Source organism: Streptomyces sp. CB01201 (assembly GCF_002803085.1).
GTDB classification, from domain to species: Bacteria; Actinomycetota; Actinomycetes; order Streptomycetales; family Streptomycetaceae; genus Streptomyces; species Streptomyces hundungensis.
The window spans coordinates 430,079-538,924 of sequence record NZ_NNBJ01000011.1; the positions used below are offsets into that span (position 1 = coordinate 430,079).

At 72.6% G+C, this 108,846-nt stretch carries 92 protein-coding genes and 1 riboswitch (1 of these 93 running past the window's edge); of the genes, 53 read left to right on the top strand and 39 right to left on the bottom strand.

Annotated elements, in window-relative coordinates; genetic code table 11:
• The 3 genes from coaBC to CG740_RS24075 all read left to right on the top strand — a co-directional run.
• A protein-coding gene (gene coaBC / locus CG740_RS24065) for a bifunctional phosphopantothenoylcysteine decarboxylase/phosphopantothenate--cysteine ligase CoaBC (protein ID WP_100577304.1) crosses the window boundary here: on the top strand, nucleotides 1–1,230 show its 3' portion. Its footprint begins 3 nt before the window's first position; 1,230 of the gene's 1,233 nt are visible here — the last part of the coding sequence; the start codon falls outside the window, past its left edge; it ends in the stop codon at nucleotides 1,228–1,230.
• Nucleotides 1,231–1,461: 231 nt separating this feature from the next.
• Entirely contained in the window at nucleotides 1,462–2,670 is a 1,209-nt protein-coding gene (gene metK / locus CG740_RS24070; RefSeq protein ID WP_100577305.1) for a methionine adenosyltransferase, read from the top strand.
• Nucleotides 2,671–2,781: 111 nt separating this feature from the next.
• Entirely contained in the window at nucleotides 2,782–4,929 is a 2,148-nt protein-coding gene (locus CG740_RS24075; RefSeq protein WP_100577306.1) for a primosomal protein N', read from the top strand.
• A 72-nt stretch (nucleotides 4,930–5,001) separates the two neighbouring features.
• On the opposite strand, the gene CG740_RS24080 is transcribed toward CG740_RS24075, so the two are convergent.
• Complete coding sequence (locus CG740_RS24080) at nucleotides 5,002–5,541, bottom strand: hypothetical protein (protein ID WP_100577307.1); 540 nt, start codon at nucleotides 5,539–5,541, stop codon at nucleotides 5,002–5,004.
• A 420-nt stretch (nucleotides 5,542–5,961) separates the two neighbouring features.
• On the opposite strand from CG740_RS24080, the gene fmt reads away from it, so the two are divergent.
• The 4 genes from fmt to CG740_RS24100 all read left to right on the top strand — a co-directional run bounded on the left by fmt (nucleotide 5,962) and on the right by CG740_RS24100 (nucleotide 10,530).
• Complete coding sequence (gene fmt / locus CG740_RS24085; protein WP_100577308.1) at nucleotides 5,962–6,906, top strand: methionyl-tRNA formyltransferase; 945 nt, start codon at nucleotides 5,962–5,964, stop codon at nucleotides 6,904–6,906.
• 38 nt (nucleotides 6,907–6,944) lie between these two features.
• Nucleotides 6,945–8,435 carry an RsmB/NOP family class I SAM-dependent RNA methyltransferase gene (locus CG740_RS24090; RefSeq protein WP_100577309.1) on the top strand — a complete coding sequence of 497 codons (1,491 nt, stop codon included), beginning with the start codon at nucleotides 6,945–6,947 and terminating at the stop codon, nucleotides 8,433–8,435.
• A 269-nt stretch (nucleotides 8,436–8,704) separates the two neighbouring features.
• Complete coding sequence (gene rpe / locus CG740_RS24095; protein WP_100577310.1) at nucleotides 8,705–9,388, top strand: ribulose-phosphate 3-epimerase; 684 nt, start codon at nucleotides 8,705–8,707, stop codon at nucleotides 9,386–9,388.
• 92 nt (nucleotides 9,389–9,480) lie between these two features.
• Nucleotides 9,481–10,530, top strand: coding sequence for a sugar-binding transcriptional regulator (locus CG740_RS24100; RefSeq protein WP_100577311.1), 1,050 nt, complete (start codon nucleotides 9,481–9,483; stop codon nucleotides 10,528–10,530).
• A gap of 53 nt (nucleotides 10,531–10,583) precedes the next feature.
• Here CG740_RS24100 and CG740_RS24105 read toward each other — a convergent pair whose 3' ends face one another.
• The 3 genes from CG740_RS24105 to CG740_RS24115 are packed head-to-tail and all read right to left on the bottom strand — an operon-like array spanning nucleotide 10,584 to nucleotide 14,572.
• A complete protein-coding gene (locus tag CG740_RS24105; protein WP_234376447.1) occupies nucleotides 10,584–11,672 on the bottom strand; it encodes an amidohydrolase family protein in 1,089 nt (362 codons plus the stop codon).
• Nucleotides 11,673–13,022, bottom strand: a complete 1,350-nt coding sequence (locus CG740_RS24110; protein ID WP_100577312.1) for a glutamine synthetase family protein — start codon at nucleotides 13,020–13,022, stop codon at nucleotides 11,673–11,675.
• 5 nt (nucleotides 13,023–13,027) lie between these two features.
• Complete coding sequence (locus tag CG740_RS24115; RefSeq protein WP_100577313.1) at nucleotides 13,028–14,572, bottom strand: ATP-dependent DNA ligase; 1,545 nt, start codon at nucleotides 14,570–14,572, stop codon at nucleotides 13,028–13,030.
• 71 nt (nucleotides 14,573–14,643) lie between these two features.
• Here CG740_RS24115 and CG740_RS24120 point away from each other — a divergent pair, with 71 nt between their 5' ends.
• From CG740_RS24120 to CG740_RS24130, 3 genes are all read left to right on the top strand, one after another.
• Entirely contained in the window at nucleotides 14,644–15,066 is a 423-nt protein-coding gene (locus CG740_RS24120; protein ID WP_100577314.1) for a ribonuclease domain-containing protein, read from the top strand.
• Nucleotides 15,063–15,401, top strand: coding sequence for a barstar family protein (locus CG740_RS24125; protein ID WP_100577315.1), 339 nt, complete (start codon nucleotides 15,063–15,065; stop codon nucleotides 15,399–15,401). The genes CG740_RS24120 and CG740_RS24125 overlap by 4 nt, the downstream gene beginning before the upstream one ends.
• An 89-nt stretch (nucleotides 15,402–15,490) precedes the next feature.
• Nucleotides 15,491–16,972, top strand: a complete 1,482-nt coding sequence (locus tag CG740_RS24130) for a GuaB1 family IMP dehydrogenase-related protein (RefSeq protein WP_100577316.1) — start codon at nucleotides 15,491–15,493, stop codon at nucleotides 16,970–16,972.
• Nucleotides 16,973–17,097: 125 nt separating this feature from the next.
• On the opposite strand, the gene CG740_RS24135 is transcribed toward CG740_RS24130, so the two are convergent.
• On the bottom strand, nucleotides 17,098–18,162 hold the full coding sequence (locus CG740_RS24135; RefSeq protein WP_100577317.1) for a GDSL-type esterase/lipase family protein: 1,065 nt from the start codon (nucleotides 18,160–18,162) through the stop codon (nucleotides 17,098–17,100).
• A gap of 409 nt (nucleotides 18,163–18,571) precedes the next feature.
• Here CG740_RS24135 and CG740_RS24140 point away from each other — a divergent pair, with 409 nt between their 5' ends.
• Entirely contained in the window at nucleotides 18,572–20,041 is a 1,470-nt protein-coding gene (locus CG740_RS24140) for an amino acid permease (protein ID WP_100577318.1), read from the top strand.
• Between the two features lie 10 nt (nucleotides 20,042–20,051).
• On the top strand, nucleotides 20,052–20,507 hold the full coding sequence (locus CG740_RS24145; protein ID WP_053724485.1) for an Lrp/AsnC family transcriptional regulator: 456 nt from the start codon (nucleotides 20,052–20,054) through the stop codon (nucleotides 20,505–20,507).
• A gap of 171 nt (nucleotides 20,508–20,678) precedes the next feature.
• Here CG740_RS24145 and CG740_RS24150 read toward each other — a convergent pair whose 3' ends face one another.
• Nucleotides 20,679–21,161, bottom strand: a complete 483-nt coding sequence (locus tag CG740_RS24150; RefSeq protein ID WP_100577319.1) for a hypothetical protein — start codon at nucleotides 21,159–21,161, stop codon at nucleotides 20,679–20,681.
• A 193-nt stretch (nucleotides 21,162–21,354) separates the two neighbouring features.
• Here CG740_RS24150 and CG740_RS24155 point away from each other — a divergent pair, with 193 nt between their 5' ends.
• Nucleotides 21,355–22,152 (top strand): carbon-nitrogen hydrolase family protein, encoded by a 798-nt coding sequence (locus CG740_RS24155; RefSeq protein ID WP_100577320.1) that lies wholly within the window; start codon nucleotides 21,355–21,357, stop codon nucleotides 22,150–22,152.
• Nucleotides 22,153–22,249: 97 nt separating this feature from the next.
• Nucleotides 22,250–23,941 carry a flavin monoamine oxidase family protein gene (locus CG740_RS24160; protein ID WP_100577321.1) on the top strand — a complete coding sequence of 564 codons (1,692 nt, stop codon included), beginning with the start codon at nucleotides 22,250–22,252 and terminating at the stop codon, nucleotides 23,939–23,941.
• 63 nt (nucleotides 23,942–24,004) lie between these two features.
• Here CG740_RS24160 and CG740_RS24165 read toward each other — a convergent pair whose 3' ends face one another.
• From CG740_RS24165 to CG740_RS24180, 4 genes are all read right to left on the bottom strand, one after another.
• On the bottom strand, nucleotides 24,005–24,934 hold the full coding sequence (locus CG740_RS24165) for an LLM class F420-dependent oxidoreductase (RefSeq protein ID WP_100577322.1): 930 nt from the start codon (nucleotides 24,932–24,934) through the stop codon (nucleotides 24,005–24,007).
• 9 nt (nucleotides 24,935–24,943) lie between these two features.
• Nucleotides 24,944–25,681 (bottom strand): DUF5995 family protein, encoded by a 738-nt coding sequence (locus CG740_RS24170; RefSeq protein ID WP_100577323.1) that lies wholly within the window; start codon nucleotides 25,679–25,681, stop codon nucleotides 24,944–24,946.
• A 107-nt stretch (nucleotides 25,682–25,788) separates the two neighbouring features.
• Nucleotides 25,789–27,168, bottom strand: a complete 1,380-nt coding sequence (locus CG740_RS24175; RefSeq protein ID WP_100577324.1) for a uracil-xanthine permease family protein — start codon at nucleotides 27,166–27,168, stop codon at nucleotides 25,789–25,791.
• Nucleotides 27,169–27,277: 109 nt separating this feature from the next.
• A complete protein-coding gene (locus tag CG740_RS24180; protein WP_100577325.1) occupies nucleotides 27,278–28,489 on the bottom strand; it encodes an MFS transporter in 1,212 nt (403 codons plus the stop codon).
• A 124-nt stretch (nucleotides 28,490–28,613) separates the two neighbouring features.
• Here CG740_RS24180 and CG740_RS24185 point away from each other — a divergent pair, with 124 nt between their 5' ends.
• Complete coding sequence (locus tag CG740_RS24185) at nucleotides 28,614–29,753, top strand: ROK family transcriptional regulator (RefSeq protein WP_100577326.1); 1,140 nt, start codon at nucleotides 28,614–28,616, stop codon at nucleotides 29,751–29,753.
• A gap of 110 nt (nucleotides 29,754–29,863) precedes the next feature.
• Here the strand turns inward: CG740_RS24185 and CG740_RS24190 are convergent, their stop codons facing one another.
• Nucleotides 29,864–32,251, bottom strand: a complete 2,388-nt coding sequence (locus CG740_RS24190) for a chitinase C-terminal domain-containing protein (protein WP_100577327.1) — start codon at nucleotides 32,249–32,251, stop codon at nucleotides 29,864–29,866.
• A gap of 284 nt (nucleotides 32,252–32,535) precedes the next feature.
• A riboswitch (FMN riboswitch) is annotated at nucleotides 32,536–32,666 on the top strand.
• Nucleotides 32,667–32,856: 190 nt separating this feature from the next.
• Between CG740_RS24190 and ribD the strand changes: the two genes are divergently transcribed.
• The 10 genes from ribD (at nucleotide 32,857) to CG740_RS24240 (ending at nucleotide 41,443) form a co-directional block, all read left to right on the top strand.
• Nucleotides 32,857–33,918: a bifunctional diaminohydroxyphosphoribosylaminopyrimidine deaminase/5-amino-6-(5-phosphoribosylamino)uracil reductase RibD gene (gene ribD, locus CG740_RS24195; protein ID WP_199846556.1), complete on the top strand. Its 1,062-nt coding sequence runs from the start codon at nucleotides 32,857–32,859 to the stop codon at nucleotides 33,916–33,918.
• Between the two features lie 2 nt (nucleotides 33,919–33,920).
• On the top strand, nucleotides 33,921–34,529 hold the full coding sequence (locus CG740_RS24200) for a riboflavin synthase (RefSeq protein WP_100577329.1): 609 nt from the start codon (nucleotides 33,921–33,923) through the stop codon (nucleotides 34,527–34,529).
• A 5-nt stretch (nucleotides 34,530–34,534) separates the two neighbouring features.
• On the top strand, nucleotides 34,535–35,182 hold the full coding sequence (gene pnuC, locus CG740_RS24205; RefSeq protein ID WP_100577422.1) for a nicotinamide riboside transporter PnuC: 648 nt from the start codon (nucleotides 34,535–34,537) through the stop codon (nucleotides 35,180–35,182).
• On the top strand, nucleotides 35,179–36,477 hold the full coding sequence (locus tag CG740_RS24210; RefSeq protein ID WP_100577330.1) for a bifunctional 3,4-dihydroxy-2-butanone-4-phosphate synthase/GTP cyclohydrolase II: 1,299 nt from the start codon (nucleotides 35,179–35,181) through the stop codon (nucleotides 36,475–36,477). The genes pnuC and CG740_RS24210 overlap by 4 nt, the downstream gene beginning before the upstream one ends.
• A gap of 94 nt (nucleotides 36,478–36,571) precedes the next feature.
• Nucleotides 36,572–37,057 (top strand): 6,7-dimethyl-8-ribityllumazine synthase, encoded by a 486-nt coding sequence (gene ribH / locus CG740_RS24215; RefSeq protein ID WP_100577331.1) that lies wholly within the window; start codon nucleotides 36,572–36,574, stop codon nucleotides 37,055–37,057.
• A 35-nt stretch (nucleotides 37,058–37,092) separates the two neighbouring features.
• The gene (locus tag CG740_RS24220; RefSeq protein ID WP_100577332.1) at nucleotides 37,093–37,374 is read left to right on the top strand and encodes a phosphoribosyl-ATP diphosphatase; all 282 of its coding nucleotides are present in this window, start codon (nucleotides 37,093–37,095) and stop codon (nucleotides 37,372–37,374) included.
• Between the two features lie 51 nt (nucleotides 37,375–37,425).
• Nucleotides 37,426–38,271: an ATP phosphoribosyltransferase gene (hisG, locus tag CG740_RS24225; RefSeq protein ID WP_100577333.1), complete on the top strand. Its 846-nt coding sequence runs from the start codon at nucleotides 37,426–37,428 to the stop codon at nucleotides 38,269–38,271.
• 71 nt (nucleotides 38,272–38,342) lie between these two features.
• Nucleotides 38,343–38,831, top strand: coding sequence for a PH domain-containing protein (locus CG740_RS24230; RefSeq protein WP_100577334.1), 489 nt, complete (start codon nucleotides 38,343–38,345; stop codon nucleotides 38,829–38,831).
• Nucleotides 38,832–39,014: 183 nt separating this feature from the next.
• The gene (locus CG740_RS24235; protein WP_100577335.1) at nucleotides 39,015–40,352 is read left to right on the top strand and encodes a hemolysin family protein; all 1,338 of its coding nucleotides are present in this window, start codon (nucleotides 39,015–39,017) and stop codon (nucleotides 40,350–40,352) included.
• The gene (locus CG740_RS24240; RefSeq protein ID WP_100577336.1) at nucleotides 40,349–41,443 is read left to right on the top strand and encodes a hemolysin family protein; all 1,095 of its coding nucleotides are present in this window, start codon (nucleotides 40,349–40,351) and stop codon (nucleotides 41,441–41,443) included. The genes CG740_RS24235 and CG740_RS24240 overlap by 4 nt, the downstream gene beginning before the upstream one ends.
• On the opposite strand, the gene CG740_RS24245 is transcribed toward CG740_RS24240, so the two are convergent.
• On the bottom strand, nucleotides 41,444–43,339 hold the full coding sequence (locus CG740_RS24245; RefSeq protein ID WP_100577337.1) for an AAA family ATPase: 1,896 nt from the start codon (nucleotides 43,337–43,339) through the stop codon (nucleotides 41,444–41,446).
• Nucleotides 43,340–43,631: 292 nt separating this feature from the next.
• Nucleotides 43,632–44,324, bottom strand: coding sequence for a uridine kinase family protein (locus CG740_RS24250; RefSeq protein ID WP_100577338.1), 693 nt, complete (start codon nucleotides 44,322–44,324; stop codon nucleotides 43,632–43,634).
• Between the two features lie 306 nt (nucleotides 44,325–44,630).
• On the opposite strand from CG740_RS24250, the gene CG740_RS24255 reads away from it, so the two are divergent.
• Entirely contained in the window at nucleotides 44,631–45,992 is a 1,362-nt protein-coding gene (locus CG740_RS24255) for a peptidase C39 family protein (RefSeq protein WP_234376448.1), read from the top strand.
• A 119-nt stretch (nucleotides 45,993–46,111) separates the two neighbouring features.
• Entirely contained in the window at nucleotides 46,112–46,276 is a 165-nt protein-coding gene (locus tag CG740_RS39465) for an SCO1431 family membrane protein (RefSeq protein WP_107488372.1), read from the top strand.
• A 16-nt stretch (nucleotides 46,277–46,292) separates the two neighbouring features.
• Here the strand turns inward: CG740_RS39465 and CG740_RS24260 are convergent, their stop codons facing one another.
• From CG740_RS24260 to CG740_RS24270, 3 genes are read right to left on the bottom strand one after another with little or no spacing between them, the layout of a single operon-like run.
• Nucleotides 46,293–47,174: a hypothetical protein gene (locus tag CG740_RS24260; protein ID WP_100577340.1), complete on the bottom strand. Its 882-nt coding sequence runs from the start codon at nucleotides 47,172–47,174 to the stop codon at nucleotides 46,293–46,295.
• Nucleotides 47,171–48,334, bottom strand: a complete 1,164-nt coding sequence (locus CG740_RS24265) for a DUF6114 domain-containing protein (RefSeq protein WP_234376449.1) — start codon at nucleotides 48,332–48,334, stop codon at nucleotides 47,171–47,173. Before CG740_RS24265 ends, CG740_RS24260 begins: the two co-directional genes overlap by 4 nt.
• Entirely contained in the window at nucleotides 48,325–48,939 is a 615-nt protein-coding gene (locus CG740_RS24270; protein ID WP_100577341.1) for a DUF6230 family protein, read from the bottom strand. The genes CG740_RS24265 and CG740_RS24270 overlap by 10 nt, the downstream gene beginning before the upstream one ends.
• Nucleotides 48,940–49,050: 111 nt before the next feature.
• On the opposite strand from CG740_RS24270, the gene CG740_RS24275 reads away from it, so the two are divergent.
• Complete coding sequence (locus CG740_RS24275) at nucleotides 49,051–49,704, top strand: TetR/AcrR family transcriptional regulator (protein ID WP_100577342.1); 654 nt, start codon at nucleotides 49,051–49,053, stop codon at nucleotides 49,702–49,704.
• Between the two features lie 84 nt (nucleotides 49,705–49,788).
• Here CG740_RS24275 and CG740_RS24280 read toward each other — a convergent pair whose 3' ends face one another.
• The gene (locus CG740_RS24280; protein WP_100577343.1) at nucleotides 49,789–51,036 is read right to left on the bottom strand and encodes a glycoside hydrolase family 18 protein; all 1,248 of its coding nucleotides are present in this window, start codon (nucleotides 51,034–51,036) and stop codon (nucleotides 49,789–49,791) included.
• A gap of 367 nt (nucleotides 51,037–51,403) precedes the next feature.
• Here CG740_RS24280 and CG740_RS24285 point away from each other — a divergent pair, with 367 nt between their 5' ends.
• The 3 genes from CG740_RS24285 (at nucleotide 51,404) to CG740_RS24300 (ending at nucleotide 56,066) form a co-directional block, all read left to right on the top strand.
• Nucleotides 51,404–52,576, top strand: a complete 1,173-nt coding sequence (locus CG740_RS24285; protein WP_100577344.1) for an acyl-CoA dehydrogenase family protein — start codon at nucleotides 51,404–51,406, stop codon at nucleotides 52,574–52,576.
• Nucleotides 52,577–53,783: 1,207 nt separating this feature from the next.
• Nucleotides 53,784–54,905, top strand: coding sequence for a hypothetical protein (locus CG740_RS24295; RefSeq protein ID WP_100577346.1), 1,122 nt, complete (start codon nucleotides 53,784–53,786; stop codon nucleotides 54,903–54,905).
• A 60-nt stretch (nucleotides 54,906–54,965) separates the two neighbouring features.
• Complete coding sequence (locus CG740_RS24300; protein ID WP_100577347.1) at nucleotides 54,966–56,066, top strand: phosphotransferase family protein; 1,101 nt, start codon at nucleotides 54,966–54,968, stop codon at nucleotides 56,064–56,066.
• 86 nt (nucleotides 56,067–56,152) lie between these two features.
• Here the strand turns inward: CG740_RS24300 and CG740_RS24305 are convergent, their stop codons facing one another.
• The gene (locus tag CG740_RS24305) at nucleotides 56,153–56,575 is read right to left on the bottom strand and encodes a hypothetical protein (RefSeq protein ID WP_100577348.1); all 423 of its coding nucleotides are present in this window, start codon (nucleotides 56,573–56,575) and stop codon (nucleotides 56,153–56,155) included.
• A gap of 203 nt (nucleotides 56,576–56,778) precedes the next feature.
• Here CG740_RS24305 and CG740_RS24310 point away from each other — a divergent pair, with 203 nt between their 5' ends.
• The 4 genes from CG740_RS24310 (at nucleotide 56,779) to fxsA (ending at nucleotide 60,942) form a co-directional block, all read left to right on the top strand.
• Nucleotides 56,779–57,219 (top strand): Lrp/AsnC family transcriptional regulator, encoded by a 441-nt coding sequence (locus CG740_RS24310; protein WP_053724457.1) that lies wholly within the window; start codon nucleotides 56,779–56,781, stop codon nucleotides 57,217–57,219.
• A gap of 10 nt (nucleotides 57,220–57,229) precedes the next feature.
• On the top strand, nucleotides 57,230–58,888 hold the full coding sequence (locus tag CG740_RS24315) for an amidohydrolase (RefSeq protein WP_100577349.1): 1,659 nt from the start codon (nucleotides 57,230–57,232) through the stop codon (nucleotides 58,886–58,888).
• 571 nt (nucleotides 58,889–59,459) lie between these two features.
• Nucleotides 59,460–60,224 carry a polyprenol monophosphomannose synthase gene (locus CG740_RS24320; RefSeq protein ID WP_100577350.1) on the top strand — a complete coding sequence of 255 codons (765 nt, stop codon included), beginning with the start codon at nucleotides 59,460–59,462 and terminating at the stop codon, nucleotides 60,222–60,224.
• A 136-nt stretch (nucleotides 60,225–60,360) separates the two neighbouring features.
• A complete protein-coding gene (fxsA, locus tag CG740_RS24325) occupies nucleotides 60,361–60,942 on the top strand; it encodes an FxsA family membrane protein (protein WP_100577351.1) in 582 nt (193 codons plus the stop codon).
• 222 nt (nucleotides 60,943–61,164) lie between these two features.
• Here the strand turns inward: fxsA and CG740_RS24330 are convergent, their stop codons facing one another.
• From CG740_RS24330 to yczE, 4 genes are all read right to left on the bottom strand, one after another.
• The gene (locus tag CG740_RS24330) at nucleotides 61,165–61,539 is read right to left on the bottom strand and encodes an RNA polymerase-binding protein RbpA (protein WP_053724453.1); all 375 of its coding nucleotides are present in this window, start codon (nucleotides 61,537–61,539) and stop codon (nucleotides 61,165–61,167) included.
• A 254-nt stretch (nucleotides 61,540–61,793) separates the two neighbouring features.
• Nucleotides 61,794–63,161 (bottom strand): MFS transporter, encoded by a 1,368-nt coding sequence (locus CG740_RS24335; protein WP_100577352.1) that lies wholly within the window; start codon nucleotides 63,159–63,161, stop codon nucleotides 61,794–61,796.
• Nucleotides 63,162–63,230: 69 nt separating this feature from the next.
• On the bottom strand, nucleotides 63,231–63,995 hold the full coding sequence (locus tag CG740_RS24340; protein ID WP_100577353.1) for a glycerophosphodiester phosphodiesterase: 765 nt from the start codon (nucleotides 63,993–63,995) through the stop codon (nucleotides 63,231–63,233).
• The gene (gene yczE / locus CG740_RS24345; RefSeq protein ID WP_442802850.1) at nucleotides 63,992–64,774 is read right to left on the bottom strand and encodes a membrane protein YczE; all 783 of its coding nucleotides are present in this window, start codon (nucleotides 64,772–64,774) and stop codon (nucleotides 63,992–63,994) included. The genes CG740_RS24340 and yczE overlap by 4 nt, the downstream gene beginning before the upstream one ends.
• A gap of 59 nt (nucleotides 64,775–64,833) precedes the next feature.
• Between yczE and CG740_RS24350 the strand changes: the two genes are divergently transcribed.
• Nucleotides 64,834–66,336, top strand: coding sequence for an SCO1417 family MocR-like transcription factor (locus CG740_RS24350; protein WP_100577355.1), 1,503 nt, complete (start codon nucleotides 64,834–64,836; stop codon nucleotides 66,334–66,336).
• 135 nt (nucleotides 66,337–66,471) lie between these two features.
• On the opposite strand, the gene CG740_RS24355 is transcribed toward CG740_RS24350, so the two are convergent.
• Entirely contained in the window at nucleotides 66,472–68,067 is a 1,596-nt protein-coding gene (locus CG740_RS24355) for an ATP-binding protein (RefSeq protein WP_100577356.1), read from the bottom strand.
• A gap of 73 nt (nucleotides 68,068–68,140) precedes the next feature.
• Nucleotides 68,141–68,335 (bottom strand): hypothetical protein, encoded by a 195-nt coding sequence (locus CG740_RS24360; RefSeq protein WP_100577357.1) that lies wholly within the window; start codon nucleotides 68,333–68,335, stop codon nucleotides 68,141–68,143.
• Between the two features lie 296 nt (nucleotides 68,336–68,631).
• Between CG740_RS24360 and CG740_RS24365 the strand changes: the two genes are divergently transcribed.
• From CG740_RS24365 to CG740_RS24390, 5 genes are all read left to right on the top strand, one after another.
• Nucleotides 68,632–69,024: an ankyrin repeat domain-containing protein gene (locus CG740_RS24365; protein ID WP_100577358.1), complete on the top strand. Its 393-nt coding sequence runs from the start codon at nucleotides 68,632–68,634 to the stop codon at nucleotides 69,022–69,024.
• Between the two features lie 267 nt (nucleotides 69,025–69,291).
• A complete protein-coding gene (locus CG740_RS24375) occupies nucleotides 69,292–70,710 on the top strand; it encodes a hypothetical protein (protein ID WP_100577359.1) in 1,419 nt (472 codons plus the stop codon).
• 163 nt (nucleotides 70,711–70,873) lie between these two features.
• Nucleotides 70,874–71,989 carry a glycosyltransferase family 4 protein gene (locus CG740_RS24380; protein ID WP_100577360.1) on the top strand — a complete coding sequence of 372 codons (1,116 nt, stop codon included), beginning with the start codon at nucleotides 70,874–70,876 and terminating at the stop codon, nucleotides 71,987–71,989.
• Complete coding sequence (locus CG740_RS24385; RefSeq protein ID WP_100577361.1) at nucleotides 71,986–73,209, top strand: glycosyltransferase; 1,224 nt, start codon at nucleotides 71,986–71,988, stop codon at nucleotides 73,207–73,209. Before CG740_RS24380 ends, CG740_RS24385 begins: the two co-directional genes overlap by 4 nt.
• Nucleotides 73,206–74,171, top strand: coding sequence for an SGNH/GDSL hydrolase family protein (locus CG740_RS24390; RefSeq protein ID WP_234376450.1), 966 nt, complete (start codon nucleotides 73,206–73,208; stop codon nucleotides 74,169–74,171). The genes CG740_RS24385 and CG740_RS24390 overlap by 4 nt, the downstream gene beginning before the upstream one ends.
• Here the strand turns inward: CG740_RS24390 and CG740_RS24395 are convergent.
• The 5 genes from CG740_RS24395 to CG740_RS24415 form a co-directional block, all read right to left on the bottom strand.
• The gene (locus tag CG740_RS24395) at nucleotides 74,072–74,941 is read right to left on the bottom strand and encodes a biotin-dependent carboxyltransferase family protein (protein ID WP_100577362.1); all 870 of its coding nucleotides are present in this window, start codon (nucleotides 74,939–74,941) and stop codon (nucleotides 74,072–74,074) included. The two genes, CG740_RS24390 and CG740_RS24395, sit on opposite strands and share 100 nt — an antisense overlap.
• Nucleotides 74,938–75,567, bottom strand: a complete 630-nt coding sequence (gene pxpB, locus CG740_RS24400; RefSeq protein WP_100577363.1) for a 5-oxoprolinase subunit PxpB — start codon at nucleotides 75,565–75,567, stop codon at nucleotides 74,938–74,940. Before pxpB ends, CG740_RS24395 begins: the two co-directional genes overlap by 4 nt.
• Nucleotides 75,564–76,337 (bottom strand): LamB/YcsF family protein, encoded by a 774-nt coding sequence (locus CG740_RS24405; protein WP_100577364.1) that lies wholly within the window; start codon nucleotides 76,335–76,337, stop codon nucleotides 75,564–75,566. Before CG740_RS24405 ends, pxpB begins: the two co-directional genes overlap by 4 nt.
• A 115-nt stretch (nucleotides 76,338–76,452) precedes the next feature.
• A complete protein-coding gene (locus tag CG740_RS24410) occupies nucleotides 76,453–77,247 on the bottom strand; it encodes a putative hydro-lyase (RefSeq protein WP_100577365.1) in 795 nt (264 codons plus the stop codon).
• Nucleotides 77,244–78,533 carry an MFS transporter gene (locus CG740_RS24415; RefSeq protein WP_100577366.1) on the bottom strand — a complete coding sequence of 430 codons (1,290 nt, stop codon included), beginning with the start codon at nucleotides 78,531–78,533 and terminating at the stop codon, nucleotides 77,244–77,246. Before CG740_RS24415 ends, CG740_RS24410 begins: the two co-directional genes overlap by 4 nt.
• A 270-nt stretch (nucleotides 78,534–78,803) precedes the next feature.
• On the opposite strand from CG740_RS24415, the gene CG740_RS24420 reads away from it, so the two are divergent.
• The 4 genes from CG740_RS24420 (at nucleotide 78,804) to CG740_RS24435 (ending at nucleotide 86,999) form a co-directional block, all read left to right on the top strand.
• A complete protein-coding gene (locus tag CG740_RS24420; RefSeq protein ID WP_100577367.1) occupies nucleotides 78,804–79,511 on the top strand; it encodes a GntR family transcriptional regulator in 708 nt (235 codons plus the stop codon).
• A gap of 78 nt (nucleotides 79,512–79,589) precedes the next feature.
• Entirely contained in the window at nucleotides 79,590–81,116 is a 1,527-nt protein-coding gene (locus CG740_RS24425; protein WP_100577368.1) for a hypothetical protein, read from the top strand.
• Between the two features lie 301 nt (nucleotides 81,117–81,417).
• Nucleotides 81,418–82,332, top strand: a complete 915-nt coding sequence (locus tag CG740_RS24430; RefSeq protein WP_100577369.1) for a hypothetical protein — start codon at nucleotides 81,418–81,420, stop codon at nucleotides 82,330–82,332.
• A gap of 41 nt (nucleotides 82,333–82,373) precedes the next feature.
• On the top strand, nucleotides 82,374–86,999 hold the full coding sequence (locus CG740_RS24435; protein ID WP_100577370.1) for a hypothetical protein: 4,626 nt from the start codon (nucleotides 82,374–82,376) through the stop codon (nucleotides 86,997–86,999).
• Nucleotides 87,000–87,151: 152 nt separating this feature from the next.
• Here CG740_RS24435 and CG740_RS24440 read toward each other — a convergent pair whose 3' ends face one another.
• Nucleotides 87,152–87,640, bottom strand: coding sequence for a hypothetical protein (locus tag CG740_RS24440; protein ID WP_376211989.1), 489 nt, complete (start codon nucleotides 87,638–87,640; stop codon nucleotides 87,152–87,154).
• Between the two features lie 252 nt (nucleotides 87,641–87,892).
• Between CG740_RS24440 and CG740_RS24445 the strand changes: the two genes are divergently transcribed.
• From CG740_RS24445 to CG740_RS24460, 4 genes are read left to right on the top strand one after another with little or no spacing between them, the layout of a single operon-like run.
• Nucleotides 87,893–90,763, top strand: coding sequence for a sensor histidine kinase (locus CG740_RS24445; protein WP_100577372.1), 2,871 nt, complete (start codon nucleotides 87,893–87,895; stop codon nucleotides 90,761–90,763).
• Entirely contained in the window at nucleotides 90,760–91,206 is a 447-nt protein-coding gene (locus CG740_RS24450) for a roadblock/LC7 domain-containing protein (RefSeq protein WP_100577373.1), read from the top strand. Before CG740_RS24445 ends, CG740_RS24450 begins: the two co-directional genes overlap by 4 nt.
• A gap of 28 nt (nucleotides 91,207–91,234) precedes the next feature.
• A complete protein-coding gene (locus CG740_RS24455) occupies nucleotides 91,235–91,678 on the top strand; it encodes a DUF742 domain-containing protein (protein ID WP_234376452.1) in 444 nt (147 codons plus the stop codon).
• Complete coding sequence (locus CG740_RS24460; protein WP_100577374.1) at nucleotides 91,659–92,264, top strand: GTP-binding protein; 606 nt, start codon at nucleotides 91,659–91,661, stop codon at nucleotides 92,262–92,264. The genes CG740_RS24455 and CG740_RS24460 overlap by 20 nt, the downstream gene beginning before the upstream one ends.
• A gap of 73 nt (nucleotides 92,265–92,337) precedes the next feature.
• On the opposite strand, the gene glpK is transcribed toward CG740_RS24460, so the two are convergent.
• From glpK to CG740_RS24485, 5 genes are all read right to left on the bottom strand, one after another.
• Nucleotides 92,338–93,849: a glycerol kinase GlpK gene (gene glpK, locus CG740_RS24465; protein ID WP_100577375.1), complete on the bottom strand. Its 1,512-nt coding sequence runs from the start codon at nucleotides 93,847–93,849 to the stop codon at nucleotides 92,338–92,340.
• A 262-nt stretch (nucleotides 93,850–94,111) separates the two neighbouring features.
• Entirely contained in the window at nucleotides 94,112–95,302 is a 1,191-nt protein-coding gene (locus CG740_RS24470; protein ID WP_100577376.1) for a lipid-transfer protein, read from the bottom strand.
• A complete protein-coding gene (locus CG740_RS24475) occupies nucleotides 95,299–95,727 on the bottom strand; it encodes a Zn-ribbon domain-containing OB-fold protein (protein WP_100577377.1) in 429 nt (142 codons plus the stop codon). The genes CG740_RS24470 and CG740_RS24475 overlap by 4 nt, the downstream gene beginning before the upstream one ends.
• Before the next feature lie 118 nt (nucleotides 95,728–95,845).
• Entirely contained in the window at nucleotides 95,846–96,247 is a 402-nt protein-coding gene (locus tag CG740_RS24480) for a DUF962 domain-containing protein (RefSeq protein ID WP_100577378.1), read from the bottom strand.
• Nucleotides 96,248–96,434: 187 nt separating this feature from the next.
• Nucleotides 96,435–97,286: a M15 family metallopeptidase gene (locus tag CG740_RS24485; RefSeq protein WP_100577379.1), complete on the bottom strand. Its 852-nt coding sequence runs from the start codon at nucleotides 97,284–97,286 to the stop codon at nucleotides 96,435–96,437.
• 61 nt (nucleotides 97,287–97,347) lie between these two features.
• On the opposite strand from CG740_RS24485, the gene CG740_RS24490 reads away from it, so the two are divergent.
• Complete coding sequence (locus CG740_RS24490; protein ID WP_100577380.1) at nucleotides 97,348–97,893, top strand: NUDIX domain-containing protein; 546 nt, start codon at nucleotides 97,348–97,350, stop codon at nucleotides 97,891–97,893.
• A gap of 112 nt (nucleotides 97,894–98,005) precedes the next feature.
• On the opposite strand, the gene CG740_RS24495 is transcribed toward CG740_RS24490, so the two are convergent.
• The gene (locus CG740_RS24495; RefSeq protein ID WP_100577381.1) at nucleotides 98,006–100,360 is read right to left on the bottom strand and encodes a glycoside hydrolase family 31 protein; all 2,355 of its coding nucleotides are present in this window, start codon (nucleotides 100,358–100,360) and stop codon (nucleotides 98,006–98,008) included.
• 217 nt (nucleotides 100,361–100,577) lie between these two features.
• Here CG740_RS24495 and CG740_RS24500 point away from each other — a divergent pair, with 217 nt between their 5' ends.
• The gene (locus CG740_RS24500; RefSeq protein WP_100577382.1) at nucleotides 100,578–102,566 is read left to right on the top strand and encodes an acetoacetate--CoA ligase; all 1,989 of its coding nucleotides are present in this window, start codon (nucleotides 100,578–100,580) and stop codon (nucleotides 102,564–102,566) included.
• Between the two features lie 62 nt (nucleotides 102,567–102,628).
• On the opposite strand, the gene CG740_RS24505 is transcribed toward CG740_RS24500, so the two are convergent.
• Nucleotides 102,629–103,948 (bottom strand): aminotransferase class I/II-fold pyridoxal phosphate-dependent enzyme, encoded by a 1,320-nt coding sequence (locus CG740_RS24505; protein ID WP_100577383.1) that lies wholly within the window; start codon nucleotides 103,946–103,948, stop codon nucleotides 102,629–102,631.
• Nucleotides 103,949–103,993: 45 nt separating this feature from the next.
• Here CG740_RS24505 and CG740_RS24510 point away from each other — a divergent pair, with 45 nt between their 5' ends.
• Nucleotides 103,994–105,268 (top strand): MFS transporter, encoded by a 1,275-nt coding sequence (locus CG740_RS24510; protein WP_324901148.1) that lies wholly within the window; start codon nucleotides 103,994–103,996, stop codon nucleotides 105,266–105,268.
• Between the two features lie 24 nt (nucleotides 105,269–105,292).
• Nucleotides 105,293–106,177 (top strand): hypothetical protein, encoded by an 885-nt coding sequence (locus CG740_RS24515; protein ID WP_100577385.1) that lies wholly within the window; start codon nucleotides 105,293–105,295, stop codon nucleotides 106,175–106,177.
• Between the two features lie 74 nt (nucleotides 106,178–106,251).
• On the opposite strand, the gene ptsP is transcribed toward CG740_RS24515, so the two are convergent.
• The gene (gene ptsP / locus CG740_RS24520; RefSeq protein WP_100577386.1) at nucleotides 106,252–107,922 is read right to left on the bottom strand and encodes a phosphoenolpyruvate--protein phosphotransferase; all 1,671 of its coding nucleotides are present in this window, start codon (nucleotides 107,920–107,922) and stop codon (nucleotides 106,252–106,254) included.
• Between the two features lie 81 nt (nucleotides 107,923–108,003).
• Nucleotides 108,004–108,453 carry a PTS sugar transporter subunit IIA gene (locus CG740_RS24525; RefSeq protein WP_100577387.1) on the bottom strand — a complete coding sequence of 150 codons (450 nt, stop codon included), beginning with the start codon at nucleotides 108,451–108,453 and terminating at the stop codon, nucleotides 108,004–108,006.
• Nucleotides 108,454–108,846 lie beyond the last annotated feature (393 nt).

Genomic DNA, 108,846 nt, shown 5'->3' on the forward strand with positions numbered 1-108,846 from the left:
GCCAAGCCGAAGGTCGTTCTGGGGGTCAGCGGCGGCATCGCCGCCTACAAGGCGTGCGAGCTGCTGCGCCGGCTGACCGAGTCGGGGCACGAGGTGAGGGTGGTGCCGACCGCGTCGGCGCTCCACTTCGTCGGCGCCGCCACCTGGTCGGCGCTTTCCGGACACCCCGTCTCGACCGAGGTCTGGTCGGACGTCCACGAGGTGCCCCACGTCCGCATCGGACAGGGCGCCGACCTGGTGATCGTGGCCCCGGCCACCGCCGACATGCTCGCCAAGGCCGCCCACGGCCTGGCCGACGACCTGCTGACCAACACCCTGCTCACCGCGCGCTGTCCGGTCGTCTTCGCGCCCGCGATGCACACCGAGATGTGGGAGCACCCCGCGACCCAGGAGAACGTGGCGACCCTGCGCCGCCGGGGCGCGGTCGTCGTCGAGCCCGCCGTCGGGCGGCTCACCGGCGTCGACACCGGCAAGGGGCGGCTGCCCGATCCGGGCGAGCTGTTCGAGGTGTGCCGGCGGGTGCTCGCGCGGGGGAGTGCCGAGCGGGATCTGGCCGGGCGGCACGTGGTGGTCAGCGCGGGCGGCACGCGCGAGCCGCTCGACCCCGTCCGCTATCTCGGCAACCGCTCGTCCGGCAAGCAGGGCTACGCGCTCGCCCGAACCGCCGTCGCGCGCGGGGCCAGGGTCACCCTGATCGAGGCCAACACCGGACTCCCGGACCCGGCCGGCGCCGATGTGGTCCGCGTCGGCACCGCCGTACAGCTGCGCGAGGCGGTCCTGAAGGCCTCCGCGGACGCGGACGCGGTGGTCATGGCGGCCGCCGTGGCCGACTTCCGGCCGGAGACCTACGCCGCCGGAAAGATCAAGAAAAAGGACGGGCAGGAGCCCGCCCCGCTCACCCTCGTCCGCAATCCGGACATCCTCGCCGAGATCTCGGCCGAGCGGGCCCGGCCCGGTCAGCTGGTGGTGGGCTTCGCCGCCGAGACCGACGACGTGCTGGCCAACGGCCGTCTCAAGCTCCGGCGCAAGGGCTGTGACCTGCTCGTCGTCAACGAGGTCGGTGAGCGCAAGACGTTCGGCTCCGAGGAGAACGAGGCCGTCGTGCTCGGCGCCGACGGCTCCGAGACGCCGGTGCCGTACGGTCCCAAGGAGGCCCTCGCCGACACGGTGTGGGATCTGGTGGGCCGGCGTTTCGGACCGGCCGGAGCCGGACCCGGCGCCCGTCCCTGATCGGCCCGGGGCCGCGCAGGCACCCGTATCGCCCTCCTTCCCGGCGTCTCGCGTGGCCGATATCGGACCCCGGAACGACCAGATCCGGAGATCTCCGGACTCCACGTGGCGAGACACGTGGTCCATTGAGCAGAACCGACCGATAAACTGGTCTCGGAACCGCAGCCGGGCGCAGCTCCCGGCGCGACCTACCATGATCAGCCAGCAGCCGCTGCAACCCCAGGGAGCGTTGTGTCCCGTCGTCTCTTCACCTCGGAGTCTGTGACCGAGGGTCACCCCGACAAGATCGCTGACCAGATCAGTGACACGATCCTCGACGCGCTTCTGCGCGAGGACCCGGCCTCCCGCGTCGCCGTGGAGACCCTCATCACCACGGGCCAGGTGCACGTGGCCGGAGAGGTCACCACCAAGGCGTACGCGCCGATCGCCCAGCTCGTGCGCGACAAGATCCTGGAGATCGGCTACGACTCGTCGAAGAAGGGTTTCGACGGCGCGTCCTGCGGCGTCTCGGTGTCGATCGGCGCCCAGTCCCCGGACATCGCCCAGGGTGTCGACACCGCTTACGAGAAGCGGGTCGAGGGCGATGAGGACGAGCTGGACAAGCAGGGCGCCGGCGACCAGGGCCTGATGTTCGGCTACGCCTGCGACGAGACGCCCGAGCTGATGCCGCTGCCGATCCACCTCGCGCACCGCCTCTCGCGCCGCCTGACCGAGGTCCGCAAGAACGGGACCATCCCCTACCTGCGCCCCGACGGCAAGACGCAGGTCACCATCGAGTACGACGGCGACAAGGCCGTCCGCCTCGACACGGTCGTCGTCTCCACGCAGCACGCCAGCGACATCGACCTGGAGTCGCTGCTCGCTCCCGACATTCGCGAGTTCGTCGTCGAGCAGGTCCTCAAGCAGCTCGTCGAGGACGGCATCAAGCTGGACACCGACGGCTACCGCCTGCTGGTGAACCCGACCGGCCGTTTCGAGATCGGCGGTCCGATGGGCGACGCGGGTCTCACCGGCCGCAAGATCATCATCGACACCTATGGCGGCATGGCCCGTCACGGCGGTGGCGCGTTCTCGGGCAAGGACCCGTCGAAGGTCGACCGTTCGGCGGCGTACGCGATGCGCTGGGTCGCCAAGAACGTGGTGGCCGCCGGTCTCGCGGCGCGCTGCGAGGTCCAGGTCGCGTACGCGATCGGCAAGGCCGAGCCGGTGGGTCTGTTCGTCGAGACGTTCGGCACCAACACGGTCGACAACGAGAAGATCGAGACCGCGATCACCCAGGTCTTCGACCTGCGCCCGGCCGCGATCATCCGCGACCTCGACCTGCTCCGCCCGATCTACGCCCAGACCGCGGCGTACGGCCACTTCGGCCGCGAACTCCCCGACTTCACCTGGGAGCGCACCGACCGCGTGGAGGCGCTGCGCGCCGCCGCGGGCCTGTAGGACACAGCACCTCGTGAGGGCCCCGGACCGGGATCGGTCCGGGGCCCTCACGCATGCCCCCGGAGCCCGCACCGGCCGCCACTGTCAGTCCCGTCTGGTAGGAATTTGGCTGTGAGCAGCGAGAACGAACGGCAGGGCGGGGGCGCCGAGGGTGCGGGGCCGGAGCAGCTTGCGCTCATTCGGGAGACGGTGCGCAAGGCCAAGGTGCCCAAGGCCAAGCCGCGGACGTGGCGGGGGGCGGCGCTCGCCAAGGAGCTGCCGGTCGCCCGGGTCGTGGTGAACAAGGGGGTGCTGCACCTCGACCAGTTCTTCGACTACGCGGTGCCCGAGGAGCTGGACGCCGACGCGCAGCCCGGGGTGCGGGTGCGGGTGCGGTTCGGGGCCGGGTCGCGCAATGTGCGCGACGGGCGGCGCGAGGGCGGCGGCCTCATCGACGGGTTCCTCGTCGAGCGCCGGGCCGAGTCGGACTACTCGGGCCCGCTGGCCGCGCTGGCCGGTGTCGTCTCGCCGGAGCGGGTGCTGAGCGCCGAGATGCTGTCGCTCGCCCGCGCGGTCGCGGACCGGTACGCGGGCAGCCTCGCCGATGTGCTCCAGCTCGCGGTCCCGCCGAGGAACGCCCGCGCCGAGTCCAAGCCGTCCCCCGAACCGCCCCCGCCCCCGGCCCCGCCGGAGCCCGGCACCTGGGAGCGCTACCAGCAAGGCCCCGCTTTCCTGCGGGCGTTGGGCACCGGCGGCGCCCCCCGCGCGGTGTGGACCGCGCTGCCCGGGCCGCACTGGGCGGCGGAGATCGCCCGGGCCGTCGGGGCGACGCTCGCCTCGGGGCGCGGCGCCCTCGTCGTCGTGCCCGACGGCCGCAGCGCGAGCCGGGTCGACGCGGCGCTGACCGCGCTGCTCGGCGAGGGCCGGCACGCCCTGCTCACCGCCGATTCGGGCCCCGAGCGGCGCTACCGGCAGTGGCTCGCGGTGCGGCGCGGCGCGGTGCGGGCGGTGGTCGGCACCAGGGCCGCGATGTTCGCCCCCGTCGAGAATCCGGGGCTCGTCGTGGTGTGGGAGGACGGGGACTCCAGCCACAGCGACGACAACGCCCCCTTCCCGCATGTGCGCGAGGTCCTCGAACTGCGCGCCGCACACGACAAGTGCGGCTTCCTGCTGGGGAGTACGAGCTGCACGGTCGAGGCCGCCCAACTCGTGGAGAGCGGCTGGGCCTCGCCCCTGGTCGCCGACCGCACGGTCGTCAGGGCCGCCGCACCGCTCGTACGCACGGTGGGCGACGGCGAGCTGGCGCGCGACGAGGCGGCCCGGGCGGCCCGGCTCCCGAGCCTGGCCTGGAAGGCCGTGCGCGAGGGCCTGAAGAGCGGCCCGGTGCTCGTCCAGGTGCCCCGGCGCGGGTACGCGCCACGGCTCGCCTGCGCCCGCTGCCGTACGCCCGCCCGCTGCGGGAAGTGCGCCGGGCCCCTGGAGGCGCCGGACGAGCGGGAGTTGACGTGCGCCTGGTGCGGCACGGCGGAGAGCGACTGGCACTGCGCGCAGTGCGGGGCGAACCGGCTGCGCGCCCAGATCGTGGGCGCCCGGCGCACCGCCGAGGAGCTGGGCCGGGCCTTTCCCGCGGTGCCGGTGCGCACCTCGGGGCGGGACCACATCCTGGACAGCGTGCCCGGACAGCCCGCCCTCGTGGTGTCCACGCCCGGCGCCGAGCCGGTCGCCGAGGGCGGCTACGCGGCGGCGCTGCTCCTCGACGGCTGGGCCATGCTCAGCCGGCCGGACATCAGGGCCGGCGAGGAGGCGCTGCGGCGCTGGATCTCGGCGTCCTCGCTGGTGCGCGGGCAGGAGGAGGGCGGCACCGTGGTCGTGGTCGCCGAGCCCACGCTGCGCCCGGTGCAGGCGCTGGTCCGCTGGGACCCGGTGGGTCACGCCCTGCGCGAACTGGCCGAGCGGGCCGAGCTCAACTTCCCCCCGGTCTCCCGCATGGCCGAGGCCATCGGCCGTCCCGAGGCGGTCGAGGCCTTCCTGAAGGCGGCCCAACTGCCGCCCGAGGCGCAGGTGTTGGGTCCGGTCCCGCTGCCGGTGCCCGACCCGGGCCGGCCCCGCAGGCCCGGCGATCCTCCGGTGGGCGAGCGCTGGGAGCGGGCGCTCGTACGGGTCCCGCCGGGCTCCGGCGCCGCGCTCGCCGCCGCGCTCAAGGCGGCCCAGGCCTCCCGGCTCGCCCGGGGCGGCGGCGACCCGGTGCGCCTGAGGATCGACCCGCCGGACATCGGCTGAGGATCCCGGCCCGGACAGGGGTGTGCCCCCGCGATCCGCACACACGCGAGGGCACGAAGGGGCGAACGCGGGTCAGCCGTTGCGGGGCCCGGGGAAGGCGCTGGTGCGGACCTCCTCGCGAAGGGACTGGCTGCTCGCCGTCGGCTGCGGCGGCATCGAACGGGCGGCGGGCACCGCGGGCATGGCGGGCAGCGACGGCAGCGTGCGGGTCGTCGTGGCCTCGGCCGGACGCTCGGCGTCGGCCTGGCCCGTGGCCTGGGCGCCCGCCCGGCGGGATCCGTAACGGCGGTGCACCGCCTGCTTGGTGACGCCGAGCGCGGAGCCCACGGCGTCCCAGGAGAAGCCGAGGGAGCGGTCGAAGTCGACGGCCGCGGTGACCAGCGTCTCGACGCTGTCCCGCAGCTCCTGGGCGAGCCGTACGGTCGGGGCCGGGGCGCGTCCGTACACGACGAAGCCCGTGGAGGGGCCGGAGCGGCGCGGGCGGTAGACGTTGCCCAGCTGCGCGGTGAGGGTGCGCAGTGCGTCCACCTGCCGGCGGACCCGCTCGATGTCCCGCACCAACAGGTGCAGGCTGGCCCGCGCTTGGGCGTCGTGGGTTGCGTGGTCGGCCATGAGCAAGCCTCTCGAACCGGCGATGAAAAGGGACGGAAGGGAAGTGGTGCGGTCGGAACTCGGAGTGGTGCGTGGGGTGGTGCTGATGGTGGTGCTGGTACTGCGTGGAGCGGTTGCCGTGTTGACGTGGCGCGGGTGCTGAAAAGGCGCGGGACGCACAAGCGGCCCGATTCGGTCAATCTCTCTTGACCAACGCGCCACCTCCTGTTGTGGTCACGCTGCGGGGGCGTATGGGCATATGCACAGGGCGCACAAGTCCCCGTACGCCCCTGCCGTACGCGTCGTGTACGGCACTCTCCGCCAAGACGCGTACGGCACCCGGCAGCCGGTCCGCACGGGCCCGGGACACCTCCGCGTCGGTCCCCGGGCCGGGGGCCCATAGACTGGGACGCTGCTCTCGACAAAGCGAGGTAACCCCCAGTGAAGCTCGTCTTCGCAGGCACCCCCGAGGTCGCCGTCCCCGCCCTGGACGCCCTGATCGCCTCCGGCCGGCACGAGGTCGCCGCGGTCGTCACCCGCCCCGACGCGCCCGCCGGACGCGGCCGCCGCCTCGTGGCCAGCCCGGTCGCCGAGCGCGCCGAGGAGGCCGGCATCGAGGTGCTCAAGCCGGCGAAGCCGCGGGACGAGCAGTTTCTGGCCCGGCTGCGCGAGATCGCCCCCGACTGCTGCCCGGTCGTGGCCTACGGGGCACTGCTGCCCAAGGTCGCCCTCGACGTCCCGGCGCGCGGTTGGGTCAACCTGCACTTCTCGCTGCTGCCCGCCTGGCGCGGCGCGGCGCCCGTGCAGCACGCCGTCATGGCGGGCGACGAGATCACCGGGGCCACCACCTTCCTCATCGAGGAGGGCCTCGACTCGGGCCCGGTGTACGGCACCGTCACCGAGGAGGTCCGGGCCACGGACACCAGCGGCGATCTGCTCACCCGGCTCGCGTTCGCGGGTGCCGGGCTGCTCGCCGCGACCATGGACGGCATCGAGGACGGCTCCCTGAAGGCCGTTCCGCAGCCGGCCGAAGGGATCTCGCTCGCCCCGAAGATCACCGTCGAGATGGCGCACATCGACTGGGCGGCCCCGGCGCTGCGGGTCGACCGCGTGGTGCGCGGCTGCACTCCCGCCCCCGGTGCCTGGACCGTGTTCCGCGGCGAGCGCCTCAAGCTCATCCAGGCCGCCCCGGTCACCGACCGCACCGATCTCGCGCCCGGCGAGATCTCCGCGGCGAAGAACAACGTGTACGTGGGCACCGGCTCGCACGCCGTGGAGCTGCTCTGGGTCCAGCCGCAGGGCAAGAAGCCGATGCGCGGCGCCGACTGGGCCCGCGGGGTCCGGATCGCCCCGGGTGAGCGCGTGGGACCGCCGGACGTACGCTGAAGGGGTTCGACCCATCTGATCCGCGGAGCACCTTTCACGTGAACGATTCGCCACGTCGCAGCCCGAACCCCGGCGCGGGCAAGGGCAGCAAGCCGAACGCCAACGCCGGCCAGGGCGGCAAGCCGTACCGCCGTCCCAAGAAGGACCCGGTCCGCATCCTCGCCTTCGAGGCCCTGCGGGCCGTCGACGAACGCGACGCCTACGCCAACCTCGTGCTGCCCCCGCTGCTGCGCAAGGCGCGCGAGGGCGGGAACTTCGACACCCGGGACGCGGCGCTCGCCACCGAACTCGTCTACGGGACGCTGCGCCGCCAGGGCACCTACGACGCGATCATCGCGGCCTGTATCGACCGGCCGCTGCGCGAGGTCGATCCGCCGGTGCTCGATGTGCTCGCGCTCGGCGCGCACCAGCTGCTCGGCACCCGCATCCCCACCCACGCCGCGGTCTCCGCGAGCGTGGAGCTGGCGCGTGTGGTGCTCGGCGACGGGCGGGCCAAGTTCGTCAACGCCGTGCTGCGCAAGATCTCGGCGAACGACCTCGACGGCTGGCTGGAGAAGGTCGCACCCTCCTACGAGGACGACGCCGAGGACCACCTCGCGGTCGTGTACTCGCATCCGCGCTGGGTCGTCTCCGCGCTGTGGGACTCGCTCGGCGGCGGCCGGGCCGGCATCGAGGACCTCCTGGAGGCCGACAACGAGCGGCCCGAGGTGACCCTGGTCGCCCGGCCCGGCCGTTCCACCACCGATGAACTGCTCGACGCGCTCGGCGAGGACGGCGGCCTGCCCGGCCGCTGGTCTCCGTACGCCGTGCGGATGGCCGAGGGCGGCGAGCCCGGCGCGCTCGACGCCGTGCGCGACGGCCGGGCCGGCGTCCAGGACGAGGGCAGCCAGCTGGTGGCGGCCGCCCTCGCCAACGCCCCGCTGGAAGGCCGCGACGAGCGCTGGCTGGACGGCTGCGCGGGCCCCGGCGGCAAGGCCGCCCTGCTCGCCGCCCTGGCGGCCGGGCGCGGCGCGGCCCTGCTCGCCTCCGAGAAGCAGCCGCACCGGGCCCGCCTGGTCGAGCGGGCGCTGGCCGGAAACCCGGGCCCGTACCAGGTCATCGCGGCCGACGGCACCCGCCCGCCGTGGCTGCCGGGGTCCTTCGACCGGGTCCTGGTCGACGTGCCCTGCTCCGGTCTCGGCGCGCTGCGCCGCCGCCCGGAGGCACGCTGGCGCCGGCGCCCCGAGGACCTGGAGGGCTTCGCCCCGCTCCAGCGCGGGCTGCTGCGCGAAGCCCTGTCGGCGGTCCGTATCGGCGGCGTCGTCGGGTACGCGACCTGCTCGCCGCACCTGGCCGAGACCCGGATCGTCGTCGACGACGTCCTGAAGGGCCGTGGCGGCGACGCCGAGCCGGTGGAGGCCGAGTGGATCGACGTCCGCCCCCTGATGCCCGGGGTGGCCGGCCTCGGCGAGGGCCCCGACGTCCAGTTGTGGCCGCATCTGCACGGCACCGACGCGATGTACCTCGCGCTCCTGAGGCGTACGGCCTGACGCTGCTGCGGCGCCCCGTGGACGCGGGGCGTCGCAGCCCGTGCGCCGAGCGCGACCGTCACCAACGCGCGCCCGCCGCAGGGGACTTGGCGGCATCACGGTTTGGTCCGTGCGCGTTCGGGAGGGGTTCCGGCCGGACCCGGCCGTGGGCGGAGGATCACCGGCCCGGGCCCGCGTTGCCTGCCGGATCGCCGGGCGCACGCGGATCCGGCCAGGCTTCGGCCCGCACCGTGGCAGGCAAGTCGCCCGGGGCATGGCAGGCTTGGGGTATGGCTCAGATCAACCCCAGCATCCTCTCCGCGGACTTCGCCCGACTGGCCGACGAGGCCAGGGCCGTCGAAGGTGCCGACTGGCTGCACGTCGACGTGATGGACAACCACTTCGTGCCCAACCTGACGCTCGGGGTGCCCATCGTGGAATCCCTGGCCAGGGCGACGGACACGCCGCTGGACTGCCATCTGATGATCGAGGACCCGGACCGCTGGGCCCCGCAGTACGTGGAGGCGGGGGCCGGCTCGGTCACCTTCCACGCGGAGGCCGCCGCGGCCCCCGTGCGGCTCGCCCGTGAGATCCGGGCCAAGGGCGCCCGCGCCTCGATGGCCCTGAAGCCCGCGACCCCGATCGAGCCGTACGAGGACCTGCTCCCCGAGCTGGACATGCTGCTGATCATGACGGTCGAGCCCGGCTTCGGCGGCCAGGCCTTCCTCGACATCATGCTGCCGAAGATCCGCCGGACCCGTGAGCTGATCGCCAAACACGGACTTGAACTCTGGCTCCAGGTCGACGGGGGCGTCTCGGCGTCCACGATCGAGCGCTGCGCGGAGGCCGGAGCCGATGTGTTCGTCGCCGGCTCGGCCGTCTACGGGGCCGACGACCCGGCCGAAGCGGTGCGGTCCCTGCGCTCCATGGCTGAACGGACGACGGCGGCCGCACCTTGGGCGTGCGCACACTGAGCCGCCACTGAATGAACGGAACCCTTCGGGGCTGATCAAGGACCGTTGGATCTGACAGGATGAACAGCGAGTCCGGTGCGTGAACAGCAGTTGTGAACAGCAGTGAGGAGATCGCGGTGTCTGCAATGTCGGCGGGTCGGTCAGCCCTGCGGATGGGACCCGCGGAGCTGGTGCAGGCGGCGGCGATGGCCCGCCGCTTCTATCTGGAGGGCAAGTCCAAGATCCAGATCGCCGAGGAGTTCGGCGTGAGCCGCTTCAAGGTGGCCCGGGTCCTGGAAACCGCCCTGGAGCGCGATCTCGTACGGATCGAGATCCGCGTCCCCGCCGAGCTGGACGCGGAGCGGTCCGACGCCCTGCGTGCCCGGTACGGCCTGCGGCACGCGGTCGTCGTCGAGTCCCCGGCGGAGGGCGAGGAGACCTCGCCCGACCCGGAGAACCTCGGCGAGGTCGCGGCCGACCTGCTCGGCGAGCTGGTCAGCGAGGGCGATGTGCTCGGTCTGGCCTGGGGCCGCTCCACCATCCACATGGCCGCCGCCCTCGACCGCCTCCCACCCTGCACGGTCGTCCAGCTGACCGGGGTGTACGACGCGGGCACCGCCGAGCGCGGCTCCGTCGAGGCGGTGCGCCGGGCCGCCCAGGTCTCCGGCGGCGAGGCCCACCCCATCTACGCCCCGATGCTGCTGCCCGACCCGGCGACGGCCGCGGCGCTGCGCAACCAGACGGGGATCGCCCGCGCCTTCGAGTACTTCGACAAGGTCACCGTCGCCGCGGTGTCCATCGGCTCCTGGGAGCCGGGCATCTCCACCGTCCACGACATGCTCACCGACGAGGAGCGGGCGCACTACGCCTCGCTCGGCGTCGCCGCCGAGATGTCCGCGCACCTCTTCGACGCGGAGGGCCGCCGGGTCGGCCGCGACCTGGGGGAGCGCTGCATCACGGTCGAGGCGGACCGGCTGCGCCGCATCCCCGAGGTCGTCGCGATCGCCGGGGGCCAGCGCAAGGCCGCCGCGATCGACGCGGTGCTGCGCTCCGGCCTGGTCACCAGCCTGGTGACCGACACGGCCGCGGCGGACTTCCTCCTGAACGAGACCGGTCCCAAGCCGCGGCCCGCCCTCGACCGCGCGGACCCGGACGGCATCTGAGCCACCGGGAGCGGGCCACCGGGGGCCGTCGGGCCTCCGGTGACCCGGCCGGCTCAGGCGCCGTAGACCCGCTCGGCGTTGCCGGCCGACACCAGCGCCGCCACCCGCTCGGCGTCAGCCGCCGACCACGCCCCGGACCCGGTCCAGCCGTTCAGGAGCCGGTCCAGCGCCTCCCCGTACAGCCGCGCCCCCACGACGTACAGCTCCGCGAGCCCATAGGCGTCCGTCGAGAACAGCAGCTTGCCGAACGGGGCCAGCTCCAGGAACTCGGCGAGGACCGCCTCCGCCCGCGCCCCCGTATGGGCCAGCGAAAGACCCACGTCCGCGTACACATGCGGGTAGACGTGCGCCAGATAGCCCGCGCTGCGGTGGTACGGATAGCCGTGCAGCAGGACGAGGCGGCACCCTGTCGGTCGTACGGCCCGGATGAAATCGGTGAGCAGCAGCGGATCGCAGCGGTGCAGCCGCAGATCCGGATCGCCGAACCCGGTGTGGATCTGTAGCGGCAGCCCGGTGTGCGCCGCCGACCAGAGTAGATGGCGCAGCAGCACCGGGTCCGCGAGCCGGCCCGCCCCGGCGGCGAGCCAGGCGGCGGTCGCCGCCCGGAGTTCGGCCTGGCCCGGCGGCTCGGGGTCGAGGTCGAGCCCGTAGCGGTATCCGGCCACCGATTTGAACCCGGCCGCCGTGCCCGCCGCCGCGCCGATCGCGTCGGCGAGCACCGCCAGGAACTTGTCCGGATCCTGCTCCTCTGCGCCGCACCGTTCCGCGAGGTGCTCCAGGCGGACGATCTCGCGCGCCTCGGCCCCGCCGAGCCGGGCCAGTTCGGCCGGGCTGGTGAGGTCGCCGGGCAGGCCGGTGTCCACCAGATAGGTGCCGATCCCACTCGCGCCCAGGAGCAGCCGGTTCGCCTCCTGCGCGCCGAGCTCGCGGCGGCGGGCCAGATAGCGCTCCGGCGGGCAGTGCGGTTCGAGGCCCAGCAGCGGCGGGCACCAGCGGCGCACCGCGAAGCCCAGCTGGGTGTCGAAGAAGCTGGTGCCGGGGGCGGCCGGGGCGTCGGACTCGGTCAGGAACGCCTCGAACGCGGAGTCGTCCGGGTCCGTGCGCAGCACGCCGTGGCAGTGGTGGTCGACGAGCGGCAGCACTCAGTACCGCCCGCGGGTGGCCTCGGCGATCTCCTGCGGCGTACGGCCGTCGAAGAGCTTCGTCTCGGCCTCGCGCACCGCCACAATGGCCTCGAACAGCCGGTCGCCCAGCGCCTCGCGCAGCACCGCCGATTCCGTGAAGTGCGCGACCGCCTCGGGCAGCGAGGAGGGCAGCCGACGGGGCCCGTCGGCGTGGACCGGGTCGCCCGTCACGGGCTCGGGCAGCCGCAGGCCCGCATCGAGTCCGGCGAGCCCGGCCGCGATCAGCGCGCCGACCACCAGGTAGGGGTTGGCGCCCGGGTCGAACGACTTGACCTCGGCGTTCGCCGCGTCCGGCGCCCCCGGCGGGCCGGCCACGAACCGCAGCGCCGCCTCCCGGTTCTCCAGGCCCCAGCACTGGAAGGCGCCGGCCCAGCGGGACGGCGTCAGGCGGAGATAGCTCGCCGGGGTGGGGCCGCCGATGGCGAGCAGCGCGGGCAGCGCGTCGAGGATGCCCGCCAGGAAGCCCTCGCTGGTCGCGCTCATCCCGAACGGGCCCTCGCCGCCCCGGCACAGATTGCGGCCGTCCTGCCACAGGCTGAGGTGCACATGGCCGCCGTTGCCCACGCCCTCGGGATCGACGACCGGGCCGAACCACGGGGTGAGCCCGTGCTGGACCGACACCGCGCGGATCGTCTCGCGCACCAGGACCGCGAGGTCCGCGGCCCCCACCGGGTCGGCCGGTGCGACCGACACCTCGAACTGGCCGGCCGTGTACTCCGGATGGATCTGGAGCACCTCGATGCCCTGCGCCTCCAGGGCGTCGATCACGTCCTTCACATACGCCGAGCGCTCCACGATCCGGGACATCCCGTACGCCGGGCCCCCGAGCGGCGGGTCGACGATCCACTCCGTCTCGAAGCCCATCCGCAGCTCGATGCCGCGCTCGGCGGCCCGCTCCGCCATCCGGCGGGCGAACTGCCGCTGGCAGGCGTCGTAAGGGCTGCCGGACTGCTCGAAGCGGTCGACGGGCGCCCACGCCCAGCCGGGCTGGGCGGCCAGCACGGTGAGCCGGTCGAGGTCGGGGATCAGCCGCAGATCGCCGTCCGGGCCGCCGATACCCGGGCTGGTGGTGACGGAGTCGTCCACCAGGTACACGTCGAACACCGGTGACATGCCCACCCCGTGCGCGGCGACCTGGGCGAGCCGCGAGGTCGGTACGACCTTGAGGCGGGTGAGGCCCGCCACGTCCACCCAGGTCAGGGCGACCGCCGTGACCCCTTCCGCGGTCAGCCTGGCGGCCGCGAGCGCGGCCTCCTGCCCCCGCCTTTGTGCCTCTTCGAGCCGCCCCGCGCCGTTCCCCTGCTCCACCGGTGTCAGTCCCTCCCGCCGCGCAGTGCGATGACTGCCGCGACCGTGTCCGCGTCCGAGGCCCTCTTGTCCTCGCGATAGCGCACTACCCGTGCGAAACGCAGTGTCACCCCTTCCGGGTACCGTGACGATCTCTGCACGCCGTCGAAGGCCACCTCGACGACGAGTTCCGGCCGCACCCGCACCCCCCAGGGCTCCTCGGCCACCGCCAACTCCCGCAGCCGCTCGGTCTGCCAGGCCAGGAGCGCATCGGTGAGGCCCTTGAACGTCTTGCCCAGCATGGCGAAGGTGCCGTCCTCGCGGCGGGCGCCCAGGTGCAGGTTGGAGAGCGTGCCGGTGCGCCGGCCGTGCCCCCACTCGGCCGCGAGGACCACCAGGTCCAGCGTGTGCACCGGCTTGACCTTCAGCCATGAGGCGCCGCGCCGGCCCGCCGCGTACGACGAGTCGAGCGCCTTGAGCACCACACCCTCGTGCCCGCGCTCCAGCGTGGCGGCCGCGAACTCCTCGGCGGCGGCGCGCAGTTCGGGATCGGCCGGGTCCGCCACCACGAACCGCCGCACGCGCCGCGGCTCGGGCGCGATGCGGGTCAGCTCCGCTTGGCGGTCGCACACCGGCAGATCGAGCAGGTCGCGGCCGTCCACGAGGAGCAGGTCGAAGAAGACGGGGGAGAGCGGCAACCGGTCCTGGGCGCCCGCGACATCGAGCCGGGAGCCGACGCGGCCCGCGATGTCCTGGAACGAGCGGGGCCGCCCGTCGGGCCCCAGGGCGATCACCTCGCCGTCGAGCACGGCCGTGTGCGCGGTCAACTCCCTTGCTGCGGACACGACTTCGGGCAGCCGCTCGGTGATCTCGTCGAGGGTGCGGGTGAAGACCCGTACCGCGTCGCCGTCCTTGTGGACCTGCGCGCGGATGCCGTCGAGCTTCTCCTCCACCGCGCACGGGCCGAGCCGGTCGAGCGCCTCGGCCACGTCCTTCGCGCTCTGCGCGAGCATCGGAAGCACCGGGCGCCCCACATCGAGCCGGAACGCGGCAAGCGCCGAGGGGCCATCGGCCAGCAGCGCCCGGGCCACGACACCGAGCGAGCCGCCCAGCATCACGGCGCGGCGCACATCCGCCGCGGGAGCGCCGGCCGCCGCCGCGAGGCCCTCGACGGCCGCCGCGTCCAGCGCGCCCTGGCGGACCTCACCGGTGATCAGCGAGACCAGGAAGCGCTGCTCCTCCTCGGTGGCCGCCGCCATCAGCTCACCGACGAGGCGCTTGCGCTCGCCCTGGGCGCCCTTTCCGGCCACCCGCGAGATCGCGTCGAGCCGTTCGTCGACCTCCCGTACGGTCAGCCGGGGTGAGGCGGCGGGCGCCGGCCGGTCCTTGACGGCGGCCCAGCCGAGCCCGGTGCGCCGCTGCGGGAGCCGGCCCGCCAGGTAGGTCACCACCAGCGGAGCCTCGTCCGCCTCGGTGGCCGAGAACAGCCGGGCAAGCAGCGCGGACTTCTCCGAGCGCGAGGCGGTGGCGGCGATCTCGGCCGAGGTTCTGGCCACGTCGGAGAGCAGCATGGCTCCATCGTGACCCGGAAACATCGGTATACGCATTCGCTCCGGCCCCTGCCGGATGGGAGCATCGAGGCATGATCAACAGGTTTGCCCGGATCGCCCTCGCCGCGGTCCTCGCGTGCCTCGCCGTGCTGCTCGTCGGCTGCGGAGGCAAGGACAGCGCGAAACCCACGGGCCCGGGGTCCTCCCCGCGGGCCTCCGCACCCGCCTGGGCCAAGGGGATGGCCACGGTCCCCGCGGCGCAGCTGCCGCCCGAGGCGCGCAACACGCTCAAGCTCATCGACAAGGGCGGCCCGTTCCCGTACAGCAAGGACGGCGTGGTGTTCGGCAACTTCGAGAAGCTGCTGCCGCAGCAGAAGCGCGGCTACTACCACGAGTACACCGTCGACACCCCGGGCTCCCGCGACCGCGGCGCCCGGCGCCTGATCACCGGGCAGGGCGGCGAGTTCTACTACACCGGCGACCACTACAAGACGTTCAAGGCGGTACTGCGATGACGGCCCACCCCTTCGCCGGTCTGCTGGCCGGCGCCCGCGCCGAGGGCTGGGCCACGGTGGTCCTGGACCTGACCGGCGTCACCGGTAAGGCGGCCCTGATGGACCGCTTCGCTCGCGCCCTCGACCTGCCCGACTGGTTCGGCCGCAACTGGGACGCGCTCGCGGACTGTCTGGGCGACCTCCCGGCCGCCGGCCACGGCCGGCTCCTGATCGTCACCGGCTGGCAGCCGTACGCCGACGCCCGCCCCGAGGAGTGGGCGATCGCCCGGGACATCCTCGACCGGGCGGCGGGGCCCGAGCTGTGCCCGGTGCTCGCGCTAGGAGGATCGCACTAGGCCCAAGGTCCCGTCCCTGGACGATCGGCCCGGGCAGCGCAATCGTACGAACATGGGACAATGAACTACGTGCTTTTCCCCTGGCTGAAATGCCTGGGGCCACCTCGATCGACTGGGATGTTCAGCACGTGCGTTTCCTCAACGACATCAAGCCGCCGTACGACCTGACGTACGACGATGTGTTCATGGTGCCGAGCCGCTCCGCGGTGGGCTCCCGCCAGGGCGTCGACCTGGCATCCCCCGACGGCACGGGGACCACCATCCCGCTCGTCGTCGCCAACATGACCGCGATCGCCGGCCGCCGCATGGCCGAGACCGTGGCACGCCGTGGCGGCATCGTCGTGATCCCCCAGGACATTCCGATCGAGGTCGTCACCGACGTCATCTCGTGGGTCAAGACGCGCCACCACGTGCTCGACACCCCGATCGTCCTGGACCCGACCCAGACCGTCGCCGACGCGCTGGCCCTGCTGCCCAAGCGCGCCCACAACGCGGGCGTCGTCGTGGACGGCGAGCGCCGGCCGGTCGGCGTCGTCACCGACCAGGACCTCACCGGCGTGGACCGCTTCACGCAGCTCTCCGAGGTCATGTCCAAGGACCTGCTGCTCCTGGACGCCGACATCGACCCGCGCGAGGCGTTCAACAAGCTCGACAACGCCAACCGCCGCTACGCCCCCGCCGTGGACAAGGAGGGCCGCCTCGCCGGCATCCTGACCCGCAAGGGCGCCCTGCGCGCGACGCTCTACACCCCGGCCACCGACGCCGAGGGCAAGCTGCGCATCGCGGCCGCCGTCGGCATCAACGGCGATGTGGCCGGCAAGGCCAAGCAGCTCCTGGACGCCGGCGCGGACACCATCGTGGTGGACACCGCTCACGGCCACCAGGAGTCGATGATCGCCGCGATCAAGGCCGTGCGCGGTCTGGACCCGCAGGTTCCGATCGTCGCGGGCAACATCGTCGCGGCCGAGGGCGTGCGCGACCTCATCGAGGCCGGCGCGGACATCATCAAGGTCGGTGTGGGCCCCGGCGCCATGTGCACCACCCGGATGATGACGGGCGTCGGCCGGCCGCAGTTCTCCGCGGTCCTGGAGTGCGCCGCCGAGGCCAGGAAGTTCGGCAAGCACGTGTGGGCCGACGGGGGAGTGCGCCACCCGCGCGACGTCGCCATGGCGCTGGCGGCCGGTGCCTCCAACGTCATGATCGGCTCCTGGTTCGCGGGCACCTACGAGTCCCCGGGCGACCTGCACACCTCCGCCGAAGGCCACCTCTACAAGGAGTCCTTCGGCATGGCCTCCGCCCGCGCGGTCAAGAACCGCACGAGCGACGAGTCCGCCTACGACCGGGCCCGCAAGGCCCTGTTCGAGGAGGGCATCTCCACCTCGCGCATGTTCCTCGACCCGACCCGGCCGGGCGTCGAGGACCTGATCGACTCGATCATCGCGGGCGTCCGCTCCTCCTGCACCTACGCGGGTGCCTCCTCGCTCGCCGAGTTCGAGGAGAAGGCCGTCGTCGGCATCCAGTCCGCCGCCGGCTACGCCGAGGGCAAGCCGCTGCACGCCAGCTGGAGCTAGTCACCGCACAGCGGTACCGTCCGCGTCCCGCGACCTGCCGTACGCCCCGGAGCCCCCGCGATTCCTCTCGCGGGGGCTCCGGCCTGTGCGGGGGCTTCCGCCTGTGGGGGGTTGCGGGCGCGGGGCTACGGGAGGCGCGAAGACCCGGGCGTCCGCTCCGCCCCCGGCACCCGCGGGGCCAGCGCCCGCGCCACCGCCGCGGCCAGGAGGGCATGGCCCTCGTCCGTGGGGTGCAGGCCGTCGGCGAGGTGGTCCGGGGTCAACAGGCCCTGCCCGGGCAGCAGTTGAAGGGCCTGGTCGCCCTTCGCGATGAGTTCCTCGGTCGCCCTCTCCATGGCCGCCCTCAACTCCGCCAGCGTCGCGCCCAGGGCGTTCGGCGTCCGCTCCGCCTCCGGGCACAGCAGCGGGGAGACGACAAGCAGCGGGATCGTCGGATGGCCCCGGCGCACGAGCCGCAGGAACGCCAGCGTCGTCTCGTACATCAGCGTGGCCGAAAACGGCAGCCGCGACCAGCAGTTGGTGCCGAAGGCGAGCGTGATGACGTCGGCGGAAAGTCGCGCGAGCTGTTCGGCGGTGGGGAGTTCCCCGCGAGCCCCGCCCGCGTATCCGAGGTTCACCGCGTCCAGGCCCAGCGCCCGGCCCGCCACGGCCGGCCAGGCGTGGGCGGGGCGCGTCGACCACCAGCCCTCGGTGATGGAGTCCCCGTGCACGAGCCAGCGCGGTCGTGCCGGGGCCGGTGCGAGCGTGCCGCCGACCGGCCGCAGGCCGACGATCCTCGGCGCCTGCGTCTCGGGCGGGTGGATGGTGAACAGGCCGTCGGGACAGGGGAGTTGTAGACGTACCTGGCCTTCCTGACGGGGTGTCACGGTTTCCTCGGTGACGCATCGGTCGCCCTGCCAGAGTGCGAAGGTGTGCGCGAGGTCGTGCAGCTCCGCGTCGTCCTCGGGCACCCGGGCGCGGTAGCGCACCTCCACCGCCGAGGCCCCGCGCGCGGTGAACTCGATGCGCATCCCGATGGGGAGCGCGGCCCGCTCGCCGGTGTCCCACGGCAGCCGCATCACATCGTCCGGATCCGCGCGCACCGGCTGCCCCTCGGCGTCGAGCCAGGCGACCCCGCGCAGGAAGGGGGCTGGATCCAGCCAGCCCGTGGCCGACGGCCCGGCGGTCTCGTACGGCAGGTGCAGCTCCATGGGGCGCGACCCTGCAACAGCCCTGATCAGGTGTCAAGACGGCCCCGTGCACAGGGCTGCTGCGCGGGCCGTGGCCGGTGCCGCCGTGGGGCCGTGACCAGGACCACTGCGCGAGCCTGTGAGAAGGGGTACGAACAGGGCATACGCACGGATCGAACGTTGATGTGCAACAAACACCCACCCCACGCGTCCGTGCGCAATGATCAACCGCCGATGCGCAAGGTTGCTGCATTACGACCGGGAAGCGGAAACCCATAGGGTTCTCGCCGTACGTGGAGTGGCGGGGACCGCCTGCTCGGCGGAACCGGCCACGGGAAGGCTCCATGCTGCCCGAAATACCCCTTTGTGCGGGCAGGCCGGTCCGTCGCGGTCACCCGCCGCCGATTGGCAGCGATAAGGAGCCACCTCAGTGTTGGATCACGGCGCAGCGCCACCCTCGACCGATGCACCCGCCGCCGGGGGCCCGCGCCTCGGTAGCGGACTGATGCGGCGCAAGCCGGTGGAACGCCTGGTCGAGGAGGGTGGCCAGGGCGAAGGCGGTTCCCTCAAGCGCTCGCTCGGCATGTGGCAGCTGACCATGATCAGCATCGGTGCGACGCTCGGCACCGGCATTTTCGTGGTGCTGGGCGAGGCCGTCCCCAAGGCCGGACCCGCCGTCACGGTCTCCTTCGTGCTCGCCGGCCTCACGGCGCTCTTCTCCGCCCTGTCCTACGCCGAACTGGCGGGCTCCATCCCGGTCGCGGGCTCCTCGTACTCGTACGCTTACGCAACGCTCGGCGAACTCGTCGCCTGGATCTGCGGCTGGTGCCTGATCCTGGAGTACGGCGTCTCGGTGGCGGCGGTCGCCGTCGGCTGGGGCCAGTACCTCAATGAGTTCCTGGACGGCACGATCGGCGTCACCATCCCCGACGCGCTGTCCGCGCCGCCCGGCGACGGCGGGATATTCAACCTGCCCGCGCTGATCGTCGTCGTCCTCGCGATGGGCCTGCTGCTCGGCGGCGCCCGCGAGTCCGCCCGCATCAACACGATCATGGTCGGCGTGAAGATCGCCGCCCTGGTGCTGTTCTGCGTCATCGGCTTCATGGGCTTCAAGTCGGGCAACTACTCCAACTTCATGCCGATGGGCACGGCCGGAGTGAGCGGGGCCGCCTCGTCGCTGTTCTTCTCCTACATCGGCTTCGACGCGGCCTCCACGGCCGGTGAAGAGGCGAAGAACCCCAAGAAGGACCTGCCCCGCGCGATCATGCTCTCGCTGGTCATCGTCACCGCGCTCTACGTCCTGGTCGCCTTCGTCGCCGTGGGCGCCCGCCCCTGGAAGCAGTTCGAGGGCTCGGAGGCGGCGCTCGCCGGGATCATGAAGGACGTCACCGGACACTCCTTCTGGGCCACGCTGCTCGCGGCCTGCGCCGTGATCGCCATCGCCAGCGTCGTCCTGACCGTGCTCTACGGCCAGACCCGCATCCTCTTCGCGATGTCCCGCGACGGTCTGGTGCCCAAGGTGTTCGCCAAGGTCAGCCCGCGCAGCGGCACCCCGGTCGCCAACACGATCGCGGTCTCCCTGTTCTGCGGTGTGCTCGCCGCCGCGGTGCCGCTCGGCAACCTCGCGGACGCCACGAGCATCGGCACGCTCTTCGCCTTCGCGCTGGTCAATGTGGCCGTCGTCATCCTGCGCGTGACCCGCCCCGACATGCCGCGCACCTTCCGGGTGCCGCTCGGCTGGGTCATCCCGATCCTCGGCTTCGCCACCTGTGGCTACCTCATGTGGAACCTCTCCGGGGTCACCTGGGAGTACTTCGGATACTGGATGGCCGCCGGTCTCGTGATCTACTTCGCTTACGGCTACCGCCGTTCCAGGCTGGCCACCGCCTCACAGAAGTGATCCACCCGCAGTGCGACTCAATGACCTCGATGAACGCATCGTCCACGCGCTCGCCGAAGACGCCCGACGCTCCTACGCCGACATCGGCTCGCTGATCGGTCTGTCCGCGCCCGCCGTCAAGCGGCGCGTCGACCGGCTGCGGGCCGAGGGTGCCATCACCGGCTTCACCGTACGGGTGGACCCGGCGGCCCTCGGCTGGGAGACGGAGGGATTCATCGAGATCTACTGCCGTCGCAATACCTCGCCCGACGCGATCAAGCGGGGGCTTGAGCGGTATCCCGAGGTCGCGTCCGCCTCCACCGTCACCGGTGAGGCGGACGCGATCGTCCAGGTCTTCGCCTCCGACATGCGGCACTTCGAGCGCGTCCTTGAGCGGATTGCGGGCGAGCCGTACGTGGAGCGTACGAAGTCGGTGCTGGTGCTCTCGCCGCTGCTGCGGCGGTACACCTCGGGGTCGCCCGCGTAGCCCCTTGGGGGGCGTTTGGCCACCCTCCCGCCCGTTGCCCGGGGTCGGTAGGTTCCGGTTCCCCCTGGGGCTCCGCCCCAGACCCCGTTCGCGCCTAAAGGGCGCTCGTCCTCAATCGCCGGACGGGCTGAGGATGCCCATACAGACCCGAACCGAGTCATCCGGGCCCACCTACAGGGGCGCGGCGAACTGCGCGAACATCCACGCGTGGCCGGCACCGGTCCCGCCAAGGGGCGCGGGGAACTGCGCGAACGGCTCCCGCGGTCCGCTGTCGAGAACGGGTTTCCTGGGTGCGAGGAACTGTGCGAACGTCCACGCGTGGCCGGCACCGGTGCCGCCAAGGGGCGCGGGGAACTGCGCGAACGGCTCCCGCGGTCCGCAGTCGAGGACGGGTTTTCGGGGTGCGAGGAATTGCGCGAGCGTCCCCGCGTGGCCGGCACCGGTGCCGCCAAGGGGCGCGGGGAACTGCGCGAACGGCCCCTGCGGTCCGCAGGCGAGAACGGGTTTCCGGGGCGTGAGGAATTGCGCGAACGTCCACGCGTGGCCGGCACCGGTGCCGCCGAGGGGCGCGGGGAACTGCGCGAACGGCCCCTGCGGTCCGCAGGCGAAGGACGGGTTTCCGGGGCGCGGGGAACGGCGCGGCCAGCCGTGCACGGCCCGCAGTGTGTGCCCCCACCGCATCCAGCGGGAAACCGCATGCACGGGGAACGCACAACGAATCGCCGCCACCCGGCGATCTTGCGCAACGAATCGCGCGGCTACGCGCAACGCTCGCGCCTTGTCCGTGTCGAACGGCGGAACGTACCGTCTAGTGACCCCGCACCCCCAGCCCCGCCGAGGACCGCCCATGCCCGCGTTGCGTACCGCCCTGCTCCAGAGTTCCGGCCGTCTCTCGGACGTCGCCGCGAACCTGACGGCGCTGGACGAGGCGGCCGGGCGGGCGGCAGCGACCGGCGCCGGGCTGATCGTCTGCCCCGAGCTGTTCCTCACCGGGTACGCCATCGGCGACGACGTGGCCAGGCTCGCCGAGCCCGCCGACGGCCCCTCCGCCCGGGCGATCGCCGACATCGCGGTGCGCCACGGCCTGGCCGTCGTCTACGGCTACCCCGAGCGCGACGGCGACGCCGTCTACAACGCGGCCCAGCTCATCGGCCCCGACGGCACCCGCCTCGCGAACTACCGCAAGACCCACCTCTTCGGCGGCTTCGAGCAGGAGGCCTTCACGCCGGGCGAGCAGCCGGTCGTCCAGGCCGAGCTGAACGGCCTCCGCGTCGGCATGATGATCTGCTACGACGTGGAGTTCCCGGAGAACGTACGGGCCCACGCGCTGGCCGGCACCGACCTCCTCCTGGTGCCCACCGCCCAGATGCACCCCTTCCAGTTCGTCGCCGAGTCCCTCGTGCCGGTCCGCGCCTTCGAGAACCAGCTGTACGTCGCGTACGTCAACCGGACCGGCCCCGAGGGCGAGTTCGAGTTCGTCGGGCTGAGCTGTCTGGCCGGCCCCGACGGCGCCGCACGGGCCCGCGCCGGCCGCGGCACCGAGCTGGTCGTGGGGGACGTCGACCCCGAGTTCCTGGCCGCCTCGCGCGCGAACAACCCGTATCTGCGCGACCGCCGCCCCGGGCTCTACTCGTCCCTCGTCTGAGGCCCTCGATCCACTGACCCCCCGAGCCCGGGTCCCCACCCCGGGACATGAGGGCCCGCCCCCTCAACTTCCGTACTGTGCAAGGAGTCCGTACCCCATGACGTCCACGGTGCCCACCGCCGTCCAGCACATCGACGAGCAGCCGCCCGTCACGATGTTCGGGCCGGACTTCCCCTACGCGTACGACGACTTCCTCGCGCACCCGGCCGGGCTCGGCCAGATACCCGCGACCGAGCACGGCGCCGAGGTCGCGGTCATCGGCGGCGGTCTCTCCGGCATCGTCGCCGCGTACGAGCTGATGAAGATGGGCCTCAAGCCCGTCGTGTACGAGGCCGACCAGATCGGTGGCCGGCTGCGCACCGTCGGCTTCCCGGGCTGCGACCCCGAGCTCACCGCCGAGATGGGCGCCATGCGGTTCCCCCCGTGCTCCACCGCGCTCCAGCACTACATCGACCTGGTGGACCTGGAGACCAAGCCGTTCCCGAACCCGCTCGCGCCGGACACCCCCTCGACGGTCGTCGACCTCAAGGGCGAGTCCCACTACGCGACGTCGGTCGACGAGCTGCCGCCCGTCTACCGCGAGGTCATGGACGCCTGGAACGCCTGTCTCGAAGAGGGCGCCGACTTCTCCGACATGAACCAGGCGATCCGTGAGCGCGACATCCCGCGCATCCGCGAGATCTGGGCCAGGCTCGTCGACAAGCTCGACAACCAGACCTTCTACGGCTTCCTCTGCGAGTCGGAGGCCTTCAAGTCCTTCCGGCACCGCGAGATCTTCGGCCAGGTCGGCTTCGGCACCGGCGGCTGGGACACCGACTTCCCCAACTCCATCCTGGAGATCCTGCGCGTCGTCTACACCGAGGCGGACGACCACCACCGCGGGATCGTCGGCGGCTCCCAGCAGCTGCCGCTGCGCCTGTGGGAGCGCGAGCCCGAGAAGATCGTGCACTGGGCGCAGGGCACCTCGCTCTCCTCGCTGCACGACGGCGCTCCCCGGCCCGCCGTGACCCGGCTGCACCGCACCGCGGGCAACCGCATCACCGTGACGGACTCCGACGGCGACATCCGCACCTTCCGCGCGGCGATCTTCACGGCGCAGTCCTGGATGCTGCTCTCCAAGATCGCCTGCGACGACTCGCTCTTCCCGATCGACCACTGGACCGCGATCGAGCGCACCCACTACATGGAGTCCTCCAAGCTGTTCGTGCCGGTCGACCGGCCGTTCTGGCTGGACAAGGACGAGGACACCGGCCGTGACGTCATGTCGATGACGCTCACCGACCGCATGACGCGCGGCACCTACCTCCTGGACAACGGGCCGGACAAGCCCGCCGTCATCTGCCTCTCCTACACGTGGTGCGACGACAGCCTCAAGTGGCTGCCGCTGTCGGCGGGCGAGCGCATGGAGGTCATGCTCAAGTCGCTCGGCGAGATCTACCCGAAGGTCGACATCCGGGGCCACATCATCGGCAACCCGGTGACGGTGTCCTGGGAGAACGAGCCGTACTTCATGGGCGCGTTCAAGGCGAACCTGCCGGGGCACTACCGCTACCAGCGCCGTCTGTTCACCCACTTCATGCAGGACTCGCTGCCCGAGGACAAGCGGGGGATCTTCCTCGCCGGGGACGACATCTCCTGGACGGCGGGCTGGGCCGAGGGTGCGGTGCAGACCGCGCTCAACGCGGTGTGGGGGGTCATGCACCACTTCGGCGGGGCCACGGACGCGGGCAATCCCGGGCCGGGGGACCTGTACGACTCGATCGCCCCGGTCGAGCTTCCCGAGGACTAGCCTCCCGGGGCGGGGGGACCCCCATGACGGCCCGAGCGTGCCCGGGCGGGCTCGCGGGGTGGGCTACAACCCCGCCGCCCGCGCCAGTCCGTACACCTCCGCCGCCAGGTCCTTCAGCTCCTCCGCGTCCCGTGCGGAACTCTGGAGGTCCAGGAGGAACTCCCCGATGCCGTCGAGCGCGTGGGCGGCCAGGTCGTCCACGATCTGGGCCGCGCTGCCCGTGAACGGCGGGCGTTCCGCGCCCTCGAACGGCTTCACCCGATGCTGGGCGTTCACGCGGACGCAGACCTCGATCGGGCGCGTCCTGCCGCGCTCCGCGGCCAGGTCCTGGAGCCTCGCCCACTGCTCGGCGAGCTGGGCCGCGCCCTGGGCCGCGGGAAGCCAGCCGTCCGCCCGGTCCACCAGGCGGCGGGCCGACTTCGGGCTCGACGCGGGGAGGTAGACCGGGATGGGCCGGGCCGGCTTGGGGCCGACCACGGCGGGGGCGACGGTCGTCAACTCGCCCTGGTAGGCGACCGGATCGGGCCCCCACACCGCGGCACACACATCGAGCAGCTCGTCGAGCACCTTGCCGCGCTTCTCGAACGGCGCCACCCCTGCCGCCGCGTACTCGTCGTGCGACCAGCCCGTGCCGATCCCGGCCACCACCCGGCCGCCGCTCGCCACGTCCAACGAGGCCAGTGAGCGCGCCAGTTGGAACGGGATGTGCAGCGGGCCCACCAGGACGCTGGTGCCGAGCCGGGCCCGGCCGGTCGCGGCCGCCGCGAGCGTCAGGGTGACCAGCGGGTCGGCGACCGCGCGGTAGCCGTCGGGCCAGGGCAGGCCCGGAACGCCGTACAGGCCCTGGGTCGCGGGCTCGGGGAACAGCACCCGCTCGAACACCCACAGGCTCTCGAAACCGATCTCCTCCGCCGTCCGCGCCACCGCGGGCACATCGCGGCCGAGGTCGTACTGCTTCATCTGCGGGAGTCCGAGTCCGAGCCGTATCGCCATGGTCTCTCCTCAGTCGGGTACCGAAAGGGGGGTCAGCAGACAGCGGGTCACCAGACCCACGCCCGCGTCCAGACGATCGGTGAACTCCTGGGCCAGGGACGGAAGTTCCCGCAACTGCCACAGGACCTTCGCCGCGGACCAGGAGGCGTCCCGGGCCCGCTCCAGGCTCCAGGACGCCAGCAGATGCGTCATCGGGTCGGCGATCTCGAACAGGTCGGGCCCGGGCATGAGTTCCTCCCGGATGCGTTCCTCCAGGAGGACCAGCGTGTCGCCGACGCGGTCGAAGTCCCGCTCCAGGAAAGCCGGTTCGCAGCCGAGGGCCCGGCAGCTGTCGACCACCGCGAGCGTCAGGTCGTGCCCGATGTGGGCGTTGATCCCGGCCAGTGCGAACTGCAGGGGACGTACTCCGGGATGGCGCCGGTACTGGAACAGCGGACGCCAGCAGTCCGGCGGGCGCCGCCCGAGCGAGGAGGACTCCACCGCCGCGAGATAGCGCCCGGCGAACAGGACGTCCAGCGTTGCCGCGCCCCGCGGGTCGGTGAAGTGGTCGTGCGCGAGGAGCCGGGAGATCTCCTCGGTCACCGTCAGATAGACGCGGTTGAAGACCGCGATGCCGTCGCGGGCCGGCAGGTCGGCCCGCAGCGCCCGCATCCTGCGCACCACGGGGTCGAGCGGCGCGGCGAACCGGTGGGTGTGCTGGGGGTGCCGCGCGGGGTGTCCGGTTCCGGTCCATGCGGTCTGCGTCATGGGGGCAGCGTCCCAGCCCGCCGGCCCGGCCCAGCACCGCCGTAAGAGGGCTTGACCGGATCGGATGAACGGCGGGCGGGGCGGCCGCGCTGGGTGGGCCGGACGCGCTACGCCTGGTCCTTCTCGTACGACGAGGTGCCCGAATCGAGCAGCGGCTCCTGCTCCTTGAGGTGGGCCGGGGCGAAGGCGCGCAGCACGTGGTAGCCGGTGATCACCACGATCGTGCCGAGCGCGATGCCGCTGAGCTGGAAGTTCTCGGTGAACTTCAACGTCACGTTGCCGATGCCGATGATGATGCCGGCCGCGGCCGGAACCAGATTCAGCGGATTGCGCAGATCGACCTTGGCGTTGATCCAGATCTGCGCGCCGAGCAGCCCGATCATGCCGTACAGGATGACGGTGATGCCGCCGAGGACACCGCCCGGAATCGCCGCGACGACCGCGCCGAACTTGGGGCACACACCGAAGAGCAGCGCGAATCCGGCGGCGGCCCAGTAGGCCGCGGTCGAGTAGACGCGGGTGGCGGCCATGACGCCGATGTTCTCTGAGTACGTGGTGTTCGGTGGCCCGCCCACGGCGGTCGACAGCATCGAGCCGACGCCGTCGGCGGCGATCGCGGTGCCGAGCTTGTCGTCCAGGTTGGTGCCGGTCATCTCGCCGACGGCCTTGACGTGGCCCGCGTTCTCCGCGATCAGGGCGATGACGACGGGCAGCGCGACGAGGATCGCCGACCACTGGAAGCTCGGCGCGTGGAAGCTCGGGAGTCCGATCCAGTCGGCCTTGCCCACGCCCGAGAGGTCCAGGCGCCAGTGGTCGACGGCCTGCGGGCCGCCGTTCACCGAGTGGATCCTGCCGAAGACCTGGTCGAGCACCCAGGAGATGCCGTACCCGAAGATCAGCCCGAGGAAGATCGCGATGCGGGACCAGAAGCCGCGCAGGCACACCACGGCCAGACCGGTGAACAGCATCACCATCAGCGCGGTCCACTGGTCCTGCGGCCAGTACGTGGAGGCCGTGACCGGTGCCAGGTTGAAGCCGATCAGCATGACGACCGCGCCCGTGACGACGGGCGGCATCGCCGCGTGGATGATCCGGGCGCCGAACCGCTGCACCGCGAGACCGGCGAAGAACAGCACCACGCCGACGACGAAGACGGCGCCGGTCACGGTGGCGCTGGTGCCGCCCGTGGCCCGGATCGCGGCGGCGACGCCCACGAAGGAGAGCGAGCAGCCGAGGTAGCTGGGGACCCGGCCCTTGGTGGCGAGCAGGAAGATGACCGTCGCGATGCCGGACATCATGATCGCGAGGTTGGGGTCGAGGCCCATCAGGACCGGCGAGACGAACGAGGCGCCGAACATGGCCACCACGTGCTGGGCGCCGAGACCGATCGTGCGCGGCCAGGTGAGCCGTTCGTCGGGGCGGACGACGGCTCCTGGAGCGGGGGTCCGCCCGTCGCCGTGCAAGGTCCAGTGCACGCCGAGGCGCATGGTCGCTCCAGTTCGTCGGTGGGGGTCGGTGCCAAGAAAAGATCAGGCCAAATATTAGTGCCGGATCTCGACCTCCCCCGTCGGCCGGGCCGCGGGCGCGCGGGGCGGGTCAGGGCTGACGGGCCGGCGCGACGTCCGCCGTACCGGCCGGCTCCTGCGGACGGACCCCCGCCCGCAGCACCCGGGCCCCCGCTATGAGGCCGAGCGCGAGCACGGTCACCAGCCCGAACGAGACCACGAGGGAGGTCAGATCGGCGATCCCGCCGATCGCGGAGGGCGCGACCAGGCCCGAGGTGTACGTGATGGTCGCCACACCCGCGATGGCCTGGCTCGGGTTGGTGCCGCTGCGCCCGGCCGCCGCGAAGGCGAGCGGCACCACGACCGCGATCCCGAGCCCGATCAGACCGAACCCCGCCATCGCGACGGCCGGTCCCGGCGCGAACACCACGAGCAGACCGCCCAGTGTGGCGAGCACCCCTCCGGCGCGCACCGTACGCACGGCCCCGAAGCGGTCCACCCCCTTGTCGCCCGCGAGCCGGGCCACCGCCATCGTCAGCGTGAACGCGGTGGTGCAGGCCGCGGCCGTACCGGCCGAGGTGTCCAGGACGTCGCGCAGATAGACCGCCGACCAGTCCAGGCTCGCGCCCTCGGCGAACACCGCGCAGAACGCCACCATGCCGATGATCAGCGCCGACCTGGGCGGCAGCGTGAACCGGGGCGGCGGTGTCTCGTCGGGTGCGCTGCGCAGGTCGAGCACGCCCTGGCAGGCGGCGAGGCCGAGCAGGGTCAGGGCGGCGGCCGCCACGGTGAGGTGCAGCCGGGCGTCCGCTCCCAGGTGCGCGGCGAGCGTCCCGGACGCGGAGCCGATCAGCGCGCCCACGCTCCACATGCCGTGCAGCGAGGACATGATCGAGCGGCGGAGCCGGGTCTCGGTCTCCACGCCGAGCGCGTTCATCGCCACGTCCGCCATTCCGGCGCTCGCGCCGTACACGAAGAGCACCGCGCACAGCGTGTAGAGGTTCGGGGCGAGCGCGGGCAGCGTGAGCGCCAGGGTCCACAGGGCGAGCAGCCCGCGCAGCGCGTTGCGCGCCCCGAACCGGTGGGTGATCGCGCCGGACAGCGGCATCAGCAGGGACGAGCCGATCGCCGGGAAGGCGAGGGCGAGGCCGAGTTGGCCGGCGGAGACCCCGGCGTGGTCCTGGATCCAGGGGACCCGGGTGGCGAAATTGCCGGTCACCGCGCCGTGCACACAGAACACTGCGGCGATCGCGATCCGCGCCCGCCTCAACTGCCTTGGATCCAGAGCAAGTTCGGCTGCCATGTCGACCGGGTTTCCCTCCCTCGGGGGCGGCTTCCCCGCCGCCGCGGCGTAAACTATCAGGAACCCTGCCTGATAAATAGAACGGGTCGCAACCCGCTTACGCCGATCTGGAAGGATTCCTGGCATGCCCGCATCCCCGAGCACCGCCCGGGCCATCAACGACCGGCTCGCCCTGCGCCTCCTACAGGACGAGGGCCCGTTGACGGCAGGCCAGCTGAAGAACCTCACCGGACTCTCCCGGCCGACCGTCGCCGACCTCGTCGAGCGCCTTCAGGGCTCCGGCCTCGTGCATGTGGTGGGGGAGTCGGGTGCCGAGCGGCGCGGCCCCAACGCGCGGCTCTACGCGATCGTCGCCGACCGGGCACACCTGGCGGCCCTGGACGTGCGCACCGACAGCGTCTCGCTGGTCGTGGCCGACCTCGTTGGGCACACCCTCGCCGAGGCCACGCTGCCGATCGAGCCGGAGGCCGGGACGGGTCCCGCCGTCGAGCAGGCCGTGGCGCTCCTGGAGCGCACCGCGAAGGAGGCCGGCGCGGAGCGGCTGCACAGCGTCGGGGTCGGCGCTCCCGGGCTCATCGACCCGGCCAGCGGCGAACTGCGCGACACCAGCGGGCTGCCCGCCTGGCACCGCGAACTCGTCCGGGTCCTCGCCCGGCGGCTGCCCGCCGCCGTGCTCGTCGAGAACGAGACCAACCTGGCCGCCGTGGCCGAACAGCGGCTGGGCGCCGCCCGTGGTCAGGACACCTTCGTGCTCCTGTGGCTCGGGCAGGGCATCGGCTCGGCCCTCGTCCTGGACGGCAAGCTGCGCAGGGGCGCCTCGGGCGGCGCGGGCGAGATCGGATTCATGCCGGTACCGGGCACCAGTGGCCTGCCGTCCGCGACCGGCTGCGACGGCGGGTTCCACGAGCTGGTGCACGCGGGTGCGGTGGCGCGGCTCGCCGCCGGGTTCGGGCGGCCCGGCGGCGCGGAGGAGGCCGTCCGGGGCGCCGACGGGCCCTTCCTCGACGTGCTGGCTCAGCGGCTCGCCGTCGGCGCGGCGGGCGTGGTCGCGGTCCTCGACCCCGGGCTCATCGTGCTCGGCGGCGAACTGGGCCACGCCGGCGGCCCGTTGCTCGCCTCCCGCGTCCAGCGTGCCCTGGCCGCCCTGACCCCGCTCCCCACCGAGGTCAGGCCGAGCGCCCTGGGCGATGGCGCGGTCCTGGGCGGCGCGCTGCTGACCGCGCGGGATGCGGCCCAGGACGACCTCTTCGCGCCACATCCCTGACGTGGCAAGCGGACTGACGACACGTCATATCTGATGCGCCCTCATATGCCCGCACCCGACGGCGGCCAAGGGCCGGGAGACCGCCGCCGGGCGTTCGTGCGGGGAGCGGATCAGCAGGCGCCGAGGTCCTGCCACACTCCCCAGTCACCGGTAGTACCCGGTTCCTCGCCCTTCGTCCACCACTTGGACTTCCAGGTGTGGGACTTGTACGAGACGGTCGTGCCGCCGCCGTACGCGGAACCCGCCGACCAGACCGGCGCCGCGCAGGTGCCCCCCGGCGGCGTGGGTGACGGCGAGGGCCCGGTCGTGCCCGAGGGCGTCGGGGCGGGGGTCGGGGTCGGGGTGCCCGAGGGGGTCGGGGTGGGCGTCGAGGTGCCGGGGTCGCTCACGACCGCCCCCCGGGTGCGGTCGCCGGCCAGCGCATAGGTCTTGCCACCGAAGGTCACCGTCCAGTTCGAGGGGGTGGAAACCGGCAGGTAGTAGACGAAGTCGAGGGTGACCGAGGCGCCCGGTGCCAGCGACTGCCAGCTCGGCAGCTTCAGCGAGACGCGGTTGTAGTCGCCCTTGAGCCCGCCGATGTTGTTGGCCGCGGTGTGGTCGCTGCGCACGATCGTGGTGCCGAAGCCGGACTGGTCCTTGGCGTTGGCGGGGGCCGAAGTGCCGTAGTCGAACTGGAACTCCGTGCCGCCGGGCAGCGTCGCCGTGGTGTTGTTGGTGAGCGTTACCTTGGGGCTGATGGGGTAGTTGGAGTCGCCGAGCGGGAACTGCCCGAAGTCCACGCCGATGTTCAGCGCCTGGCTGGGCAGGGCGATCGTGGAGCGCTTGTTGCCGTACGGGGTGGCCGACTTGAACTTGTCGTACATCTCGCTCGTCAGGGTCGAGCCCTGCTCGTACTGGCCCTTGCCCGCGTTCCACTGGTAGTCGCCGGCCAGTTCCCAGACCATCGTGCCACCGATGCCCTTGTCCACGACGTAGTCGGCCTTGGCTCCCACCGACTGCTCGTCCTCGGTGGACAGGAAGACCTTCTTCTGGTCGTTCCACAGCCAGGGCGCCACCAGCGTGGAGTCGTAGTTGCGGACGTAGCTGCCGGTGAGCTTGGTGGCGGCAGGGAGGCCGTACTGGGTGACGTAGTCGCCGACGATCCCCTTCTCCAGGTTCTTGGCGTGCCACATCGGGTTGGAGCCCGCCGGGGCCTCCTTGCCGTTGGCGTCCAGGTCGTGCCAGAGGTTGTCGATGCCGACGGCGCCGTCACCGCAGGCCGTCAGGCCGGAACCGGCGGGACAGGTGGTCGAAGGCGCCTTGCCCCAGAGGCCGTTGGTGCCGCCCTGCACGTTCTGGAAGCCGCGCGTGTAGTACGGCAGGCCCATGTTGATGCGCCCGGCCGGCATGGAACCGCGGAAGTAGTGGTAGGCCCAGTCGGCGTTGAGATAGCCGATGCCGCCGTACTGGGACGTGGAGTAGACGCCGGCGGCCGCGAGTTCCGCGTCCTTGCCGTCGTCGAAGAGCGAGGCGTTGGGGCCGACGTACTGGTTCCAGGCGCCGTGCAGGTCGTAGGACATGATGTTGACGTAGTCCAGGTACTGCTGGACCTGGAAGGTCTCCATGCCGCGCAGCAGGTAGCCGGAGGACGGCGCGGCGACCGAGAGCAGATAGTGCTTCCCGTCGGCCGCCCCCGCGCGGTCGAGCTTCTCGCGCAGCGACTTCATCAGCGCCGCGTAGCCCTTGACGAGACCGGCCCGGCGGGCGTTGGAGATGCTCAGGTCGAGCGGGTTGCCCGCGTCCTTCATCGTCGTCGGGTACTCGTAGTCGATGTCGACGCCGTTGAAGCCGTACTTCTTGATGAAGGCGACCGCCGAGTCGGCGAAGGTGTCGACGCCGGCCTGGTTGACCGAGCCGTCCGCGTTGGTGGCCATCGCGTAGAAGCCGCCGGAGTCGACGCGCTTGCCGTCGTCGCCGAAGTAGCCGCCGGTCTCGGCCCAACCACCCACGGAAATCAGGGTCTTCACGTTGGGGTGCTGCTTCTTGAACTTGTTGAGCAGGTTGAAGTGGCCCTTGTAGGGGAGCGAGGGGTCCATCTCGGCGCCCGCGACGCCCGGCCAGGTCATCCCGGTCGCGGCGTTCTTGTCGCTGTCGGTGCCGACGGAGATCTTGTTGTCCGAACCGACGTGTGCGAAGGCGTAGTTGATGTGGGTGACCTTGTCCCACGGGATGTCGGAGGCGAGGTAGGCGGGCGTCCCGTCCTGGCCGGTGCGCCAGCCGGTGAAGTAGCCGATGACCCGGCGCTGGTGGTCGGCGCCCATCTTCTCGCGGCCGTCGGTGTCGTACACCGAGCAGTACGGGACGTCGACGCCCGGCGTCTTGTACAGGCCGTCGGGACGACAGGCCTCGTTGTCGACGGCGGCCTGCGAGACGCCGGTGGACAGCGCGCCGAACAGCAGCCCGGCGACCGCGGTGGCGGCCGTGAGCAGCGCGGTGCGTCTGCGGGTGGGGGAGAGCACGGGCAGTTCCTCCTGGGAGGTGGGCGGAACACAACGAACAAGGCGGTGGTCGTGCGCGGCCCCGGCGTGCGCACACCGGCGGGCCTCTCCTCGGAGGTGACGCAGAGATTAAAAGGACTAGACCAGTGCGTCAATAGGTATGGACCAAAGGCATACGCCGCTGCGCGCGTTCCGCCCGGCTCCCGGGCGGCCCCACTGGATTTCGGCCAATCTGTGAGCCAGGCCACATCTACTCACTCGCATGGCCTTCGGGCAGCCGTGGCACACTGGCCCTGTACCAGCAGCAGCGCACTCCGGGGTCGGTGCAATTCCGAACCGGCGGTTATAGTCCGCGACCCGTCCGCATCCAGCGGCCGGTTGACCAGGTGAAATTCCTGGACCGACGGTGAAAGTCCGGATGGGAGGCAGTGCGCGGCGGGCGGACCGTTGACCGGTCACGTCGGCCGTCTGTTACCGGTCGTCCACGTGGGCACCGGTCTCTTTCGGCCGTGGCGTGAGCTGTGCGCGATGGTCTTTTCCCGCTCTCTGTCGTCATCGACAGGCCCCGGAGTCCGTGCCCGAAGAGGCAGGAGGACCCGGTGGCACCCACAGCCGACGCGGCCGCCATGCGCCGAGCCGTCGAGCTCGCGGCGCGCGGACTCGGCTCCACCAGCCCCAACCCGGTCGTCGGATGCGTGATCACCGACGCCTCCGGCACGGTCGTGGGCGAGGGATACCACCGGCGGGCCGGCGGCCCGCACGCCGAGGTCCACGCCCTGCGGGACGCGGGCGAGAAGGCCCGTGGCGGCACCGCCTACGTCACCCTGGAACCCTGCAACCACACCGGCCGCACCGGGCCCTGCGCCCAGGCGCTCATCGAGGCCGGCGTCGCCCGTGTCCACTACGCGGTCGGCGACCCGAACCCGCAGGCCACCGGCGGGGCCGACACCCTGCGCGCGGCCGGCGTCCACGCCGAGCGGGGCCTGCTCGCCGAGGAGGCCGAGGCGGTCAACGCCGCCTGGCTCACCTCGATGCGGCTCGGCCGCCCGCACGTCACCTGGAAGTACGCGGCCACCCTCGACGGGCGCACCGCGGCCGAGGACGGCACCAGCCGCTGGATCACCTCCGCCGAGGCCCGCGCCGACGTCCACCGGCTGCGCGCCGAGTGCGACGCCGTGGTCGTGGGCTCCGGCACCGCTCGCACCGACGACCCGCACCTCGCCGTGCGCGGCATCGACGGAGCAACTCAGCCACTGCGCCTGGCAGTCGACACCGACGCCACCGCCGTCAAGCCCGGCGCCCGCATCCTCGACGACGCGGCGCCCACCCTGATCGCGGTCGCCGAGGACGTCGACGCGGCCCACCTGCCCGAGGCCGCCGTGCTGCGCCTCCCGCGCGCCGCGACCGGCCTGCACATCCCCGCACTGCTCGACGCCCTGCACACCCGGGGCGTGCGCTCGGTCCTCCTCGAAGGCGGCCCGACCCTGGCCGGCGCCTTCGTCGCCGCGGGCGCCGTCGACAAGGTCGTCGGCTACCTCGCACCCGCCCTGCTCGGCGCCGGACCCACCGCACTCGCCGGAGCGGGAATCACCACCATCGCCGACGCGTTGCGGCTCGACATCACCGAGGCCGTGCGCATCGGCCCCGACCTGCGCATCACTGCCACCCCTCTCGCCAAGGAGCGCTGAACGTGTTCACCGGAATCGTCGAAGAGCTGGGCGAGGTCGCCGCCATCGAGACCCTCGGTGACGCCTCCCGCTTCCGTCTGCGCGGCCCCCTCGTCACCGAAGGTGCCGGACACGGCGACTCCATCGCCGTCAACGGCGTCTGTCTGACGGTCGTGGAGTTCGGCGACGGCGAGTTCACCGCCGACGTGATGGACGAGACGCTCAAGCGCTCCAGCCTCGGCGCCCTGGAGGTCGGCTCCCGGGTCAACCTGGAGCGGCCCATGGCCGTCGGCGGCCGGCTCGGCGGGCACATCGTGCAGGGCCACGTCGACGGCACCGGCACGGTGCTCGCCCGCACGCCCTCGGAGAACTGGGAGATCGTCAAGATCGCCCTGCCCGCCGACCTCTCCCGCTATGTCGTCGAGAAGGGCTCGATCACCGTGGACGGCGTCAGCCTCACGGTCGTGGAGGCCGCCGCCGACTACTTCACCATCAGCCTCATCCCGACCACCCTCGCGCTGACCACGCTCGGCATCAAGCAGCCCGGCGACCCGGTCAACCTGGAGGTCGACGTCATCGCCAAGTACGTCGAGCGGCTGCTCGGCGCGAGCCACGGGGGGAACGACAAGTGAGCATGGTGAACTGGCTGAACGGCGAGGCCTTCACGGTCCTCGGTCAGCACATCAAGTGGTCGGACATGATCGGCAACACCATCGGCCTGATCGCCCTCGCGCTCGGCTGGCGCCGCTCCCTATGGACCTGGCCCGCCCAGTTCGTCTCGGGGCTGATCCTGTTCGTGGCGTTCGCCGCCGGGCACCTGTCCGGCAGCGCCGGCAAGCAGGTCGTGGTGATGGTCGTCGCGGCCGGCGGCTGGCTCGCCTGGAGCCGCCGGGGCCGGCAGCAGGCGCAGGACGGCTCCATCGCCGTACGGTTCGCGACCTGGCGCGAGCGGGCCTTCCTGCTCGGCGGCGCCGCCGTCGGCACGGTCGCCGTGGCGTGCCTGTTCACCGCCTACCCGGCGCTCTCCTGGGACCCGTGGCCCGACGCGTACGTCTTCGTCGGGACCGTCGTGGCGATGTTCGCCCAGGCCCGCGGCATGGTCGAGTTCTGGTTCGCCTGGCTGCTCGTCGACCTCGTCGGCGTCCCGCTCAACTTCGCCAACGGATACGCCTTCTCCGGCTTCGTCTACGTCATTTACGGCGCGCTCGTCCTGTGGGGCATGCGCGACTGGTGGCTGCGCTCGCGCACGAGCGTCAAGCCCGTCCTGGAAGGAGCGACGGCATGACCACGCACGCACCCACCTGGTACTCCACCGACAACCGCGAGGACCTCGCCCTCGACCCCGTCGAGCAGGCCATCCGCGACATCGCGGCGGGCCGGCCCGTGGTCGTCGTCGACGACGAGGACCGCGAGAACGAGGGCGACCTCGTCATCGCGGCCGAGAAGGCCACCCCCGAGATCGTCGCGTTCATGATGAGCGAGTGCCGCGGTCTGATCTGCGCGCCCATGGAGGGCGAGGACCTCGACCGGCTCGAACTGCCGCAGATGGTCGAGCACAACACCGAGTCGATGAAGACCGCCTTCACCGTCTCCGTGGACGCCACGGCCGCCCACGGCGTGAGCACCGGCATCTCCGCCGCCGACCGCGCCACCACCCTGCGCCTGCTCGCCGACGGCCGCTCCGCCTCCGGCGACTTCGTCCGCCCCGGCCACATCTTCCCGCTGCGCGCCAAGCCCGGCGGGGTGCTGGTCCGCAACGGCCACACCGAGGCCGCGGTCGACCTCGCCCGGCTCGCCGGGCTCGCCCCGGCCGGCGCCATCGTCGAGATCGCGGGCGAGGACGGCGTCATGCTGCGCCTGCCCGAGCTCGTCCCGTTCGCCCGCAAGCACGGCCTGACGATCATCTCCATCGAGGACCTGATCGCCTACCGCCGCTCCGCCGAGCCCACCGTGCGCCGCGAGGCCGAAGTCCATCTGCCCACCGTGGCGGGGGAGTTCACCGCCTACGGCTACCGCTCCACCGTCGACGGCGTGGAGCACGTCGCCCTGGTCCACGGCGAGATCGGCGACGGCGAGGACGTTCTGGTCCGGGTCCACTCCGAGTGCCTGACCGGCGACATCTTCCACTCCCTGCGCTGCGACTGCGGCCCCCAGCTCCAGGCCTCGATGGAGCGCATCACCGAGGCCGGGCGGGGCGTCGTGGTCTATCTGCGCGGGCACGAGGGCCGGGGCATCGGCCTGCTCTCCAAGCTCCGCGCGTACGAACTCCAGGAGCGCGGCCGCGACACCCTCGACGCCAACCTGGAGCTCGGCCTGCCCGCCGACGCCCGTGACTACGCGGCCGGCGCCCAGATCCTCACCGACCTCGGCGTGCACAGCCTGCGCCTGATGACCAACAACCCCGACAAGATCACCGCGCTCGTCCGGCACGGTCTGACGGTGTCGGGCCGCGAGCCCATGCCCGTCCAGGCGGGCGAGCACAACCTGCGGTATCTGCGCACCAAGCGGGATCGCATGGGGCACGACCTGCCGTGGCTCGACGGCGGCCCCGCGCCGATGTCGGCCTGCGGCAACCAGTAGGCAGGACGAGACACCGCACACCGGGAAACCACAGATTCCAGAACACCGCACATCCCAGAACACAGCACGTCCCAGAACACCTGAAGGAGAGCACGTGAGCGGCAAGGGCGCACCCGAACTGTCCGTACGCAACTGTGGAGACCTCCGTGTCGCCGTGGTCGCGGCACAGTGGCACGAGAAGGTGATGGACGGACTCGTCGACGGCGCCCTGCGCGCCCTGCACGAGCTCGGCATCGACGAGCCGACGCTGCTGCGCGTCCCCGGCAGCTTCGAACTGCCGGTGGTGGCCAAGGTGCTCGCGGGCCGCGGCTACGATGCCATCGTCGCGCTCGGCGTCGTCATCCGGGGCGGCACCCCGCACTTCGAGTACGTGTGCCAGGGTGTCACCAACGGCCTCACCCAGGTCACCGTGGACACCGGCGTACCCGTCGGATTCGGCGTGCTGACCTGCGACACCGAGGAGCAGGCCCTGGACCGGGCCGGCCTCGAAGGGTCGAACGAGGACAAGGGCCACGAAGCGGTCACCGCCGCCGTGGCCACCGCGGCCACGCTGCGCACGGTCAGCGAACCCTGGCGCTGAGCGACCGGACCCCACCCCTTACCCTAAGAAGCATCATGGCGAACAAACCCTCCAAGAGCTTCGAAGAGCTCTTCACCGAGCTCCAGCTCAAGGCCGCCAACGGCGACCCGTCCACCTCCCGCACCGCCGAGCTGGTGGACAAGGGCGTGCATGCCATCGGCAAGAAGGTCGTCGAGGAGGCCGCCGAAGTCTGGATGGCCGCCGAGTACGAGGGCAAGGAAGCCGCCGCCGAGGAGATCTCGCAGCTGCTGTACCACGTCCAGGTGATGATGGTCGCGCGCGGGATCTCCCTCGACGACGTCTACGCCCACCTCTGAGCACCCCTTCCCCCCTGGCACACCTCTCCGTACGAAAAGGAAGCTGACCTCATGCTGCGCATCGCCGTCCCCAACAAGGGTTCACTGTCCGGACCTGCGTCGGCGATGCTCCATGAGGCCGGCTACCGGATGCGCAAGGAGTCGAAGGAACTCGTCCTGGTCGACCCCGTCAACCAGGTCGAGTTCTTCTACCTGCGCCCCAAGGACATCGCGATCTACGTGTCCGCGGGCAAGCTCGACATCGGCATCACCGGCGAGGACCTGCTGATCGACTCCGGTGCCGACGCCGAGGTGATCCTGCCGCTCGGCTTCGCCCGCTCCACCTTCCGCTTCGCCGCCAAGCCCGGCACCGTCTCGGACATCAAGGACCTGGCGGGCAAGACGATCGCCACCTCCTACGAGGGCATCGTCGCCAAGCACCTCGCCGAAGCCGGCGTGGACGCCTCCGTGGTGCACCTCGACGGCGCCGTGGAGACCGCGATCGAGCTGGGCGTCGCCCAGGTCATCGCCGATGTCGTGGAGACCGGCACCTCGCTGCGCAACGCGGGCCTCGAAGTCTTCGGCGAGCCGATCATGAAGTCGGAGGCGGCCGTCATCCGCCGCACCGGAGCCGAGGACAACGCCAAGGTCCAGCAGTTCCTGCGCCGCCTCCAGGGCGTCCTGGTCGCCCGCAGCTACGTGATGATGGACTACGACTGCCGCGCCGAGCACCTGGAGCGGGCGGTCGCCCTCACCCCGGGCCTGGAGTCGCCCACGATCTCCCCGCTGCACAACGAGGGCTGGGTCGCCGTCCGCTCGATGGTCCCCGCCAAGGACTCCCAGCGGGTCATGGACGACCTGTACGAGCTGGGCGCCCGGGCCATCCTCACCACGGCCATCCACGCCTGCCGCCTCTGACCCGTGGACGGCGCCGGACGGCGCCGCCGACGACAGCGACGAAGACGACCGCGACGAAAGCGAACGACACCGTGTCCGCCCCCGTGCCCCAACCCCCCGTCCTGCCGGTCACGTTCAGGCCGACCGTGACCCGGGCCGTCCTGCTGATCAGCGCCGCCGCCATGTTCGTCGCCATGACGGTGATGTCGCTGCTCCTGGAGACCCTGAGCGGGGGCGAGCGGGGCAGCTTCATCCTGATGGCCGCCCTGTTCGCCGGGGTGCTCGTGCTGCTCAGCCGGCCGAAGGTGGTCGCCGACGACACGGGCGTCACCGTGGTCAACCTCACCGCGCGGCGCCGGCTCGCCTGGCCGGAGATCCTCCGGGTGAACCTGCGCCCCGGCGACCCCTGGGTCTTCCTCGACCTCTCCGACGGCACCAGCCTGCCCGCGCTCGGCATCCAGCCCGGCAGCGGCAAGGCCCGCGCGATCCGTGACGCCAGGGCGCTGCGCGCGCTCGCCGAGAGCCACGGCAGCCGCGGCACCGGACCCGATTCACCCGGCTCGGCTCACGACAACGGCTGAGCCCCTTGCCCCACCAGGCACCATCTTGATTACCCTGATGTCGGCGGCGCCAAGAGCGCCCCGCCCCGCACAAGGGCCGGCGCCATCGGCCGCGGGGCACCAGCGACCCGAGGAGTGACTCCCTCCAGCAATGGACGGATCGTCCGGTAGTACCTGCGCCGCCCCCTCCCCGGAGGCGGCGGCATGACCATCACACTCGTGCTGCTCTTCGCGGCATTCCTTCTGATCCTCGCCAACGGCTTCTTCGTCGCCGCCGAGTTCGGCCTGGTCACCGTCGACCGGCCGGACGCCGAACGGGCGGCGGCCGAGGGCGACCGCAGGGCCCGCACCGTGGTGCGCGCCCTGCGCGAGCTGTCCTTCCAGCTCTCCGGCACCCAGCTCGGCATCACCATCACCTCGCTCGTGGTCGGCATGCTGGCCGAGCCGGCGCTCGCCGACCTGCTCGACGGGCCGATCGGCGCCACCGGGCTCCCGGCCGGCGCGGTCTCCGGCATCAGCGTCGTACTCGGCATGCTGCTCGCGGCAGCCGTGCAGATGGTGATCGGCGAACTCGTGCCGAAGAACTGGGCGGTCTCCAAGCCGCTCCAGGTGGCCCGTTTCGTGGCCGGGCCGCAGGACCGCTTCTCGCGGCTCTTCCGCCCGCTCATCGCGCTGCTCAACACCGTCGCCAACCGCCTGGTGCGGGCGCTCGGGGTGGAGCCCGCCGACGAGCTGGCCTCGGCCCGCACACCCGGCGAGCTCGTCTCCCTGGTGCGGCACTCGGCCCGGGCCGGCGCCCTGGAACAGGACACCGCCGACCTCTTCGTACGGACCCTCTCGCTCGGCCACCTCACGGCCGAGAACGTGATGACCCCGCGCGTCAAGGTCAGCGCCCTGCAAACCACCGCCACCGCCGCCGACGTCCTCAACCTCACGCGCGCCACCGGCCTCTCGCGCTTCCCGGTCTACCGGGAGCGCATCGACGAGATCGTCGGCATGGTCCACCTCAAGGACGCGCTCGCGGTGCGGCCCCCCGAGCGGCTGCGCACCGCGGTCGGCCTGATCGCGGTGCCGCCGCTGCTCGTCCCGGAGACGCTGCCCGTGCAGCAGCTCCTGGAGCGGCTGCGCAGCGAACAGCCGATAGCCGTCGTCGTGGACGAATACGGCGGCACGGCCGGCGTCGTCACCCTGGAGGACATCGTCGAGGAGCTCGTCGGCGAGGTCCGTGACGAGCACGACGGCGCGGACGCCGGCCGGCCCGAGCTCGCCGTGGTGGCGGGCGAGGACGGCAGGCCCGCCTGGGAGGCCGACGGCAGCTGCCGGGTCCTCTCGCTCGGCCGGATAGGCCTGGAGGCGCCCGAGGGCCCCTACGAGACCGTCGCGGGCCTGGTCGCCGACCTCCTCGGCCGCATCCCGGTCCCCGGCGACCGGGTCGAGCTGCCCGGCTGGCGGATCCAGGTCCGCCGGGTCGAGCGGTACCGCGCCGAGCGGGTCCGCTTCGTGCGGACGGCCGAGGCACCGTTGGCGGAGGCGGTCCGATGAGCCTGCTCCAACTCCTGTTCGCGCTGCTGCTCGTGCTCGCCAACGGATTCTTCGTCGGCGCCGAGTTCGCGCTCGTGTCCGTGCGCCGCAGCCAGATCGAACCGCTGGCCGCCTCCTCCGCGCGGGCCCGCCAGGTGCTGCACGGCCTGGAGAACCTGCCGCAGATGATGGCCGCGGCCCAATTCGGCATCACCGTCTGCTCGTTGACGCTCGGCGCGGTCGCGGAGCCGACCGTGGCCCGGCTCCTGGAGCCCGTCTTCCAGGCGGCCCGGCTGCCCGAGGGCCTGATCCATCCGCTGGGCTATGTGATCGCGCTCGCCCTGGTGGTCTCGCTGCACCTCGTCATCGGCGAGATGGTCCCGAAGAACATGGCGATGGCCGCGCCCGAGCGGACCGCGCTCTGGTTCAGCCCGGGCCTGGTCGCCTTCGCCCGGGTCTGCAAGCCCGTGACGATCACGCTCGGCGCCTGCGCGCGGCTCATCCTGAAGCTGTTCCGGGTCGAGCCGAAGGACGAGGTGGAGGCCGTCTTCACCAGCGTCCAGCTCGGCCGCCTCGTCGAGGACTCCGGCCAGGCCGGGCTCCTGGAGCCCGAGGCCCAGGAACGCCTGGAGGACGCCCTGGAGCTGGGCAGCCGCCCGGTCACCGACGTCCTGCTCGACCGGGCCTCCCTGGTCACGGTCGGCTGCTCGGTGACGCCCCGGGAGCTGGAGGAGCTGACGGTACGCACCGGATACTCCCGCTTCCCGGTGTGTGCCGAGGGCGGCGCCTTCATGGGCTTCCTGCACGTCAAGGACGTCCTCGACGTGGAGGAGCAGGGGCGCGCGGTGCCCCAGCAGCTGTGGCGGCCGCTCGCCACCCTGCGGGCCGAACTGCCCCTGGACGACGCCCTCACGGTGATGCGCCGCGCGGCCACCCACCTCGCCCTCGTCACGGACGGCTCCGGGCGGGTGCTCGGTCTGGTCGCCCTGGAGGACGTACTGGAGAAGCTGGTGGGCGAGGTCCGCGACCCGGCCCACCGCGAGGAACCGGCCCCGCTGGCCCGGCTCGCCGAGCCGCGCGGCGAACAGGCACAGCAGGCGCTGGCCGGATAGCTAGAGCGGCTCCTGGGGGTCGCGGCGCGCGGGGCCGCGACCCGACAGGACCTCCCCGTACGCCTGCATCAGATCGGGCAGCCGCAGGGTGGAGAGGTCGTCGCGGGTCGGGGTCGTCGGGTACATCGACAGCCTCAGGTCCCGGTAGGCGCAGCTCTTCTCGTACAGGGTGCGCAGGAATCGGCCGTTGCCCAGCTCGTCGATCCAGCCCTGGTCGACGACGTGCCCGCTGATCGAGCGCAGCTCGTCCAGGGCCTCCTCGTCCCACGCGTCCCCGTTCTCGCCGGCCAGCACCTCGCCGATCGACGTCAGTTCCAGGGGGCGGTAGGAGGGGAAGTCGACGCGGCTGGTGAAGCGCGAGGACAGGCCCGGGTTGGTGGCGAGGAGGCGGTCCATGCCCTCGGGGTAGCCGGCGAGGATGACCACGAGGTGGTCGCGGTTGTCCTCGGCGCGCTTGAGCAGCACCTGGAGCGCCTCGTCGCCGTACGCGTCGCCCTTGCTGTAACCGGAGTTGGCGAGCGAGTACGCCTCGTCCACGAAGAGCACGCCGCCGAGCGCCGAGTCGATCAGCTCGTTGGCCTTGACGGCCGTCTGGCCGAGGAACTCGCCCACCAGATCGGCCCGTTGGGCCTCCACCAGGTGGTCGCCGCCGAGCAGCCCGAGCGCGTAGAAGACCCGGCCCAGGATGCGGGCGACGGTGGTCTTACCGGTGCCGGAGGGGCCCGAGAAGACAAAGTGACGTTTCGGCGGCTGGACCGGAAGGCCCTGACTCGCCCTGAGCCGCGCCATGTTGAGCTGCGCGGACAGCGCCTTGACCTGACGCTTGACCGGTTCGAGCCCCACCATCCGCTCCAGCTCCGCCAGCGCCTCGGCGAGCAGAGCGGGATCGGTGGGCCCGGCCGGGAACTGCGGGGGCGCGGGCTGCGCGGGAACGCCGGGCTTGTCCCGGACGCCGTCGCGCACCACCCCCGCGGGGCCGGCGAGCGGCGCCTGCGCCTCACCGCCGAGCCGCAGCTCACGGCCCTCGGGGGCGTCGAGCCCGAGCGCGGAGTCCGCCTCCGCCTCCACGGTGTCGCCGAAGCCGGACAGGGCGACCGCGGCGAGGTCGGGGGACTCGTCGGCGCCCTCGTACCCGTCGTTCTCGGTGATCGCGGTCAGCCGGGCCGCGGTGTCCATGAACGCCGGGTCGACGCGGTGCACGGCCCGGTACAGGGGCAGGGCCGCCGCCGAGCGCCCGGTGCCCTCGTGGGCGCGGGCCAGCCAGTAGCGCAGCTCCTTGCGCTGGGGCTGTTCACTGCGGCAGCGCATCAGTGCGGCCGAAAGCAGCGGCTCGGCCTGCCCGAACATCTCCAGGCGGACCCGGGCCATCCCGCCGAACAGGCCGGCCTCGATGCCGAGCAGCGGGTCGTCGACCAACGGCTCGGTGTGGCGCACCAGTTGGTCCCAGTCCTTGACCAGATAGGCGCGGCAGGCATGCAGGAAGCGGACCTGGGGATCGGCGTCCACGGGCGGCAGACCCGCCAACGCCCGGTCCAGCTCGGGGACATGGCGTCCGTCCAGCCAGTGCGAGGCGTGCGCGAGCAGCAGATCGCGCGGGCTCTCCAGCACCGGCTGGACCCACCAGCCCAGCCAGTACCAGGAGTTGAGGGTCCTGCGGTGACCGGCGCGCTGTTCGCCGAAGCGTTCGCGATGGCGGTACATGCGCAGCAGCGCGGTCGTGGTGTCCACGCGCAGGGCGTGCAGTCCGAGCCAGCCGTCCGCCATCGCGGGGTCGAGCCGCACCGCGGTGCGGAACTCCTCCTCGGCCTGCGGGTACGCGCCCATGGTGTACGCGTCCACCCCGCGCAGCCAGGCCAGATCGGCCGGGGCGTGTACGCCCGGAGTGCCGAAGTCCATCACGTCCCCCACCACCGTGCCCCGTGCTGAACCGCCCATTCGCACAACGGAATTGACGGGAGTTGACCGCACCGATGTGCATCGTACCTGCGGGAAGGCCCGCTGCCGAAGGGGGCGGGAGGGGAGCTCGCATGGTGACCCAGGGTGAGTGAAACGCCCTGTGCGGCGGGCTCGAAAGGGAGGAGAGGGCAGAACGAAGCCCCCGATCACGGGGGAACAACCGGGGGCTTCGCGTCCGCGGCGGCTCCGAAAAGCCGCACATTGAGAACGTAAGACCTGTATGGCCCCTGGGTCAAGCGGAGTTGAAGCACTCCGGGGGCTGTTTTGCGACTGTTCCGTGCGGTGGGGTGAACTCGTCACGTTCGGTGAGCGAATGGCTCGTACGGGCAGCCGAATCGAGTCCCGGCAGCCACTCGTACCCCTTCCGCACCTGCCGTACCAACGCATCCGCGAAGGGTCTCGACGGGTCCTCGGCGAAATGGCGCATCTCCGCCTCCGTCCAGTCGTCCCAGAAGGCGGAAAGTCCGATTCCGTCGCGCTGGCGGCCCCGCGCCCAGGAGGCCGGCGCGGCCAGTTCCATCCAGACGAGCAGCGCGAGCCGGGGCCGCAGCGCCCGCCGGCCGGCCCCGACGCCCTCGATGATCACCACTGGCGCGGGCTCCAGGGAGCGCGGGGCCCCGAACCGCCGCAGCTGCCAGTCGTACGGCTCGTACCGGGCCCGCTCGCCGTGCGCGAACGGATCGAGCACCTGGCGGCCCAGCCGGTCCGGCCAGCCGAAGAACTCCTCGTGCGTGGCCAGATCGTCCAGGTGCAGCACCGGCACCCCGCCCAGCGCCCCGGCGAGGCGGTCCGCGAACGTGGACTTGCCGGAGCCCGCGTGCCCGTCCACCCCGACCAGCCGTACCGGGCCGCAGGACGGGGGCAACTCCCTTGCCAACGCGGCCAGTTCGGCCACGGCGGGGCCAGTGGGTGGCGTACTCGTCATCGCGTCCTGCCTGGGTGGTGCCGGGGCGGGCCCGGACCGGCGTGCTGCCGGGCGGACTCCGGGGGGAGATGCTTCGACCGTACCCGGTGCGGGGGAGCGGGGCGCGCGGGTGGCGACCTGGGGGCGGCCACCCGCCGGCGGAGAGCCGCCCAGCTCATGCCAGTGGTGGAGACCAATACGTCCAGACCAATATTGGCCCCGTGGCACGCGCCGAAGCACTGGCCGAAGGGGCCCCCGACCCGCAATAGTTGGCCCGCTGTCGTGTGCACTCGCCACCCCATCCGTGACCGACCGGGGGTCCTCACCGTGACAAGCCCCACCTCCCGCAGAACCGTCCTCGCCGCGGCCGTCGCCGTCGCGGCCGGCGCCGTGACCGCGTCCGCGGGCCCGGCGGCCGCGTCCGGCGGCGCCGCCCGACCGAAGCAGGGCCGGCCGCTCGTGGACAACCAGGCCTGGACCTCCCACGCCGACTGGCGCTCCGGCACCGCCCACGGGGTGCGTGCCGAGACCGGCCGGCGCCCCGGCATCGTCATCGCGCGCCCGGCCGGGACCAGCTCCTACACCGACCCGCACACCCAGCGGACCGCCACCTGGGAGTACGCGAGCTGGACCTCGCCGGTGCACCGCTCCACCGTGCCCGCGACCGAGTCCGTCGCCCACTGGAACGCCCACACTCCGCCCGGCACCTGGATCCAGGTCGAGCTGCTCGGCACCTACACCGACGGCACCGCCACACCGGCGTACGTGATGGGCCGCTGGACGGCCGGCGACGGAGACACGGACATCCGCCGCACCTCCGTCGACGGCCAGGGCGACGGGAAGAGCTCCATCTCGACCGACACCTTCGCCATCGACACCCCGGCGAGCGGCCTGCGCCTGGCCTCCTACCGGCTGCGGGTCACCCTCTACCGCCCGCCGGGCAGCCGGCTCACGCCGACCGTGTGGCGGCTCGGCGCGATGGCGTCGGACATCCCGGACCGGTTCACCGTGGACGCCTCGACGCCGGGCCACGCGGGCGAGCTGGCGGTGCCGAGCTACTCGCAGGAGATCCACAAGGGCCAGTACCCGCAGTACGACAACGGCGGCGAGGCCTGGTGCAGCCCCACCTCCTCGCAGATGATCATCGAGCACTGGGGGCGCCGGCCGAGCGCGGCCGACCTCGCCTGGGTGGACCCGTCCTATGCCGATCCCCAGGTGTGCCACGCGGCCCGTCAGACCTACGACTACCAGTACCAGGGCTGCGGCAACTGGCCCTTCAACGCCGCCTACGCCGCCACCTACCGGGACCTGAGCGCGGTGGTCACCCGGCTGCGCTCGCTGAACGACGTGGAGACGCTGGTCCGCGCCGGCATCCCGGCCATAACGTCCCAGTCGTTCCTCGCGACCGAACTGACCGGCGCGGGCTACGGGACCTCGGGGCACCTGATGACCGTGATCGGCTTCACCGCCGACGGCGACGTCATCGCCCACGACCCGGCGTCGCCCGATGACGCGGCCGTACGGCGCGTCTACAAACGGCGCGAATTCGAGAACATCTGGCTGCGGACCAAGCGCTACAACGCGAGCGGAAACGTGTCCTCCGGCACAGGTGGCATCTGCTACCTGTACTGGCCCGCATCCCCGACGGCCGGTCAGCGCAAGGCCCTGGCGGCCGTCGGCATCCGCTGAGCGGGCCTTGGCGCCCCGGGGTCAGTGACGAACGTCTCTACCCCGGGGCGCCGGTCCGCTGGCACTGTGGACGGGTCACCGGGGGGACCGTGCACCGCCACACGACCGAGTGAGTTGCCATGACCCTGCCTGCCACCACCCTCGACGATCCCCGAGCCCTGGCCGAGCTGCGCGCCCGCACCGGTGGCCCCAAGGACACCGGCCCCAAGGTCCTCGAACACATCCTGGGCTGGACCCTCGTGGTGGTCATCGCCATGCTGGTCACACAGACGGGCCTGCTGTAGCGGGGAGCCGCCGCGGCTAGGTGGTGAGCTCCAGGTCGAGGTCGGCCTTCCAGTGCCGCCCCGGGACGCCGACCAGGCCGTAGAGGAACCGCACCGGTGAGCGCCGGGCCAGCAGGGCGAGGCCCGCCAGTACGGCGAAGAGCAGCAGCCCCAGCGGCCATCCGAGCAGCCGCACCAGCCCGCTCGCGACCACGGCTCCGACGAACGGCAGCCCGTACGCCCCGGCCGCGGCGACGGCCACCGCGAGCACCCGGGGCACCTTGCGGTCCTCGTCGGCGCCCGGCAGCTCCCAGCCCTCCATCAGCCAGCCGATCTCCGTGATCAGCATCGTGCCGATCACGGCGGCTCCGAGGACGAGCAGCGCGAGGAACGTCCCGGACGTCAGGAAGTGCAGCAGGTTGTTGATCACGCTGTCCTTCGGCCAGTCCCGCAGCGCCGTCCGGTCCGTGGTGAGCAGCCGGCGGTAGCCGGTACCGTCCCAGCCGTGGATCAGCGTCCCGAACAGCAGGAAGTGCCCGCCCACACTCTGCAGGTAGGCCCAGTACCCGGCGCCCACGAGCACCAGCGACTGCGCCACGAGGAAGCCGAGCAGCGCCGCGACGACCGTACCGCCCGCGTAGCAGAGCACGAACCCGGCCCAGATCCCGCCGTGGCCGCCGGCCACCTGCATGGTCGCCCACGACGGGTACTGCCACAGCATGAACAGGCCGGTGGGGACCAGGAGTACGGCCGCGAAGAGCGCGGTCAGCATCAGATACGGATTGGCCGCGCGGCTGCGGGTGCGTACTCCTTCCTCGTACACCGACCGCTGCCACCACTGGAGTTGACGGGCCGCCGAGAGGGCGAAGGTCGCGCCGGTGGCGTACGCCCAGAAGAGCGCCGCCTGGATCTGGATCACGATGCCCCCAGGGTCAGGCCGTTGGCGACGATCGAGTCCGAGGTGACCAGGGCCTGTTCGGCCGTCACATCGGTCATGAAGACGAACGGCGGCACGATCGGCGGCACCGGCAGCGTGTTGGGGTCGAAGGTGACGCAGATCAGCCCTTCGAGACAGCCGCTGAACTTGGAGAGGTAGAGCGTCACCTTGCCGCTCAGGTCCAACGAGCTTGCGCCCAGGGCGAGTTCGTCGTGCCCGTCGCGGGTGTTGAGGCGGTAGTCGGTGAGCGAGGCCGAGGTCATCCGCAGGACCATCACCTTGAGGGGGCCGTGCGCGGTCGGCACGGTCGTCACCCCGGCGAGCAGGAAGCCGTGCGGCGAGAAGCGGGTCGTGGTGACCGTCGGCGGCACCGCCGGGGCGGTGATCCGCCCGGCCTGCGGGACCGCTTCCGGACGCCCGCCGAGCGTGAGGAGCAGGGCGGCCGGCAGGGCCGCCGCGAGCGTGCGCTGGGTGCGGACGTTGGGGACCCGCGCGCCCGGCTGCTCCTTCGGCGTCCAGCCGAAGCCCATCGCGCTGCCCGTGATGCCGAGCGCCATCCCGATCAGGAATCCGCCCAGATTGGTCGCCGCGAACGAGAGCACCGACAGGATCAGCGCGTTGATGGACACATAGTGCCGGGTGTGCGGCAGGAGCCAGAGGAAGAGCCCGGCGGCGACGAGCGCGAGCCCGATGCCGATCGCCGCGATACCGCCGAGCCCCAGGCTGACCAGGATGGTCAGCGGCGACAGCGGCACCACGAGCAGCTCGACACCGCCGAGCAGGAGGAAGAGCCCCGCCCAGAACGGCCGGGTCCGCCGCCAGCCGCGCAGCACCCGGCGGGCCTCGGGCAGCGGGAGCCGCTCGTCGAGCCAGGGGTACCGCACCCGCTGGGGACCTCCGCCCGGCGCGGGCCCGCTCCACGGGGAGCGTCCCCCGTCCTCGGTGCGGGACCCCGTCCCCTCGCCGACTCGGGGTCCCGCGGCCCGGCCGGTGCGGGCGCCGGGCGCGAACCCCGCACCCTTGCCCGGGGCGCCGGCGGCGCCCGGCCGCGGGCCGCCCTGGACCCGGACCGGCGGCCGGGGCGTGGGGGTGGTCGCGCCGGTGCGGGGGAGCCGGAGCAGCCCGAGTCGTCTCAGAAGCACTTCTTGCCGCCGATGCTCACATCGACCTTCATCCCCTTCAGCCGGAAGTTGCCGCCGGTCGCCGACCAGGCGTGCGACCTCACACCGTTCACCTCGATGTCCCCGGCCTGGAGTCCGAACTTGCCCGCCTGGCCCTGAACTCCCTTGACCGCGTCCAAAGTTGAGGCGTCCCGGCCGATCTCCGCGGTGCCGAACCGGGCGTCGCCGACCAGGTCCTCGCCGTCGATGACCAGATTGCTTGCGGTCACCTGGCCCGCGTCGCCGCCCGCCGTCAGCTTGAACACCACCGTGCCCACCGGGGTGCTCACCTCGGCGGCCTGGCAGATGTCGCTGAGCGTGGCGTCCCCGATGCCGAGCAGCGCCACCGGGTGGCCCTTGCCGTCGACGGACCGGTCGGTCTGCACGTACGAGGAGAGCCCCGAGCTGGTCAGCTTCCCCGAGGAGACCTGAAAACTGGTCCCGGAGACCGCGAAGGACGCCGCGAGCGCGCCCTCCGCCATCACGTTGGCCATGATCCCGACCGCGACCACCGCGGGCAGGGCGATGACCGCCGTCTTCTTCCAGGCTGTTCTGCCTTCGGCCAACGGCCGTCCGGCTGCGCTCACTTGATCCTCCCGTACGATCCGGCGAACCCTCGAAGGGCGGTGCTGGGGGAGTGCGAATGCAGGTCTGCCATACTGCGGGCATCCTGTGGCAGTTGGAGACTAGGGCCGAATTTGAATAATAGTCAACAGGGCGGTGCGACCGAGAGATCCCAGGTCCGTCGCTCCGAACTCATCGCAACTGGCCGGAAGTTGTTCGCCGACACCTCCTACGACGCGCTGTCGATGGACGACATCGCCAAGCAGGCCGGGGTGGCCAAGGGGCTGATCTACTACTACTTCAAGTCCAAACGCGGCTACTACCTGGCCATCGTCGAGGACTCCGTCGCCGACCTCGTGTCCCGCGCGGGCAGTGACACCGACCTGCCGCGCGCCGAGCGGGTCCACCGCACCATCGACGGCTACCTGCGCTACGCCGAGCACCACCAGGCGGCGTACCGGACGATCGTGACGGGCGGGGTCGGCTTCGACACCCAGGTGCAGGCCATCCGGGACGCGGTGCGCGAGGAACTCGTCGCCACCCTCGCCGAGGGCGCCTACGGCACCCGGGAGATCCCGGTCCTGGCCCGGCTCGCGCTGCTCGGCTGGCTGGGGAGCGTGGAGAGCGTCACCCTGGACTGGCTCGGCGACCTGGAGCCGCCCCGCGACACCGTGCGCGAGCTGCTCGTGCGGATGCTGCGGCGCACCCTGGACACCATCGAGGAGTTCGAGCCGTCCTGCCCCTCGCCGGAACCGCCCCGACCTCCCGAGCTCCCCGCACCGTCGTAGCCGCCGGGGCCGCCGGGGCCGCCCCGGGCATGACGAAGGGGCGGGTGGCCGCCGCGGCCCCGCCCCTTCGACCCAACTCCCGTACTAGCTGATGGACTTGATGAGCTCACCGTTGGTGGTGTCGCCGCTCAGCTCCCACAGGAAGGTCCCGCCGAGACCCTGGTTGTTCTTGTAGGTCATCTTCCCGGCGATGGTGGACGGGGTGTCGTAGCTCCACCAGTTGTTGCCGCAGTACGCGTACGCCGTGCCCGCGACCGTGCCGTTGGCGGGGCACTTGGTCTTGAGCACCTTGTAGTCCTCGATGCCCTGCTCGTACGTGCCGGCCGCCGGGCCCGTGGCGGTGCCGCCGGGGGCCTTCTGTGTGACGCCGGTCCAGCCGCGCCCGTAGAAGCCGATCCCGAGCAGCAGCTTGCTCGACGGGATGCCGAGGCCCTTCAGCTTCGTGATCGCCGCGTCGGTGTTGAAGCCCTGTGTGGGGATGCCGCTGTAGGAGGTCAGCGGGGAGTGCGGGGCGGTCGGGCCCTGGGCGGCCCAGGCGCCGAAGAAGTCGTACGTCATCGGGTTGAACCAGTCGACGTAACTCGCCGCGCCCGCGTAGTCGGTGGCGTCCATCTTGCCGTTCGCCGAGGCGTCGGCGGTGATGGCGGCGGTGACCAGGCTGGAGCCGCCGAACTTCGAACGCAGCGCCGCCAGAAGGTTCTTGAAGGCCTCGCGCCCGCTGGTGTCGCAGGACAGGCCGCAGGCGTTGGGGTACTCCCAGTCGATGTCGATGCCGTCGAAGACATCGGCCCAGCGCGGGTCCTTGACCAGGCTGTAGCAGGAGGAGGCGAACGCGGCCGGGTTCTTCGCGGCCTCGGCGAAGCCGCCCGACCAGGTCCAACCGCCGAACGACCAGAGGACCTTGAGACCGGGGTGCTTCTTCTTGAGCTCGCGCAGCTGGTTGATGCTGCCGGCGACCGGCTGGTCCCACTTGTCGGCGGTGCCGTCCACGCTGGAGGCGGCGTCGTACGTCTTCTGGTAGTCGGCGTAGGCGTCGCCGATGGCGCACTTGCCGCCGGTGACATTGCCGAACGCGTAGTTGATGTGGGTCAGCTTCGCGGCCGAGCCGGAGGTCTCGATGTTCTTGACGTGGTAATTGCGCTGGTAGACGCCCCAGTCGGTGAAGTATCCGACCACCTTGGAGCCGGCCGCGGCGGCCTGCGGGGCCGGGGCCCGCTCGGGGGCGGCGGTGGCGCTGCCCGCGCCGGCGAGCAGGGTGACACCGAGGGCGGCGGTACACGCGGCCGCGATCAGGGGCTTGAACCTGGGGCGTGGGGGACGGGGTCCGGGCATCGTGATCTCCTCGTGGGGAGGGGAGCGTGGGGGACGCGCACAGGTGCTGTGGGGGATGCTTTGACATGAACGCACTAAGGCGTCGAAGGGAACGCTAGAAGGACTAGACCAGTGCGGTCAATGGTTCGGACCAATTCCGGAGTGCTCAATTCCAGCACCGGTGGGTGCGGCCGTCCCCGGGAAGTCGTGATCTTGGAACCAGTGACGGGACGCGTCCGATCGGGCATACTCACAGCGCCACGGCCGCCCGCCTGCTACTTCCGTGACCCGGGAGGGAAGGTAACGGCCGTAGAGCAGAGTCACCGGCGGCGCCGCCACACCCTGCGCGTGCGTCCGCCGTAGCGCCCGACAGGGAGGAGAGCGCGCCATGCCCGACCGTGCCCCACAGCCGGTGGAACGACAGCTGCCCACCGAAGAGGCCCGGGACCTCGTCGCGCTGGTGCGCGACATCGTCCAGCGGGAGATCGCGCCTCGGGCCGCCGAGCAGGAGGACGCCGGGCACTTCCCGCGCGAGATCTTCACCCTGCTCTCCGAATCCGGCCTCCTCGGCCTGCCGTACGACTCGGACTTCGGCGGCGGCGACCAGCCGTACGAGGTCTACCTCCAGGTGCTCGAAGAGCTGGCCGCGGCCCGCCTCACGGTCGGCCTCGGCGTGAGCGTCCACTCGCTGGCCTGCCACGGCCTCGCGGGCTACGGAACCAAGGAGCAGCAGTCCGAGCACCTGCCGGCCATGCTCGGCGGCGGCCTGCTCGGCGCGTACTGCCTCTCCGAGCCGGCGTCGGGCTCGGACGCGGCGTCGCTGCGCACCAAGGCGGTGCGCGACGGCGAGGACTGGGTCATCACCGGCACCAAGGCGTGGATCACCCACGGCGGGGTCGCGGACTTCTACACGGTCCTCGCCCGTACCGGTGGCGAAGGCGCCCGCGGCATCACGGCGTTCCTCGTTCCGGGCGACGCGGCGGGCCTGAGCCCCGCCGCCCCCGAGAAGAAGATGGGCATGAAGGGTTCGCCCACCGCCCAACTCCACTTCGACGGCGTACGCGTCCCCGACGCGCGCCGTATCGGCGAGGAGGGCCAGGGCTTCGCGATCGCCCTGTCCGCGCTCGACTCGGGCCGGCTCGGCATCGCCGCCTGCGCGATCGGCGTCGCCCAGGCCGCGCTCGACGAGGCCCTCGACTACGCCACCGGGCGGCGGCAGTTCGGCCGCCCCATCGCCGACTTCCAGGGCCTGCGCTTCATGCTGGCGGACATGGCGACCCAGATCGAGGCGGGCCGCGCGCTGTACCTGGCCGCCGCCCGGCTGCGCGACGCGGGCCGCCCCTTCTCGCGCCAGGCCGCGATGGCGAAGCTGTTCTGTACGGACGCGGCGATGAAGGTGACCACGGACGCGGTCCAGGTCCTTGGCGGATACGGCTACACGTCCGACTTCCCGGTCGAGCGCTTCATGCGCGAGGCGAAGGTGCTTCAGATCGTCGAGGGCACGAACCAGATCCAGCGGATGGTCATCGCCCGCCACCTCGCGGGTCCGGAGACCCGCTGACCGAGTGCCCCGGCCACACCGGGGCGGCCGCGATCCGGACCCACTCCTGATCCCGCCGCCCCGGCAGGGTCCGGCCGCGGCTCGCCCAATGCCGCAGCAGGGCCTGGTAGATGGGTGGGTCGGCGGCCGGTGCGGGGGTGGCTCCGCCGCCACTCGTCACGAGCCTTCGCCGGCCTCGGCCGGGGGCGTTCGAATACAGCGCACTCATAGCCTGGCCAACGGGACGCGCCGAGCGGGGGTCACCCCCATGCGAATTCGCCCGTCCGTACGACGCCCTCCGGCGCCCGGCGCCGGTCTTTGGCCCTTGCCCGCCTGCCGTGCCCCTTGGCTCGTCTGCCCCGGCCCTTGACCCGCCTGCCTGCCTGCCCTGCTATCGGCCCAGCCGCCTTGGCCCGCTTGCCCTGACCCTTGGCCCGCCTGCGTAGGCCCTGCTACCGGCCCAGCCACCTTGGCCCGGGGGCCGTGCGCGCGGGCGCCCACCCTCCGGCGGGGGGAGAGGGAGATGCGGAGCCGGATACGCCGGGTGGGAGTTCGGGTGCGGATCGTGGGGGCTGGTCGCGCAGTTCCCCGCGCCCCCCGACCTCGTTTTCGTCCGCGGGCCGTGGTCGCTTCTCGCGCAGTTCCTCGCGCCCCTGAACACGCCTTCGTGTGCGAGCCGCGCCCGCTTCTTGCGCAGTTCTGCGCGCCCCCAACACCCCGTTTTTGTCTGCGGGCCGTGGGGGCTGTTCGCGCAGTTCCTCGCGCCCCTGAACACGCCTTCGTGTGCGAGCCGTGCCCGCTTCTTGCGCAGTTCTGCGCGCCCCCAACACCCCGTTTTTGTCTGCGGGCGCCGTGGGGCTGGTCGCGCAGTTCTCCGCGCCCCCAAATACCTCGGTGCTGGCCCGCATCGGGCACTTCAGCTCGGGCGGCTGATCCGTGCGGGCCGGCGTAGGCGTCTTCGGCCCGTCATGGGCCCCCTGGCCCTTAGGCCTCGGGGGAGTTTGAGGACGAGTGCCGTTCAGGCGTGAACGGGGTCTGGGGCGGAGCCCCAGGGGCCGAACCCTTCAACCCGCTGCACGGGATGGGGGTCCCCCCTGCTCATTAAGAGCTTGGGGGAGGGTGGGCAACCGCCCGGGGGTAGCCAAACCGGGGGTCCGCCGCCCAGGGTATGGCGGGAGCCAAAGAGCTGACGTACCGTCAGATGCCCCCGGACGCATGGAGGTTGCCGATGCCCCAGACCCGCCCCGCCCCCCTCGACGAGTACCCCATCCACCAGGCCCCCCTCTCGATGCGCCACGTCGCGACGGGCGACCGCAACGCCTACGACCGCTGCATCTTCCACGTCTTCGATCACCAGGGCCGAGCCCTGCTGATCGCGGGCCTCGGGGTCTACCCGAACACGGGGGTGATCGACGCCTACGCCACCCTCCGCGTGGGCGACCGACTGCACGCCGTGCGCGCCTCGGACGCCCTCACCGACGACCGTATGAACCTGGCCGTCGGCCCCCTGCGGATCACCGTTGACATCCCGCTGCGCCGCCTCGCACTCCACTGCGCTCCCGATCCGGACGACCCGAGTTCGCTCTCGTACGACATTGTCTGGAACGCGGACTTCCCCGCCCTGTGGGAACCCCATCACGTGCAGCGCAGCGGTGGCCGGCTGACGCTGGAGGGGCGGCGGTTCGTGCAGGCGGGCCACTGCACCGGGGTCATCCGGGTGGGCGGCGAGGAGATACCCGTCACGGCGGGGGAGTGGACCGGGACGCGCGACCGCAGTTGGGGTGTGCGGCCGATCCCCGGCGAGGAGGCCGGGCGCGGCGCCGAGTACCGGCCCGAGGGCTTCCACTGGCTGTGGGTGCCGGCCCGCTTCGACGACCGGTTCGTCATGGTCATCGCCCAGGAGGACGCCGACGGCTACCGCACGCTCAACGAGGCCGCGCTGGTGCGCGACGGGCAGCCGGACGCCCAACTCGGCTGGCCCCAGGCCGACATCACGTATCGCTCCGGCACCCGGCACCCCGAACGTGCCGTCATCCACCTCACCGACCAGTCCCGCAAACCCCTCGAACTCGGCGTCGAGATCCTCGCCTCCTCACCGCTCGCGGTCGGCGCCGGATACCCGCCCGCCGACGGCTGGCAGCATGGCACCTGGCAGGGCCGCGACTGGATCGACCGGCAGGTCTACGACCTGTCCGACCCGGCCGCCCACCCGATGGCCGCCTACGGCGTCACCGACCACGCGGCCCGCTTCACCCTGGACGGGCGGACCGGCTACGGCATCTTCGAGCACGGCAGCTTCGGCCGCCACGACCCCAGCGGCTTCACGGACTACTCCTCCGTAGCCCCCTGACCCAGCCGCGTACCCGTCTGTCACCGCTCGTTCGCCGTTCGTCGTGAAGGGAGCACCGCCTTGGCCACCGCGCCGCGCCCCCGCACCTCCACCCGCGACCCCGAGGACGTCGGCCGTCGCCTCACCGCCTGGCTGGACGCCCGACTGCCCGGGGCCCGGGTCACCGACATCCGGGTGCCGTCCTCCAACGGCATGTCCAGCGAGACCCTGCTCTTCGACATCGAGCACCCCGACACCCCGGTCCGCGCCTGCGCGCTGCGGCTCGCCGCTGACCCGGCCGCGTACACCGTCTTCCCGGTGTACGACATGGCCCGCCAGCACCGCGTGATGCGCCTGGTCGCCGAGCACACCGACGTACCCGTGCCACGGGTGCGCTGGCTGGAGGAGGACCCGGCGCCGCTGGGCGCGCCGTTCTTCGTGATGGACCGGGCCGAGGGGCGCGTACCGCCGGACGTCATGCCCTATACGTACGAGGGCAATTGGCTGCACGCCGCGACCGACGCCGAGCGCGACCGCCTCCAGGAGAACACCCTGTCCGTCCTGGCCCGGCTGCACGACCAAGTCCCGCCCGGGGAGGCCGAGTTCCTGCTGCCGGCGAAGTTCCCGAAGGGATCGGCGCTCACTCGGCACGTGGCGGCCCAACGGGACTACTACGCATGGGTGGTTGACGGGGTGCCGCGCTCACCCCTCATCGAAGCGGCCTTCGACTGGCTCGACGCGCACTGGCCCGAGGACGAGGGCCCCGCCGTCCTCAACTGGGGCGACGCCCGCATCGGGAACATCGTCTACGACGGCTTCGAGCCGGCTGCCGTCCTCGACTGGGAGATGGCCGCCTGCGGCCCGCGCGAACTCGACCTCGGCTGGACCGTCTATCTGCACCGCTTCTTCCAGGACCTCACGGTGGGTTTCGGCCAGCGTGGCCTGCCGGACTTCCTGCGGCGCGCCGACATCGAGCGGCGGTACGCCGAACTCACCGGACACACCCCGCGCGACATGGAGTTCCACACCCTGTACGCGGCGCTGCGGCACGCCGTGGTCATGCTGCGGATCGCCTACCGGCAGGTGCACTTCGGCGAGGTCGAACCGCCGCTGGATCCCGACGCGTTGATCCTGCACCGGGCCACCTTGGAGGCCATGGTGCGCGGTACGTACTGGAGTTGAGCGAGGGCGGTGCGTGCGGTGCGTACCGGAGTCGAGAGGTGACGGCCGGACGCCCCCGGTGGCGTCCGGCCCGCACGGCGCTGAGGTCAGGCGGCGCGGCGCATCTGCGGCATGCGCAACGGGCGCGAGCCCGGGCCGCCGACGTGCGAGAACGGCTGGGTGCGCCAGTCGAGTCCCTGAGGGAGCGTCAACAGCAGTGCGGTGTCCTGCTCCTGGACCTCAAGCGTCTCGTCGGCCGCCTTCGCCGCCGTGGCGGGGCGCCCGGTCCCGGCACACACCGTGAGCACGAACGGATTCCAGGGGCTCGGGCACAGCGCGTGCTCCGGCAGCTCCTCCTCGTCGGCGAGCAGCGCGATCGGCTGGGCGCAGTCCGGGCAGATGACCCGGTACATCTCGAAGGTGTCGTACGCGTCGAACGAGTCCTCGTCCTCGCCGAGGTCGGCGATATCGACAGGCTCCAATTCGCCACGTTCGCGTTCCGTACGTCCGGTTCGCTTGGGATTCTGCATTGGGACACTCCCCCTCGGGTGGGCCGGCATTGCGCCGCGGCCGCGACCAAAGCAAGCACTTCCCGCCAAGCCGTGGCGATAACCACCGGGCCCCCGTCCGGCCGTCCGCGAACCTGTGGCGTTCGTCACATGCCGCCCGCAGGTGCCCCTTCGGACGTCCTCCGACTGTGCCGGAGGGCACCGGGGGCCATAGGTTGATCGTCATGGAGGAGCTGGACCGTCAGATTGTGGATCTGCTCGTCAAGGACGGGCGGATGAGCTACACCGACCTGGGCAAGGCCACCGGCCTGTCCACCTCGGCGGTGCACCAGCGCGTACGGCGGCTGGAGCAGCGCGGGGTCATCCGCGGATACGCGGCCGTCGTGGACCCCGAGGCAGTGGGCCTGCCGCTGACCGCGTTCATCTCGGTCAAACCCTTCGACCCCAGCGCCCCCGACGACATCGCGGAGCGCCTCGCGGGCGTGCCCGAGCTGGAGGCCTGCCACAGCGTGGCCGGGGACGAGAACTACATCCTCAAGGTACGGGTCGCCACCCCGCTGGAACTGGAGCACCTGCTCACCCGCATCCGCACCCTGGCCGGCGTCTCGACCCGGACGACGGTGGTCCTGTCGACCCCGTACGAGGCACGGCCGCCGCATATCTAGGCTGTCCTCCATGAGTTCCGCGAGTTCGACGACCGAAGACACCACCGAAGAAGCCGCCCGGCGCACCGTCCTGCTGCGCGGTGGTGACGTGCACAGCCCCGCCGACCCCTTCGCCACCGCGATGGTCGTCGAACGCGGCCACGTCGCCTGGGTCGGCTCGGAGGGCGCCGCGGACGCCTTCGCCAGTGGCGTCGACGAGGTCGTCGACCTCGAAGGAGCCCTCGTCACCCCGGCGTTCACCGACGCACATGTGCACACCACCGCCACCGGCCTCGCCCTGACCGGCCTCGACCTGTCCTCGGCCCGCACCCTGGCCGAGGCCCTGGACGCCGTACGCGCCCACGCCGCCGCCCGCCCCGACGACAAGGTGCTGCTCGGCAACGGCTGGGACGCGGCCCGCTGGCCCGAGCGACGCCACCCCTCGCGGGCCGAGCTCGATGCGGCCACCGGCGGGCGCCCGCTGTACCTGCCGCGCATCGACGTGCACTCCGCCGTCGTCACCACCGGCCTGCTCGACCTGGTCCCGGGCGTCCGCGACCTGCCCGGATACCGGGACGGCGAGCCGCTGACGGGCGCCGCCCACCACGCGGTGCGGGCCGCGGCCCACGCCGCGATCACCCCGCGCCAGCGCACCGAGGCCCAGCGCGCGGCGCTGCGGCGGGCCGCCTCGCTCGGCATCGGCAGCGTGCACGAGTGCGGCGGCCCCGACATCTCCGACGAGGACGACTTCACCTCCCTGCTCGCGCTGGCCCGCGACGGCGCGGGCCCCCGGGTCTTCGGCTACTGGGCCGAGCGCGTCGCCGGGGCCAAGGACGCCGATCGCATCCGCGAACTCGGTGCCGTCGGCGCGGCCGGCGACCTCTTCGTGGACGGCTCCCTCGGCTCCCACACCGCCTGCCTGCGCGCCCCGTACGCGGATGCCCCGCACACCGGCGCCCGTCACCTGGACGCCGCCGAGATCGCCACCCATGTGGCCGCCTGCACCGAGGCCGGCATCCAGGCCGGCTTCCACGCGATCGGGGACGCCGCCCTCAGCGCGGTCGTCGAGGGCGTACGGGCCGCCGCCGAGCGGGTCGGCCTCGCCCGGATCCGAGCCGCCCGGCACCGCGTCGAGCACGCCGAGATGCTGACGCCCGAGACGATCGCCGCCTTCGCCGAGCTGGGCCTCACCGCTTCCGTTCAGCCCGTCTTCGACGCGCTGTGGGGCGGCGAGGACGGCATGTACGCCGAGCGCCTCGGCGTCGAGCGGGCCCGCACCCTCAACCCGTACGCGGCCCTGCTGCGGGCCGGGGTGCCGCTCGCCTTCGGCTCCGACGCCCCGGTGACCCCGCTCGGCCCGTGGGCGGCCCTGCGCGCGGCCGCCTTCCACCACACCCCCGAGCACCGCGTCTCCGCCCGCGCCGCCTTCACCGCCCACACCCGGGGCGGCTGGCGCGCGCTCGGCCGGGACGACGCGGGGACGCTGGTGCCGGGCGCCCCGGCCGACTACGCGGTCTGGCGCGCCGAAGACCTGGTGGTGCAGGCCCCGGACGACCGGGTGGCCCGCTGGTCCACCGATCCGCGCTCGGGCACCCCGGGCCTGCCCGACCTCACTCCGGGCGCGGCCCTGCCGGTCTGTCTGCGCACCGTGGTGTTCGGACAAACGGTATTCGCGCGTCCGAACGAGTGACATGGGGACATTTCGTACCGCCGAAGGGTGGCCGTCACGGCATCGCCACGACCTGCGGATCTTCGGGACTGACCTGGTGATTTGAAAAAACGTCGCAGCTCAATCGGCTGTTGACAGAACGCGGCAACGGGCCGGTAGGTTCGGCCGAGTCCACCACAGGACTGTCCGACCGGTTGAACCTCCACGCAGTCGTCGAACGCCGCTGGGTCATGGGGTGGTGTGCCGCACCGGCGCACCACCACTGGCAGCCAGGTTCAGCGCCCGCGCCTCGGGGGCGAGGGAAGGTTTCAGCCGCGAGGGCGTCCCCCCTGCCCGCCGAGGGCCCGGGGAAGGTGCGACCCGGGTGGGGCCCGGATGCTCAGTAGACAACGGCTTTCGGTCGACCCGCAGCCAGCGGGTCCCAGGTCGGCCCGAAGGGCGCCGGGCCCCCGTACCGACACGTTGACATCCGGCATTCCGGCAGATCCCCACCGCCATCCGGGCGCATCCGACACCACACACCCTCGCGGTACGGCCTGATCACGACCGCTCGCTATGGTGGACCCCTGCGTACGGACAATAAGGGGCAGCAGTGAACGACGGCGGTCAGAGGCGGTACGGCCCGCTGGGCAAGGCCTTGGTGATCATTCCGACCTACAACGAGGCGGAGAACATCAAGCCGATCGTCGCCCGCGTCAGGGCGGCGGTCCCCGAGGCCCACGTCCTGGTCGCCGACGACAACAGCCCCGACGGCACGGGCAAGTTCGCGGACGAGATCGCGGCCGAGGACGACCAGGTGCACGTGCTGCACCGCAAGGGCAAGGAAGGTCTCGGCGCCGCCTATCTGGCAGGTTTCCGCTGGGGCATCGAGCACGATTACGGCGTCCTCGTGGAGATGGACGCCGACGGCTCCCACCAGCCCGAGGAGCTGCCCCGGCTGCTCACCGCGCTCAAGGGCGCCGACCTGGTGCTCGGCTCCCGCTGGGTGCCCGGCGGCCGGATCGTGAACTGGCCCAAGTACCGCGAGTACATCTCGCGCGGCGGCTCCACCTACTCCCGGCTGCTCCTCGGCGTCCCGATCCGCGATGTCACCGGCGGCTTCCGGGCCTTCCGCCGCGAGACCCTCGAAGGCCTCGGCCTCGACGAGGTCGCCTCGGCCGGCTACTGCTTCCAGGTGGACCTCGCCCGTCGGGCGGTCGCCGCGGGCTTCCACGTGGTCGAGGTGCCCATCACGTTCGTCGAGCGCGAACGCGGTGACTCCAAGATGAGCAACGACATCCTGGTCGAGGCGCTCTGGCGGGTCACCGCCTGGGGCGTCGAGTCCCGCGCCAACAAGCTTCTGGGCCGCAAGCCGTAGGGCGCGGGGGCGCTCCGGTCAGGCCGCGGGCGCTCCGGCCCGGCCGGGGGATGCCCCCTGTGGCCGGTCGTCCGGCCACAGGCGTACTGATCTCCTCCTTACGCCGTCCGGATCGCCGCCCAGGCACACTGGGAGCATGACGACCGGCACTCCGCCTCCGACAGCTCCCAAGCGCTCGCGCGCACGCACCTTCGTACCCCTGGGGATCGCCGCCTGGCTGGTCCTGGAGATCTGGCTGCTCACCGTGGTGGCCTCGGCCACCAGCGGACTCCTGGTGCTGCTGCTGCTCGTCGGCGGTCTGCTGCTCGGCAGCTACGTCATCAAGCGGGCCGGCCGCCGCGCCTTCCGCAATCTCACCGAGGCGTTCAAGGAGCAGCAGTCCGGCGCGTCCCCCACGGCCGCGAAGGGCGGCGGCGAGGGCAACGCGCTGACGATGCTCGGCGGTCTGCTCCTGATCATCCCCGGCTTCGTCTCGGACGCGCTGGGGCTGCTCTGTCTGCTCCCGCCGGTGCGGAAGCACGTCACCCGCTTCGCGCAGCGCTCGCTGGACAAGCGGATGCGGGCCGCGGGCGGCGGCCCCCTCGGGGACGCCTTCCAGCAGGCCCGCATCCACTATCCCGACGGCAAGGTCGTGCCGGGCGAGGTCATCAGGGAGGACGGGTCCTCCGCCTACCCGCCGCGCGAGGACCGGGGCCCGCGTCCGCCGCTGGTTTCCTGAGCGCAGTTCGGCCTGAGCGTAGTTCGGCCTGACCGTACGTCGGCCTGACCGTACGTCGGGCCGACCGCGGTTCGGGCCGACCGCGGTTCGGGCCGACCGAGGTTCGGGCCGACCGCGGTTCGGAGTCCGACGAGCCCAGCCCACGCAAAAGCTGAGGGCCGGTCACACCAGACGGTGTGACCGGCCCTCAGCTGTTGTGCGCTGTATCGCCGAACTGCGCGATCAGGCGGACTTGCGGCTGTCGCGCGGATGCACGGCAATGTTCATGGTGCCGGAACGAAGGACCTCCAGCCTTTCGGCCAGAACCTCCTCCAGCTCCTCGCGGGTGCGCCGCTCCATGAGCATGTCCCAGTGCGTACGCGCGGGCTTGCCCTTCTTCTCTTCAGGGCCGTCGCCGTCCACCAGGAGTGCGGGGGCCCCGCAGACCTTGCACTCCCACTCCGGCGGAATCTCCGCCTCCACCGAGAAGGGCATCTCAAAGCGATGTCCCTTCTCGCATGCGTACTCCACGGCCTGGCGCGGGGCCAGATCGATGCCGCGGTCGGTCTCGTAGCTCGTCACCACGAGGCGCGTGCCGCGAAGAGCTCGCTCACTCATGAATCGTGCCTCCCGGGCTTGTCGCCCACAGGACAGGTGTCACTGTCGTCGTCATCCGGTCAACGTCCGGTCGGCGGTAAAGATTCCCGTTCTGGGTCATGCGTCGCCGTCGTGCCGCCCCTTGTTGTACCCACCAGTGACCGGTTTGTCACATCTGACAGCAGATGTCACCCAGCGTCTTCTCTACTTGAGCACGCAGTAACGGTCCGCCTGGCAGGCCAAAGGCGTACACTACCGGCCTTTCACTTCAACGTCTAAATCCGCGCCGGAACGGGATTCCCCGCGGCGGCCACGGCAGCCCGCACCGGCACCCGGGCGAGCAGGACGAATCCGACCGCGAAGAAGACCACCAGCGAGATGATGGCATCCCGGTAGCTCCCGGTCAGCTGATACGCGAGACCGAACACCAATGGCCCCAGCCAGCTCAGGCCGCGGTCGCTCATCTCGTAGGCCGAGAAGTACTCGGCCTCCTTGCCGCTCGGCACCATGTGTGAGAAAAGCGACCTCGAAAGCGCCTGGCTGCCGCCGAGCACCGTGCCGATCGCGCCCGCGAGCACGAAGAACAGCACCGGCTGACGGGCCGGCAGGAAGAAGCCGACCCCGAGGATCACCGCCCAGACGGCGAGCGAGCCCAGGATCGTGCGCTTCGCCCCGTACGTCCGCGCGAGCCGCCCCATCCCGAGTGCCCCGGCCACCGCCAGGACCTGCACCAGCAGCACGGCCACGATGAGCGTGTCCTGATCCAGGCCGAGTTCCTCGGAGCCGTAGATCGAGGCCTGCGAGATGACCGTCTGCACACCGTCGTTGTAGATGAGGTACGCGAGCAGGAACGCGAGGGTGAGCGGACGGGCCCGCATGTCCCGCAGCGTCGAGATCAGTTGCCGCCAGCCCGCGCCGACCCGCCCGTCGACCGCGCCGGCCCGGCCCTCGGCCGTCGCGACCTTGCGGTCGCGCAGCCTCCGCAGCGGCACCAGCGTGAACGCGCCCCACCAGACTCCGGCCGAGGCGAGGCAGATCCGTACCGCGGCCGACTCGGACAGGCCGAAGCCGGCGTGCCCCGAGTACAGGATCAGGTTGAGGACGAGGACGCCGGCGCCCGAGGTGTAGCCGAACGCCCAGCCCCGCGAGGAGACCTGGTCACGCTCCTCGGGGCCGGCGATCTGCGGCAGATAGGCGTTGTAGAGGACCATCGAGACGGACAGGGACGCGTTGGCGACGATCAGCAGCACCGCCCCCAGCAGATAGCGGTGCCCGTCGAGGAAGAACATCCCGGCCGTGGCCGCGGCACCCGTGTAGGCGGCGGCCGCCAGGAGGGGCTTCTTGCGGCCGGTGCGGTCGGCGGCGGCGCCCACGATCGGCATCAGGATCACCGCGAAGATCACCGATGCGGAGACCGCGTACGCGAAGAGCGAGCCCGCGCGCACCGGTATGCCCAGTGGGTGCACGAACCCGTCGACATCGGCCGCCGACTTGGCGATCGAGGTCAGATAGGGGCCGAGGAACACCGTGAGCACGCTCGTCGAATACACCGAGCAGGCGAAGTCGTAGAAGTACCAGCCGTGTTGTTCCCGTTTGCGGTCGGCCGCGGCGGCCGGCTGTTCCGGCCGGTCCAGCGTGTCCATGGCTTCAGCGCTCAACCCGCGCCCCCTCGCTCGTGCCCGTACGCGAAGCGGTGGCTGCCGGGGGTCGGGTCAGTGCCAGACGCCCCGGTCGGTCAGTACCGTGCGCAGTGTCTCCAGATGATCGTTCATGATGCCATCCACGCCAAGGTCGAGCAGCGCCCTCATGCGCTCGGGGTCGTTGATCGTCCAGACGTGGACCTGGAGGCCGAGCGCGTGCGCGGTCCGCACGAAGCGGTGGTCCACGACCGGGATGCCGTACTGGCTCTCGGGGACCTGGGCGCTGACGGCGCCGGGTCGCAGCGGCACCGGGATCCCGTACGAGCGAAGTCGCAGCGCGGCGATGCCCAGCACTCCGTAGGAGGTGGCCAGGCGCGGTCCCGCGAGCCGGTGCGCCCTGGCGACCCGGGCCTCCGAGAACGAGCCGACGCAGACCCGGTCCCAGGCGTTGGTCCGACGGATGAGGTCGACCAGCGGGGCCAGCGCGGACTCGGCCTTGAGGTCGACGTTCCAGCGGGCCTCGGGGAAGGACTCCAGGAGTTCCTCGAACAGCGGCAGCGGCTCGCGCCCGGCCACCCGGGCCCGCTTCACCTCGTCCCAGCTCAGCTCGGCGATCCTGCCCCGGGCGTCGGTGACCCGGTCGAGCGTCGCGTCGTGGAACGCGACCAGGCGGCCGTCGGCCGTGGTGTGCACATCGGTCTCGAAGTACCGGTAACCGGCCTCGGCCGCACGCTCGAAGGCGGCGGCCGTGTTCTCGATGCCGTCGGCCGCCCCGCCGCGGTGGGCGAACGGGATCGGCGAGGGGTGGTCCAGATAAGGGTGGCGTACGCGAGTCACCGGGGAAGTATCGCGCGCTTCGGTGACGCAGGTGCGACGGCGGGGTTGCCCTCGGGTGCGGGTGCGGGTGCGGGTGCGGGTGCGGGTGCGGGTGCGGAAGCGGAAGCGGTAGGGGTAGAGGTGGCGGAGGTGGTTGCCGTGGCCGGGGGCGCTTCCGGGATCGCGAAGACGCGGAGGAAGAACTGGGCGAGCGGTCCGATCGCCAGGGCGTACAGGACCGTGCCGACGCCGAGTGAACCGCCGAGCAGGAATCCCGTCGCCACTACGACGACCTCAAGTGACGTACGGACGAGCCGAATTGAGCGTCCCGTCGCCCTGTGCAGGCCGGTCATCAGGCCGTCGCGCGGGCCCGGGCCGAAGCGGGCCGAGATGTAGAGGCCGGTCGCCACCCCGTTGCAGACGATCGCGGCGGCCGTCAGCGGAACCTGGCCGAGCAGCCCGTGCACATCGGGTACGACGGCGAGGGTCGCGTCCATGAAGACGCCGATCGCGAAGACGTTGGAGACCGTGCCGAGCCCCGGCCGCTGGCGCAGCGGGATCCACAGGAGCAGGACCGCCGCCCCGACGATGATGGACACGACGCCGATCGAGAGACCGGTGTGCTTGGCGAGGCCCTGGTGCAGCACCCCCCAGGGTTCGAGGCCGAGTCCGGCGCGGACGAGCAGCCCGGAGCTGACGCCGTACAGCGCCAGGCCGACGTAGAGCTGGACCACCCTCCGGGTGAGGTGCGTGGACAAGGTGGGCCCCCTGTGTGGTGGTAGTGGACTGACCCGTGCCACTCTGTGGCGGCACAATGGACTGCAACCATGGCCAATTCCGGGAAGGTGGACTGACTTCGATGGCTCAGTGGACCTCGGCGATCGGGCCCGCCCAACTCGCCCGTCAGCTCAAGGCACAGCAGCCCCGCCCGGTCGGTACGGGCCTGCGCAAGCCGCCCGCCTACCGGGCGCTGGCCGACGGCATCCGCCTGCTCGTCCTGGAGGGCCGGGTTCCGGCCGCCGCCCGGCTGCCCGCCGAGCGCGAGCTGGCCGTGGCCCTGTCGGTGAGCCGCACCACGGTCGCCGCCGCCTACGAGGCGCTGCGGGGCGAGGGCTTCCTCGAATCGCGGCGCGGCGCGGGCAGCTGGACCGCGGTGCCCGCCGGGCATCCGCTGCCCGGCCGGGGGCTCGAACCGCTTCCGCCCGAGTCGCTCGGTTCGATGATCGACCTCGGCTGCGCCGCCCTGCCCGCGCCCGAACCCTGGCTGACCCGGGGTGTCCAGGGCGCGCTCGAAGAGCTTCCGCCGTACGCCCACACCCACGGCGACTACCCGGCGGGCCTGCCCGCGCTGCGGCAGATGCTCGCCGACCGCTACACCGCGCGCGGCATCCCGACGATGCCCGAGCAGATCATGGTGACGACGGGCGCGATGGGCGCGATGGACGCCATCTGCCATCTGTTCGCCGGCCGTGGCGAGCGCATCGCCGTCGAGTCACCTTCCTACGCCAACATCCTCCAGCTCATGCGCGAGGCGGGCGCCCGGCTGGTGCCGATCGCCATGGCCGAGGGCCTGACCGGCTGGGACCTGCCGCGCTGGCGCCAGGTTCTGAGGGACGCCGCGCCCCGGCTCGCCTATGTCGTGGCGGACTTCCACAACCCCACCGGCGCGCTCGCCGACGAGGATCAGCGACGCCAGCTGGTGGACGCGGCCCGCTCGGCCGGCACGGTCCTCGTCGTGGACGAGACCATGAGTGAGCTGTGGCTCGACGAGGACCTCGCCATGCCGCGCCCGGTCTGTGCTTTCGATCCCGCAGGGGCCACGGTGCTCACGGTCGGTTCGGCGAGCAAGGCGTTCTGGGCGGGCATGCGCATCGGCTGGGTACGGGCCGCGCCCGACATCATCCGCTCGCTGGTCGCCGCCCGAGCGTACGCGGATCTCGGGACGCCGGTCCTGGAGCAGCTCGCCGTCAACTGGCTTATGGGGACCGGGGGTTGGGAGCAGGCGGTCGAACTCCGCAGGACCCAGGCCCGCGAGAACCGGGATGCCCTGGTGGCCGCGGTGCGCCGGGAACTGCCCGGCTGGGAGTTCGACGTGCCACGAGGCGGCCTGACCTTGTGGGTGCGCACCGGTGGCCTGTCGGGCTCCCGCATCGCCGAGGTCGGCGAACGCGTCGGAGTGCGGGTGCCCTCGGGGCCGCGCTTCGGAGTGGACGGCGCCTTCGAGGGCTATGTGCGGCTGCCGTTCACGGTGGGCGGCCCGGTCGCGGAGGAGGCCGCGGTGCGCCTCGCGGCGGCGGCCCGCCTGGTGGAGACGGGCGGCGGCTCGGGGAGCGCGGAGCCGCCGCGCACGTTCGTGGCTTAGCGGGAGCAGCTCGTTGCCCGAGGGGCCCCAGGGCTTAGTGGGCATGGCTTATTGGGCATGAGTCCAAGGGCAACGGGAGGGGTGGGTATTCGTTCCACCCCTTGGGGGCGATCGGCGGTTCCGGGCCGGGCCCCCTCATCCCTCGGCGGGGACCGCCTCCACGGGTGTCGCGTCCGCGGGGGCGGTGTGGACGGTCGCTGCCTCCACCGGCGTCGCCTCCACCGGACCCTCCCGCTCCGGCAGGAGGCCCAGGACCGCCTGGCGGTGCGCCTCGGTCGTGGCGTCGTCGTACGGGTCCGGCGTGGCGGGAACCTGGAGGCGGAGCACCGGGCCGGTGCCGAGCCGCGCGTAGCCGCGGCCGGGCGGGACCTCGGGGGTGGGTGTGGTGTGCGGCGGGACGCCCAGGACCGACTCGACCTGTCCTGCCGAGGCCGGGCCGAGGACCACCCTGGCCCGGGTGTGCGAGCGTACGGGCTCGGACAGGTCGTCCAGGGTCTCGAACTGTTCGGCCACCACCACCGTCACGCCGGCAGCCCGGCCGTGCCGCAGCGGGACCTGGAGCAGGTGCTGGGGGTCGGGGCGGCCGTCGGCCGCGGCCAGGTCGGCGAACACGCTGGGCCGGTCGAGCAGGATCCACAGCGGGCGCTTGGTGTCCTCGGGCGCGGGGTGGCCCGCCTGGCGGGCCCGGTTCGCCGAGATCAGCCGGCGCTCGGTCTCGTGCGAGGCCCACTCCAGGGTGGCGAGCGCCCCTGCCAGGCCGCACTCGACGGCGAGCACGCCCGAGCGGCCGGTCAGGCAGGCGTACTCACCGGTGCCGCTGCCCTCGACGATCAGCAGATCGCCGTGCTGGAGGGCCTGGAGCGCGATCGAGCGGAGCAGTGTCGTGGTGCCCGAACCGGGGCGGCCGACGATCAGGAGATGGGGCTCGGTGGAGCGGGGGCCGGTGCGCCAGATCACCGGAGGGGCGTCGTGGCTCTCCTCTCCCGCGGTCACCGGGACCGTCCGCCGCACGGCGTCCGCGTCGGTGAAGCCCAGGACGGTCTCGCCCGGCGAGGTCACGAAGCGCTGGGCCGCGATCGAGGTGGGCAGCGCGCCCAGGACGCTCATCGTCAGCTGGTTGGCCTCCTCGTCCCAGGCGAAGTGGTACTCGCGGCCACGCCCCGACTTGGCGTGCAGCAGCTGCTCGATGCGGGCCCGCGCCGCGGGCTCGCCGTCGGTGAAGTACGCCGGGTAGCGAAGGGCGAGCCGGGTGAGGCGGCCGCTGTCGTCGAAGGCGTGGTCGCCGAAGGCCTTGTCCCACTCACCGCCGTGGGAGTAGAGCGGGCTCGGGTCCTCCGGGACGGAGAAGTAGGGCACGAGTGCCTCGTAGAGGGCCTGGAGACGGGCGACTTCGGCCTCGTCGGGGCCCGTCTTGACGACCGGCTTCACCCGGCCCTTCCAGCCGGCCGCGCCCATCACCGTGATCAGGGCGAGGAGCGGCCCGTACGGGATGAGCGCGACGACCAGGACCACGGCCGCCGTCAGGAACAGCGCGGGACCACGCCGTTCCTTGGGGGTGGCGGCCCATTTGCCGCGCAGGGCGGCGGCGATCAGCCGCAGGCCGCGGCTGATCGTGATGAGCGGATGGAGAACGTCGGTGGCGCTGTCGGCGGCCGTGCGCGCGATCTCGCGGCTGCGAACGATGGATGCGCTGCTGCTGCTCAGAATGCGGGGGAGTGGTCGCCGGGCCACATCGTTCTCCTGGAGTTGTGTCCGCAAGGGGGTCCGCCGTGGTGCCCGCCGTGGGACGGCGGACGGCGGGAGGTCAGAACTTGATCCCGCCCAGCAGGCTGGCGAGGCTCGCGCCTCCGGCCGTGATGCTCGGGGCGATGGCGGTGCCCGCGAGGTAGAAGCCGAAGAGCGCGCACACCAGGGCGTGCGAGGCCTTGAGTCCGTCTTTCTTGAAGAAGAGGAAGCAGATGATTCCGAGCAGCACCACACCTGAGATGGACAGGATCATTGGGGATCTCCTGGTTGATGGGGACGGTCACCATGAGTTCTTCCAGGCTCACAGGAAGTATCTATGCGATAAAAGGTGCAAACGGGTGAAACTCCGCCATTTTCACTGGAGTGGCGGATATGAAAAGCAGACCGGAGCGGGACACTGTGCCGCCGTCGGCCGGTCAAACCGTCACGCGCGGTGATCTTTGCCGCCGGTGGGCCACGTCATGTCGCCCGGTGGGCAGTACCCTGTCGATTCACTCGTACGGCGCTGTCGCCGTGCGGGTTTGTTCCGTTGCCCCTAAGGAGTTTTCGATGAGCGAGGAACTCGATCCCGAGGTGGTCGAGCTGGCAGCCAAGATCTTCGAGCTGGCCCGCCAGGGAGACGCCGAGGCGCTCGCCGCGTACGTCGACGCAGGGGTGCCCGCGAACCTCACCAACGACCGCGGCGACTCCCTCGTGATGCTCGCCGCCTACCACGGGCACGCCGGGGCGGTCTCCGCCCTGCTGGCCCGCGGCGCCGAGGCCGACCGCGCCAACGACCGCGGCCAGACCCCGCTCGCCGGAGCGGTCTTCAAGGGCGAGGACGCCGTGATCAAGGCCCTGCTGGCCGGCGGAGCCGATCCTTCCGCCGGGACGCCCTCCGCGGTCGACACCGCCCGGATGTTCGGCAAGGCGGACCTGCTCGCCCTGTTCGGGGCCAACTGAGCGTCCACCAAGCGTTTACGGGGGATCCATCGAAGAGCCCGCGGAGAGGGGCGCCGTAAATGTGGTCGCAATGGCGAAATGGCTGGGTCATCATGACGTCGAACCCCTACATCGGGGGCAGGGTTCCTTCATCCGGAACCACGACGAGAGGCAGGAAGATGGTCTACACCAAGCAGAAGACGGCGGGCGACCCCTCATGTTGCTGCGCGGCCTAGGGCAAGGCACGAATCCCCGGTTGCGTCGACAGCTTGATGTGAGGCTAATTCCATGTTCGATCCAGTCATAGCGCCGAGCGGCACGCTGCTCGGCCTGCTCCAGCGGGGCCGCGGCGACGGCACGCTGCACGCGCTGGCCGCCCCGCGCGACGAGGCCCTGGCGGCCCTCAACCACTGCGTACTGAGCGACCCACGCCAGGACTGGCAGGTCGAGAACCGCTCGCTGTACTACGCGCGGCTCTTCCTGGACCTCGACGGCGGGCTCGACCAGATCGAGCGCCACCTCTTCGGCGCCGAGGACGTCCTGGACACCGAGGACTCCAGGACCGGGCTCACCCTCGCCGTCCTGGGCCACCTCGCCTCGTACGGCAGGAGCGACGCGCTCGCGCTGCTCCGCCGCTACGCCGCGACCGGCTCCAACTGGGCCTGGGCCCTGGACGAGCTCGCGCTGCGCGACGACGACGCGGGCCTGCGCGCCCTCGCCGCATCCGTGCTCGGCCGTTTCCCGGCCACCACGGAGGGTGACGCCGAGCTGGCCGCCACCGTGCGCGACGCCTTCGAGCCCCGGCCCTGGCGGCTGTGGGCCGAGGACCCGCGCGACGAGGTGGGCAAGCGGGTGCGGGCAGCCCGGGAGACCGGCTCCTTCGACCGCTGGCAGCGCCAGATGCGACCGTCGGGGCCGCGCCCCGGCTGGAGCGTCCAGGCGGTGTTCGACTGGGCCGACGAAGGTCTGGAACGCGGCGCGGTCCTGCACCTGCCCGCGGCCAGGTGCCTCGGCGCGGTCGCCGGGCCCGAGGACCGGGACGCCATCATCGAGGCGGCCCGCTCCGGTACCGACGGAGCCCGCGGCGCCGCCCTGCACTACCTCGCCGAATCGTGCGACGCCCGCGTGCTCGACCTGATCGAAGCGGCCGTCTCCACCGGCTCCCGGACCGCCGCCGACGCGGCCGTGCACGCCTTCGAGCGGATGTGCGGCCCCGAGGCCGTCGACCGGGCCCGCGGCTGGGTCCAGCGCCCCGACCAGCTCGGCGCCGCAGCCGCCGGCGTGCTCGCCGCACGCGGCGAGGCCGGCGACGAGAAGCTGGTGCTCGGCGCGCTCCGCGAGACCGTGCGCTCCGAAGGCCCCGACGCCCCGCTCCTGCGGGCCCTCGTCGACGGGGCCGGACGGCTCGGCATCTGCTGCGCCGCCCCCGTCCTGCGGCACGTCTACCGCGAGACCGCCTCCTCCCAACTGCGCGGCCGCACCGCCCGTGCGCTCGCCGCGACCGACCCCTCCTTCGCCACCGGCTTCGCCGTCGAATGCCTGTGGGACTGCGAGGAGACCACCAGAGAAGTAGCCGCCCAGTACGCGGAGCTCGTGGACGCCAGGGTGGCCGACCGGCTGCGCAGGCTCGCCGCCGACCCGGCCGAGGAGGCCGAGGTGCAGAGCGCCATCCACGACCGGCTCGGCCCGGACGCCACGGCCGTGTGATCCACGGCCGGCGGGGGCGGGCCGTGCGATCCACGGCCGGACCCGGAAGCACAACGCTCACGGGCCCCGAAACCGGACCCGGAAGGGCAACGCTCATGGGACGTTCCCCGGGCGGAAAGATCCAAGTCGACCGGGCCACTCCCGGCGCGACGACAACACGGGTATGCGTGTCGTCATCGTCACCGAGTCCTTCCCGCCCGACGTCAACGGCGTGGCCCACTGCGCCCTGCAGACCGCACGGCATCTGGCCGTACGCGGTCACCAGCCGCTCGTCATAGCCCCGGCCACGGCCACGGGGGAGGGCTCTGACGCGCCGTGCCCCGTCATACGGGTGCCCTCGCTTCCGCTGCCCGGCTATCCCGAGGTCCGCCTCGCCCTGCCGAGCCGCCGCGTCGCCGCCGCCATCGCCGCGCACCGCGCCGATCTCGTCCACCTCGCGAGCCCCTTCGTCCTCGGCGTCCGGGGCATGGCCGCCGCCGCCCGCCTGGGCGTCCCCGCCGTCGCCGTCTACCAGACCGACCTCGCCGGATACGCCCGCACCTACATGGGCGCCGGCGAAGGCACCGCCTGGCGCCGGCTGCGCGCGGTCCACTCGGCCGCCGACCGCACCCTCGCCCCCTCCACCGCGGCCGTGCGCGACGTGACCGAACACGGCGTACGGCGGGTGCGCCTGTGGCCCCGCGGCGTCGACACCGAGCGCTTCCGGCCCGGTCTGCGCGATGTCGCCCTGCGCCGCGAACTCGCCCCCAACGGTGAACTGCTCGTCGGCTACGTCGGCCGGCTCGCGCCCGAGAAGCAGGTCGAACTCCTCGCGGGCGTCTGTGCGATGGACGGCGTACGCGTCGTCGTGACCGGCGACGGGCCGAGCGCCCCCGCGCTGCGCTCCGCCCTGCCCGGCGCCGTGTTCCTCGGTCGCCGCACCGGGCCCGAACTCGCCCGCGTCTTCGCCTCGTTGGACGTCTTCGCGCACACCGGACCGTACGAGACGTTCTGCCAGACCGTGCAGGAGGCCATGGCGAGCGGGGTGCCCGTGATCGCGCCCGCCGCGGGCGGCCCGCTCGACCTCGTCGCCCACGGCACAACCGGGCTCCTCGTCCCGCCCGGCGACGCCGGGGCCGTGCGCGACGCCGTACTCGGACTCGGGGATCCAGCGCTCCGCGCCGCCTTCGGGCGGGCCGGGCGGGCCGCCGTGCTCGGGCGGACCTGGGCCGCGGTGGGCGATCTGCTCCTGGACCACTACGCCGAGGTGCTCGACGCGCGGACGGCGGTGGCGGCATGAGCGGCCTGCGGATCGTCCGGCTCGCCAACTTCGTGACGCCCGCGTCCGGCGGTCTGCGCACCGCCCTGCGCGAACTCGGCCGGGGCTATCTGGCCGCCGGGCACGAGCCCGTACTGATCGTGCCGGGCGCGCGGGCGAGCGACGAACTCACCGAACAGGGCAGGGTGATCACCCTGCCGGGCACCCTGCTGCCGGGCACCGGCGGCTACCGGGTGCTCGCCGACGCGCGCCCGGTCCGCCGGGTCCTTGAGGGCCTCGCGCCCGACCGCGTCGAGGTGTCCGACCGCACCACCCTGCGCTGGACCGGGGAGTGGGCGCGGCGGGCCCGGGTGCCCTCCGTGATGGTCTCGCACGAGACCGCCGACGGTGTCCTGCGCACCTGGGGCCTGCCCGAAGCGGTGGCCCGGGGCGCCGCCGACCGGCTCAACAGACGTACGGGCTGGGCCTTTTCGCGGATCGTGTGCACCACGGAATGGGCCGAGCGCGAGTTCGTACGGATCGGCGCGCGCAACGTGGTCCGGGCACCGCTGGGCGTCGACCTGGTCCGCTCCAGGCCGGGCCGGCGCTCCACGGTGCTGCGGGCCCGGCATGCGCGTGGCGCCCGGGTGCTGCTCCTGCTGTGCTCGCGGCTCTCGGTCGAGAAGCGGCCGGCCCTCGCGCTGGACGCGCTCGCTGCGCTGCGCCGCGCGGGCGTGCGGGCGGCCCTGGTGATCGCGGGGGACGGCCCCCTCGCGGGCGGCCTGAAACGCCGGGCGGCGGCGGAACGCCTTCCGGTCGAGTTCCTGGGCCACGTCGTCGATCGCGAGGCCCTGGCCGACCTCCAGGCCGCCGCCGACATCTGCCTGGCTCCGGGCCCGGCGGAGACCTTCGGCCTCTCGGCCCTTGAGGCCCTGGCGTGTGGGACCCCGGTGGTGTGCGCGGCATCGTCCGCACTCCCCGAGGTCATCGCGGACGCGGGCCTCGCGGCGGGCGGCACGGGCGAGGAATTCGCCCTGGCGGTAAGGGAGTTGCTGGCCCGGCCGGAACGGCAGCGCCGGGCTGCCGCGCGGGCCAGGGCGGAGCTGTTCGGCTGGGACGCGGCGGTGAACGCGTTCCTCGCGGCGCACGACGCTCCGGTGGCACGCGCGCCCGAACCCGCCGCGCCCACCCCGCACGGCACCCGGACACCCCGGGCATCCGGGCCGGCCCCGCACCGAGCGGCACCGGAGGCGATCGCGTGAGCGGCTTGGCCGTCGAGGCGGCGCCCCGCATCCCGCGCCGCGCGCTGCGGTTCGCGGCGCTCGGCGACTCCCTGACCGAGGGCGTCGGCGATCCGGTCGCCGGGGGACGGCGCGGCTGGGCCGCGCTGCTGGCTGCGGGGCAGTGCGGGTGGGAGTTCCGCAACTTCGCCGCCAGCGGGGCGCTCACTCTCGATGTGGTCGAGCAACAGGCGCCCAGGGCAAGGGAGTTCGAGCCCGATCTGGTCTCGGTCGTCGTCGGCGTCAACGACACCCTGCGCCGCACCTTCGACATCCGGCACATCGCCGTCCGCCTGGACACGCTGTACGCGGACCTCGTCGGGAACGGTGCCGTGCTGCTCACGGCCTGCCTGCCCGATCCTGGCGCCATGCTGGGGCTGCCGGGCCCGCTCGCCCGCCCGCTCGCGCGCCGCCAGCGCGCCGTCAACAGCGTGGTGCACGCGCTGTCCGCGCGCCATGGGGCCGTGCACCTGCACCTCGCCGACCCGGCCTGGGTCGAGGACCGCACCCTGTGGAGCGCCGACCGACTGCACCCGGGTGAGCGCGGGCACCGGCTGATCGCCGCCCGCTGCCACGCCCTGCTCGCGGAGCGGGGGCTGGCCCCGGGCGCACCGCCCCCGGCCGAACCGGAGCAGCCGCCGCCGGGCGCCGCCGCCTCCCTGTACTGGCTGGCGACCGCGGGCACCGCGTGGCTGGCCCGCCGTTCCACCGACCTGTTGCCCCAACTGCTGCGGCTCGCCGGTGACGAGCTGCGGCACGGGGTGCGCGGCACCGCGGTCCGGCTCGATCTGCACGCCGCCGACGCGCTCGCCGCCGCCCTCGCGGCGGTCGCGCCCGTACCGGATCAGCTCCAGTGCGCCAAGGCGAACCGGAGCGGGGTGCCCGGCGCGGCCTGTGCCGCGGCGGCCAGGTCCGGTTCGGGTACGACGCCGATCACCGGGTAGCCGCCGGTCGTCGGATGGTCGGCCAGGAAGACCACGGGCCGCCCGTCCGGCGGTACCTGCACCGCCCCCAACACCATTCCCTCGCTGGGCAGTTCGCGCCGCGAGGCCCGCCGCAGCGCGGGGCCCTCGGTGCGCAGTCCGATGCGGTTGCTCGCCGAGGACACCCGGTAGTGCCCGGCCGCGAGCACGCCGGGCGCGTCCGGCGTGAACCAGTCCACGCGCGGCCCCGGGCGCACCCGCAGCACGAGCTGGTCCGGCACCCCTGGAGCGGGCGCCCAGTCCACGTACGGATGCCCGCCTTCCGGGCGGCCGAGCGGCAGCACCTCCGCGTCCCTGAGCGGGGCCGGGCCGAGCCCCGACAGGAGGTCGGTCGAGCGGCTGCCGAGGACCGGTTCCACGGCGATGCCGCCCGCGAACGCCAGGTACGAGCGCACCCCGCGCGTCGCCGCGCCCACCTCGACCACCGCCCCCGACGGCACCCGCACCGGGGCGCCCCACGCGGCCGGCCGGCCCGCCACGGTGACCGGGCAGGGCGCCCCGGTCACCGCCACGGTGACCGCGCAACGAGGGCGTACGGCACAGCCGTTGAGGGTCGTCTCCAGAACGGCCGCGCCCGGGGCGTTGCCGACCAGGCGGTTGGCGAGCCGGCTCGCGGCCAGGTCGAGCGCGCCCGAACGCGGCACCCCGAGGTGCGCGTGCCCGTGCCGCCCCTCGTCCTGTACGGAGGTGAGCGCTCCGGCCCGTACGACGGACAGGGCCCGGTCCGTCATCGCGGCGCCCGGGGGACGAAGCGGACCCGGGTGCCCGGGGTGAGCAGGGCGGCGGGCTCGCGGTGGGGGTCCCACAGGGCCGCGTCCGTGCTGCCGATCAGCTGCCAGCCGCCGGGCGAGGAGCGTGGATAGACGCCGGTGTACGGGCCCGCGAGGCCCACCGAGCCCGCCGGGACCGCCGTGCGCGGGGTGTCCCGGCGGGGCGTCGCGTACCGGTCGCCGAGCCCGGTGAGGTAGGCGAAGCCGGGCGCGAAACCGCAGAAGGCCACCCGGAACTCGGCCGCGGAGTGGATCCCGGCCACCGCGTCCTCGGGGACCCCCCACAGGGCGGCGACGGCCGCCAGATCGGGGCCGTCGTAGCGGACGGGGATGTCGACCGTCTCCGGGGCGGCCTCTGTCAGGGGAGGGATCTCCCAGGTGGTCAACCGGGCCGCCAGGGACGGGGGATCGGCGACGCCGTCGAGCAGGACGGTACGGGCCGCGGGCACGATCTCGGTCACCGCGGGCAGGGTTCCGGCGGCGCGGCGGCGCAGCAGCTCGGCGTGCAGGGCGCCGGCCGCATCGCCGTCGGGGAGCTCGACCAGGAGAGCGTGCTCCCCGACCGGCAGGACGCGCGGGGTGCTCACGAGAACGCCGCCACCTCGACGCCCGCCGCCTCAAGTGCGGACCGCACCCGGCGGGCCAGGTCCACCGCGCCCGGCGTGTCCCCGTGCAGGCACAGCGAACCCGCCCCGACGGCGACCCGCTCGCCGTACTCGGCCACGACCGAGCCGTCCAGGGCCATCGACACGGCCCGCGCCACCACCGCGTCCGGGTCGCTGACCACCGCCCCGTCCCGGCCGCGCGGCACCAGGGTGGCGTCGGAGGTGTAGGCGCGGTCCGCGAACGCCTCGGTGACCACAGGGAGCCCGGCCCGCTCGGCGGCCGCGAGCAGCCGGGAACCCGGCAGGCCGAGCACCGGCAGCCGCGCGTCCGCGAGCAGCACCCCTTCGACGACGGCGGCCGCCTGTTCCTCGTCGTGCACCACGCGGTTGTAGAGCGCGCCGTGCGGTTTGACGTACGAGACCCGGCTGCCGGCCGCGCGCGCGAAGATCTCCAACGCGCCGATCTGGTAGGCGACTTCGGCCGCGAGCTCGGCGGACGGTACGTCCATGGCGCGACGGCCGAAGCCCGCCAGGTCGCGGTAGGAGACCTGGGCGCCGATGCGTACCCCGCGCTCCGCGGCCAGGGTGCAGACCCGCCGCATGATGGCCGGGTCACCCGCGTGGAAGCCGCAGGCCACATTGGCGCTGGTGACGACGGAGAGGAGTTGTTCGTCGTCGGTGAGGCGCCAGTGGCCGAAGCCCTCGCCGAGATCGGCATTGAGGTCGATCGAGGTGGTCGCGGACCGGGTCATGGGCGGGGCGTCTCCTGTTCACGGGGGTGCGTGGTCCTGTGGTGCGTGGTCGTGTGGTGCAGTGTGCCCCGATCGGGTGGGACGCGCTCGGCCTGGGCACACGGTCGTGCGTGGTTCAGCCGGTGCGGTAGTGCTCGTCGCGGACGTCGGTGAGGAACATCCGGCCCGGCGCGTGGGTGAGCGCGAAAGGCGGCCGGGACGCCATCACCGCGGCCTGCGGAGTGACCCCGCAGGCCCAGAACACCGGCACGTCACCGGGCTCGGCCCGCACCGGATCCCCGAAGTCGGGGCGGGACGGGTCCGCTATGCCGAGCACCGCCGGATCGCCCGAGTGCACCGGTGCGCCGTGCACGGCGGGCATCGCCCGGGTCACCCGGTGGGCGGTGGCCACCAGGGCGGCCGGGACCGGCCGCATCGACACCACCAGCGGCCCGCTGAGCCGCCCGGCCGGACGGCAGGGCCGGCTCGTCACATACATCGAGACGTTGCGGCCCTGCTCGATATGGCGCAACGGCACGCCTTCAGCGGCCAGTTGGGACTCGAAGGTGAAGCTGCACCCGATGAGGAACGTCACCAGGTCGGCGCGCCAGAAGGCCGTGGCGTCCACCGGTTCGGCGACGAGTCCGCCGTTCTCCCAGACCCGGTAGCGGGGAACGTCCGTGCGCAGATCGGCGCCGGGCGCGAGCCGGGTGCGGAACGCCCCTGGCGCGGTGACGTCGAGGGCCGGGCAGGGCTGGGGATTGCGCTCGCAGAACAGCCGTACGTCCTCGGCCCAGTCGGCCGGCACGCAGACCAGGTTCGCCTGGGTGTGCCCGGGGGCCCAGCCCGCCGTCGGCACGTCCGTGCCGGAACGGAACAGGGCGCGGGCCTGCTCGGGGGAGGCGAGAGCGGGTGGTTCGAGCCGGGTCATGACAGCTCCTGTCCGCGTGTCTCGGGCAGGCCGAGCAGGGCCAGTACGGCGAGCGCGTAGCCGACGGCGCCGAAGACCAGGGCACCGCCCACGCCCCAGCTGTCGGCGAGAAAGCCGACCAGGGTCGGGAAGAAGGCGCCCACGGCCCGGCCGGTGTTGTAGGTGAACCCCTGGCCGCTGCCGCGCACCGCCGTCGGGTACAGCTCGCTGAGGAAGGCGCCGAAGCCGCTGAAGATGGCCGACATGCAGAAGCCGAGCGGGAAGCCGAGCACGAGGAGCAGGGTGTTCGCCCCGGACGGGAGGTGCGTGTAGACGAGGATGCAGACGGCCGAAAGGACGGCGAACAGGGCGATGTTCTTCTTGCGGCCCAGCCGGTCGGTGAGGTGGCCGCCGGTCAGATAGCCGACGAAGGCACCCGAAATGAGGAACGCCAGATAGCCGCCGGTGCCGACCACCGTGAGGTGCCGCTCGCTCTTCAGGAAGGTCGGCACCCAGGTGGCGAGGGTGTAGTAGCCGCCCTGGACGCCCGCGGAGAGCAGCACCGCGAAGACGGTGGTGCGCAGCAGCGGGCCGCGGAAGATCGCCGCGAAGGTGGCGGTGCCGCTCATGGTGCGGGCCGCGGCGAGCCGTCGCCCGGTGGCCTCGGGCGCGTCCTCGACGTTGCGTCGTACGTAGACGAGGAGCAGGGCCGGGAGCGCCCCGGTCCAGAACACCACGCGCCAGGCGGTGTCCGGGCCGACGTACTGGAACACCAGCGTGTACACGACGACGGCGAGCGCCCAGCCCGCCGCCCACGCGCTCTGCACGGCGCCCAGGGTGCGGCCGCGGTGGCGGGCCGCGGCGTACTCGGCGACCAGGACCGCGCCGACCGCCCACTCGCCGCCGAAGCCGAGCCCCTGGAGGGCGCGGAAGACGAGCAGGGTCTCGTAGTTGGGCGCGAAGCCGCACAGGACGGTGAAGACGGCGTACGTGCCGACGGTGATCATCAGCGCCCGTACCCGGCCGATGCGGTCGGCGACCACCCCGGCGAGCGCGCCGCCGACGGCCGAGACCACCAGCGTCACCGTGGTGAGCAGTCCGGTCCGGCCGGTGTCGAGCCCGAAGTAGGCCGAGATCGCAACCATGCTGAGGGGCAGCGTGAAGAAGTCGTACGAGTCGAGCGCGTAGCCGCCGAAGGCGCCCCCGAACGCGCGGCGGCCACCGGGGCCGAGCGCGCGCAGCCAGCCGAACGGGCCGTCTTCGTGCGGGAGTTGACCGTGCTGCGGCGCTGCCTTGGTCGTGCTCATGTGCACCTCGCAGGAGGGGACGAGAGGGCGGACGAGAGGACTGCCGGGGCTGTGCGGGAGGGGAGTCGGGGTGGGCATGGGGGAGGGGCGTGGGGTGGGCGGGGGTGCGGCCGGGAGTGCGGTCCCGGGGTACGGTCGTTTCAACGTAGAGGATTGTTGAACGATCCGACAAGGCTCTTGCGTGGACGTTCCCGCTTTCTCGCGTCCTCAAGATGCTTCTACGATGGGCGCGCACGTCGGCGGGAGCGCCGGCGGGGGAGAGAGGGTGCTGTGGCGACAACGGGTCCCGGGCTGGGCGGACTTGCCGAGGACCGCGCGCTGCTCGGCCGCACCAGCACGGCGGAGCGGGTCGCGGACATTCTGCGCACCCGCATCGCGGAGGGCTTCTTCCCGCCGGGCGAGCGCCTCGTGGAGGACGCCATCGGCAAGGCCCTCGGGGTCTCGCGCAACACCCTGCGCGAGGCGTTCCGGCTGCTCACCCACGAACGGCTGCTCGTCCACGAGCTCAACCGCGGGGTCTTCGTGCGGGTACTGGCCGTCGAGGACGTCACCGACATCTACCGCACCCGGCGCCTGGTCGAATGCGCCGTGGTCCAGGGGCTCGGCGGGCCGCCGTACCCCCTCGACGGGCTCGACGCGGCCGTCTCCGGGGGCGAACGCGCGGCCGCCGCAGGGGACTGGCCGGGTGTCTCCACCGCCAACATCCACTTCCACCGCGAACTCGTGGGCCTCGCGGGCAGCGCCCGCACGGACGAGCTGATGCGCGGCGTCCTGGCCGAACTCCGCCTGGCCTTCCACGTGGTGGACGACCCGCGCCGCCTCCACCAGCCCTACCTCGTGCGCAACCGGGAGATCCTGGAGGCGCTGCGCGCGGGGCAGCGGGACGCGGCCCGGCGGCTGCTCGCCGACTACCTCGACGACTCGCTCGCCCAGCTCGTCGAGGCGTACGGGAAACTGGTCACCGAGCTGCCGGCCTGACCCGCGCCCCGGCCGCGCGAGGCGGGCGGATCTGCGCCGTTTCGACCGTTGTCAGTGCGAGGACCTAATCTGTCCAGCGTGACTTCGCCTGCCTCGACGGAATCCGTTCCGCCCCAGCTCAGCGCGGCCGTGCGCCCGGCACCGGGCCCGGCCGCCGACGAGGGCCTCGCGCGCCGCCTGCGCGCGCTGGCCTGCACCGCGCCGCTGCACGATCTCGACGTGCGCAAGGCCAACCTCGCGGGCGAGTACTCGGTGTACGCCATGGCCGAGGTGGCGCTGGCCTCCATCGACCTCGTCACCCTGAGCATGGACTTCGACACGGGCGCCGACCACGACCAGATCGTGGCCCGGCTCGTCCCGCGCGTCGCCGCCCAGGCCCCGACCCGGCCCACCGCCGAGCACGAGCGGGTGGCCCGCTGGGTCCTGGAGAACCTGATCAACGTCGGCAGCGTGGACCGCGGCTTCCGCGCGGTGTACGGCACGTTCAACCCCGACGGGGTCTACGTCCGCAGGGACTACGACTTCAAGCTCCTCGAAGAGGTCCCCGGCTACGGCGGCGCCGTCTATCTGCGCACCACCGACGAGGCGGTCAACGTCCTGGTGGGCGCCCTCGACACAGACGTCACGAGCGCCCAGATCGCGGCCGAGGTCAAGCTGGAGGTCCTGATCAGCCGCGGCCGCCTCGCCGACGCCCAGCTCGCCGCCGAACAGGCCCGCTACCGCACGGTGCAGTACGCCGAGACCCTGCGGCGCACCCTGGAGGCGACGCGGCGCAACGTGCGCGCGGTCGACTGGCTCAACGCGGTGCCGGACATGATCGCCGAGGCCCTCGACCACGTGGCCGACCGCTACCGGCACGAGAACGCGATCCTCACCAACATCCGCAAGGCCCGCGACGAGGCGGAGGACCCGGACAACAAGCGCCGCGCCGCCGAGCTGGTCGACATCGTCAAGGACTGCATCCGGCGCCACACCCAGCTCCAGTCCCGCCTCCTGGAGGCCGGCCCGCTGTTCCGCGCCGAGCAGGACCGCCAGGCCTTCGCCCGGCCCGCCGCCCGCTCGGGGCTCGACCTGTACGGCCAGCTGGTCGCCCCCCTGCTGCCGCTCCCGGTGGGAGACGCGATCCGGGTGACCGACGCGTTCTTCGCGCGCGGCACCGGCCTGCGCACCCCGGTGTCGGTACGCGTCGGGGATCTGGTGGACATACTGCTCACCCCGCCGACGGAGCGGGAACACCTCGGCGCGGAGATGCCCGAGCCCGAGCTGATCACCACCCCCGACGACAGCCGCTTCAGCGAAGAACAGCTGGCCTCGGCCATGGAGCTGCTCGACCTGGAGCACGACGCGCCCCGCCGTCTCTCGGGCCTGCTGGCCGACGCCCGCCGCCTCGACCCCGAACTGCCGTACTTGGTCGCCCTGTTGGCGGTCCACGCCGCGAGCCCCCCGGTCGGTACGGCCTACCGCCAGGGCGAGGAGCGCCTCCTGTTCGCGGTGGACGACGGGACCCGGCTGGACGACCCCGAGTTCGGCGGGGCGGACCTGATCGTGGGCATGGCCCTGCTGGACGCGGCGGGCATGGCCGCGGGCCGGACGGAGGCGGCGTGACACACCCACCCCGGACCACCTCCGGCCCCGCGGCTCTGCCCCGGACCCCGTTCGCGCCTGAACGGCGCTCGTCCTCAAACGCCGGACGGGCTGGGGGTGCCGCATACTCCGTGCTGCCAGGGGCGCGGGGCTGTGACACATGCGGCTTCGCCGCGCGGGCGCGAGCGACCACGCACCGCCCGCACCCGAACGACATCCCCCGGAGGGTTGCGGGAAGGGGCGGGGCGGGGAGCAGGCCCGCCGCAGGCGCCCCGCACGCGCACCGGGCACCGCGCACCGCACGCACCAAGGAGACCACCCCGTGACCGACCACCCCACCGAGCACGTCGCCCTCGGCGACGAGGCCGAACCGGCGCCTGCCGTGCCCGGCGCCGGCACCGGCGGCGAGGGCCGGATCACCCCCGCCGACGCCGCCGACGCCGCGCGGCTCGTCGCCTTCGGCCTCCAGCCCAAGCTGCTCCCCGCCCGCGACGCGGAGTACGCGGAGCTGCTCCGCCGCCACCGCGAGGACCCCGCGTTCGCGCGCCTGGCCGACGCGGTCGCGGCGGGCCTCGGCCTGATCGTCCTGGAGGTGTCGCCCCGCGCCGGCATGGCCGTGACGGCCGCCGAGGACTCCGTCTTCGCCGTCCGCATGGGCGACTACGCCCGCCGCGCCGCCGCCCCCGACTCGGCGGACCGCTTCCTGCACGGCCTGGCCCATCTCGCCGTCGCCGCCCTCGCGTTCCCACGCCCCGAGGACCTCGCCGACGACGGATACATCGGCCGCATCACCGTCAACGGCGTGGACGCGTTCGTCCGGCAGGCCTGCCGCCGCCTGGAGGAGCGGGCCGAGGAGACCGGCGAGAACACCGACCCGGAGACCGGCGCTCCCGGGCTTGAAGCGGCCTGGCGGATCTACGCCCGGCGCAGCTCCACCGGGGCCACCAAGGACGCCCGTCGGCTCGCCGGTTCGACCACCGGCATCGTCGCCAAGGCCGTCGCCTTCCTCACCGAGTCCGGCTTCCTCCAGCGGACCGGCGACGACGCGGGCGGCGCCTACCGCACCACCGCCCGCTACCAGTTGCAGGTGCGCGACATGGCGGGCAGCGCCGCACTGACCGAACTGATCGAGCTCGGCGTGGTCGCGGTCACCGACGGCGGCGCCACCCTGCTGCCGCCGCCCGACGGCGACGACCTGGAACTGGCGGCCGACGCCGGACTGCCCTTCCACTCCTGACCAGCCTTCCCCGCCCCCCACAACGACGAGAGTCCGCCGACATGTACGAGCTGTCCCGGGTCCGCCTCTACTCCATCGGGCCTGCCGGTGCGCGCTATGCCGACACCGTGCTGGACCTGCGGGGAGTCGGCGCACCCGTGCCCAACCCGGCCCCCGCGCAGGCCGAGTTCTTCGAGGACGAGCCGGTCGGCCCGCCGCGCCGCCCGGCGCCCGCGGGTGTGCTCTTCCTGGAGAACGGGGGCGGCAAGTCCGTACTGCTCAAGCTGATCTTCTCGGTGATGCTGCCGGGCCACCGCAACACCCTGGGCGGCGCCAGCTCCGGCGTGCTGCGCAAGTTCCTGCTCGCCGACGACTGCGGACACGTGGCCCTGGAGTGGCAGCACACCCTCACCGGTGAACTGGTCGTGGTCGGCAAGGTCAGCGAGTGGCGTGGCCGCCAAGTGTCCAACGATCCAAGGAAGTTCGCCGAGGCCTGGTACTCCTTCCGGCCCGGCCCCGGCCTCAGCCTGGACTCGCTGCCGGTCGCCGAGTCCAGCGCGATGCGCCCGTCCGCGGAAGGCGCCTCCGGCGCCCAGGGCCGGCGCCGCACCATGAAGGGCTTCCGCGACGCCATCACCGAGGCGACCAAGGCGTACCCGCATCTGGAGGTCTACTGGGAGGAGATCCACGACCGCTGGAACGAGCACCTCGGCGATCTGGGTCTGGACCCCGAACTCTTCCGCTACCAGCGGGAGATGAACGCCGACGAGGGCGAGGCCGCTGGCCTGTTCGCGGTCAAGAAGGACTCCGACTTCACCGACCTGCTCCTGCGCGCCGTCACCGACACCCGGGACACGGACGGTCTCGCCGACCTGGTCAGCGGCTTCGGGAACAAGCTCGGCCGCCGTGCCGAACTCACCGCCGAACGTGACTTCACTGCGGGCTCGGTGGACCTGCTCAACCGCATCGTCGAAGCCGCCGAGACCCGCGCCCGGGCCCGCGACATCCACGCCGGCGCCGAGCGCCGCACCCGTACGCTCGCCCGCCGCCTCTCGGCCCGCGCCGCCGAGGAGCGGGGCCGCGCCACCGACCTCGCCCAGCGGGTCACCGCCGCCGCCCACCACGTCACGCTCGCCGAGCGGGCCCGTGGCACGAGCTCCCTGATCGCCTCCGAACTCGCCTACCGGCACGCCTCGTTGGCGCTCGCCGTCGCCGAGAAGGCGGCCGCCGCGCAGCGCCGCGAGCTGGCCGACGCACGCACCCTGCACTCCGCCTGGCAGGCCGCCGAAGCCGTGCTGCGCCACCGCGCCGCCGCCGACCGATCGGCCCGTGTCGCCGCCGCCATCCAGGAGGCCGAGCGGGACGCGGCTCCCGCGCTCGCCGCCCGCGCCCAGGCCGCCGCCGATCTCGTACGGGCCCTGCACACGGCCGCCGAGGACGGCGAGCGGGTCGCCGCCGAGGAGGAGGAGCGCTCGGCCGGCCTCCAGGAGGCAGGGGAGGCAGCGCACCGCGATGCCACCGCGGCCGCCACCGAGGCCCAGCGCGCCCGCAGCGAGACCGGGCACCTGCGCCAGCGCCTCGCCGAGGTCGAGCAGGAGACCGCCGAGGCGGTCCGGGCGGGCTGGCTCGACGACAGCGCACCGGACGCCGACCCGGCCCGCGCCGCGCTCGCCGCCAGCGACGCCGAGAAGACCGCGGTGGCCGGCTGGGACACCGCCCGCGAAGCCGCCCGCACCGCCGCCGACCGGGCCCGCGAGGCCGCCTCCGTCGAGGCCCGCGCCGAGCTGGCCGCGGCCCGCGCCGAGGACGCCGCGCGCGCCGCCGGCCACGCCTACGACGCCGAGCGCCGCGCCGCCGAGTCGATCGCCGCCGAGGAACGCCTGGCCGAACTCCTCGGCCTGCCTGGTACGGGTACCGCTTCCGGGGTGCCCGAGCCCCGCAGGCACGACGAAGAGATGCCCCAAGGGCCGCTCGGCGCAGAGGAGTTGGACCGCAGCGCGGACGAACTGCGCGCGCTCCTCGACCAGTCCGTCGCCACCGCCGAACGCCAGCTCTTCGAGCTGCGCACGGCCGCCGCGGACGACGCGCGCATCCTCGGCGCGCTCGGCGACGGAGGCCTCCTGCCGCCCAGCGCGGACGTGCTGGCCACCGTCGAGTACCTGGGGGAGCACGGCATCCCCGCGCTGCCCGGCTGGCGCTACCTCGCCCAGGCCGTGGCCCCCGCCGACCACGCCGCGGTGCTCGCGGCCCGCCCCGAGCTCGTCGACGGCGTCGTCATCACCGACCCGGCCTCGCACGTCCGGGCCCGCGAGGCGCTCGCGAACGCGGCCCTGCTGCCGCGCTCCGCCGTGGCCGTCGGCACAACGGCCGCGCTGCTCGCGCCCGTTCCGGCGCCGGACTCGGGTGCCGAGAGCGGGATCTTCCTCGTGCCGCCGAACCCGGCCATGCACGACGAGCACGCCGCGGACGAGGAACGCCAGACGCTCCGCGCCCGTGCCACCGCCCGGGACGAGGAGATCCGCACGCTCGCCGCCCGGCTGACCGGGGACCGCTCGCTCGCCGCCCGGATCGGATCCTGGCGCGCCGACTGCCCGCCCGGCATGCTCGCCGAGCTGGCCACGGCCGCCGAGACCACCCGCGAAGCCGCCCAGCAGGCCGCCGAGGAACTGACCGAGGCCCGCACCGCACGCGCCGAGGCGGACGAGGCCGCGGCCGAGACGGCACGCGTGCGCGAGGAGCGCCAGGAGGCCGCCCAGCGCGCGCGGCGCGCCGCCGACGCCCTCGCCGGGCTCGCCTTCCGACTCCGCGAGCGGGCCGGCTGGCAGGTCAAGCTCCGCGAACTCGCCGACGAGGCAGCCGAGTCGGAGGCCCGCGCCCAGTCGCTCCTGGAGCGTGCCAAGGCCGCCGACGAGGACCGCCGCGCCGCCCAGCGCGCCGCCGACGACGCCCACCGCACCTCCCGCGCGCTGCGCGCCGAGCGCGCCGAGATCGCGGGCGCCCCCGAAAACCTCCCGGAGCCCGACGCGGACGCCCCGCGCCACGCGCTGCCCGCCCTGCGCGAGGCCTACCGCGCCGCGTCCCAGCTGTACGAGAAGGTCGGCGTCGGCGCCGATCTGCGGGCCGAGCAGGCCCGCGCCGAGAGCGACGAGAGCGCGGCCCTGGCCGAGCTCGACCGGCTCAGCAACAAGGTGCGCACCCGCGCGGCCACCCTCCTCGAAGGCACCGACGGCGCGGACGGACCCTCCCGCCAGGCCGCCGCCGCGCGCGCCGAGTCGCTGGTCCAGATGCTGGAGACCCGTGCCTCCACCGCCAGCGAGCAGCTCGGCCGGCTGCGCGGCGAGGCCGAGCGGCTGGCACCGGCCGACGGCGAGCGGCACACCGAACTGCCCGAGGACCAGGTCCCGGCCGACGCCGAGCAGGCCCAGGCCCTGCTGCGTACCGCGACCACCCAACTGGCCGTGCGCACCGACGAGTTGGAGACCGCCCGGGCCGCCCACGCCGAGCTGCTCACCGCCCACCGGACCGCCGAGGACGGGGCCGGCGGCTTCGACGAGACGGCGGCGCTGCTGCGCGATCTGCTGCGGGACAACAGCCACGGCCCGGACGAGGAGAGCGCCCCCGAGCCGTATCCGGGCAGTCTGGAGGAGGCCCGCCAGGCCGCCACCGAGACGCGCCGCTCCCTGCGCGGCTGCTCCGGCGACCTCTCGGCCGCGGACTCCGCCGTGCGCGAGGCGAGCGACATCCTGGTGCGCCACGCCAACGCGACCCGCTACGAGCAGGTCCGTACGCCGGCCCGCCAGCAGATCCGTGAACTGCCCGCCGCCGCCCTGCCCGAGCACGCCGCCGCCTGGGCCGCCGCCTTCGAACCCCGCCTGCGCGTCCTCACCGACGAGCTGGAGCAGTTGGAGCGCAACCGCGACTCCATCGTCGACCGGCTGCGCGGCCTGGTGGAGTCGGCGCTCACCACGCTCCGCTCCGCCCAGCGCCTCTCCCAGCTCCCCGAAGGCCTCGGCGAGTGGTCGGGCCAGGAATTCCTGCGCATCCGCTTCGAGGAGCCCGATCAGGCCACCCTCACCGAGCGCCTCGGCGAGGTCATCGACGAAGCCACCCGCGCGGCCGTCAAGAAGAACTCCGATCTGCGCAGGGACGGCATGTCCCTGTTGCTGCGCGGCGTTCAGGCGGCCCTGGAGCCGCGCGGCATCAGCGTCGAGATCCTCAAGCCGGACGCGGTGCTGCGCGCCGAGCGCGTCCCCGTCGGACAGATGGGCGATGTGTTCTCCGGCGGTCAGCTGCTCACCGCCGCGATCGCCCTGTACTGCACGATGGCTGCGCTGCGCAGCAACGACCGGGGCCGCGACAAGCACCGGCACGCCGGCACGCTCTTCCTCGACAATCCGATCGGCCGCGCGAACGCGACCTACCTCCTGGAGCTCCAGCGGGCCGTGTCCGACGCGCTCGGCGTCCAACTCCTCTACACCACCGGCCTGTTCGACACGACCGCGCTCGCCGAGTTCCCCCTGGTGATCCGGTTGCGCAATGACGCGGACCTCAGGGCGGGGCTGAAGTACATCAGCGTCGAGGAGCATCTGCGGCCGGGACTGCCGCAGCAGGACACCGCGGGCGAGACCGTGCACGGCGAGATCACGGCGACGCGCATGTTCAAGAGGCCCGCCACGCAAGGGAGTTGAGACCCGGGGGTCGGAGGCTGGAGCCCCGAGTCCGCAAACCCGGGCCCGGGATCCGGAGGTCGGAGTCCGGGTCCGTCCTGGTCCGGGTCCGGGTCCCTGAGCCCGAAGCCCGGCTCAGGGGCGTGCGGGAGTCCGGGCCCCGGCGGACCGGCTCAGGCGCGCGACAGCCGCTGCCCCGAGCCGTCCGCCGACCGTATTCGGGCGCCGCGCTCGCCGGCCCGGGCGGCCCGCCGGGCCCGGCGCCGCTCCTTGCGCAGCTTGCGGGCCGTGCTGCTCGGTATCGACACCACGCCGTTGCGCTGGTTCCACACCTGGCGGGTGATCCAGACGTCGAGCACGCCCCAGGTGGCCAGGACCGTACTGCCGACGCTGCTCAGCACCATCGGAAAGGCGAGCCAGGAACCGGCGAGCGCGCTCAGGAAGGCGACCATCGCCTGCATCAGCGTCGCCGCGACGATGATGACCGCGCGCACGGCCGCGGTACGCACCGGGTCGGGCAGGCGCGGTCGCACCGCAGGCTCTTCCACCCACAACGGCTGCTGCTCAACGCTCATGCCTTCATTCCTCCCCACCCGCGGGGCCCCGACGCCTCGCTCCCCGCCACGCGTACCCCGGCCGTTCCGCGCCACCCGTACAGACAGACGAACGGAACTCCCCGAAGATTCCCGGGATTTGCCCGGAACGAAGAGTTCCAGCCATCTGCCCCCAGGGTCGAAAAGCCGCCATGACAAGTGCCCCCTGACTCGAAGGGGGTTGCCATCTCCCGGAATGCCAGGACAACGCATGATCGCGGCCGTCCAGGGCGGCCGAAAATCGTCCGGACGTTCCTTCGAGTTGTCTCTGTGTCAGTAGTAGGCTCACGCCGTTTGTTGACGGTTGATCTGGGGGAGGCCATGCGCTTTCGCGGGAAGTCCATCCGCAGGAAGATCGTGGCGTTGTTGCTGGTGCCGCTCGTCTCCCTCACCGCGCTGTGGGGGTTCTCCACCTACCTCACCGGCCGGCAGGCCAACGAGCTGATGAACGTGGCGAACATCGTCAAAAAGGTCGGCTACCCCATCGAGGACACGGTCCGCGTCATCCAGCAGGAGCGCCGCCAGACCCTCGTCTACCTCGCCGACGAACGCCCCTCCGACGCCCTCACCTCGCTGCGCAGCCGCCGCGCCGCCACCGACACCGCGGTGGCCGCCATCCGCGCGGCGGCCCGCGACTCCGACGTCCGCAGCGACCTCCAGCCCGTGGCCAGGGACCGCCTCAAAGCCGTGCTCGCCGGCTTCGACTCGCTCGCCGGGCTGCGCAGCTCCATCGAGCAGGGCACCGCCGACCGGACCCAGGCGCTGGACTTCTACAACCGCCTCATCGACCCCTGCTACAGCTTCCTCATGAATCTCCACGCCCTGGAGAACGTGGAGATGGACAAGCAGGGCCGGGCCCTGGTCGGCATCACCCGGGCCCGCGAGATGCTCTCCCGTGAGGACGCCCTCGTCGCCTCCTCCCTGATCACCCCGAAGACCACCGCACCCGAACTGCGCCGAATATCCGACCTGGTGGCCAATCGGCAGCTGCTCTACGACACCAATCTGGAGATCCTGCCCAGCTCCGAACGCGATGTCTTCGAGGAGTACTGGCGCGGCCCCGACACCGAGGCGCTGCGCACCGCCGAGGCCGCCATCATCGACGCCGGGCCCGCCAAGGACCCCCGGCACATCGACGCCACCCGCTGGCAGCAGGCCGCGACGCCGGTGCTCGACCGCCTCGCCCAGCTGGGCACCGAGGCCGGCAACCGCTACCAGGACCGGGTCGAACCGGTCGCCTTCAGCGTGCTGATCAAGGCCGGCCTCGCCGGAGTGCTGGGCCTCCTCGCCCTCCTGGTCTCCCTGTTCATGTCCGTGCGCATCGGCCGCGAACTGGTCCGCGACCTCACCCGCCTCCGCAAGGAGGCCCACGAGGTGTCCGGTGTCCGCCTGCCCAGCGTGATGCGTCGCCTGGCCGCCGGTGAACAGGTAGACGTGGAGACCGAGGCGCCCCGCCTGGACTACGAACGCGACGAGGTCGGCCAGGTCGGCCAGGCCCTCAACACCCTTCAGCGCGCCGCTGTCGAAGCCGCCGTCAAACAGGCCGACATGCGCCGCGGCGTCTCCGAGGTCTTCGTCAACCTCGCCCGCCGCAACCAGGTGCTCCTGCACCGTCAGTTGACGCTCCTGGACACCATGGAACGGCGCACCGAGGACACCGACGAACTCGCGGACCTCTTCCGCCTGGACCACCTCACCACCCGTATGCGCCGGCACGCCGAGGGCCTGGTGATCCTCTCGGGCGCCGCCCCCTCCCGGCAGTGGCGCAGGCCCGTCCAGCTCATGGACGTCGTACGGGCCGCGGTCGCCGAGGTCGAGGACTACGAACGCATCGAGGTGCGCAGGCTGCCCCGGCTCGGCGTCGGCGGCCCGGCCGTCGCCGACCTCACGCACCTCATCGCCGAACTCCTCGAAAACGCCACGGTGTTCTCGCCCCCGCACACCGCCGTCCAGGTGCACGGCGAACGCGTCGCCAACGGCTTCACCCTGGAGATCCACGACCGCGGTCTCGGCATGGCCCCCGAGGCCCTGCTGGACGCGAACCTGCGGCTCGCCGAGACCCCCGAGTTCGAGCTGTCCGACACCGACCGGCTCGGTCTGTTCGTCGTCAGCCGCCTCGCCCAGCGCCAGAACGTACGGGTCTCGCTCCAGCCGTCGCCGTACGGCGGCACCACCGCCGTCGTGTTCATCCCGGCGACGCTGCTCACCGACGCACCCGAGACCGAGGGCGGCGACCTGCGCCTGGACCGCAAAGGGGCCAAGGGTGACGGCAGGGGTGTGCAGGACCCGCCCCGCCGGGCCCTCTCGCCCATGCCGGTCGGGATCCCCGGCCAGTCGGTCCTGGACGGACCCGTCGAACTGGAGCCCCCGCTGGACCCGTTGGGCCTGGAAGAGCCCTCCGTGTTCGAGGCCCCCGTGGGGCGCGAGCCGCGCGACACGATGGAGCCGGGGCGCGGCGGCCTGCTGCGTTCGGCCCGCCGTGCGGCGGAGTCGGCCGACGACCGTCAGCAGCACCAGCAGGCCGCGGACGAGGGCGACGACCGGGAACCGCTGCCGCTGCCGCGCCGCCACCGGGTGCCGACCCTGGTCAGCGACAACGGCCGCCGTGTCGACGGCCACGGACGCGGGCATCCGGCGCCGGGACCCGAGCCGGAATCCCGGGCGGGCCACGCTGGTGAGAACCGGCTGCCCGAGCGCCGCCCGCCCCAGCCGTCGCACCCCTCCGCACCCCTGGCCGAGCCCCCGGTCCCGCAGCCCCTGCGGCCCGCGCCGCAGCCCTCGGGTCTGACGCCGGTCAGGCCGGGCGGGCTGGGCGAGCGAACTCCGGCGGCCCCGGCCAACCCGGCCGACCTGCCGGGCGCGCCCAGCTCCGCGCCTTCGTGGGGCAGCCTTCCCGAGCCCCAGCCGGACGCCGCGGCCCCGCTCGGCGGGCTGCCCCGCCGGGTCCGCCAGGCCAGCCTCGCGCCGCAGCTCAAGGACGCCCCCGACGGTCAACGCGCCACGGCCGGGCCCGACGACGGGCCCGAGCCGGAGCGCGACGCCGACGAGGTGCGCGACCGGATGGCCTCACTCCAGCGCGGCTGGCAGCGAGGCCGCAGGCACAACGAAGCCTCGGACACCGCGGATGGACCGTTCGCGCGGGACCGCGGCGACACCGCACGACGAACCACACCGGAGGGGGACGGTCGATGACCGCGCCACAAGACTCAGCCGCAGTACGCAACACCACCGGGAGCGGTTCCGGCGAACTGAACTGGCTCCTCGACGAGTTGGTCGACCGCGTCGGCTCGATCCGCAAGGCCCTGGTGCTCTCCAGCGACGGCCTGGCGACCGGCACCTCGCGCGATCTGACCCGTGAGGACGGCGAGCACCTGGCCGCGGTCGCCTCCGGCTTCCACAGCCTCGCCAAGGGCGTCGGCCGGCACTTCGACGCGGGCCGGGTCCGGCAGACCGTCGTCGAACTCGACGACGCCTTCCTCTTCGTGACCGCCGCCGGCGACGGCAGCTGCCTGGCCGTCCTGTCGGACGCCGACTCCGACGTCGGACAGGTCGCGTACGAGATGACCCTGATGGTCAAGCGGGTGGGCGTCCACCTGACCACCGCACCACGGACCGGCCTGCGCGCCGGAGGGTGAGCGGGGGACGCCATGAGCGGGGGACCGGATGAGTGAGGCAGACCAGCGGGCCCAGGACCAGCTGCGGGCCCCCTCGGAAGCGACCGCTCCGGGGCGGCCGGACCACTGGTTCGACGACGACGCGGGGCCGGTGGTGCGGCCGTACGCGATGACGCGCGGGCGCACCACCAGCGCCGGCAAGGACCGCCTCGACCTGATCGCCGTGGTCGTCCCGGAACCCGCCGCCGACGACCCCGGCCGCGACCAGACGCTCTCACCGGAGCACGTGGAGATCGTCGAACGCTGTGCGGACTCCCCGCAGTCGATCGCCGAACTCGCGGCCGGACTCGACCTCCCCGTCGGGGTGGTCCGGGTCCTGGTCGGCGATCTCGTCGCCGACGCCCTGGTGCACGTAACCCGACCCGTTCCGCCGGCCGAGCTGCCGGACGAGTCCCTTCTCCGCGAGGTGATCAATGGCCTTCGGGCGCTCTAGCCGCAGGAAGCGGCACGTCGATCCGGTGACGCTCAAGATCCTCGTCGCCGGCGGCTTCGGCGTCGGCAAGACCACCCTGGTCGGAGCGGTGAGCGAGATCCGGCCCCTGCGTACCGAGGAACGCCTCAGCGAGGCGGGCCGCCCGGTCGACGACCTCGTGGGAGTGGAGGGCAAGAGCACCACCACCGTGGCCATGGACTTCGGGCGCATCACGCTCCGCGAGGACCTGGTGCTCTACCTCTTCGGCACACCCGGCCAGGACCGGTTCTGGTTCCTGTGGGACGAACTGGCGCAGGGCGCGCTCGGCGCGGTCGTCCTCGCCGACACCCGCCGCCTGGAGGACTGCTTCGCCGCCATCGACTACTTCGAGCGGCGCGGCATCCCGTTCACCGTCGCCGTCAACTGCTTCGACGAGGCGGCCCGTTACCCGGTCGACACGGTGCGCGCCGCCCTCGACCTCGACCCCGAGGTGCCGCTCCTCATGTGTGACGCCCGGGTGCGCGATTCCGTCAAGGAGATCCTGGTCGGCGTGGTCGAGCACGCCATGGAGAGGTCCGCCAAGTCCCGTCAGCACGCGGTGACTTGACGACTGTCCCCGATCGGCGCGGCCCGTACCCCCACCGACGGGGGTACGGGCCGCGCGTTCCGGGAAGGGCGGGCTACCGCCCCTCCTCCTCGTGCCAGCCGAGGCTGCGCTCCACGGCCTTGTGCCAGTTGGCGTACTCGCGCTCCCGGACCGGCTCCGCCATGCGCGGGGACCATTGTGCGTCGCCCTGCCAGTGCGTCCCCAGTTCGTCGAGGCCCGACCAGACGCCGGTGGCGAGCCCGGCCGCGTACGCCGCCCCCAGGCACGTCGTCTCCGACACCTTGGGGCGGATCACCGGCACCCCGAGCACATCCGCCTGATGCTGCATCAGGAGGCTGTTGGCGGTCATCCCGCCGTCCACCTTCAGGGTGGTGATCCGTACGCCCGAGTCCTGGAACATGGCGTCGACTACCTCGCGGGTCTGCCAGCTCGTCGCCTCCAGGACCGCGCGGGCGAGGTGCGCCTTGGTGACGTAGCCGGTCAGGCCCGTGATGACCCCGCGCGCGTCGGAACGCCAGTAGGGCGCGAAGAGCCCGGAGAAGGCGGGCACGATGTAGGCCCCGCCGTTGTCGTCGACGCTCGCGGCCAACGCTTCGATCTCGTCCGCGTGCCGGATGATGCCGAGCTGGTCGCGGAACCACTGCACGAGCGCCCCGGTGATCGCGATCGAGCCCTCCAGGCAGTAGACCGGCGCCTGCTCGCCAATCTTGTAGCCGACCGTGGTGATCAGCCCGTTCTTGGAAGTCACCGGCCTGGCACCGGTGTTGAGCAGCAGGAAGCTTCCCGTCCCGTAGGTGTTCTTCGCGGTGCCCGTCTCGTAGCAGGCCTGGCCGAAGACCGCTGCCTGCTGGTCGCCGAGCGCGGCGGCGACGGGCACACCGCCCACGGGGCCGACGGCCGTGCCGTACACCTCCGCCGAGGACCTGATCTCCGGCAGCACCGCGCGGGGCACGTTCATCGCCGCCAGGATCTCGGGATCCCACTCCAGGGTCTCCAGGTTCATCAGCATGGTGCGCGAGGCGTTGGTGACATCGGTGACGTGGACGCCGCCTGACGTGCCGCCCGTCAGGTTCCAGATCAGCCAGGAGTCGATGGTCCCGAAGGCGATCTCGCCCCGCTCGGCGCGAGCGCGGAGGCCCGGCACGTTGTCGAGCAGCCAGGCCGCCTTGGGCCCCGAGAAGTAGCTGGCGAGCGGCAGTCCGGTCGCGTCCCGGAACCGGTCCTGGCCGTGCTCGCCGCCGAGTCGGTGACAGAGCGCGGAGGTGCGGGTGTCCTGCCATACGATCGCGTTGTGCACGGGCTTGCCGGTCGCCCGGTCCCAAAGGACCGTCGTCTCGCGCTGGTTGGTGATCCCGAGCGCGCTGAGCTGGTCGGCTCGGAGCCCCGCCCGGGCGAGCGCGCCCGCGACCACGGCCTGCACCTTGGACCAGATCTCGGTGGCGTCGTGTTCCACCCAGCCGGGTTTGGGAAAGATCTGGCGGTGCTCACGCTGGTCGACCGCGACGATCGCCCCGTCCTGGTTGAAGACGATGCAGCGGCTGGAAGTGGTCCCCTGGTCGATGGCGGCAACGAACCGGTCCGTCATGGCTACCCCTGGTTGTCTAGGCGCGGCGCGTTTCCCTGGCGGCAAGGCCGGTCGAGGGGGCTTCGGGCGGTGGACACGGCGCTGCCGAAAGACAACGGGAAGTGTTCACCGGACGTAATGGGCCGTCAAGGCTGCGCGCAGCAAGGGGTGTTGACCTTGTCGCCGGGGGTGGGCGGAACAGATGTGTGCCCGGTGGCATGTGCTGGCCCCCTCTCCCGGATGCCGGGGGGCGCCCTGCCGGGTCGGTTGCCGGAGGTGCTCCTCAGCGCACGGCCACGACCGACGAGCCATGTCCGAACAGGCCCTGGTTCGCCGTGATTCCGGCCCGGGCTCCGGACACCTGACGGTCTCCGGCCGCTCCCCTCAACTGCCAGGTGAGTTCGCAGACCTGGGCGATCGCCTGGGCCGGCACGGCCTCCCCGAACGACGCGAGCCCGCCACTGGGGTTGACCGGGATCCGGCCCCCGAGCGCCGTCGTCCCGTCCCGCAGGAGTTTGGCCCCCTCGCCGGCCCCGCACAGCCCGAGGTCCTCGTACCACTCCAGCTCCAGCGCGGTGGACAGGTCGTAGACCTCGGCGAGCGACACGTCCTCGGGCCCGATGCCCGCCTCCTCGTACGCGGCGCGTGCGATGGAGGCGCGGAAGGAGTGCGGGGCGGGCTCGACGGAGGCCGCCGAGTCGGTCGCGATATCGGGCAGATCGAGCACCGAGCGGGGGAAGGTGGGGGTGACCGTGGAGACCGCGCGGATCCGCACCGGGTCGGTGGTGCCGTGCCGGCGTGCGAAGTCCATGCTGGTCAGAACGAGGGCCGCGGCACCGTCCGAGGTGGCGCAGATGTCGAGCAGCCGCAGCGGATCGGCCACCACCGCCGAGGCGGCGACCTCCTCGGCGCTGACGGTCCTGCGGTAGCGGGCGTTCGGATTGAGCGTGCCGGCCGCCGCGTTCTTCACCTTGACCTGTGCGAAGTCGTCGACCGTGTCGCCGTGCAGGGCCATCCGGCGCCGGGCGTAGAGCCCGAAGTAGGCCGGGTTCGTGGCGCCGAGCACCCGGAAGCGCAGCCAGTCCGGATCGTCCGGCCGTTCGCCCCCGGCCGGCGCGAAGAACCCCTTGGGCGCGGCGTCGGCGCCCACCACGAGCACCACGTCCGCGAGCCCGGCCAGGATCTGCGCACGGGCCGCGCCGATCGCCTGGGCGCCGGAGGCGCAGGCCGCGTACACGCTGGTCACCCGCGCGCCCTGCCAGCCGAGCGCCTTCGCGAAGGTCGCGCCCGCCACATGGCCCGGGTAGCCGCCCCGCACGGTGTCCGCGCCGACCACCGACTGCACCTGCTTCCAGTCGAGCCCGGCATCCGTGAGCGCGGCCCGGGCCGCGATGGTCCCGTACTCGACGAAACTCCGTCCCCACTTGCCCCAGGGGTGCATTCCCGCACCCAGTACCGCGATGTCGCCGCTCATGCCGCCACCTCCACGGGCCGCCAGTGCCAAGTGGTCCAGGTGGTGTCCGCGTCCTCGTTGAGGACACCCGGCACCACTTCGACCTCCATGCCCACCGCGAGATCGGCGGCGCTCACCCCGGGCACCGCCTGGCCGAGCACCACCATCCGCTCGGCCGCCAGCTCCACGGCGACGAGCACATAGGGTTCCCACTCCACCTGTGGGTCCGACACATAGGGAGAGGGCGGACGGTAGCGGCCGTCGGTGAAGGACCACACCCTGCCGCGCTGGGACAGGGGGACCTCCGCCAGCTCGCCGCCCGTGCAGCCGGGGTTGCGGCAGAAGGCGTCCTCGCGCGGGAAGAAGACGGAGGCGCAGGCGGTGCACCGGGTGCCGAGCAGCCGGAAGTCCGGCCCCGGCGCGTCCGTGAACCAGCCCGCGACCACGGGCGTGCGCGTGCGTGCGTGTGTCAAGACCCCTCCCGGCACTCACTTCTGACGGAACGTCAGAAGTGTGCCACGGGCAACGGGAGTTGGGGAGGGGCGGCCGCGTCCGGGTCCCGGCTCAGCGGTTCTCGGCCAGCCACTTGGCGGCGATCTCGCCGAGCTCGCGGTCGCGCCCCGCCAGCATCGCCGCGATCATCTGCCGGTCCCCGCGCAGCGACCAGGCGGGATGTCCGAAGGTGGCCGGGTTGTTCTTCTCGATGAACCAGTGCGCGGGCCAGGCGGTCCCGTACCCGATGAGCGGGAGCGCGAGCGCGTACCGCTTGCGTCCGCGTGCCAGGCCGTAGGCGCTGAGGGCGAGTCCGGTGAGGGTGCCCGCCAGATGGACCCAGCGGGTGGCGGCCCGGGAGTGCATCGCCACGTAGTAGGGCCAGAACTCCTCGTACGAGTCGAACGTCGGCGGTGTGGTGTCCGGCGACCCGGTCGTCGTCCGGTCTGTCGTCGTGCTCGTCGTCTTGGTCATGCGACCGAACCTAATCGTTCCCCGGAGAACCGGATACGGCTCCTTCGCGTCCGAGAGGACAGAGCGGGCGTCCGGGACGCACGGGGGTGGCCCCGGGCGTCCGCTCGCACCTCGGGCGGAGTCGCCGCGGCGGACATCGGTGCCGGCGGCGACGGGATGAGCGGCCGGCCCGCAGGCGCTCCCGCTCTCAGTGCCCGGCCACCGAACGCCATGACACCGGGAAATCGAAGGAGGTGCTGGGGAACGGCTCCGGCTGATACGTGAAGTGCCACCACTCCTCGGGCAGATTGACGAAGCCCTGCGCCTCCAGGGTGCGCTTGAGGAACTGCCGATGGGCCCGCTGCACGCCCCGAACGCGCGGGTCGTCGGTGTGCGCCAGGGTGTCGAAACAGTCGAAGCCGGTCCCCATGTCGACGGAATTGTCGGGAAAACGCTGGCTCTTGGGCGCGTAGCAGGGTACGAGCCGCTGGCCCGGGTGGTAGGGGCGGGTGGGCAGTGCGGGCAGTTTCACGATCGTCAGATCCATGGTGCTGCCCCGGCTGTGGCCGGACTTCTCGGCGATGTAGCCGTCCGCGAAGAGCCTCGACTTGTCGACACGAGGATAGAACTCCGCCTTCATCCGCTCGTCGGCCAGGTCCTTGGCCCAGCGCACGAAGTGGTCGACGGCCCGCTGCGGGCGGTAGCAGTCGTACACCTTCAGCGAGTAGCCCTGGCGCAGAAGCTTCGGCTGCGCGCGGTGCAGCGCTTCGGCGGCGGGACGGGTCAGGATGCACAGCGGCTGCCGGTAGCCGTCGATCGGCTCGCCCACGAAGTCGTGCGGGGTGATGTAGCGCATCTCCTGGATGATCGAGGGGTCGACGGTGCGCAGCGCCACGAACTCCCCGGGCGCCTTCGGCTCCGGCACCGCGTGCGCGGTGGGGGAGAGCGCGGCGACGGTCAGCAACGCGGCGGCCCCGGCGGTGGCCCCGCGCAGCCATCGTGAGGTCCGCGCGGCCCTGCGCCGGGCCGGGGTGCGCCGCCCTTCGGTACGTTGTGTCATGCGCACACCCTCTATCAGGTCAACTGGTCCACGGGGAAGGGCAGTCGGTTAGAGTCCGCGCGTGATCGCCCTCTCCGAGCAGCCTCTTCCGGACTCCCACTGTGCCGCGTGCGGAGCGTCCTACTCCGCACCGAACGGCGCCTGGCCCCGTTCCTGCGCGGTCTGCGGGACCGTCGCCTACCGCAATCCGCTCCCCGTCGCCATCGCCCTCCTGCCGGTGACCGACGCCCGGGGCACCGGACTCGTCGTCATCACCCGCACCATCGAGCCCCGGCGTGGCGGAAAGGCCCTGCCCGGAGGGTTCATCGACTTCGGCGAGAGCTGGCAGAGCGCGGTCGTCCGGGAACTCAAGGAGGAGACCGGCATCGAGGTGCCGGTCGCCGAGGTCCGCCTGGCGGACGCCCTCAGCTCCCCCGAACACCTCCTCCTGTTCGGCCTGCTGCCCCGTCGCCCCGCGGACCGGCTCCCGCCCTCGCGCCCGACCGGCGAGACCGAAGGCTGGGAACTCCTGCGCGAACCGGCCGAGTTGACCTTTCCGCTGCATACCGAGGCGGTCCGCAAATGGTTCGCGGGGGAGTACGGCCAGGGGTGGGCACCGCTCGCCTGACGGGTCATCAGTATGCGTCGCCGGACGCGGCACCCGCTCAGCGCACAGCTCCCGCTCAGCGCACAGCTCCCGCTCAGCCCCTCGCATCCGCCCGGCGAGCCCCCGCATCCGCTCAGCGCACCGCCCCCCGTACCCGCACCGGATGGCCGACCTCGGTGCCCGACCCGCCGTCGATCCGCTCCACCACGACCCGGCCGTGATCGACGCGGGTCGCGAAGCGCTCCACCTTCGCCTGCTCCCAGCCGTCCCCGGCGTCCCGCACCACGAGCCCGCCCCCGGCACGCCCGGCGGCCGGTGCCCACACCTCCAGCTCCAGGCCGCCGCCCTCGCCCAGGACCGGGATCACCGAGCCGGCCCGGGCGAGCACCGGGATCCGGGACAGGGGAGCGTTGAGGAGCACCTGGCCGGGCCCGTCGTGGGCCTCCCCGGTCGCCGTGTCGTACCAGCGCCCGCGCGGAAGCCGCACCGCCCGCCGGTCGGCGCCGCGCTCCAGGACCGGGGCCACGAGCAGCGCGTCGCCGAGCAGGAAGGAGTCCTCGCAGTCGCGCAGCGCCCGGTCGCCCGGCGCGCCCCACCACAGGGGGCGGACATAGGGGGCTCCGGTCAGCCGCGCCAAGTGGGCCAGCGTCACGAAGTACGGGTGCAGCCGCTGCCGTTCGGCCAGCGCGGCCCGTGCGCCTTCCAGGACCTTCGGCCCGAACTCCCAGGGTTCGCGCCGCCCGGCCCACTTGGCCGCGTGCGTGCGGAACAGCGGTAGCCAGGCGCCGAGTTGGAACCAGCGCAGATACAGCTCGGGCGAGGGGCTGCCGGTGAAGCCGCCCACATCGGGGCCCGAGTACGGCACCCCGCACAGGCCGAGGCCGAGCACCAGGGAGAGCGAGGCGCGCAGGCCCGGCCAGCCGGTCGACACATCGCCCGACCAGGTGCCGCCGTAGCGCTGCATCCCGGCCCAGCCGGAGCGTGAGAAGAGGAACGGCCGCTCGTCGGGCCGCAGCCGGCGCAGGCCCTCGTATCCGGCGCGGGCCATGCACAGGCCGTACACGTTGTGGGCCTCGCGGTGGTCGCCGCCCCGGCCGTCCAGATCGTGCCGGGCGGACCTGGGCAGCGTCGGATCCCCGAACGGAGCGAAGGCCACGGGCTCGTTCATGTCGTGCCACACCCCGGCGAAACCCTGGTCGAGCCGCTCCTGGTACTGCCCGCCCCACCAGGCGCGGGCCGCCGGAGCCGTGAAGTCCGGATAGGCGCACTCGCCGGGCCACACCTCCCCGCGCACCTCGTGCCCGCGGGCGTCCCGGACGAAGGCCCCGGCGGCGCGCCCGCTTTCGTACAGCGCGTTTCCCGGTGCGGCCCGGACCGCGGGATCCACGATCGAGACCAGCCGCACCCCGTCCTGGGCGAGATCCTTGGCGAGCCGGGGCAGATCGGGGAAGGCGGCCCGGCCGACCGTGAACACCTGGTGGTCGTCGTAGTGGTCGATGTCCAGGTGCAGCGCCGACAGCGGCAGGCCGCGCTCGGTGTAGCCCCCGACGACGCGCCGCACCTCGCGCTCGGTGCCGAATCCCCAGCGGGCGTGCTGGGGGCCGAGCGCCCAGGACGGCGGCAGGGCGGGCGCGCCGGTCAGCGCCGTCCAGCCCTGGAGCACCCGGGCCGGGGTGCCGGCGACGACCCAGCAGCGCAGCGGGCCGCCCTCCATGCGCAGCTCGCTGCCGCCCAGCCGGTCGTGGCCGGACCCGGCGCCCTCCTCGCCCTCGCGCAGGACCACCCGGCCGTTCCAGGTGCTGTCGTAGAACGCCAAATGGCACCCCGCGTCCGCGACCACCAATTGGACCGGCATCGTGATGTACAGAGGGTCGTCGCCCGGACCGAAGCCGCCGCCCGGGTCGGTGTTCCACAGCCGGTACGTACCGTCCCGAAGCCGCGGGCCGCTCGCACGGCCGCCGAGCCCGAAGAACCGTGCGTCGGCGGCCACTTCGGACCTCTGCTGCCAGCGGGCCGGCCCGCCGCCGGCCGGCTCCCACCAGCGCGGCGGCAGCTCCCGGCGCAGCACCACACCGCCCGGCGTGCACACGTCCACCGCGCCGTGCCGCGAGATGACCACGGTCAGCCGCTCCGAGACGACCCGCCAGCCGCCGTCCTTGTCCGGCTCCAGAACGGCCCGCGGATCCGGCTCGGGCACCCGGCCGTCCACGGCGTACGACGGCTCGGGCTCCGCACCGTCCCAGCCCCAGAACACCGCACCGCCCGCCGCGACCCGCACCTCAAGCCGGGAGCGGGCGAAGTGCACCACGCCGCCGCCGGGCCTCGGCTCCGCCGCGGTCACGGCACCCGGCACCCGGGCCCGCTCCGGCCCGCGCGCCGGCAGGTCCCGCGCGTCCGCCCGGCGCCGCCGCAGGGCCGAGCGCACCGCCCGCAGCCCCCGCACCGAGCCGACCACCTTCACCGAGCGCACCAGGTCATCGCCGTTCATGCAGCTCACCCTGCCACCCGGACGGCCCCGCGGGCGGTTCGTTCAACTGCCGTTCACCCGTGGTGGCGCCACATACCCGGGCGGCCGAGTATGGGGGGCACACCCTGGTGCGGAAGACGATCACATGGCATCGTCCCTGTCAGCCGCCTCACGCGCACACCCCACGCGTGTGCGCGGGAAACACGCACATCACGCGTTACAGCCCGGGAGCCGACCCATGACTTCAGCAGCGAACCCCGCTCCGCAGCCCGCGCCCCTGTGGCAGCCGGACTCCGAACGCATCGCCGCCGCGCGGATCACCCGCTTCCAGGCCTGGGCCGCGGAGCGCTACGGCGCACCGGCCGAAGGCGGATACCCGGCTCTCCACCGCTGGTCCGTCGCCGAGCTCGACACCTTCTGGCGGGCCGTCGCCGACTGGTTCGACATCCGCTTCTCCTCCCCGTACACCGCTGTCCTTGCCGATCGAACGATGCCCGGCGCCCAGTGGTTCCCGGGCGCCGCGCTGAACTACGCGGAACACGCGCTGCGCACCGCAGAGGACCCCGCCCGGGCCCATGACCCGGCGCTCGTGCACGTCGACGAGACCCACGAACCGGCCGAGACCAGCTGGTCCGAGCTGCGCCGCCAGGTCGGCTCCCTCGCGGCCGAGCTGCGCGCGCTCGGCGTGCGCCCCGGGGACCGGGTGAGCGGCTATCTCCCCAACGTGCCGCAGGCCGTCATCGCGTTCCTCGCCTCGGCGGCCGTGGGCGCCGTGTGGACGTCCTGCGCCCCCGACTTCGGCGCCCGCAGCGTCCTCGACCGCTTCCAGCAGGTCGAGCCGGTCGTCCTGTTCACGGTCGACGGCTACCGCTACGGCGGCAAGGAGCACGACCGCACCGACGTCGTCGCGGAACTGCGCCGCGAACTCCCCACCCTGCGCGCCGTCGTGCACATCCCGCTGCTCGGCAGCCCGGCCCCCGAGGGCGCCCTCGAATGGTCCGCCCTCACCTCTGGCGACGCGGAGCCCGCCTTCGAGCAGGTGCCCTTCGACCATCCCCTGTGGGTGCTCTACTCGTCCGGCACGACCGGACTGCCCAAGGCGATCGTGCAGTCCCAGGGCGGCATCCTCCTCGAACACTTCAAGCAGCTCGGACTGCACTGCGACCTCGGCCCCGACGACCGGTTCTTCTGGTACACCTCCACCGGCTGGATGATGTGGAACTTCCTCGTCTCCGGCCTGCTCACCGGCACCACCGTCGTCCTGTACGACGGCAGCCCCGGCTTCCCCGACACGGGCGCCCAGTGGCGGATGGCGGAGCGCACCGGCGCCACCCTGTTCGGGACCTCGGCCGCCTATGTGATGGCCTGCCGCAAGGCCGATGTGCACCCGGGTCGCGACTTCGACCTGTCCCGTGTCAAGGGCGTCGCGACCACCGGCTCACCGCTGCCGCCCGACGGGTTCCGCTGGCTCCACGACGAGGTGCGCGAGGACCTGTGGATCGCCTCGGTCAGCGGCGGCACCGACGTCTGCTCCTGCTTCGCGGGAGCGGTCCCGACCCTGCCCGTGCACATCGGCGAACTCCAGGCGCCCTGCCTCGGCACCGACCTCCAGGCCTGGGACGCGCAGGGCCGGCCCGTCATCGGTGAGGTCGGCGAGCTCGTCGTCACCAACCCCATGCCGTCCATGCCGATCCGCTTCTGGAACGACCCCGACGGCAGCCGCTACCGCGACAGCTACTTCGACATGTTCCCGGGCGTGTGGCGGCACGGCGACTGGATCACCCTCACCGACCACGGCTCGGTGATCATCCACGGCCGCTCGGACTCGACCCTCAACCGCCAAGGCGTGCGCATGGGTTCGGCCGACATCTACGAGGTCGTCGAGCGGCTCCCCGAGATCCGCGAATCCCTCGTCATCGGCCTCGAAGAGCCCGACGGCGGCTACTGGATGCCGCTGTTCGTGCACCTCGCCGAGGGCGCGGTCCTGGACGAGGCACTGCGGACGAGAATCAAGCGGGCGATCCGCGAACAGCTCTCGCCCCGCCATGTCCCCGACGAGATCATCGAGGCCCCCGGCGTCCCGCACACCCTGACGGGCAAGCGCATCGAGGTCCCCGTCAAGCGCCTCCTCCAGGGCGCCGCTCTCGACCAGGCCGTCAACCCGGGTTCGGTCGACAACCTGGACCTGCTGCGCTTCTACGAGGACATCGCCCGCAAGCGCGGCTGACCAAGCCCCGCACGTGGCACGTGGCCCCGGATCAACCCCCGTACGTGGCACGTGGCCCCGGATCAACCCCCGTACGTGGCCTCGGACTCGCCCAGGACATCGGCGAAGTCCGAGGCCAGAAGCGCGGCCTCCGAGGCGTCCACACCGGCCACCGTGATCCGTACCCCCGGACCTGCGGCCAGGCGGAACCGCGCGCCGGCCGCCACCCACCAGCCTCGTGTACGCAGCCCGTTGACCACGGCGGACTCATCACGCACCGGTACCCACACATTCATTCCGCTCGCCCCGTGTGCCGAAATCCCGCGCAGGGCCAGCTCCTTGACGAACGCCGTACGCCGCTCCCCATAGGTCTGCTCCGCGCGCCTCACCAATAGCTGGGCCGACGGATCGTCCATCAAGCTCAGCACGGCCGCCTGCAAGAGGTGGCTCACCCAGCCGGAGGTGAGCAGCAGTCGTCCGTCGTGCCGTGCCAGCGTCACCGGGTCGCACGCGGCGGCGGCCCACCGCAGATCGGTGCCGAGGTACTTGGTCACGGTCCGCACCTGAGCCCACCGCGAAAGGCCGTCACTGGTAAGGGAGTTGAGCTCGGCCCCCGCGATCTCGGCGGCGTGGTCGTTCTCGACGACGAGCACCTCCGGAAACTGGCGCAGCACCTCGACCAGCGCGTCACGCCGCGCCGCGGAGAAGCGGCCTCCATACGGATTCTGTGCCCGGGGACTGCACACCACCGCCCGCGCACCGGCCCGCAGCGCCTCCTTCAGCTCCGCGGGCCGCATGCCCTCGTCGTCCACGGCGACCGCCACGATCCGCAGCCCCATCGCCTGGAGCAGGTCGAGCAGATGGTGATAGCCGGGATCCTCCATGGCGACCGCGTCCCCCGGTCGCAGCTCGGTGGTCAGCAGCCGGGCGACGCAGTCGAGCGCGCCGTGCGCGAACGTCACATGCCCGGACGGGACTCCGTCCCCGGCGAACCAGGCGCGCGCCCGCTCCTCCAGCTCGGGGAGCCTGGGCGTGGAGCGGTGCGAGCGGGGTCCCGTCGAGGGCGCCACGAGCGCCGGCAGGTCCGGCAGGAAGGCCGCGTCGGGATGGCCTCCCGCCAAATCCCGCAAACCGTCGGGCACTTTGGGCGGCCGGCGCGATGCGACGGCGGGCGCCGCGGCCACCACGGTGCCGCCCCGCCCACGGGTGACCACCACACCGCGCTGCCGCAGCTCCTTGTAGGCGGTGGCGACCGTGCCGGGACTCACCGCCAGCTCATCGGCCAGCCTGCGCACGGGCGGAAGCGCGTCCCCGGGACCAAGGCCCCCGTCGGCGACCGCGCGTTCCACGGAGGCGGCAATTCCCTTGGCTGTCGTACCAGCGATCGAATAATGTGTTGCCACGTAAGTGAGTATGTATCAATACATAAGTCTGGTCAAGGGGGAGCAATGAGCTGGAGCCGCCGACGAGGCGCACTGTGGGAACGCATCCCGGGAGGCCTCGACGGCCGCCGGATGCTCTCGGTCGCCTTCGTCGACCGGACCGGAAGCGGCCTCTGGGAAGCCGTCTCGGTCCTGTACTTCACCTATGCGGCCGGGCTCTCCCTCGCCCAGATCGGCACCCTGGTCGCCGCGTCCGGAGCCGTCGGCATCGCCGGAGCGCCCATCGGCGGCCGCATCGCCGACCGGCTGCCCCTGACCCGCGTCCTGATCGGCCTCCAAATCGTGCGCGCGGCCGCGGCGTTCGCCCTTCTGACCACCGACAACTTCGCGCTGCTCCTGCTCTTCGCCTCCGTGGGAAGCTTCGGCGACCGCTCCGCGAACGTGCTCACCAAGCTGTACGCGGCCCGCATCGCCGGACCCGAGCGCGTGCGCTACCAGGCCGTGAGCCGTACCGTCGCCAACGCGGGCTGGGCGGTCGGCGGCCTCGCGGCCGCCGGGGCCATCGCCATCGGCTCGGCCTCCGCCTACCAATGGCTCCTCGCGGGCAACGCCCTCTCCTTCCTCGGCTCCGCCCTCATCACCGCGCTCTGCGCCGAGCCCGCGACGCCGTCGCGGACGGTCGCCAAGTCCGGCGAGCCCACCGCGAGTCCGAGCCGCACCAACCCCTGGCGCGACCGCCGATACCTGGCGTTCGTGGCCACCGAAACCGTGCTCTTCCTGGACGACGCCGTCTTCAAGGTCGGCCTGCCGCTATGGGCCGTACACGCCACCGACGCCCCGCACGGACTCGTCCCGCTCCTCATGGTCATCAACAACGTGATGGTCGTCGGGCTCCAGGTGCCCCTCGCCCGCTTCGGCACCACCACCCCGGCGGCCCGGCGGCTGCTGCTCCCGCTCTCCGCGACCTTCGCCGTCGCGGGCGTGGCCATCGCGGCCTCCGCGACCCCCGGCGCCGGACCCGCCGCCGCCTTCCTCGTGGCCGCGACCATCGCCTTCACCCTCGCCGAGATCGTCCACGCCACCATCTCCTGGGAACTCTCCATCGCCCTCGCCCCCGACGACGCGCAGGGCAGCTACCTCGGAGTGCACGGCCTCGCCCAGTCGGTCCAGCGCAGCGTCGGCCCCCTCGCCGTCACCGCCGCCATCGCGACGGGACCGGCCGGCTGGATCACCTTCGGCGCGGCCATCGCGGGAACGTGCCTGGTCCAGCACCGGCTCGTCCGCCCACAGGCAGCCAGGACGCCACTGTCAGTGGCCTCGATTACGGTGAGTGAGCATTGATCGACACCGTGCTCAGGGGGAAACATGGCGCACACCCATCACACCAAGGCCGTCCGGCGCACACTCCGCCGTGAAATGCCGGGCACCGTCGGCCTCATCGCCGACGCCCGCGACTTCACGGCCATGACGAGATACCGCTCCTTCGTCTTCGACGACCACACCCGCTACCTCCGCCAGGTCGAAGGGCTCCTCCGCTCACTCTCCGCCCAGGGCGCCCACACCACGGTCGCCCTCTTCGACCCGGACGAGTTCACCGAGTTCTGCACGGCACGCGGCCTGGACCCGGACACTCCGGACAGCCGCACGCGCTTCACCGCCGAACTGGCAGCGGGCGGCGCCTGTGTCGCCTACGCGGGCCAGCCCATCGACAGCCTGGTTCCACAGCTCATCAACAAGGCCGTCCGCAAAGCGACTTGGGAGTACGCGACGCTGCTCCTGGCCGAAGCGGGCGACTGCGCCGAATGCGGCCAGGACATCGGCCGAGCCGCGTTCGACCGGGCCTCCCGGCTCCTGCTGAACCTGCTGGAGGCGGCCGGCCCCGGCACCCACCACCTGGTTTGCAGCATCCCCACCCAGGAGGAGCAGCTCATCGCCGTCCTCCACGCCGAGCGCCCGGGCACCGATCCGGTGCGCCTCGACGAGACGGACGCGGCCGAGTTCGTCACCGTCCTCGCCGCCGGCATCGCCCGGGACAGCGCCGGCGGCCTCGTCCTGCGTACGACCGAGCCGGGCAGCCCGGACCGGCTGCACGGATGGCGGCTGCGGCAGGGCCACCTCGACCCGCTGACCGAGGGCGAGGTGTTCAGCGCCTACTGCACCGACGCCGAGACGGGAGAACCCCTGGCCCCCGAACCAGGTGTCGAATACCGCCCCGGATTCCCGGTCGACCACCCCGACCCCCACCACTGAGGGGCAAGCGAAAGGGGCTCCCCGTCCGCATCGCGACGGGAAGCCCCTCTCACACCGGTCTCACGACCGTCCGGTCACTCGCCGGACAGCACCGCCTGAGCGGCGTTGCGCGCATCCTCGGCGGTGTCCGCGGCACGGGCCGCGGCAGCCGCACGCTCACACTGGGCCAGCGTGTACTTCGCCAGCGTCGCGCGCACGTAGGGAATGGAAGCCGCACCCATCGAAAGGCTGGTGACACCGAGCCCGGTCAGGACGCAGGCCAGCAGCGGATCGGAGGCGGCCTCGCCACACACACCACAGCTCTTGCCCTCGGCCTTGGCGGCCTCGGCGGACATCGAGATCAGGTCGAGCAGCGCGGGCTGCCACGGGTCCTGAAGTCGCGACACCGCGCCCACCTGACGGTCGGCGGCGAAGGCGTACTGCGCCAGGTCGTTGGTGCCGAGCGACAGGAACTCGACCTCCTGGAGGATCGAGCGAGCCCGCAGCGCGGCGGACGGAATCTCCACCATCGCGCCGAACTTCGCCTGAAGCCCCGCTTCCCGGCACGCGTCGGCGAACGCCTTGGCGTCGGTACGGTCGGCCACCATCGGCGCCATGACCTCAAGGTAGACCGGCAGACCCGCAGCGGCCTTGGCCAGCGCGGTCAGCTGCGTCCGCAGCACCTCGGGGTGGTCCAGCAGCGAGCGCAGACCACGCACGCCGAGCGCCGGGTTGGGCTCGTCGGCGGGGGTGAGGAAGTCCAGCGGTTTGTCGGCGCCCGCGTCCAGGACCCGCACCACGACGCGCCCCTCGGGGAACGCCTCAAGCACCTTGCGGTACGCCTCGACCTGCTTCTCCTCCGACGGCGCCTTGGCTGAGTCGTCGAGGAAGAGGAACTCGGTACGGAACAGGCCGACGCCCTCGGCGCCCGCCTCGACCGCGGCCGGCACATCGGCGGGACCGCCGACGTTGGCGAGCAGCGGCACCTTGTGCCCGTCCGAGGTGGCACCCGGGCCGGACGAGGCGGACAACGCCGCCTTCCGCTCGGCCGCGGCCCGCTCAAGCTCGGCCTGCTTCTCGGCACTCGGGTCCACGAAGATCTCGCCGGTGCTGCCGTCCACGGCGACCAGCGTGCCTTCGGCCAGCTCACCGGCGCCGGGCAGGGCCACGATCGCCGGCACGCCGAGCGCCCGCGCCAGGATGGCGCTGTGGCTGGTGGGCCCGCCCTCCTCGGTCACGAAGCCGAGCACGAGCGCAGGGTCCAGCAGCGCGGTGTCGGCAGGCGCCAGGTCCCGGGCGATGAGCACATACGGCTCGTCGCTGTCCGGCACACCCGGCATCGGCACGCCGAGCAGGCGCGCCACGATCCGGTTCCGCACATCGTCGAGGTCGGCGACGCGTCCGGCCATGTACTCACCGGCACCCGCGAGCAGTTCGCGATAGTGCGAGAACGCGTCGTAGACGGCGCGCTCCGCGGTGCTGCCGACGACGATGCGCCGGTCGACGTCGGACATGAGCTCCGGGTCCTGGGCGATCATCGCCTGGGCCTCAAGCACGGCCTGCGCCTCACCGCCGGCCAGATTGCCACGCGCCATCAGGTCGGCGGCCACAGCTTCCACGGCCTGGCGGGCACGCCCCTGTTCGCGCCCGTGGTCCGATGCCGGAATCTGCTTGGCCGGCGGCTCAAGAACCGCCGTACCCATGTGCCGAACCTCGCCGATCGCCACACCGTGGCTCACGCCGACGCCTCGCAGCGTTGTCTCCATCTCACCCGTCTCCGATAGTCGCGGCGGTCGTTGCCGCCGCCGTTGTGGTCTGTCCAGCGCGCCGTCACAGCGGCGCGGGCGTCACTGCCAGCTGAACAGCGCGTCGCCGGCCTTCACATCGCCGCTCTCGACGACATCGGAGAGGGAGTCGGTGGTGGCTTCGAGCGCCACGATGGGACAAATGGGGGACTTGCCGGCGGCCTCGACGGCGGCCGGGTCCCAGCGCACGACCTCCTGGCCGCGCGTCACGGTGTCGCCCTTGTTGACGAGGAGCTCGAAGCCCTCGCCGTTGAGCTGAACGGTGTCGATTCCGAGGTGCGTCAGCACACCGTGGCCCTCGCCGTCGACGACGACGAACGCGTGCGGGTGCAGGGACACAACGACGCCGTCAACAGGCGCCACGGCCGCCGACGGCTCACGTACGGGATCAATAGCGGTGCCGGGGCCCACCATCGCGCCGGAGAAGACGGGGTCGGGCACTGCCGCGAGCCCGATGGCCTGTCCGGCAAGTGGGGACGTCACGCTAGTCATGGGGAGCCTCCCAGGGGCGGAGCTTCTAGTGTCGCCGTCACTACCTGTCCTGGACGGCGTACTGTTCAGAAGGGTAAGTCATAAGAAGTCCTAGTTCCGCACGACAGGTACTGGTTGGCGGACCTAGGTGCACACCGGAAACGATTTGCCTCGACTCCCGGTGGCATGTACTGTCGTACTCCTGCCTGACCCCATCACGACACTGTGATTCGGCGGTCGGCGGCACCTACCAAGTCCCGATCCTAACCTGAATCCCTGGTTCCGCATGCTCGCGGAATCATGGTCAGGAAGACGGAAAAGACTTGCTAGAGTCTGAATCGCCGGAAAGGAAAACCCGAGAGGGAGAACCTGAAAGGCACCGAGGAAATCGGACACGAAAGAGTCTGATAGAGT

What these genes read in the sequence shown, in the direction of transcription:
- CG740_RS24080 (WP_100577307.1), bottom strand. Translation starts at nt 5,541, where the DNA reads ATGGCCGACCACGCAACCCACGACGCCCAAGCGCGGGCCAGCCTGCAC.
- rpe (WP_100577310.1), top strand. Translation starts at nt 8,705, where the DNA reads ATGGCTCAGATCAACCCCAGCATCCTCTCCGCGGACTTCGCCCGACTG.
- CG740_RS24115 (WP_100577313.1), bottom strand. Translation starts at nt 14,572, where the DNA reads ATGCTGCTCTCCGACGTGGCCAGAACCTCGGCCGAGATCGCCGCCACC.
- CG740_RS24120 (WP_100577314.1), top strand. Translation starts at nt 14,644, where the DNA reads ATGATCAACAGGTTTGCCCGGATCGCCCTCGCCGCGGTCCTCGCGTGC.
- CG740_RS24125 (WP_100577315.1), top strand. Translation starts at nt 15,063, where the DNA reads ATGACGGCCCACCCCTTCGCCGGTCTGCTGGCCGGCGCCCGCGCCGAG.
- CG740_RS24130 (WP_100577316.1), top strand. Translation starts at nt 15,491, where the DNA reads ATGCCTGGGGCCACCTCGATCGACTGGGATGTTCAGCACGTGCGTTTC.
- CG740_RS24135 (WP_100577317.1), bottom strand. Translation starts at nt 18,162, where the DNA reads ATGGAGCTGCACCTGCCGTACGAGACCGCCGGGCCGTCGGCCACGGGC.
- CG740_RS24155 (WP_100577320.1), top strand. Translation starts at nt 21,355, where the DNA reads ATGCCCGCGTTGCGTACCGCCCTGCTCCAGAGTTCCGGCCGTCTCTCG.
- CG740_RS24160 (WP_100577321.1), top strand. Translation starts at nt 22,250, where the DNA reads ATGACGTCCACGGTGCCCACCGCCGTCCAGCACATCGACGAGCAGCCG.
- CG740_RS24165 (WP_100577322.1), bottom strand. Translation starts at nt 24,934, where the DNA reads ATGGCGATACGGCTCGGACTCGGACTCCCGCAGATGAAGCAGTACGAC.
- CG740_RS24170 (WP_100577323.1), bottom strand. Translation starts at nt 25,681, where the DNA reads ATGACGCAGACCGCATGGACCGGAACCGGACACCCCGCGCGGCACCCC.
- CG740_RS24175 (WP_100577324.1), bottom strand. Translation starts at nt 27,168, where the DNA reads ATGCGCCTCGGCGTGCACTGGACCTTGCACGGCGACGGGCGGACCCCC.
- CG740_RS24180 (WP_100577325.1), bottom strand. Translation starts at nt 28,489, where the DNA reads ATGGCAGCCGAACTTGCTCTGGATCCAAGGCAGTTGAGGCGGGCGCGG.
- CG740_RS24185 (WP_100577326.1), top strand. Translation starts at nt 28,614, where the DNA reads ATGCCCGCATCCCCGAGCACCGCCCGGGCCATCAACGACCGGCTCGCC.
- ribD (WP_199846556.1), top strand. Translation starts at nt 32,857, where the DNA reads ATGCGCCGAGCCGTCGAGCTCGCGGCGCGCGGACTCGGCTCCACCAGC.
- CG740_RS24210 (WP_100577330.1), top strand. Translation starts at nt 35,179, where the DNA reads ATGACCACGCACGCACCCACCTGGTACTCCACCGACAACCGCGAGGAC.
- CG740_RS24220 (WP_100577332.1), top strand. Translation starts at nt 37,093, where the DNA reads ATGGCGAACAAACCCTCCAAGAGCTTCGAAGAGCTCTTCACCGAGCTC.
- hisG (WP_100577333.1), top strand. Translation starts at nt 37,426, where the DNA reads ATGCTGCGCATCGCCGTCCCCAACAAGGGTTCACTGTCCGGACCTGCG.
- CG740_RS24235 (WP_100577335.1), top strand. Translation starts at nt 39,015, where the DNA reads ATGACCATCACACTCGTGCTGCTCTTCGCGGCATTCCTTCTGATCCTC.
- CG740_RS24240 (WP_100577336.1), top strand. Translation starts at nt 40,349, where the DNA reads ATGAGCCTGCTCCAACTCCTGTTCGCGCTGCTGCTCGTGCTCGCCAAC.
- CG740_RS24245 (WP_100577337.1), bottom strand. Translation starts at nt 43,339, where the DNA reads ATGGACTTCGGCACTCCGGGCGTACACGCCCCGGCCGATCTGGCCTGG.
- CG740_RS24250 (WP_100577338.1), bottom strand. Translation starts at nt 44,324, where the DNA reads ATGACGAGTACGCCACCCACTGGCCCCGCCGTGGCCGAACTGGCCGCG.
- CG740_RS39465 (WP_107488372.1), top strand. Translation starts at nt 46,112, where the DNA reads ATGACCCTGCCTGCCACCACCCTCGACGATCCCCGAGCCCTGGCCGAG.
- CG740_RS24280 (WP_100577343.1), bottom strand. Translation starts at nt 51,036, where the DNA reads ATGCCCGGACCCCGTCCCCCACGCCCCAGGTTCAAGCCCCTGATCGCG.
- CG740_RS24285 (WP_100577344.1), top strand. Translation starts at nt 51,404, where the DNA reads ATGCCCGACCGTGCCCCACAGCCGGTGGAACGACAGCTGCCCACCGAA.
- CG740_RS24295 (WP_100577346.1), top strand. Translation starts at nt 53,784, where the DNA reads ATGCCCCAGACCCGCCCCGCCCCCCTCGACGAGTACCCCATCCACCAG.
- CG740_RS24305 (WP_100577348.1), bottom strand. Translation starts at nt 56,575, where the DNA reads ATGCAGAATCCCAAGCGAACCGGACGTACGGAACGCGAACGTGGCGAA.
- CG740_RS24310 (WP_053724457.1), top strand. Translation starts at nt 56,779, where the DNA reads ATGGAGGAGCTGGACCGTCAGATTGTGGATCTGCTCGTCAAGGACGGG.
- CG740_RS24315 (WP_100577349.1), top strand. Translation starts at nt 57,230, where the DNA reads ATGAGTTCCGCGAGTTCGACGACCGAAGACACCACCGAAGAAGCCGCC.
- fxsA (WP_100577351.1), top strand. Translation starts at nt 60,361, where the DNA reads ATGACGACCGGCACTCCGCCTCCGACAGCTCCCAAGCGCTCGCGCGCA.
- CG740_RS24330 (WP_053724453.1), bottom strand. Translation starts at nt 61,539, where the DNA reads ATGAGTGAGCGAGCTCTTCGCGGCACGCGCCTCGTGGTGACGAGCTAC.
- CG740_RS24335 (WP_100577352.1), bottom strand. Translation starts at nt 63,161, where the DNA reads ATGGACACGCTGGACCGGCCGGAACAGCCGGCCGCCGCGGCCGACCGC.
- CG740_RS24350 (WP_100577355.1), top strand. Translation starts at nt 64,834, where the DNA reads ATGGCTCAGTGGACCTCGGCGATCGGGCCCGCCCAACTCGCCCGTCAG.
- CG740_RS24360 (WP_100577357.1), bottom strand. Translation starts at nt 68,335, where the DNA reads ATGATCCTGTCCATCTCAGGTGTGGTGCTGCTCGGAATCATCTGCTTC.
- CG740_RS24365 (WP_100577358.1), top strand. Translation starts at nt 68,632, where the DNA reads ATGAGCGAGGAACTCGATCCCGAGGTGGTCGAGCTGGCAGCCAAGATC.
- CG740_RS24375 (WP_100577359.1), top strand. Translation starts at nt 69,292, where the DNA reads ATGTTCGATCCAGTCATAGCGCCGAGCGGCACGCTGCTCGGCCTGCTC.
- CG740_RS24380 (WP_100577360.1), top strand. Translation starts at nt 70,874, where the DNA reads ATGCGTGTCGTCATCGTCACCGAGTCCTTCCCGCCCGACGTCAACGGC.
- CG740_RS24385 (WP_100577361.1), top strand. Translation starts at nt 71,986, where the DNA reads ATGAGCGGCCTGCGGATCGTCCGGCTCGCCAACTTCGTGACGCCCGCG.
- CG740_RS24395 (WP_100577362.1), bottom strand. Translation starts at nt 74,941, where the DNA reads ATGACGGACCGGGCCCTGTCCGTCGTACGGGCCGGAGCGCTCACCTCC.
- CG740_RS24405 (WP_100577364.1), bottom strand. Translation starts at nt 76,337, where the DNA reads ATGACCCGGTCCGCGACCACCTCGATCGACCTCAATGCCGATCTCGGC.
- CG740_RS24410 (WP_100577365.1), bottom strand. Translation starts at nt 77,247, where the DNA reads ATGACCCGGCTCGAACCACCCGCTCTCGCCTCCCCCGAGCAGGCCCGC.
- CG740_RS24415 (WP_100577366.1), bottom strand. Translation starts at nt 78,533, where the DNA reads ATGAGCACGACCAAGGCAGCGCCGCAGCACGGTCAACTCCCGCACGAA.
- CG740_RS24435 (WP_100577370.1), top strand. Translation starts at nt 82,374, where the DNA reads ATGTACGAGCTGTCCCGGGTCCGCCTCTACTCCATCGGGCCTGCCGGT.
- CG740_RS24445 (WP_100577372.1), top strand. Translation starts at nt 87,893, where the DNA reads ATGCGCTTTCGCGGGAAGTCCATCCGCAGGAAGATCGTGGCGTTGTTG.
- CG740_RS24450 (WP_100577373.1), top strand. Translation starts at nt 90,760, where the DNA reads ATGACCGCGCCACAAGACTCAGCCGCAGTACGCAACACCACCGGGAGC.
- CG740_RS24455 (WP_234376452.1), top strand. Translation starts at nt 91,235, where the DNA reads ATGAGTGAGGCAGACCAGCGGGCCCAGGACCAGCTGCGGGCCCCCTCG.
- CG740_RS24460 (WP_100577374.1), top strand. Translation starts at nt 91,659, where the DNA reads ATGGCCTTCGGGCGCTCTAGCCGCAGGAAGCGGCACGTCGATCCGGTG.
- glpK (WP_100577375.1), bottom strand. Translation starts at nt 93,849, where the DNA reads ATGACGGACCGGTTCGTTGCCGCCATCGACCAGGGGACCACTTCCAGC.
- CG740_RS24470 (WP_100577376.1), bottom strand. Translation starts at nt 95,302, where the DNA reads ATGAGCGGCGACATCGCGGTACTGGGTGCGGGAATGCACCCCTGGGGC.
- CG740_RS24480 (WP_100577378.1), bottom strand. Translation starts at nt 96,247, where the DNA reads ATGACCAAGACGACGAGCACGACGACAGACCGGACGACGACCGGGTCG.
- CG740_RS24485 (WP_100577379.1), bottom strand. Translation starts at nt 97,286, where the DNA reads ATGACACAACGTACCGAAGGGCGGCGCACCCCGGCCCGGCGCAGGGCC.
- CG740_RS24495 (WP_100577381.1), bottom strand. Translation starts at nt 100,360, where the DNA reads ATGAACGGCGATGACCTGGTGCGCTCGGTGAAGGTGGTCGGCTCGGTG.
- CG740_RS24500 (WP_100577382.1), top strand. Translation starts at nt 100,578, where the DNA reads ATGACTTCAGCAGCGAACCCCGCTCCGCAGCCCGCGCCCCTGTGGCAG.
- CG740_RS24510 (WP_324901148.1), top strand. Translation starts at nt 103,994, where the DNA reads ATGAGCTGGAGCCGCCGACGAGGCGCACTGTGGGAACGCATCCCGGGA.
- CG740_RS24515 (WP_100577385.1), top strand. Translation starts at nt 105,293, where the DNA reads ATGGCGCACACCCATCACACCAAGGCCGTCCGGCGCACACTCCGCCGT.
- ptsP (WP_100577386.1), bottom strand. Translation starts at nt 107,922, where the DNA reads ATGGAGACAACGCTGCGAGGCGTCGGCGTGAGCCACGGTGTGGCGATC.
- CG740_RS24525 (WP_100577387.1), bottom strand. Translation starts at nt 108,453, where the DNA reads ATGACTAGCGTGACGTCCCCACTTGCCGGACAGGCCATCGGGCTCGCG.